Raw genomic sequence first — 115,097 nt, 5'->3', positions numbered from 1 at the left:
TCTTGCGGTTGATCAGCACCGCTGACAATCCGGCGGCATAGACACCCGCACCGGCAACGGCCAGGCCGACGCTCTTGCCGTCGGGTGCGATCACCGTCGACGCTGCCGCGATCGCACCGATGAACGCGACGTTGAACACGGTGTCCTGCAGTGCGAATACCTGACCACGACGGTCGTCGTCGATGTCGATCTGCATGGCCGCGTCGCCGCTGAGTTTCACGGACTGGCCGGCGATGCCGAGCAGGAAAGCGGCGATCAGCAGCGACCCCTGAGTCAGCGTGGTCACGAAGACGAGCTGGACGAGAACCGCGCACACCAGGGCGTAGGTGATCGTCCGTGAGCGACCGATCCGCGGGATGAGGAACGGTGTGATCAATGCCGCGATCAGCATTCCGATTGCCGTGGCGCCGACGGCGACGCCGAATCCGGCCATCCCTCCAGGCAATTGGGAGCCGTTCGAGGTGTCGCGCAGGACCAGCACCATGATGAGGGTGTTGATGCCGAAGCAGATGCGGTGCGCTCCGATTCCGATCATCGCCGTGGTGACGCCGGGCGCCTCCCAGACAGCGGTTGCCCCGGTGCGCAGTCCGGCCGTCACCGAACGGACGGCACTGGCGCGGACCACTTCGTCGGCGACCGGACCAAGTGAGCGGGCCGTGAACCTGGCCGCGGCGAGGGCCGCGATCACCGATCCCAGTGCTGCGATGGCCACGGCGGCGCCTGACGCTCGATCCCCCGCGCCGATCATGCCGATGATCGCCACCGCTGCCGAAGCACCCAAGGCTGCTATCACCGAACCAGCGGTTGTGAGAACGGAATTGGTTGCCACCAGCCACGATTGCCGGACGACCTTCGGCAGGGCTGCGGATACGCCTGCCCCGACGAAGCGACTGACTCCGATTGCAGCAAGCGCACAGGTCAACAACAGAGTGTCACCGCCGCCGGCGACCAGCAGCACCGCAGTGGTCAGGATGAAGAGCCCGCGGAGCACGCTCGCCCACAGGAGCACCAGGCGGCGGTCCCAACGATCCAGCAGAGCGCCGGCAAAGGGGCCGATCACCGAATAAGGAAGGAGCAGTACGGCAAAGCCGGCCGCTATCGCCACCGGATCGGTTTCGCGTTCCGGGTTGAAGAGGATTGCGCCGCCGAGCGCGGCCTGGAACATTCCGTCGCCGAACTGGCTGGAAAAGCGGACGAGCGCCAGCCTTCCGAGGCCGGGTGATTCACGCAGGGTGTGCAGTACGCGCTGCCAGGCCTCGCGGCGGTTCGAGGCTCGGTTCATAAGCGGAAACTGTAGTGGGTGGGTCAGGCGCCGATCTTGACGGTGGCCCGCTCGAGGATCGGCGCGACGTCGACGCCCCTCGGCAGCGTTCCGAAGACACTCCCCCAGCTGTTTCCGAGCCGACTCGCGCAGAACGCGTCGGCCACCGCGGGGTGCCCGTAGCGGAGCAACAGCGAGGCCTGCAGAGCGAGCGCCATGTTGCCGACGATCTTTCGTGCCCGGTATTCGATGTCGTCGAAATCGCCGAATGCCACCTGGAGATCCCGCACGGCCTGATCGAAGTGGCCGTCCACTCCACTGGCTCGTTTCAACTCGTCGAAGAACACCTGCAGTGTTTCGGGTTGCTTGGCCATCGCCCGCAGTGTGTCGAGCGCCGCGACGTTGCCGGAACCCTCCCACACCGAAAGCAGCGGAGCCTCGCGATAGAGGCGCGGCATCCGGGATTCCTCCACGTATCCGTTTCCGCCCAGACACTCGAGTGCCTCGGCAGCGTGGATCGGTCCGCGCTTGCAGACGAAGTACTTACTCACGGCCAACGAAATGCGTCGTAGTGCGCTGGCGTGGGCATCGCCTGCGGTTGCGTGGTCGGTCAGAGCGGCCAGCCACATCGCGACGGTGGTCGACGCTTCCGATTCCACCGCCAGATCTGCCAGAACGTTTCGCATCAAGGGTTGGTCGATCAGGTTGGCGCCGAAAGCACTTCGATGCGTCGCGTGGTGAACTGCCTGCATGGTGCCGACGCGCATGCCGGTGGCCGTGCCGATCGTGCAGTCCAACCGGGTCATGTTGACCATCTCGATGATGGTGCGCACGCCCCGGCCTTCTTCGCCGACCATCCACGCGAGAGCGTCGCGGTACTCGACCTCACTACTCGCGTTGGAATGATTGCCCAACTTGTCCTTCAGACGCTGCAGGTACATGTTGTTGAGCGAGCCGTCCGGCAGGACCCGCGGCAGGAAGAAACACGACAGGCCACCAGGTGCCTGGGCGAGGACGAGGAACACGTCCGACATCGGCGCGGAGGTGAACCACTTGTGGCCCGTCAGCAGGTAGCTGCCGTCGGATTGTGGCACTGCCCTTGTGGTTCCGGCACGAACATCCGAACCGCCCTGCTTTTCCGTCATCGACATACCGGCGATCAATCCGGGTTTGGTGAGGGGAGCTTTCAGCGCCGGCTCGTAGTGCCGCGTGGTCAGGAGGGGTTCGTACTGCGCGGCCAGATCCGCGTTGTGCCGCAGCGCGGGGATCACGGCGTACGTCATGGAGATGGGACAGCCGTGACCGGCGTCGGTTTGACCCCACACGGCCATCTTCGCGGCGCGGACGAGGTGTGCGTGTGGATTCGGGTCAACCCACGGAGCGCCGTGCAGTCCCAATTCCACTGCGGTGCTCATGAGTTGGTGATAGGCGGGGTCGTAGCGGACCTCGTCGATACGGTTGCCGTAGCGGTCGTGGGTTCTCAGGACAGGTGGGTGCTCCTCGGCCAGATCGCCCCACTCCTGGGCCTGCGCGCTTCCGGCGCGGATTCCAACCTGATGAACCCCCTCGAGTGCGTCCGATGCTCCTTCGCGGTGTAGTGCCTCGAGGATCGGCGCGTATTCGGCTGCGTCGTAATCGATCAGGGGCGGAACCTGATTGGTGACTTCATGCGTGGGTGTCATCGAAGCTCCCTAACGATCGAAGGGTGAAGGCGAGAATGGCGTCGATCGCAGCGGGATCGGTGGTGCCTCCGCGCAGTGGAAGGATCAGGGCCTCGCCGATTGCCCCGACGATGCACGCTGCCGTCAGAGTGGCGTCCTGTGGCGGTATCTCACCGGTGTCGACTGCCGAACGAATTGCGGTGGCCAGGCAATCGCGGAACGATTCGCGAAACATGAGACGCTGTTCGTCGACGAGTGGGTCCACCGGTTCCACCAGCAGGGCATAGGCGAGAACCGGTGCGCGCATGGCACGTTCGGCGAAGGTGCGAACCGACGCCGATACCGCGGAGCGGTGATTGCCTTCCAGATGTCGGGCGCTGTCTCCGGCGTCCCGAGCCGCGGATACCTCACGGCTGCAGACTGATTGGAACACTTCGGCGAACAATTCGCCCTTGCCGTCGAAGTGTCGATACAGCGTCCCGGTGCCGACGCCGGCGTTCTTGGCCACCGCGGCGATGGAACATCCCGCATAGCCGTGGGTGGCCACTGCCGTCGTGGCGGCTTCGAGCAGTCGGGCGCGTTGGGCGTCCAGTCTTTCCTGTACTGCCGGAGTGCGGCGATAGGCCATGTGAAGAAGTGAACACCCGTTCCGTTCTTGCGTCAAGAGCCCCCACCTGCAGGTTCAGGCAGCAGCGGCGCGAGCCTGTTCCGCGCGCCACCACGCGACGGTCTCTTCGGCGGCCTGATCGAGCGGCGTCGGCGAGAGTCCGAGCAGCACTTCGCTGGCACTCGAGTCCATGACGAACGGCTTGGTGAACTGGTAGTTCATCTCAGCGAGTTCGCGGCTGTCGGTGTTGATCTTGCCGACGGCGTCGAGCACCCAGGCGGGGAGTACACCCACCTTGGCGGGGGATGCCCCGGCGGCTCGGGCGAAGGCCTCGGCGATCTTGCGCTGAGTGAGCGCGGGGCCGGTGGGTGCGTGGAGGACGGAGTTCCAAAGTTCGGGGTTGTGTGCCGCCGCGATCATCGCTGCTGCGAGATCGGGGATGTAGGTGAAGGAGTGCGGCTGATCTGCGGAACCGATGACACGAATCTTCTTACCTGCCATGACTTTCGGAACCATGCGCTCGCCGGCGTGGGCGGTGCGGACGCGGGGACCGAAGAAGTCCGAGGCCACGACGCTGACGGTGGGTGTTGCAGAGGCCTCGCGAGCACGCAGCAGCGCGGTGCGCACGCCGCGCTTGCCACCGGTGGCGTTGCGTGGATCGGATTCGGTCATCAGGGTGTCGGAGTTGTAGGCGTAGAGGCTTTCGGGGAAGACCACGACGGCACCGATGGATGCGGCCGCGTCGAGCACAACCTCCTCGGCCGCCGGGAGTTCCCGCTCCCAATCGGCTGCGTTGTAAGCAGCGTGGATGCAGTGGTAGATGGCCGTGGCGCCCTCGCTGACCGAGCGAAGGGCCTCGGCATCCGAGACATCGACGCGTCGCCGGTCGATCAGCGGGTGCTCGGGCCCGCTGCCGGACCTGGTCAGGAGCCGGACGTTGATTCCCTGCTCGGCGAGCTGTAGTGCGACGGCGGATCCGACGGGTCCTGCTCCGGTGACGATTTCGAGGTTCGACATGGTGTGCTCCTTCTTGTTTCGAGTGAACTGAGAGCACTGCTCTCGTTTTCAAGAATGCACCTGCACCCGAGCGCTGTCAAGAGCAGTGCTCTCTTTTGTTGATACTGCTCTCGGTCATGGGGCAAGATGGACTCATGGTTGGAACTCCCCGCGAACGGGCGCGCGAACAGACGCTGCAGGACATCACCCGTATCGGACGCGAGCATCTTGCTGCCGTCGGCGCTGCCGCTTTGTCTCTGCGGGCCGTCGCGCGTGACCTGGGAGTCGTGTCCTCAGCGGTATACCGCTATGTCGCCAGTCGGGACGAACTGCTGACCTTGCTGGTGGTCGACGGGTACACGGAACTGGGCGCGGAAGTGGACGCCGCCGTGAATGCCGTTGCAGCAGAGGATTTTCGCGGACAGTTCATTGCTCTCGGGCGCGCCGTTCGGAGCTGGGCGATCCGGGAGCCGGCCCGCTACGGTCTGTTGTTCGGCAGCCCCGTCCCCGGCTACGACGCTCCGGGCGAGCAGACCACCGGCCCCGGCACCCTCGTCGTGACCCGGCTGATCGGGATCATCGACGCCGCCCATCGCGCGGGTTCACTGACGGTGCGAGAGGGTCCGGGCCTGAGTGACACGTTGGCAGCGGACCTCGAGGGAGTGCGGAATGAACTGGGTACCGACCTGCCGCCGGATGCCGCGGTGCGCGCAACTCTCGTCTGGGTATCGCTGTTCGGTTCGGTGAACTTCGAGGTGTTCGGGCAGTACGGAAGCGATACGTTCACCGACGCGAGCGAGATTTTCGAGCGGCATTTGGCACTACTTGCCGATGTGGCGGGTCTGACCTGAACACGCTTGTGTCTCGTTCCTCCGCGCGCAGTTGTCGGTGAGATGATGTCCTTGTGGCGCACGCAGAAGAACCCGAGGATCGAATGGCCTGGATAGAACCGGAGGTTCGTCCGGGCAGTTTGTTGGTGTCGTCGACCGATCTCACGGAACCCGCATTTCGCCGCACCGTCATCTACATGATCGAGCACAACGACGCCGGGAGCCTGGGCGTCGTCGTCAATCGGCCGAGTGAGACGGCCGTGCAGAACGTGTTGCCGCAGTGGTCACCGCTGACCGCGCATCCTTCGGCCCTGTACATCGGTGGACCAGTCAAGCGTGACTCGGCGCTTTGCCTGGGCATCGCTCGCAACGGTGCGCGGATCGACGGCGTCGCCGGTCTGCGGCGGGTGGACGGCAAGGTAGTCATGGTGGATCTGGACTCGGACCCGGAGGTCATTGCTCCTCTGGTCGAAGGGATCCGAATTTTTGCCGGGTACTCGGGTTGGACTCTGGGCCAGCTGGATTCGGAGCTCGAGCGTGAAGACTGGATGGTGATCAGCTCGCTGCCGTCGGATGTGCTGACGCCGCCCCGAGTCGATGTCTGGGCACGGGTGCTACGACGCCAGCCGCTACCCGTGGCGATGCTGGCCAGCCACCCCATCGAGGTGGAACGAAACTGACTTGTCGGAGGTCGATGATATTCCTGTGTCATCGTTTTCGAGAGAGGTGGCAGTAATGCTCGCTGAGCGTCAGATCCAGTGCGCGGATTGTGTTTCGGATGTCGATCACTGCCACGATTCTTTGCTGCGGCATGCCGACGGATCACTCGAATGCACCGGCGCGAACTGCCTCGACTTGGCATCGGTCCGCCATGCGCTGTCCATCGATTGTGCTGAACTGCAGGGCGGTTGCGGCTGCGTCGACGCGACCCGAGGCGAGTTGCTCGCTAGCTGACGCTGACCGGATCCCGATTCGCGAAGCGTTGCGCCATCGCAGCACAGACGATCAGTTGGATCTGATGGAAGATCATCAGCGGCAACACGATCAGGCCGACGGGCTGGCCCGCGAACAGTACAGCCGCCATCGGTAGGCCCGTTGCCAAGGACTTCTTCGACCCGCAGAAGATGATGACGATCTGATCGGGAAGATCGAACCCGAGCTTGCGCCCCGCGAGAGTGGTCACGCCGAGAACCAGCGCGAGAATCAGGCAGCACACGATTGTGAGGATCACGATCTGCCAGATCGTGATGGTGCTCCAGATCCCCTCTTTCATGCTTTCGCTGAAGGCGGCGAAGACAACGAGGAGGATCGATCCGCGATCGACGTACTTGGTGGGTTCGGCGTACTTCTGCAGCCATCCGATCACCAGCGGGCGGATCAGCTGACCGACGATGAACGGGATCAGCAACTGCACGACGATGTCGAGGATCGACGAGAAGTCGACCGTCGCCTGGCCGGTGGTGTTCATCAGCAGAACCACCAGCAGCGGTGTGACGAAGACGCCGATCAGGTTGGAGAACGACGCACTGACGATCGCGCCCGCGACATTCCCCTTGGCGATCGAGGTGAACGCGATCGAAGACTGAACCGTCGACGGAACCAGGCACATGTAGAGGATGCCGGTGTAGAGCTCGTCGCTGATCAGCGTCGGCGACAGGAATCGCAGTGCTAGGCCGATCAGTGGGAACAGCACGAACGTCGCGGCGAGGACGACGGTGTGCAGTCGCCAGTGCTTGACGCCCTTCCAGGCTTCCTGCGGCGAGAGTCGCGCGCCGTAGAGCAGGAACAAGAAGCCGATGGCGATCTTGGTGGCCCAGTTCAGAATGCTCTCCGCGGTACCCGATACCGGGAACACACTTCCGAGCACGCCGGCGATGATGATGCCGAGGATGAACCCGTCGATGTAGAACCTACTGAGAAACTTCACCTGGCTAAGGATAACGGCGAGCTTCAGCGGGCTCTCGAGCCCCACGAAGGTTGAAGCCCATCACCGCCAGGCACAGCAGCGTCCCGATGATCGACAGCTCGATGATGGCCGTCTGCATTCCCTGGAGGGTGATGGCGATACCCGCGATGATCGACGGGATCGCCAGTCCCGCGTAGCTGACGGTGAAGAACGCGGCCAGAACTCCGCCGTGGCTCTCGCGGGCGTGGGTCCGGGCGGCGGCGTTGACGCGCTTCATGCCGCCGGCAAACGCCAGACCGTGCCCGGCGCCGACCACGACGGTGATGACGCCAAGCAGCGCCAGGCTCGGGACGAGGTCGACCACGAGGAGGCCGATCATTCCCAGAGCGAGGATTCCCAGGCCGGCGGTGACGGACGTGCGCGGGTCCATGCGGCTTCCGCCGAGTTGCGCGACCACCGAGCAGATCATCACCAGTGCGGCCGCCCCGCCGCCGAGTAGAAGGTTGTCGATGTTCAGCAGGCTGGTCATCCACGACGGGACCACCGACTGGAAGAGCCCGACCGCGCCCCACGACAGCGCGACGGCGAGCGAGCTGAGCCAGAAAGTCTCGCGAATAGTGGCGGGAACATGTGGCATTTGGAAGAACCGCTTCGGGCGTGTGACGTCCCCGATCCGCGGAAGTAGCAGCAACACGATCAGTGCCGGGATGAACGCGACGAGGAAGATCAGATACGGCAACCGCAGCGGTTGTGGAAGGTACTGGGCGATTGCACCGGACACGAGTGGTCCGAGCGCACCGCCCAACGCGCCCGTCACCGTCGATACGAGCGCTGCTCGTCGGTGATCGAACTTCGGTTCCTGCTCCACCAATGCGGCGCTGCCCGCCGCACTGGCCGCGCCCACCGCGATTCCCTGGGCAATCCGGCCGACGAACAACCACACCGTCGCGTCGGCAAATGCCAGAACGAGCGTGCCGACGACGCTCAGAGCGAGTGCAGTAAGGAGCACGGTGCGTCGGCCGAGGGCGTCGGACAGCGGTCCGAAGAACAGCAATGCCGGAACGAGGCCGGCGACGTAGACGCCGTAGATCAGCGTCTGGATGGTGGGCGTGAATCCGAACTCGGTCCGGTACAGCCCGTAGACGGAGGTGGGCATGTTCGCGCCCAAGAGGATCACGGTGAGGACGTAGCCCACGCCGTAGAAGTGTCGATTGGTGCGGCGTGTGCGTTCTTCGGTGGCGACAGCTGTGGCGGACGTGGGAAGCCCCTCCTGAAGACAAAGTGCGAAAATACATGGGTCGTCCTACGTATCGTAGGTGAGTGGAATGATCGCCGCTAATGCTGTGAGGATGAGCTGATGACCGTTGTTCGCAAAGAGTCCGCGTACGAGCAATCCCTCGACTGGATGCGCACGCAGATCTCCGACGGCGTCTGGACAGTGGGCAATCGTGTTCCGACCGAGCCGGAGCTGATGAGTGTTCTCGGCGTCGGCCGGAACACCGTGCGCGAAGCGATCAAGACATTGACCTCGACGGGAGTTCTCGAGATCCGTCGCGGATCAGGGACCTTCGTGCGCGCTCGGACCGACATCGGCGGACTGCTCGGCAAACACGCGTCCGTCGACGAGATGAAATACGTCTTCGAAGTGCGTCGTGCGCTCGAGATGGAAGCGGTCCGGTTGGCGTGTGAGCGTCGCAGCGACGACGACGTTCGGATACTTCGTGAACTGGCCGCCAAGCGTGATGTCCCAGCGGAGAACTTCGTCGACGTCGATCTCGCGTTTCACATTGCCGTTGTCGATGCCGCCCACAATCCCGTGCTGAAAGATCTGTTTGCCGGAATCCTCGAAACAGTTCGAGCCACCTACGAGGTGACCGAAGGGGTGCATCCGCCGTCGCTGACGTCTTCGCATCATCGGGGAGTTGCCGAAGCCATCGCCGAACGCGATGTCACCAAAGCCAGGGCTGCTGCGTGTGGGTATCTCGAGAAGACTCAGGAAGCGATCGGTTCAGGCTCGGCGGTTAGCGAGTCCGGGCGTCGGCCAATCGATTGAGTGACCCGGCGATGTCTTCGGCTTCGGGTGTCGTGATCGTGAGTCGGTCGCCACAAGCGAACGTGATGACCACCGCTGGTCCGGTGCGGGTGACGACGCCGTAGTTGCGACGACCCTTGGTCTTGAGTCCCCAGCCGCCGAAGTCCGCGAACGGTTTGATCTCCGCGATGTCAGCTCCGACAACTTCGTCGATGTCGTAGGTCATCGCAGCCATCCCCATGTTGATCACCCGGATCTCCCGTTCGTCGACGATCACCCGGAAGCGAACCAAGCTGACGACAAGCAGGCCGAGTGCCCCGAAGATGAACAGCGGCCAGAGTGACCGCGTCGCCAACGCCATGACGACTCCGGGCGACAGAGTGATCGCAGCGAGGATCACCGACCCCTTGGTGCTGAATCCGACGTCGTCGGAGATGGGGAGAGCGCAGCGGCTTCGCGGCAACCCGGCCGAGGGTTCGATCGTGGCAAGAGTGCGGACGCGGTAGTCACGCAGGAACGAGGCGCCGATCCACCCCAACACCCCGCCGATGACAAAGCCGACACCGATAGACCACAGCGGGAGTGACGTCGTAGATGGATCAGTGACATCGAGTTGGGTGTAGAGCAAAGCGAAGTTCACTGTCGTGATGAGCCCGACCACGCTCAGCCCGACAACCAACATGAATCGGCGCATCATCAGCATCGCGGGAGCAAGAGCAGCAATCGCACTCAGGCCGCCACCGAAGAGCAGCGTCAGAAGTGCAATGGTCCAGGCGTTGGCCGACGGGGTGGAGAATCCGTCCGGCGAGGTGGTGGTCCAGTGAGTCGCGATCTGTTCCGGGAGGCGGGGCTCCCAAATTTTTGTCAGGACGAAGCCGAAGACCGCACACAACAGCGGAACGACTAGCCCGAATACGACCCCGGCCGGGTCGACCACGCGATGTTTCACGTGAATCAATGAGCCGGCTGGCAAGCATCCTTGAGCGCGCAGGCACCGCAGGAAGCGGTACCGCAAGCGGCAGCGTTCGCCTTGGCCTCGGGGGTCTCCGCCACCGGCTCGTCTGCGGCAGGCTCGGAGTGTCCGCCGCAGTTGCAGTCGTTACCGCATCCGCTCTGCTGCGGGAGTGCGGCGGCAGCACGGGCACCGATGCCTCCACCGAAACCGGCGGTGAGGACGGCGACGACGACGGCGATGATCGCGACTGCGACGCCGAAGACTCCGCCGATGGTCAGTGCTGCGACTCCGCCGATGACCAACATTCCAGCGGCCGCGAGCATGGTCGGACCGGCCACCTTGTTGGCGAGGGCGAACGACTCCTCGCTCCGCAGGGAATCCTCGGTGCGGACACCGGCCCAGCGGTTGCGCGGGAGTTTGCCGATCAGACCGGCGACAGCAACTCCACCGACGGCGACAGCGAGCACGAATAGCACCACAGCGACAACGATCACCCATACAGGATAGGCGCGAGTGGAGTTGATGGTATGCCCGGGTCGTGCAGGCTCTACCCTGGTTATCGGTATTTCCGTCAGCCAAGTAGATAGCGACCACAGTGACCGAGTCTCCGCAGTCCCCCGATTCACCAGCCGACGCAACTCCGCAGCACCGCTACACCGCGGAGCTCGCCGGCCAGATCGAGCAGCACTGGCAGGACCGCTGGAGTGAGGAAGGCACGTTCAACGCGCCCAATCCGGTCGGTCCGCTCTCCTCGCCCGACGGTGTTCCCGCCGACAAGCTCTTCGTGCAGGACATGTTCCCGTACCCCTCGGGTTCGGGCCTGCATGTCGGTCACCCGCTCGGATACATCGCTACGGACGTCTTCGCGCGCTTCCATCGCATGCAGGGGCGCAATGTCCTGCACACCCTCGGTTACGACGCCTTCGGTCTCCCGGCCGAGCAGTACGCCGTGCAGACGGGTACCCACCCACGGACCACCACCGAGTCCAACATCGCCAACATGAAGCGCCAGCTGCGACGCCTGGGTCTGGGCCACGACGAGCGTCGTAGTCTCGCGACGACGGATGTCGACTTCTACCACTGGACGCAGTGGATCTTCCTGCAGATCCATGGCGCCTGGTACGACAAGGAAGCCGGCAAGGCGCGTCGTATCTCCGAGTTGGAAGCCGAGTTCGATTCCGGTGAGCGCGCTCTGGAAGACGGACGCGAGTGGGCTTCGTTGGACGTGGCCGCGAAGGCCAAGGTTCTGGACTCGTACCGCCTTGTCTACCAGTCGGATTCGATGGTCAACTGGTGCCCCGGTTTGGGTACCGTCCTGGCCAACGAGGAAGTCACCGCCGACGGTCGTAGTGACCGCGGAAACTTCCCAGTCTTCCGTAAGCATCTCCAGCAGTGGATGATGCGCATCACCGCGTACTCCGATCGCCTGGTCGACGACCTCGAGTACTTGGATTGGCCGGACAAGGTCAAGGCCATGCAGCGCAACTGGATCGGACGCTCGTACGGTGCCGAAGTTACCTTTGCTGCAGGCGAGTACGGCGTCGATGTGTTCACTACCCGTCCGGACACGCTGTTCGGCGCCACCTACGTGACGCTGGCTCCTGAGCACGACTTGGTGGACAAGCTCGTCGCGGACGAGTGGCCCGAAGGTGTCGACGCGCGCTGGACTGGCGGTGCCACGACTCCGGCGGAAGCTGTTGCTGCATACCGTAAGTCGATTGCCGCCAAGACCGACCTGGAGCGCCAGGAAAACAAGGAGAAGACGGGCGTCTTCCTCGGTTCCTACGCCGTCAATCCGGTCAACGGACACAAGGTTCCGATCTTCATCGCCGACTACGTTCTGACGGGTTACGGCACCGGTGCGATCATGGCAGTTCCGGGACACGATCACCGTGACTGGGAGTTCGCGAACGCGTTCGGTCTGGATATTCTCGAAGTTATTGCCGGTGGCAATGTTTCGGAGGCTGCGTACTCCGGTGACGGCCCGCTGGTGAACTCCGACTACCTCGACGGGCTGGACGTTGCCGAGGCCAAGGCGACCGTCATCAGTCGCCTCGAGGAGAGCGGCCAGGGCAGGGGCACCATCCAGTACAAGCTGCGCGACTGGCTTTTCGCGCGTCAGCGTTACTGGGGCGAGCCTTTCCCGATCGTCTACGACGCGGACGGCAACGCACACGCTCTGCCGGATTCGGCTCTGCCCGTGGTGCTTCCGGAGGTCGAGGACTACGCACCCGTGTCCTTCGATCCGGACGACGCCAACTCCGAGCCCTCTCCCCCGCTGAACAAGGCGACCGACTGGGTCAACGTCGAGCTCGATCTCGGTGACGGTCTGCAGACCTACCACCGCGACACCAACGTCATGCCGCAGTGGGCAGGTAGCTCGTGGTACCAGCTGCGCTACATCGACCCCACCAACCAGGACGCCTTCTGCGACCCGCAGAACGAGGCGTACTGGACGGGCCCGCGTCCGGAACTGCACGGCCCCAACGATCCCGGTGGAGTCGACCTGTACGTCGGCGGCGTCGAGCACGCAGTGCTGCATCTGCTGTACTCGCGCTTCTGGCACAAGGTTCTGTTCGACCTGGGCTACGTGTCCTCGAGCGAGCCGTACCGCCGCCTGTACAACCAGGGCTACATCCAGGCATTCGCGTACACCGATGCCCGCGGCGTCTACGTGCCGGCGGAAGAGGTCGTCGAGCGTGACGGCAAGTTCTTCTACGAAGGCGCCGAGGTCAACCGCGAGTACGGCAAGATGGGCAAGAGCCTGAAGAATGCCGTTGCGCCGGACGAGATCTGCGCCGAGTTCGGTGCAGACACTCTGCGTGTGTACGAAATGTCGATGGGTCCGCTGGACACCTCGCGTCCGTGGGCTACCAAGGACGTCGTCGGTGCTGCGCGATTCCTGCAGCGAGTGTGGCGCGTCGTCATCGACGAGGAGACCGGCAAGCCCCGTGTCACCGACGAAGCTCCTGGTGAAGAGACTTTGCGTGCGCTCAACAAGGCGATTTCCGGTGTCATCGAGGATTACACGGCGCTGCGCGACAACACGGCCGCCGCGAAGCTGATCGAGTACAACAACCACCTCACCAAGGCGTTCCCGGGCGGTGCGCCGCGTGCTGCTGTCGAGCCGCTGGTGCTGATGCTCGCTCCCCTGGCGCCGCACCTCGCGGAAGAGCTGTGGTCGCGTCTGGGTCACACGGAATCCCTTGCGCACGGACCCTTCCCGGCAGTCGAGGAGAAGTGGCTCGTCGAGGATACCGTCGAGTACCCGATCCAGGTCAACGGCAAGGTTCGTAGCCGCATCAGCGTCCCGGCGGATGCCGATCGCAAGGCTGTCGAAGAGATTGCGCTGGCCGACGAGAAGATCGTCGCTCTGCTCGAGGGCAACGCACCCCGCAAGGTGATCGTTGTGCCGGGCAAGATGGTGAACATAGTTCTGTAGGGCCTTCGGCCCCTGTGCGCCGTTTTGGTAGTTACCGCTACCGAAACGGCGCACAGTCGCATCTGGGTGCGTATCTGGGCGCCACAGATGTGCTGCCAGTCTTCACAGGCGTCGTGGGTGATCGCCCGGATCGAATCTCCGATCCAGTTTCCGATTCAAGCTGCGATCTTCGAACAATCTGAATACTCCACTTGGAGAACGAGTGTCATCGCTTCGCGGCACGCGAACACCACCTCACTTCGATCTGTTCAAGCAGGGGAGCGCCGGGTATTACGGAGTCACTATTGATGAATTATATTGTGACCCTTAGGCGATGCCCTGAGAGAGTGTTTCAATCCCTTAGGTATCGGCCCTTAGGGGCAAGCCCCGAGCGAATCGTGTGAATTTCAACCCCAGGGGACGATGTGGGCGCGGCTCGTTCTGAGGATTGTTGACGCGATGACATCGAACCAGAACATAAGTTGGCAATTCACTAAAGCTGTTCTCCGGAAGCCGTTTACCATGGGCGCGGTCGCGCCGAGTTCTCCCTCCGTCGCAGCGGAACTGGCGGCGGTCGTACCAGCGGTCGGCGCGCCTGTGATCGTCGAGTTGGGTCCGGGGACAGGTTCTGTCTCGGACGCCATCTCCTCACGAATACCGAGGAGCGGCCGTCATATCGCGGTCGAGGTTGATCGTGAACTGGTGAGGCATCTGTGTCGGACGAGGCCAAGCATCGAGGCGATTTGGGGCGACGCCTGTGATCTGATCGCCCTGTTGAAATCCGCTGGAGTAGAACGCGTTGACGCAATCGTCTGTGCGCTCCCGTGGTCGCTCATCGATCTCGGAAAGCAGTGTCTGATTCTGGATCAAATTGCGACCCTGCTCACGGATGGCGGGCAGGCGAGCCTTCTCGCTTACCCCCACGCGCGCTGGCTACCGAGAGCCCAGGGATTCCGAATTGCACTGAACGAAAAGTTCACCGACGTCTCGTGTGGACCGGTTATTTGGCGTAACGCACCGCCGGCGGTTGTGTACCGATGTGGGCAGCCGATGACTCGTGCGAATTTCTGCTGACCTCTTGACCGGGCTGCCCCCGGTTTGGTTGCTCGCGGCGGGTGGGATGCTGATCATGGCGGAAGTGGGCACGTTGGTCGGGATCATTCTTCCTGGTGTGACGGCGGTCCTTGCTTTCGGGTATCTCGGAAGTACGGGTGCCGTTCACCCAGTCGCAGCGTGTCTTGTCGCGATCGCCGGTGAAATTGCCGGAGGGCATATTGCCTACGTGCGAGGCCGACGTGCTCGCCGGTTCAGGAGAGTGAGTCCACTCGCGGGAACGGGAGCCCGTGGGGCCGACCGGTCGCGGGCATGGTCGCGGTTGATGGAACTCTCTCAATCGATGGAGTTACGGGCTCTGAGCCTGGTGGAACGGCATGGCGCTGCAGCGATTGTTCTGTGTCAGTGGATGGCTGGAGTCCGGACCGTAACACCGCGTCTGGTGGGATCCGTCGGGACGAGCTATCGGAGGTTTGCCGTTGCGCAAGTGCCGTCTGCGATGGCCTGGGTGTGCACGTGGATGTCAGTCGGGGCAGTAGCTGGAGCGGCGTACGAGCGCGTAGCTGCAGGAGTGGGGGTAGTCGGACTGCTGGCGCTGGCGTTGACATTTCTGTCTGTGGTGGTGTGGGCAAGCGTGAGTCACTGCTTTTCAGCCCGGGTTAATCGCGCGTCGACTCCGCAGAGTAGTTGCCTTTGCTCACAATCGAACCGCCGCAGTCCTTTTGGTGCACCGTCGCCAATCAGTCGTTGTCCTGATTGTCCCGCTCCGCGGAACATTCTGTAGCGCGCGGTCGACGCGAGGGCTGTGATGCAGGTAACACGTTACCGAGATCGGTAGCTGTCGTTCCATTGCACTTCCCGGCTAGGCCCCCGTCGACGGTATTCGACAGAGGGTCAATCGAATTCGTAGGTGTTCCCGAAAGGATCTTCCAGCCATGGCGTCTCATGTCCACAGCGACGGTTCGTCTCCCAGTTTGCCCGAACCGACATCGATACCGGAGCGGTGGACTCCGCGACTGGTGTTCTCCCTGGCGTCGATTGTTCTACTTCTCGAGATGCTCGCAGTGAGCTACATGATGATCTCCACTGCTCTCCCTGCGATCTCGGTGCACTATCAAACGACGCAGGGAGCTTGGCTGCTCACGTCGTTCTTGCTGCTGGGGGCGGTCGCGTCTCCTCTGCTCGGCAAGCTCGCCGACATGTACGGCAAACGAAAAGTCCTGCTCTTGGCTGTCGCCGGCGCGGCGGTCGGATCCTTCATTTCGGCGATAGCGCCGAGCTACGCGATCCTGATTCTGGGCCGGTCGCTGACGGGTCTGCTGGTTCCCTGCCTGTTCCTGAGTTACTCCCTCATTCGAGATGTTTTTCCGCCGAAAACTGTTGCCTTGGCCGTCAGTATCGCGACTTCCGGTATGGGTTTGATTGCGATCCCGGCGCCGTTCCTCACCGGTTGGTTGATCGACAACCACGGGTTCCGGAGCATCTTCTGGTTCTTTGTCGTCGGGCTGGTTCTCCTCGGCGGCATGATCTTCGCTTCGACGGCGGAATCAACTGTCCGACTTCGCTCTTCGCTGGACCTGATCGGTGCGGTACTGCTCGGGTCGGGCATCGCCGGAATTCTGATCGGCGTCAGCTTCGGACCGACCTGGGGCTGGAAGAACGGTTCGACACTGGCCTACCTGATCGGCGGCGTCGCACTGTTGGTGGCTTGGGTTGCCTCTGCCCGAGCCATCCGCGAGCCCTTGATCGACCTGCGCTACTTCGGCAAGCGTTCGGTGATGCTCACCGCCGTCGGTGCCGGGTTCTGCTACGGCGCGTCGGGAGTCTTCACGATCTTGCTGCCGATGATGGTGATGACCCCAGCAGTTCTCGGCCTGGGATACGGATTCGGCGTGACGGCAGAGGGATTCGCGATCTTCCAGGCGCCCCTTGGCGGCATGGTGGTGGTCGGTGGTTTGATCGTGGGCTTCCTCGTGGGGCGCAACATCCGGCCCCGTCTGCTGATGATCATCGGAATGATACTCATGGCAGTCGGATTCACGTTGACGGCCACCATTCACGACAACAAGCCTCTGCTCATCATCTTTGCCGGAATCTTCGGTGTCGGTATGGGTATGGGCTACGCCTCCATCCCGAACCTGCTCATCGAGGCAGTGCCGCCGCAGTTGCAGGCAACCACGGCGAGCATGGTTGCGGTCTTTCAGAGCATCTTCCCCGCAGTGCTTCCCGTCATCGCCTTCACGGTCTTGAACTCGCACATCGCGATGGCGATGGAGGGCGCTGTGTTCTACACCGACGAGGGCATGCGTATCGCGTTCCTGATCGGTGCTGCTGCAGCAGTTCTCGGCGCGATCGCAGCCGTGTTCCTGCCTCGAAACATCGTCCAGATCGGCGCAGAAGACGGTGTGCAGCAGGAGACGTCCCTCCTCCCTGCTCACTGATCTCACGATGATGTGCGGCTACTGGCCAACGTCCGTAGCCGCACATCGCCGTGGTGGCACTTCGACGTCATGCAAGATGAATCTCCTGCAGCGAGATCTCACCCCGCAGCGGACGCTCTGCGACCTGTGCCAGATCAGATACGAATGTGTCCGCGATCGATCGGGTGGTGGTGAGTTGTACCGACAGAACATTGTTCGCTTGACTGCACACAGTTGCGCCGTGCCGGTACGCCACCAGCGCCACTGGATCGACGCGTTGGAAAGTCGCGGTGACGTGTAGGCCGACCTGTGGTGTCACCGGAACGAACGGGCCGTGGTCCGTCTTGATACGAACTATCCCGATGATCTTGTTGAGACGCTTGATCAACATGGCGTCGGAGATCGTTGCCGGGCAACGGTACGCGATCGACATTCCGGTGACTCCCGGCGATGTCACGGACACCCACGTCGACAGGCTGACAACCTCGACGCCGAGCTTCCACCCCAGCGACGAAATACGTGCGAGAACTGCCGCGGTATCGTGGCATTCGACGACCATGGTGCCCACCCGACTCGTATCGGTGCCCACCCGAGCCGCTTCACCCATTTCCTCGACCTCCTCCGCCTAGAGAGGAAGTCCGGGCGCATCGACCCCGACGATTCTCGATCCCCGGAAGAAGTCGAGAAGCTCGTTGTCGCCGTGTGCGCCGATACCGCTTCCGCCCCAGAAACTCTGGGTCGAGTGGTCGTCGAGGTCCAGGAGGCTGGTGCTGTTGATCTTGTTCTCACCGCAATCGATTCGGGTCGCAAGTTCACGAGCGCCGTCCACGTCGGCGCCGAACACGTATCCGGCCAGGCCGGTATCGAGAGCGTTGGCCTCGAGCAGCGCCTGCTCTTCGGTAGATGCTCGGTGCACGGTCAGGATCGGCCCGAAGGTCTCCGTCTTGGTGTGCTCCGACGAGATTCCGTGCACCACTGTCGGTGGGAAGAACCATCCGGGATCGTCAGGCACGGGGGTGCTCGAGACGGCCGTGCCGCCCACGCCTCGGAGGAACTCGACGGTAGCCCGCATCCGTTGGAGTTGAGGCTCGTTCGCCTGCGGACCCATCGTGGTGTTGTCGTCATCGGTTCGGCCGAGTGCGATTTCGGCCGTGCGGTCGAGTATTGCGTCGACAAGCCGGTCGTGAAGGTGCGGCGGCACGAAGACGCTTCCCGGACTCTCACACCATTGCCCGTTGAGTTTGGTGAACCCGTCGACGAGTGCGGTGGCAGTCAGATTGATGTCGGCGTCGGCGCGGATGATCACGGGGTTGTTGCTGCCGAGCTCGAGTTGAAGAGCCTTGAAATCGGTAGAAGCTGCAGCGGCGATGGAACTACCGGCTGCTCGGCCGCCGGTGAACGCCAGTGCTCGGATTCGTCGATCGGAGGCCAGTAGATGCCCGACGTCCCCGCCTCCGTGAACGAGTTGAAACAGAGCTTTCGGTGCGTCGAGTTCGGCGATGGCACGCGAGATCGCCTCTGCAAGCACATTGGGTCCTGACGGAGCCCAGTTGGAGGGCTTGGCGATGACAGGAGCGCCTGCGGCCAATGCGAATGCGGTCTTTTTGGCGGTGATGAAGCTCGGTGCGTTCCACGGTGCGATCACAGCGGTCGGGCCCCACGCCAGCCGATGTAAATGTGCACCTGACGGCAACTGCTCGAACCCGGAGGAGTTCTTCAGATGCTTTGCAGCACTGCGGAATAGATCAGGAAGCCCGCCGGCGAAAAGTGTGCTGATCGAAAGCGGAAGGCCGTTGTTCTTGGAGTCCTCACGAGCGATCGCCGCAGTCCGTTCTTCGACAAGTTCAGCAGTTCTCTCGAGTAGGCGCACCCGGTCGGCGACCGATCGACGGGTCCAGACACCCGATCGGTGAAGTTCTGTCGCGGCGGTGATCGCCCTCTCCACCTGTTCGGTGGAGGACGAGAGTTGGGCTTGCAGTTTCTCTCCGGTGTCGGGATCGGTGAGAAATTCGCCGAGTTCGATAGCCGGTGTTTCGACGTTTCCGTCGATCGTGTTGTTCTGGGGCACGAGTGAGCATGAAGTGGTCATGACTGTCCTTCGTGGCGAAATCGTTTGTAGGTCAGATGTTGTCGAGGTAGCGTTCGCGTTCCCAGTCGGTGACCGCGGACATGAAGGAATCCCATTCGTCCTTGGCGACCGCCGCATAGTGCGATACGACCTCGGCGCCGAACGCCGCGAGTGCGAACTCACTGGCCTCGAGCGCACGCGCCGCCTCGTCGAGTGTGCCGGGCAGCGGTTGTTGCTTCACCTTCTCGAGTGTGTCTGTGTCGCTGTATCCGTCGCGTCGTACCGGTGCGCCGGGATCGAGCTTTCGTGTCAGACCGTCGTTCATCGACGCCAGAACGGCGGCGAGTGCGAGATACGGATTTGCGTCCGCCCCTGGCAGTCTCATTTCGAGACGGTTGGCGGACGGTGCCCCGGTGATGAGTCGGCAGGTGGTGGTCCTGTTGTCGAAACCCCAGGTCAAGCCGTTCCCCGAGAAATCGTGGCTGGCTCTGGTCCGGCGCATCGAGTTGATGGTCGGCGTGTAGAACAGCATGAGTTCCGGGCAGTGCTCGAGAACTCCGCCGACGGCGTGCAGCAGTTCGGCGCTCGCGGTGTTTTCTGCGCTTTCGTCGTGGAACGGGAAGGTGTCGTCGCTCCGCATGGACGCGTGAATATGACACGACGAGCCCATGCCGTCGGTGCTCGGGCGTGCCATGAAGGTCGCAGTGAGCCCTTCGGCCGCAGCAACGTCGTGGACGACCTGCTTGAATAGCACATGGCGGTCGGCCATCTCGAGGGCGGTTCCGTATTCGAGGTTGATCTCCCACTGGCCCAGGCCGTATTCGACCTGAGAGACCTCCACGGGAATCGCGCTCTCCTCCAACGCGGTTCGTACCTTGCGGAAGAAAGGTTCCATCGCGTTGCCGGCGGTGATGGTGTAATCCGAGGGCACCAGGGTGGTGGGTTCGAGATCCCGATAGCCGCTGCGCCGCAATGAGTCGGGGGTACCTCGGTAGAGGTGGAACTCGAGTTCCGTTGCCGCGTAGACGGTGTGGCCGTCAGCTTCGAGCTTGTCGATCTGTTTGCGCAGGATCGTGCGCGGTGCGATCGGGACCATCTCGCCGGTATGTTCGTCGACCGAGTCAGCGATGACGATGGCAGTGGACTCGAGCCACGACGCGCGTCGCAGTGTTCCCAGGTCAGGTTGCAGGCGGAAGTCATGCCAGCCGGTGTGTCCGCCGGCGTAGTCGACAACGAGTTTGTCCATGCGTTGGCTGGCATCCCAGGCATACACACAGGTGCACACATGCAGACCCTCGTCGATGTTCGCGAGGAAAATTCGCGTCGGGACTCGTTTGCCGATCAACCGTCCGTAGAGGTCGATACCGGCGATGAGGACGGTGTCGATGTCGGACTCGGCGAGCTCGGCCGTGGTGAGCCGGCCTTTCATCGGGCAAGCCATCCGCCGTCGACGGGCAGCTGGACTCCACTGATGTAGGAGGCGTCGTCGGAGAGCAGGAAGGAGACTGCAGCACCCATGTCCTCGGGGCGGCCGACGCGCGGCACCAGGAGCCTGGACTTCATGAAGTCGAGAACTTCGCCGGAGGAGACGTCGATGCCAGGCAGGAAGGCGGTGGGGACCGGCCCGGGGGCGATCGCGTTGACTCGTACGTTGTACCGCGAGAGTTCGACGGCCAGAGCCTTCGTCAGCATCTTCACTCCACCCTTCGACGCGTTGTAGTGGACCTGTGCGAAGCCCTGGGAGGACACGACCACGTCCGCTTCCACCGTCGACAAGTTCACCACAGCGCCGCTGTTGCCGTCGCGGAAGTACGGGGTGGCGATCTGCGTGACGATGAACATGCCCTTGAGATTGACGTCGAGGACGAGGTCCCACTCTTCGTCGGTGAGGTTCTCGAGAGAACTCATCGTGATCAGGCCGGCGTTGTTGACGAGGTAGTCGAAGCGTCCCCATTCGGCGACGGTGGCTTCGAAAGCGGCGCTCACGGCGGCGCGGTCGCGCACATCGGCCTCAAGGGCGAGCGCGGGTGTGCCGTAATGCGATTCGATAAGTGCGACGGTCTCCTTTGCACTTTCGATGTGAAGGTCCACGACCGCGACGCGGGCACCGTCGGAGGCGAGGCGCAGCGCGATGCCGCGGCCGATTCCGGAGCCTGCACCGGTGATCAGGGCAACCTTGTTCTCATGCGTACGTGACATTGTTGTCTTCCATTCTGTGATGATCGATCTGGTGAGAAGAATTGGTCCGACGGGAGGTTGCAGCGTCGACGAGCCACGAGAAGAGCGGGTCGATTTCGACGAAGAATTCGGGGTGCCACTGCACGCCCACCACGGGGCGATCGTCGGCCTGGATGGCTTCGGCGACGCCGTCGAGCGCGCGTCCGACGATCCGGAGTCCGTTCCCCGGGGCATCCACTGCTTGGTGGTGAAGGCTGTTCACGTGAATGCTGTTGCCGTACAGACTGTATGGGATGGAGCCGGATTCAAGGGCGACCTGTTGTGGTCGGTAGGAACGCGGATAGCCGAAGAAGCTGTGCGCCTCACCGGCGTCGGTCGGAAGGTCGGCAATCAGAGTGCCCCCGCGGGCGACGTTGACGACCTGGTGTCCTCGACATACACCCAGGATCGGCAGTCCGATTTCCCAGGCTGCATCGACCAGGGCGAACTCGAATTCGTCCCGAGCGGGGTCGATCATCGAGGAGTTTGGTCCGGGGGTGCGGCCGTATCGCCTGGGGTCCACGTCGGAACCACCGCTGAGGACGAGGGCGTCGAGATGCTCGACGATTCGGCGCGGATCACTGTGGATGCTCAGCAGGATCGGTTGACCACCGGCGGCGCGGATCTTCGACGGAAAATCGGTGAAGAACATTTCCATCAATGCGTCGCCGACGACGTTCGGTAGTGACGGCCCGCCTCGGTCGACGCGGCCGGTGACTCCGATCAGGGGCATGGCGGGGAGTGCCTCCGCCGTCATCGTGAATTGGGTCATAGGGGCGAGCATAGAACCATTGAATGGCTTTTCGCTAGGGTTTGGCTTGTAAAGTTGGGGTAACGGGTTCGAAGTGCCGCGCGCTGCTGTATCTATTCAAGGACAGTTGCGAATGGGAGCGTTCGATTTCGTAGGTCAAGACGAAGCTGAAGAGTCGGTCCAGGCACCGAGTAGGGGGTACGAGACGTGCAGATCGACAAGCTGCCGGCCATCGAATTCATGGTCAGTGCACCGACGTTGGGGGAGGATATCGCTCGACGCTTGCGACTGCTCATTCACAGCGGCGCGCTCAGCCCCGGTGATCGCCTGCCGTCCGAGCGTGAACTGTCTCAGCAACTCGAAGTCGGTCGAGTCAGTGTGCGAGAAGCGGTCCGAATCCTTCAGGCGATGGGATACATCGAGGTGCGGCGAGGAGCCACGGGCGGATCGTTCGTTTCGGAGTTGACCAGGCCTTATGAAGACTGGGTTGGCCAGTTGAAAGCGCGAGAAGCAGACATCGACGAGATCGTCGACCTCCGTATCGGGTTGGAAATGCGCACGGCAAGCCTCGCGGCGGTCCGGCGAACCGATCGTCATCTTCTCGAGTTGCTCGAATCCATTGAGCAATTGGGGGTTTCCGGAAGTCGGGGATCGTTCCGGGCTTGTGACGCCAGGTTCCACGGCGGTATCGCCAGAGCGGCGGGAAACAGCAGGTTGGAGGCCGCTGTGGTCGAGGCTCGCGGCGAAATGTTCGTCCCCGTCGATCATCTCGTGTTCGAAGACCAGGTCGAGGCTTCGAGGGTGGAGCACAAGGAAATCTTCGAGGCGATCAAGCGGGGCGACAGCGCTCGCGCGGCGGAGGCAATGGAACGTCACATTCTGCACGCAAAAGACGAGCTCAAACGCTTGGCGCTGCAGGAAGAAGGCTGACGGGAGCGCGACGAACGGACGGTTCGTCCCGTTTTTCGCAAGTAAAAGTTTTGTGAATTGGGTCCCGAATCGACTTCAATGGTTCTAACATCGCCCGTATGACCCATACTTCCGTCAATGCTTCACGTGATGCATCCGGCGATGACCGAACTCTTCGAGGCTCGCTGGGTACCGGCTCGATAGTCCTCATGGTCGTTGCCGCAGCTGCTCCCCTGACTGTGATCAGTGGTCTTGTGCCGCTGGGTATTTCCGGTGGCAACGGTGCGGGCTTCCCCATGACCTTCGCCGTGACAACCGGTGTACTTCTGCTCTTCGCCGTCGGGTTCACCGCGATGTCGCGTTACATCCCGGGAACCGGAGCGTTCTATCTCTACATCGGACATGGTCTCGGCCGTGGTGCCGGCGTCGGCAGTGCGATGTTGGCCCTCGTCAGTTACAGCACAGTGCAATTGGCCGTATACGGCTACCTCGGCCCGGCAATGAGTTCGTTGATCACCTCCTACGGTGGTCCGGAGGTGCCGTGGTGGATCTTCTCGCTCGCCTCGTTGGCTCTGGTAGCCGTCCTCGGATTTCGTCATATCGAATTGTCGGGCAAGGTGCTCGGCATCCTGTTGATCGCAGAGGTCGGGATCGTAGTCGTACTCGACGCTTTCATCATCGCCGACGGTGGTCCGGAAGGCCCGTCGACAGCAATGTTCTCTCCGTCGGAAATATTCTCCGGATCCCCCGGCGTCGCATTGGTATTCGCGCTTGCCGGTTACATCGGTTTCGAGTCGACGGCGATCTTCCGTGACGAAGCGAAGGATCCCGCGCGGACTATCCCGCGAGCGACATACGCCGCCTTGATCCTCATCGGCGGCTTCTACGCTCTCTCCAGTTGGGCGGTTGTGACAGCCTGGGGCGACAAGGGTGCAGTGGACATTGCGGGTACTGACCCCGACGGCATGCTGATCACCACTGCCACCGACTTTGCCGGAACGGTGACAGCCCACCTGATTCAAATTCTGTTGGTGTCCAGTCTCTTTGCCGCAGTTCTGTCTCTCCACAATGTCTTGGCCAGATACATCTTCGTTCTGTCGAACACCGGCGTTCTGCCGGGCGCAGGTGGGCGGACGCACCGCGTGCATGGTTCGCCGCACATCGCGTCAGTGGTGCAATCCTGCTGTGCTCTGGTACTTCTCGGAGCTTGCATCGTCATCGGTCTGGATCCGGTGACACAGATCTTCGCGTGGTTCGCCGGCGTTGCAACGGTGGGGATCGTGGCTCTCATGTTGCTCACGTGCCTTGCGGTGCTCGTCTTCTTTCATCGTACGAAGGTCGATCAGCGATTCTGGCACACCAAACTTGCCCCGAGCTTGGGCCTTGTCGGGCTGATCGGATTCGCGATCGCCATTGCCGGAAACCTTCCGCTCCTACTGGGCGGCAACATTCTGGCCGTGGTGATGACCGGGGTGCTGGTGCTCGCGTTTGTCGGTGGATTCCTCTATGCGCGACGACGGAAGCAAGTGAGCTTCGAACTTCCGTCGTGAGAGGGCTTTCGGTGAAATGATGGGTGCACCCGCACTCGAGAAAGCAGGACTCCCATGACGTTCGCGGATCTGGACGGTGACGAACTGTGGAGTTACCTGACGGAGCGTTCAGGATTGCCCGGCCCGCGCGCGAACCTTGGGCTCATGCTCGAGTTCGCGCGCGGCGCCGATGACGACGACATCCTGCTGGCGGCGGAGTCCGAGGACGAATACATCCGCTGCTGTGGGATCGTCGGGCTCGGATTCATCCTTGTTCGTTCACGCGACAAGGCTGTTCTGAACAGTCTCACGGAGGCAACCACCAGTGCGTCGTGGCGTGCACGTGAAGCTGCCGCGATGGCCGTTCAGGCGATAGGCGACACGGATCCGCAATTATTGCGGGCGATCATCGAGCAGTGGTCACGCTCCGCCCATCCATTGACGCTGCGCGCAGCGGCTGCGGGGATCTGCGAGCCACGGTTGCTGAAGGACAAGACCAACGCTGCGCTGGCCGTTCAGGTGTGCCGAGACGCTACCGAGTGGATCGTCTCGCAACCGGCTGATTCCCGTCGTGACGCCGACACACGGACTCTCCGGCAGGCGCTTGGATACTGCTGGAGTGTCGCGGTTGCGGCGGATCCGGAGAATGCCCTGCCGGCATTCGTCTCCCTGGGGGCGTCGGACGACACCGATGTCGTCTGGATCGTGCGGGAGAACCGGAAGAAGGCTCGCCTGCGCAAGGTGCTCGAAAGCTGACCCGTGGAACAGAGTCGTAGGTTATCCTCAGAATTAGAACCTGTTCTAACTACGAGGGGTAGACCATGGCACCGTCCGCAGAGGTAATCCGCAAGACCGTCGACGCCTACATCGAGACCGTTGCGACGGGCACTGCTGCCCAGGTTGTGGCCCTGTACGCAGAGGGTGCAACGGTCGAAGACCCGGTTGGTACCGACGTGCGCACCACCCGCGAGTCCATTCTCGAGTTCTACTCCGTGATCGAGAATTTCGACCAGGAAGCTCACCTTCAGACCCTCCGCATCGCCGGAAACGAAGCGGCATTCCACTTCTCGCTGATCACCAAGCTCGGCGAGCAGACTCTGACCATCGCACCCATCGACGTCATGACCTTCGACGACGACGGAAAGATCCTGTCGATGCGTGCATTCTGGAACCAGGAAGACATGATCACCGCCTGACATGACGGTCAAGACGATCGACGTCGACGGATTCTGTTGGCAGATCGACGATTCCGGTTCCGGGACAGCTGTGGTCATGTGCCACGGCTTTCCCGGCCTCGGATACAGCTATCGCCATCAGTCGGCAGCGTTGGCGGAAGCGGGTTTTCGGTCGATTGCACTCGACATGCCCGGTTACGGCGGCACTACCCGCCCCGACGCGATCGAGGACTACACCAACGACGCCGTCGCGAACCGGCTGATCGACCTACTCGACGCTCTCGGAATCGACAAAGCGGTGTTCGTCGGACACGATTTCGGCGCTCCGGCCGCGTGGACGACAGCGCTTCGTCACCCCGATCGCGTTGCGGGACTGGTCTCCTTGGCGGTTCCCTATGCGCCGGACAGATTCCCGGCCAAGCCCTCGGCCATCTACGCCGCTCTGGCGCGCAAGCACTTTCTGCACATTCACTATTTTCAGGAACCGGGTGTCGCGGAGCGCGAACTCGACGCCCGTCCACGTGAATTCCTTCAGCGGCTCTTCCACGCCTTGTCCGGGGCTTACCGGTACCTCGATGTGTGGAAGAACCCCTCCGAAGGAAACGGCTATCTCGACGTACTTCCCGAGGCGCCGGCGTTGCCGTGGTCGTGGCTCACCGAGGATGATTTGGATGTCTATGTAAAGGCCTTTACTGCAACAGGTTTCACCGGTGGCTTGAACTGGTACCGAGCGTATGACGCCAATTGGGAACGCAGCGCGGATCTGGACGGCGCGCACGTCGAGGTCCCGACGCTCTTCGTTGCGGGCGCGGAAGACCCGGTCATCGCGATGAGCGGTCCCAAGGCATTGGACCGAATGAAGGACACCGTCCCCGACCTGCGGGGTGTACATCTCCTCGGCGGTGCGGGGCACTTCGTACAACAAGAACACGCTGCCGAGGTCAATGAACTTTTGATCTCTTTCCTTCGGTCGCTCTAGGCGAAATCGGGCCGAAGGTCTAGCGTTGCGCAGATGCGCACCAGGATCTTCGATCGCGGTATTCGGGTAGGTATCACCGGTGCTCTTGTTGCCGGTTCGCTTCTGGCTCTGGGCGTGTCCGGTGCCGCCGCCGCTCCGCCTTGCCCTGGATCGTCACCCGCCATACTCAGCGCCCAGATTCCGGGTGCGGCGCTCGAGGGTGTCACGGTGGACGGGCAAGGGCGCCTGTATACGACCGACCTGGTGAGTGGGCGGATCTTCCGCGTCGACGGGCCTGGTCAGGCCGCAGTTCCGATCGCGACGGTTCCCGGCGGTGCGGGCGCACTCGCGTGGAGCACGGACGGTTCACTGCTGGTGGGTACCGGAGCAAACGCCGGCGTGCTGATCGGCGATCTGACGCGTGCTGCGTCGGTCGCGCGGGTGGACGTGAACTCGGGCGCCGTGACGCCGATAGCCGGTGGTCTGAGCGCTGCAAACGGCCTTGCCGTCGCGCACGACGGGACAATCTACGCCACCAACGATTTCGGTTCGCTGATCGGAAAGGTCAGCCCGAATGGTTCCGTCGACCCGGCGTGGGCAACCTTCCCGAGTGCAAACGGCGCTGCCCTGAGCGCCGATAATCGCTGGCTCTACGTTTCGCGCACGTTCGCAAACCCGGGTGTCAGCCGCATCTCCGTGGACAATCCGGGATATTCGGAGTCGTTGGTCGATCTCGGTGGTTTCGAAACCTTTTCTGCCCCAGATGGTTTGACCTTGGACTCGCGAGATCGCGCAATTGTTCCCACGGACATCAGTGGTGAGGTGTGGCGGATCGACGGACCCGGCCAGTACTGCTCGCTCACCAGCGGACTGCAAGCGTCGAGTGTGTTGACCTACGGGCGTGGCAATTCCGGTTTCGCGGCCGGGCATCTCTACCGCGCCGGGTTCGACGGAAAGATCTTCGAGATTCCGGCCGGCTTCGACGCGGGCGCCCAGGCCGCAACCCCCTGACGCGACACCCTGACGCGACTTACCCACTACTGATGCCGGGACTGCCGGAATCGTCCATACTGGTCTGCATGGCGGAAACGAGTGAGATCGACGAGGCCGAAGTGGCCCTTCCCGCGATACCGCAGCCGTTGCTGACCCCGCTCACGGAAGCTGCGATCTTCCTGGTTTTCACCATCGACGAGGGTGGTGAGCAGGCAGTTCACGATGTTCTGGCGGATATTTCCGGGCTGCAACGCTCGATCGGATTCCGGGTTCCCGCCGGTGGCTTGGCTGCCGTCGTCGGCATCGGTTCGGATGCGTGGGACCGACTTTTCGACGGTCCACGGCCGGCGGAATTGCATCCGTTCGTCGAGTTGACCGGTGACAAACACCACGCCCCGCGCACGCCGGGCGATCTGTTGTTTCACATCCGGGCCCGTCAGATGGACCTGTGCTTCGAGTTCGCCACGGTCGTGACCAACAGGTTGGCCGGGGCCGCGTCGGTGATCGACGAGGTCCACGGGTTCAAGTATTTCGAGCAACGCGACCTCATGGGTTTTGTCGACGGTACCGAGAACCCGTCCGGGCAGGCCGCTTACGTCGCGGTCACCGTCGGTGACGAGGATCCGGATTTCGCAGGCAGCAGTTACGTCATCGTCCAGAAGTACCTCCACGACATGTCGGAGTGGAACTCCCTGCCCGTCGAGGAGCAGGAGAACGTCATCGGACGCTCCAAGCTCGAAGATCTCGAGATGGACGACGACACCAAGCCGGCCAACTCCCACACCGCACTCACCGTCATCGAGGACGAATCCGGTGAGCAGATCCAGATTCTGCGCGACAACATGCCGTTCGGCCACGTCGGCTCCGCTGAGATGGGTACCTATTTCATCGGTTACTCGGCGTCGCCGACGGTCACCGAGCAGATGCTCACCAACATGTTCATCGGGAATCCCGTCGGCAATTACGACCGCATTCTCGATTTCTCCACCGCCGTCACCGGAATCAATTTCTTCGTTCCGACGGCGGACTTTCTCGACGATCCCCCGGACTTACCGACCAGGCTCGTTCCCGAAGCGACGTTCACAGCGCCCATCTCTGACGGTTCTCTCGGAATCGGCAGCCTCAAAAGGAGTGCCCAGCAATGACAAACCTGCACCGCGACCTAGCACCCATTTCGGCAGCAGCCTGGGCCGAGATCGAAGAAGAGGCGAGCCGTACATTCAAGCGTCACGTCGCCGGTCGTCGTGTCGTGGATGTGGAGGGACCGTCGGGTGACGATCTCGCGGCCATCCCACTCGGGCATCAGGTGCCGATCAATCCCTTGGCCGACGGCGTCATCGCACATGCTCGTCAGTCCCAGCCGATCATCGAACTGCGGGTCCCGTTCACCGTCAGCCGTCAGGCCATCGACGACGTCGAACGCGGCGCCAAGGACTCCGACTGGCAGCCCGTCAAGGACGCGGCCAAGCAGATCGCGTTCGCCGAGGACCGCGCCATCTTCGAGGGATACCCCGCAGCCAGCATCACCGGCGTGCGGGCCAGCGGTTCCAACCCGGAACTGAAGCTACCCATCGACGCCAAGGACTACCCGGAAGCCATCAGCCAGGCGATCACGTCGCTGCGCTTGGCCGGTGTCAACGGACCGTACTCACTGCTCTTGAATGCAGATGCGTTCACCGCGATCAACGAGACCTCCGATCACGGCTACCCCATCCGCGAGCACCTGCGACGCGTCCTCGACGGCGAGATCATCTGGGCCCCGGCCATCGACGGCGCTTTCCTGCTGTCGACGCGTGGCGGTGACTACGAATTGCACCTCGGCCAGGACCTGTCCATCGGCTATCTCTCGCACGATGCGAACTCCGTCGAGCTGTACTTCCAGGAATCGATGACGTTCCTCATGTACACCAGCGAAGCTGTTGTCTCACTTGCGTGAGACCTTTCGAAACCTCTGATACCAGGGTGGGCGAGGCAGTTCGCCGATGTCCTGGAGATGGGCGACAAAGGCCTGGGCATCCGCATGCGAAGACGACTTCGGTCGCCCGTCCGCCCACGCTGTGAACAACTGAAGATAACGATCGCCGAGAGTGTGGCGCACGACCGGAAGGTGGTGCGCCACTTCTCCTGCGCGCTTTCGGAGCAGCGCCGCCGAGACAACGGCGGCTTCGTCTTTGTCGAAGCCTTCGGGCAGTTCGCCACCCGCCACCAGTGCGCGAATCAGCGCCTCTTGACGCTCACCGAGCGTGCTCATGTGCGTGACCAATCGGTGCCCGCGGTGATGCGATCCAGACCAGCTGCGTCGGCGATGGCATCGAGCTCGTCGAGCAATTCCAGTGCCGGCGGATAGTTTCCGTCGCGCTCGAGCATGATGGCAGGATGGTGACCGGCGGCGGTGAACTGCGCAAGGAGTTCCAGCACGGCTTCGGGTACCGGATCGGTGTGCGTGTCGTGGTATCTGCCGTCGCTGATGCTGCCACCGGCGATGTGGCAGTATGCGATTCGCTCGAGTGGTAGCCGGCTCAGCTCGGCCCAGGGATCACGCCCTCGGTTGAGGGCATTGGCATAGACGTTCGCGATGTCGAGAACCAGCAGGGCTCCGGTGCGCTCGACGATCTCCGCGAGAAACTCACCTTCGGTCAACTCGTCGTCCGGCCAGTCGAACAGGGCGGCAACGTTTTCGACGGCGAACGGCACCGGTAGACCGTCCTGAGTCCGGGTGATGTTGCGTACCAGGGCGTCGACGGCTTCGTAGGTGCGCGGAAGTGGGAGCAGGTGGCCGGCCTCGATGCCGCCTGCACGCACGAATGCGATGTGCTCGCTCGCCAAGGGAGCGCCCAGTAGCTGGGATGCACGCGCAAGGTGATCGATCCGTGCCTGATCTACCGCCTCGGCCCCGCCAAGTGAGAGCGAGATTCCGTGCGGGATCACCGGAACTCCGAGCGAGCCGAGGTGCGGCGGTATCTCGTTTCCGACGGATTCGGCAATGACTTCGCAGAATGCCAGGCCGTCGAGTTGCGCGATGATTCCGGAGACCTCGGGGCGCCAACCGATTCCCAGGCCGTGCAGGGTCATTCGAGTCACCTCCCGTGTGCAACTGCTAACGGCGACTATAGACGGATCAGCCGGGCAGCCAGTTGGGTCCCGGACCGTTGCCTTCTTCGAAGATCAGCCACGTTTTGGTCGAGAGAACCCCGTCGAGTCCCTGGAGTTCTTCGAGAACGGTGTGGCGTAGTTCCTGGTTGTCCGGGGCACGGACCAGCACCAGAACGTCGAAGTCGCCGCCGAGGAGGGAGAAGTGCTCGACAAACGGCAGGGCCTTCAAGGACGCCGCCAGACCTCGCCACGAGTGCTGCCGGATCGAGAGTGCCACGTACGCCGAGGAGCCGAGTCCGGCCTTCTCATGGGCGATCCGCGTCGTGAATCCGGTGATGATTCCGGAGTCCTCGAGCCTTTCGATGCGGACGTAGGCGTGAGCGCGGGATATGTGCGCCTTTTCAGCCAGTGCACGCATGGAGATGCGACTGTCTGCGGTCAGTTCGGCGATGATGCGGCGGTCGATCGCATCGAGAGCGTGCGGTTCGGTGGCCATCTGTCCATTCCTGGTTCGGTAGTCGAGTCGGTTGATGGACATATTGCTGCCCGAATCCTCATGATAGGCCGTTTGTCTTGAATCCTCGACGCTTGCTGCCATTACGTCGCCGAAGTGCGAATACTGATGGACACAACGTCTTCTGGAGGTAGAAGTGACACTTGTCGAGCCCTTGGGGGAACTGCGGTATCAGAAGTTCCTGCCGGCCGATTCTGCGGTGCAGTACCTCGACCCTGCCGGAGAACTGACGCGCAGCGAGGCCCGCTACGCAAAACCGAGCGACGATCGCCTGATCGCGATGTATCGAAAGATGTTCCTGGGCAGACGCTTCGACCAGCAGGCTACGGCGCTGACCAAACAGGGGCGCCTGGCCGTGTATCCGTCCTCGCGAGGGCAGGAGGCATGTCAGATCGCGGCAGCGATGAGTCTGGAGCCGAGTGACTGGCTCTTCCCCACCTACCGGGATTCGATGGCGTTGGCCGCCAGGGGTGTCGATCCGGTGCAGATTCTGAGCATGCTCGCCGGCGACTGGCACTGCGGATACGACCCGGTCGCACTGCGCAGTGCGCCGCAGTGCACCCCGCTGGCAACGCAATTGCTGCATGCAGCGGGGGTGGCCTACGGGGAGTCTCGACGGGGCTTGAACACCGTCGCCTTGGCGCTCTGTGGTGACGGCGCCACCAGTGAGGGCGATTTCCACGAGGCGCTGAACTTCGCCGCCGTCTTCAAGGCGCCGGTGATCTTTCTGGTGCAGAACAACGGATTTGCGATCAGCGTGCCACTGTCGCGCCAAAGCGCAGCACCGACGTTGGCGCACAAGGGCGTCGGCTACGGGATCGGCAGCGAGCAGGTAGACGGCAACGATCCCGTCGCGATGATGGCCGTCATGGACGAGGCAGCGCGCTTCGTTCGCAGCGGAAACGGACCGGTGATCGTCGAGGCACACACTTATCGCATCGACGCACATACCAATGCAGACGACGCCACCCGCTACCGCGACAGCGCCGAGGTGGAAGCCTGGCTCGGGCGAGATCCGTTGCCGCGTCTCGAAAAGTATCTGCGCGCACACGATCTGATCGACGACGCGTTCGTGGAATCACTGACCGCAGAGGCAGAAGCAGAGGCCGCCACACTACGCGCCGGCATGAACGTCGACCGCCCGCACGATCCGCTCGATCTGTTCCGGTACGTCTTCGCCGAGCAGACACCGCAATTGCGTGAGCAACAAGCCCAACTCGAAACCGAACTTGCCGCCGAAGCCGCTGACACAGGGGGACACTGACCATGCCCATGCTCACGATGGCTCAGGCCCTCAACACCGCGCTACGCGACTCTCTGGCTGCGGACGACAACGTTGTCGTCTTCGGTGAGGACGTCGGCACCCTGGGCGGCGTTTTCCGCGTCACCGACGGCCTCACCCGCGACTTCGGCGACGACCGATGCTTCGACACTCCCCTCGCCGAGTCCGGCATCATCGGATTCGCAATCGGCATGGCCATGGCCGGTTTTCGTCCGGTCGTGGAAATGCAGTTCGACGCGTTTGCCTATCCGGCGTTCGAGCAGATCGCCTCCCATGTGGCGAAGATCCGCAACCGCACCAAGGGCGCGCTGTCGATTCCGATAGTCATTCGTGTTCCTTTTGCCGGCGGTATCGGCGGGGTGGAGCATCATTGTGATTCCAGTGAGGGCTACTACGCGCACACACCCGGACTGAAGGTTGTGGCGCCGTCCACGGTGGAAGATGCGTACTCGCTGCTACGTTCGGCAATCGAGGACCCCGACCCCGTGATCTTCCTCGAGCCCAAGAAGCTGTACTTCGCGCGAGCAGATGTCGAACTGACCGCACGCGAGCCGATCGGTCGCGCCGGCGTCCGTCGCCCCGGTCGTGACGCGACGCTCATCGCCTACGGTCCGTCCGTGGATGTTGCACTGAGGTCCGCCGAGGCCGCTGCAGCCGAGGGCCGGGACATCGAGGTGATCGACATCCGCTCGATAGTGCCGTTCGACGACGAGACGGTCACCGCATCGGTGCGAAAGACCGGACGCTGCATCGTTATCCAGGAAGCGCAGGGTTTTGCCGGTGTGGGTGCAGAAATTGCTGCCCGCGTGCAGGAACGGTGTTTCCACCATCTCCATGCCCCGGTGCTCCGGGTCAGCGGCTTCGACATCCCCTACCCCGCTCCCAAGCTCGAGCGTCACCACTTGCCCAGCGTCGACCGTGTCCTGGACGCCCTCGACCGTCTGCAGTGGAACGACACTCCCGACACCCGTTGGGCGGTGACGGCATGACCAATCAGGTATTCATGCTCCCCGACCTCGGCGAAGGACTGGCGGAGGCCGACATCGCGGAGTGGCACGTCAAGGTCGGCGACGTGGTCACCATCGATCAGATCGTCGTCGAGGTGGAAACTGCGAAAGCTGCTGTGGATGTGCCCATCCCGTTCGCCGGGACCGTGATCGAACTACACGGCAAAGACGGAGACACCCTGAAGGTGGGCACACCGCTGATCACCGTGAGTGGTGGCGACAGTGTCGACGCGGTCGTTTCGGCCAACCACGAGCGCTACCGCGAAGAGGAACGCGCCGGTTCGGGCAACGTCCTGATCGGCTACGGCACCAGCGAGGATGCACCGAGACGCCGTCGCAGAGCGGCTCCGTCGGTACGCGTGATCTCGCCGATCGTTCGTAAACTGGCCTCTGACAACGATATCGACCTGTCCTTGCTCTCCGGGTCGGGTGCCGGCGGGGTGATCACGCGTGCTGACGTCGAGGCCGGGTCGAACACCGGCCCGGAGACGGAAACGTCGCACGTGAGCGACCAACGCATCCCGATCAAGGGACTACGCAAGGTGGTGGCCGACAAGCTGTCCACCAGCCGCCGCGAGATCCCTGACGCGACAACCTGGGTCGACGTCGACGCCACCGAACTGTTGGCGGCGCGAGCCGAGATCAACAAGTCACTGCCCGATTCCGACAAGATCAGCCTGATGGCGCTCCTGGCTCGGCTGACCATCGCGGCGTTGGCGCAGTACCCCGAACTGAACTCGTCGGTCGACACGGCTCGAGGTGAGATCGTCCGACACGCCCGCACCCACCTGGGGATCGCCGCGCAGACACCGAAAGGATTGATGGTGCCGGTCATTCGTAATACCGATTCACTGAGCACAGTCGAACTCGCACAGGCACTTCGGGTGACCACCGGCCTTGCCCGCGACGGCAAGCTCGAACCCACCCGCCTGACCGGCGGCACGTTCACGCTCAACAACTACGGGGTATTCGGGGTCGACGGATCGACTCCGATCATCAATCACCCCGAGGCGGCAATTCTGGGGATCGGACGCATCATCGACAAGCCGTGGGTCGTGAACGGCGAGTTGACCGTTCGTAAGGTCACTCAGATCTCGTTGAGCTTCGACCACCGCGTCTGTGACGGAGGCGAAGCCGGCGGATTCCTCAGGCTGTTCGGTGACTACATCGAGAACCCGATCCGCGTCCTGGGAAGGCTCTGATGACCAAGGCTCCGATGACAACTGCAGAACCCCACAGCGACGTCGTGATCCTCGGTGGAGGATCGGGCGGCTATGCCTGCGCCATCCGCGCCGCCCAACTCGGATTGTCGGTCACGCTGATCGAAGCGGACAAGGTCGGCGGAACGTGCCTGCACCGCGGATGCATCCCGACCAAGGCACTGCTGCATTCCGCCGAGGTGGCCGATTCGGCACGCACCAGTGAGCAATTCGGTGTCCGGGCATCTTTTGCCGGCATCGACGTCGCGCAGGTGCACGACTACAAGAACGGGACAGTCGAGCGGCTGTACAGCGGTCTGCAAGGCTTGTTGGCGCAACACAAGATCACCATCGTCAACGGATACGGGACGTATGTCGGTGGGCGAAGCATCGACGTCGACGGAACCCGCTACACCGGAACATCACTCGTTCTGGCCACCGGCTCGTATCCGCGGGAACTCCCCGGCATCGAACTCGGCCGACGGATCGTCACCAGCGACCAGGCACTCGAACTCGACCGGGTGCCCACCAGCGCAACGGTACTCGGTGGCGGTGTCATCGGCGTCGAGTTCGCAAGCCTCTGGCGCTCGTTCGGCGCCGAAGTAACGATCGTCGAGGCACTCCCCCGACTGATCGCCGCCGAGGATCCGTGGTCGTCGAAGCAGCTGGAGCGGGCATATCGGAAACGTGGAATCGTCTGTAAGACAGACACAAAGGTCGATTCCGCGAAAGAAGCAGCCGGTTCCGTCCGCATCGAACTAAGCGACGGAACGATACTCGACACCGACCTACTGTTGGTCGCCGTCGGCCGCGGACCCCGCACGGACGGTAGCGGTTTCGAAGAACGCGGAATCAACCTCGACAAGGGATTTGTCGTCACCGACGAACGCCTCCGTACGTCCGTGGACGGTGTGTACGCGGTCGGCGACATCGTGCCCGGTCTTGCGTTGGCGCACCGAGGTTTCCAACAAGGAATCTTTGTGGCTGAACAGATTGCCGGCAAGGATCCGATTCCGGTCGCCGAACACCTGATTCCTCGCGTGACGTACTCACATCCCGAAGTTGCATCGGTCGGGCTCGACGAAGAGGCGGCGCGCACGCAGTACGCCGACGTCTCCACCGTCATCTACGACCTGGCAGGTAACGGCAAGAGTCAGATCCTGCGAACTACCGGCGGAATCAAAGTGATTCGAAGCGGAACGAAAGGCCCTGTTGTCGGAGTTCACCTGGTGGGAGACCGCGTCGGCGAACTGATCGGTGAGGCGCAGTTGGCCGTTGCCTGGGAAGCAGTTCCCGATGAAGTGGGGCGTTTCATCCACGCGCATCCCAGTCAGAACGAGGCGTTGGGCGAGGCCATGCTCGCACTCGCGGGAACACCACTGCACGCCCACAACTGACCCGGAGACAGAAAAGGAGATTCAATGAGTATCGACGACGAACTGCGCTGGGACGGTGAACTGACCGTCACTCGCCATGATCGGGAGACCGACACGACTTTCGTGATTCGAATCGACTCCACCCGTCTGGGACCGGCGTCGGGTGGCACGCGGGCCGCTTACTATCCCTCGATCGGCCACGCTCTGGCGGACGCCGGGAAGCTCGCGGGTGCGATGACTTTGAAGATGGCGGTCTCCGACCTGCCGATGGGTGGCGGGAAGTCGGTAATAGCGCTACCTGCACCGCGCAATCAGATCGACGCCGCAACCTGGACGCGTATCCTCGGCATCCACGCCGAGAACATCGACAAGCTCGAAGGAAACTACTGGACTGGTCCTGACGTCAACACCAACTCTTCCGACATGGATCAGCTCAGCCGCACCACCAAATACGTCTTCGGGCGTTCGGTCGGCAACGGTGGCGCCGGTTCCAGCGCGCACGCCACCGCTCTGGGTGTGTTCGAAGCGATGAAGGCCACGGCGCGTCGCCGAGGACTCGGAACACTCGACGGCCGAACGGTACTGGTACAGGGGCTCGGCGCCGTCGGCGGCGACGTCGTCCGTCTCGCAGCGCAGGCTGGCGCACGTCTGCTGGTTGCCGATACGGACCCGCAGCGCCTCGAGGCGGCTTCTCTCGCGGGGCACACGGTCGTTCCTGCCGGCGAGGTCCTCCGAACACCGTGTGACCTCTTTGCCCCCTGCGCGATGGGAGGCATCATCGATTTCGCTGCGGCTGCGTCGATTCCGACTATGGCCGTGGCGGGCGCAGCAAACAACATCTTGACCGATGCCGCTGCCGGTGAGGTTCTGCGAGACCGCGGGGTTCTCTGTGCCCCTGATTTCGTCGCGAACGCAGGCGGAGCCTTTCACCTCGTGGGGCGAGAAGTCTTGGGGTGGAACGAAGACGACGTCGTCGAACGAACCCGCGGGATCGGTCGAACCTTGGACGAGGTGTACTCGTTGAGCGAGGAACGTGGCATCACTACCGAGGCCGCAGCGCTTATGCTCGCCCGGGCGCGGCTATCCCCCGCATCCACCGCCGCCGCCACATCCGCCACCCCCGCTGCAGCTGCCGCCTCCCCCGTCTGAACCGCCACCGTCCGAACCCCCGCTACTTCCGCTGCCGTCGGCACCGATTCCGGCGGCGGAGGCCAAGGCGGGATTGATCATCAGCATCGCCGAACCGGCGAAGAGAGCAGCGGACATTCCCGCCAAACGCGGTCCGTAGGCGGAGAAGGCAGGCTTGTTGCGCGGGGACAGGTAGGCGTGTGCCGTGGTCAGTTCCGAACGTGCCGCCTTGCCAGAGGTGGTTCGATCGAAGTTGAGCCCGAGCAGCGGGATGCTGAACCCGGTGACGAGTACGGCGAGAATCAGAAACTCGACGGGCTTGTCGTTGTGCAGTCCGAAAGCAATGCGGACGATACCCACGGCCACCAGGATCTTCAGCGGAACTGTGGAGAGAAAGATTGAACGCCTGGTGCTGTCGGAGGTCAGGTATCCCCGGTCCGCCAAAGAGTTTCGTAGGCGAGCTGTTTCCACCGTCATACGCTCGGCGAGTTGGCGCCGACGATGGGGTAGAGCCTGCTGGGCCAGGCGCTGGTACACGGTGAGGGTGTACCAGTCCAGGGTCTCGTCGCCAGGGCCCAACGGGCGCAGGACAGCGCCGTCGGTGGTGATCAGGTCAGCGCTACGCAGGATTGCCAATGATGCTGCGATGGCGCGTGACTCGCCGGTGAGCATTCCGACTTCCGGAGGCGTCAGTTGCTCGGCGGAATACCCGTGCTCGGTTGAGTACCCGTGCCGGCGTGCCCGGATCATCAGACGCCACCCCAGAGTGAGAACCATGAGCGTGGCCGCAACGGCTATGTAGCCGTAGAGGAAATCCTCGCTGGGGATCCCCCACGTGTCGGCTGCATGCGTGCTCATCCCCCACACCCCCCGCCGCCGCAACTGCTCCCACTGCCGCCACCGCCGTCCGAGCCGGATGATCCGGATGAGGAGCCACAACTGTAGTAGCTCGAACTTCCGCCACCCGGGCTGTACGCGGCGCCCGCAGCTACCGCTCCCGCCAGCGCCGGATCGATCAGAACCAGAGCGCCCGCACCGAAGAGCGCCGCCGACAGCCCGGCGAGCGAGGGACCGTAGCTCGTGTACGCGGGCCGCAGTTTCGGTGAGAGGTACGAGTTTTCGTGCTTGAGGCGTCGAAGCTCGCTGTCTCCCAAAGCTGTCCGACGACGCTTGATGCGAAGAAGTGGAATCATCAGAGCGAGAACGATGATGGTGAGGAGCAGGAACCCGACCGGCTTACCGCCGGCGATTCCGGCGACGAGACGGACTGCGCCGAGAGCAATGACCGCCACGATCGGAACGGTCCGAAGGGCAGCGGTCAGACCGTCCTGCTGGCGTTGCAAATATCCCTCGTCGATCAACGTCGTACGTAGTTGTGCGAGTGCGACGTTCAGCCGTCCCATCAGACGCACCTGCCGCAGCGGGACCTTTCCGTTGCCGAGCCGCTTGTGCACCGTACGGGTGAACCAGTCGAGACGATTCTTGTCCTCCGCAGTGAGTGCCAGCTTGGTCTTGCCTTCGGTGCTGATCAGCTCGGCGCTGCGCAGAATAGCCATCGACGCCAGCACCGCTTGGTAGTCACTGGTCAAGGCACCGATCTCGGGAGGAGTGAGCGGCCGACGGACAGCGTCGACGACCACCGGTGACCGGCGCGCAGTCATTCGGCTGTACAGCGAGAGTCCGATCGCGACGGCAGCCGCCACCAGGTACCACTGAAGGAAAGTCTGGCTGGGGATCCCCCATGTATCCGTATGATCATGCATCGCACACCACCTCTCGATGAACTCCTGAGACAAGTCCAGTCTCTTTGTCCGACAACTGATGTCAGTATCGGGCCAGTGCCCGGAAAAGCGATATCCGGATGGCCATCGTCACCATTCCGTTACCGCCGAACTGGGGATTTACCGGCCGGTAGGTCGAAGCACGATCTCCGTGGGGTGTGCGTCGGACGGTGTTTCGACGGCAGTGAGTACGGCACGCGCCACAGTGGAGGCTTTCAGGAAGCGCTCAGGGTCGTACTCGTCGCCCTCACCCGCGACGATGTCGCGCTGCATGTCGGTGTCGATCCGTCCGGGGTGAATGGAGGTGACCCGAAGTGCCGGCTCTTCCAGGCGCAACGCATCTCCGAAAGCGCGCAGGGCGAACTTGCTGGCCGCATACGAGCCCCAACCGGCGTTGGCGCGCAGTCCGGCACCCGAATTGATCAGCACGACGTGACCTCCGGCCGCACGAAGCGCGGGCAGGAGAACCCGCGTGAGTTCGGCGACGGCGATGACGTTTGCCTCTAGGGTGCGTCGCCACTGATCGACCGAGGATTCCTCGATGGTTCCGATGTCGGCCACGCCGGCGTTGTGTACCAGCACGTCGAGCGTCGTGATGGACGAGGCGGCGGCGGCGGCGGCGTCGTAGTCCGTGAGGTCGAGGGGTAGAGGCGTCGATCCGGGCAGTTCGGCGCAGATCGGCTCGAGGGCCTGCGCGGATCGTGCACCGAGCAGCAGGTCGTGTGTCGGCGCCAGTTCGCGTGCGATGGCAGCTCCGAGGCCGCGACTGGAACCGGTGATCAAGGCAGTAGGACGCATGGTGCGAGCCTATCGAGTGAGGATTGTTCGGCTAGACGAACTTGTGTATTTGTTTACCCACATATTAGAGTTCGACCATGACGACACGCGACGCGAAGAACTTCCGCCGCCTGGGAATTGCCGCCCTCGCCGCCCTGCTTCTGTCCAGCTGTTCTGCGGTGAGTTCTGGCTCCGACGACGACCGCCCGGTGGTGCTCACCACGTTCACCGTGCTGTCGGACATCGCCCAGAACGTTGCCGGCGATCATCTTCGCGTCGAGTCGATCACCAAGGCGGGGGCCGAAATTCACGGCTACGAGCCGACGCCCGGAGACATTCGGCGGGCGAGCGAAGCCGATCTGATCCTCGATAACGGCATGAACCTCGAGGCGTGGTTCGCGAAATTCGTCAACGGACTGGACGTGCCACACGTCGTGGTCAGCGACGGCGTCGAAGGCATTCCGATCGCCGGCGACGCGTATGCGGGCAAGCCCAATCCGCATGCATGGATGTCTCCGTTGAATACGCAGATCTACGTCGACAACATGGTGACTGCTTTCAGCGACCTCGACCCGGACAACGCCTCGGCATTTGCGGAGAACGGCGCGAAGTACAAGGCGGAACTGCAAGCAGTTCAGGACGGCCTGGTCAGTGGGCTGGCGGCATTGCCCGCAGGTCAGCGTGCACTCGTCAGTTGCGAGGGTGCGTTCTCCTATCTGGCCAGGGACGCGGGACTCAGCGAGGCGTACATCTGGCCGGTCAATGCCGAGCAGCAGGCGACGCCGCAGCAGATCATCGCCGCGATCGACTTCGTCCGAGCCAATTCCGTTCCCGCCGTCTTCTGCGAGTCGACGGTCTCGGATGCCCCCATGCAGCAGGTTGTCGGGGCGACCGGCGCGAAGTTCGGCGGAACGCTGTACGTCGATTCGCTGTCCGAAGCCGACGGTCCCGTGCCCACCTATCTGGACATGATTCGCCACGACACCGACGTCATCCTCGGCGGTCTGACCGGCGGTAAATCATGAACGAAGCCATTCGCGTCGAAAACGTCAGCGTTCACTACGGCGAGGTCCACGCACTGGACCACGTCGATCTGACGTTGAACTCGGGTAGCGTCTGCGGACTGATCGGCATGAACGGTTCAGGAAAGTCGACTCTGTTCAAAGTGATCATGGGGATGATCAAGCCGGACAACGGTTCTGTCAGAATCGCCGGTCTCGACGCAGCCACAGCGCGCAAGAGCGGCCGCGTCGGATACGTGCCGCAGAGTGAAGACGTCGACTGGACCTTCCCGATCAGCGTCCGTGACGTCGTGATGATGGGCAGGTACGGTCACCTCGGATTCTTGCGACGTCCGCGGCGTGCAGATCGCGAGGCGGTGGCAGAGGCCCTCGAGCGGGTGGAACTCACCGAATTTGCGGATCGTCAGATCGGTCAGCTCTCGGGTGGTCAGAAGAAGCGCGCGTTCGTCGCACGCGGCATCGCGCAGGACGCGTCGATACTGTTGCTGGACGAGCCGTTTGCGGGCGTCGACAAGCGTTCCGAGGCAACGATTTCTACGCTGCTACGAGAGTTGGCTTCCGACGGCCGGTCGATCTTGGTCTCGACCCACGATCTCCACGCTGTGCCGAAACTCTGCGACGAGGCGGTACTGCTCATGCGCAAGGTCCTGGTGCATTCCGACCCGGACACCGTGCTGCAACCGGAAAACCTCGCCCTGGCTTTCGGTCTCGACGTGATGGACAGGACCTGATCGATGAACCTCGTAGAACTCCTACTTGATCCTCTCCAGTACGGATTCATGGTGCGCGCGTTGGCCGTTGCGGTTGTGGCAGCGGTTGTCTGCGCGGTGCTCAGTTGTTGGTTGGTGCTCATCGGGTGGTCGTTGATGGGCGACGCCGTCTCGCACGCCGTGCTGCCGGGTGTTGTCCTCGCTTACGTCGTCGGCGCACCATTTGCTATCGGGGCCTTGATCTTCGGGTTGATCGCCGTAGCGCTGATCGGACTGATCCGTAACACCAGTCGCGTCAAGGAAGACGCCGCGATCGGTATCGTCTTCACGACTCTCTTTGCGTTCGGTTTGGTTCTCATCTCGGTGACCCCCAGCCAGACCGATCTCAACCACATCATTTTCGGCAACCTGCTGGGGGTGAGCTCGTCAGATCTTCTGCAGGTCGCGATACTCGGCGCGTTGGCGTTGAGCATTCTGTTGATCAAGCGTCGTGATCTGACGTTGTTCGCCTTCGACCCGATCCATGCGAACGCGATAGGTCTTTCGCCCAAGCGCCTGGGTGCGCTGCTACTCGGCGTCCTCGCACTCACGTCCGTTGTGGCGTTGCAAGCCGTCGGCGTCGTGCTGGTGGTGGCGATGCTGATCATCCCCGGCGCGACGGCCTACCTCCTCACCGACAAGTTTTCGCGGATGCTGGTGATAGCTCCCGTCGTTTCCGCAGTCTGCGCGATTGCCGGTATCTACGTCAGCTACTACCTCGACACGGCTTCCGGTGGCATGGTCGTCATGACGCAGGGCATCGTGTTCGCTCTGGTGTACCTGTTCAGCCCGTCGCAAGGGGTGATCGCGAAATGGACCTCGCAGCGGCGTAGGACCCGAGCGGAATACAGCGCCGCGGGGCGTACGAGCCTTCCTGATCGTTCGTCCAGTTAACAATCCGCTACCAAATCGGGTAGGTTCGTACGGGCATTCGTCACCACAACATTCCGGCCGCAACGATGCCAGCTGCAAGACGATCGGTGGTGACGCCTTGAACACCGATGGGTTCTTCGATGACGCAGTTCCGAGCGCGACGCACGTGGCTGGTTCTCGGCGTCGTTGTCGCGGTCATCGCTCTCGCCGGATCCGGGCTGCTCAGCCCACGAACTTCGGTTCTGGTGGACGATATCGCCCAGCTCGTCGGCGGAGCCACCGCAACTGCGGTCTGTTGGTGGACATCGCGGCGCTATCACGGCGTCGAGCGTCGTTGGCGAACTCTGATGGCTCTGGGTATGGCCGGCTGGACTCTCGGGATGTTCTTCTGGGCGTTCTACCGCTCGGTTCTCCACGTTCCACTTCCGTCGCCGTCGATCGCGGATATCGGTTTCTTCATGTTCCCGGTGTTCGCCGTGCCGGCGCTTCTGTCGTTGGTGCGTCAGTCGCCCCGGCGTGAGGCGATCGGTCCGATCCATCTCTGGCTCGTGCTGACGCTCGACGGTCTTGTCGTTGTCGGTGGATTGTTCATCCTCACGTGGACAACGGCCCTGGGCGCCGTCGTTCATACCGGTCCGACGGGATCTCTCGGGTTTCTTGTCGCGGTGATGTATCCGATCACCGACTTCGTTCTGATCGCCATGGTCTTGCTGATGGTCATCGGACCGAAGGCCGTAGCAGAGATCCGTGAACCGCTGACGTTCCTCGGGTGCGGGTTGGTGATGCTCTCCCTTTCGGACAGCCTGTACGCGTACTTGGTGGCGATCGGCGCCGAGAGTATGCCGACCATCGCCGATGCCGGGTTCATCGCGGGGCCGCCGTTGATCGCCTTGGCGGCGCTGACGAAGCGAACCGAGCCTCGGAACCGCAACGCGCCGCAGCAGTGGCGAAGCGATCGGACTCAGTTGCTGCTGCCGTATCTGTTGATCGCGGTGATCGCGACGATCGTGACTGTTCAGGCGCTGATCGTCGGCAACCTCGATGCCGTGGTCGTGATACTCGGCGTCGGCGTGTTGGTTCTCGCGCTGGTGCGCCAAATACTCACGCTCCTCGAGAACGACGCGCTCCTTCAACAGATCTCCGCTGCCCAGGACGAGCTGAGGTACCGAGCACATCACGACCCACTCACCGAGCTTGCAAACCGGGCCGCGTTCGACGAACACTTTGCGAGCGCCATCGAAAACTATCGCCAGACGAACTCCGATTGGGTGCTGATGCTTGTCGATCTGGACGACTTCAAACAGATCAACGATCGATACGGGCACCCGGCCGGCGACCGGTTACTGGTTGCTCTCACAGCACGTCTGCGCGAAGCGGTTCCCGAGGGTGCGTTTGTCGCCCGATTCGGTGGCGACGAGTTCACAGTGCTCCTGCAGGGCACGATCGACGACGCCGTCGTCGTGGCTCGCCGGATCGTCGACGCGCTCAGGTCCGATCAGACTGCAGACACATCGGTGTCGGTGGGTGCGAGCGTTGGTGTCGCGCATTTCGAGTCCGCGCAGTTCGAGTTTGGGGACGAACCGCTCAGCGCGCACACTCTTCTTCGCCAGGCCGATGCGGCGATGTACGAGGCGAAGAGAAGTGGGAAGGGCGCGGTCGTTGTCTACGGCGACCGTCGCAAATGGTTATCGCCGTAGTAGTGCGAAAATCGTTGCCGGTGAACCCGATCCGGCCTTGTTGATCGCACCACCGACAAGGATGCTAGCCCCGGTGGTTGGCAGGGCGGCAAGATTGTTCAAGTTCTCCAGGCTGATTCGATGCTTGTCGTACAGGATTGTCGAGACGGGGTAGGTTTCGTCGTTTCCGAGGTCGGGACCGAACGTGTCGGTTCCCAATGCTCCGCGGGTGCCCAAACGGCCGGTGTCTATCAGCCACCGCGCCGCGACCACCGAGAAGCCGGGTTGGTGGGCGACACCCTCGGCATCGGAGTTGGCATATTCTTCGCTACCCCAGCGCGATTCCCATCCGGTCCAGAGAACTACGGCCGCTCCATCGGGGATCTTTCCGTTGCGCGTTTCCCATTCCTGCAGGTCCGCGACCGTGAGCGCATAGTCCGAATCGGCGGCAGCCTTGTCCCGGATGTCGATCTTCACTGCGGGGAGGAAGAGGTCCGCCGGATCGAGTTGGTCGGCTGTGAGGCCGCCTTCCTGGAAGTGTGCGGGTGCGCCCCAATGCGTGCCCGTGTGCTCACCTTCCTTGACGTACTGGAGGTAGTAGCCGTCGTTTGCGATGGTGGCCGCTGTGTCGAGAGTGAACTCGGGGTCGCCTGGAAAAACCGGCGTCGTCGCCGGGTCGTTCACGTGTGAGAGCGAAACAACCGACAACTGTTCGTTCAACGGACTTGTTGCGTCTTGACTGCTTCCGGAACTGCTACCCATGTCGATCACCTGAGGTCCCGCTACCAGCGCCAGACCTGTGGCTGCGCGCTGAAGTAACTGCCGTCGTTTCATCGATCCCCCACCAATTTGTCCGAATTGAGAGTGTTGCAATCACTTTCGCTCCTTGAACACTAGGACAGAACCTTAGGCTGCTGCGGACCACGACGACCACTCCACATCGCGGACAGCTATGACCTGTCCGTGCGGTCGGTGATCTACGTACTGCGGATACTTTGCGGCCAAAGCATCGATCGCGCTCTCGGACTCCTTGGTGCCGGGGTCGAGAACCTCCGCATGTCCGTCGACGCGGACCCACCAGAGCGCGGACCAGTCGTCGTCGTAATGATCGACCAGCAGGCTTGCGCGCCCCGTCTCGGTGATGTTCCGGAGCCTGCGAAGAGCGGTCGTGGTTTTCGGTTTGTGGTCGACACAGGAATAGACGGTGCCGCCGACCAAGACGAATACCAGCGGCACGATGTGCGGAACGCCGGCCGCATCTGCCGTTGCCAGGTGAGCCACCCGCGCGGCTTCAAATCGTGCTCTCGGGTCGTCCATATTCACAGCGTAAGGGGATCAAGGGTTGCCGCGAGCCGCTGCTGACGGAACAGTGGTCTCATGGAACCGGATGAAGCGCTTCGGGAGATCGCCTACTGGCTCGAACGATCACGCGCTGAAACGCACCGCGTCAAGGCCTATCGCCGAGCTGCGGAGGTCTTTTCAGGATTGTCCGACGAGCAGAAGGAGTCTCGCCGGAAAGCCGACAGTTGGAAGGCCCTTACCGGCATCGGGCCGAAGACTGCCACGATTATCGCTCAGTCGTACGACGGCATCCCCGAGTATCTCGAGGAACTGCGGGGGCAGGCTGAGCCCATCGGCGACAGCCCATTGCGACAAGCCCTCCGCGGCGACCTCCACACCCACTCCGACTGGTCCGATGGTGGAAGCCCCATCGAAGAGATGATGCGACGCGCAGCAGCACTCGGCCATGACTACTGCGCCCTCACCGACCATTCGCCTCGCCTCACAGTTGCAAACGGGCTGTCCGCGGAGCGCCTACGGTCTCAACTCGACGTGATAGCCGGGTTGAATGCCGAACTGGCTCCCTTCCGCATTCTCACGGGAATCGAGGTGGACATCCTCGAGGACGGTTCACTCGACCAGGATCCCGATCTGCTCGACGAACTCGACATCGTGGTGGCGAGCGTCCACTCCAAGCTGCGGTCCGAACGCGAGGCGATGACCCGCAGAATGCTTGCTGCAGTGCGAAATCCGCGTGTCGATATTCTCGGGCACTGCACCGGGCGTCTTGTCGAGGGTGCTCGCGGAACCCGGCCCGAGTCGCAGTTCGACGCGGAGAAAGTGTTCGAGGCCTGCCGCGAATCAGGCACAGCCGTTGAGATCAATTCCCGACCGGAGCGTCGTGACCCGCCTTCGCGTTTGATCGAGTTGGCCCGCGATCTCGATTGTCTTTTCTCCATCGACACTGACGCCCATGCCCCCGGTCAGCTGGCTTGGCAGGGCTACGGCTGTGACCGGGCCGAAACGTGCGGTGTCGAAGCCGATCGGGTGATCAATACCTGGACCGCCGACAACCTTCTGGAGTGGGCGGGCAATTGACGGTCTCGGCACGCGCGCTGCTGTCGGTGCCGTTGGTGGCGTCGCTTTGCCTGGTCACCGCTTGTTCGGCTCCGTTCTGGCGAGATTCGGTGTACTTCACACCTCCTGAGGCTCGGGTGTTCGAGACTGCCGACTGTCTCGGAATTGAAGTCGCATGGGGCCTGTTCGGTGTCGATCTGTATTCGCGTCCGAAACACGAAACAGGGTATCTTCCATCTGATTTCGATCCAGTGGCAGTATTTCGTTGCGAAGTCGGCGAAGATGCCTCCGGAGCGCTAACCGTCGACATGGTTCGACTCGAAGGTGACGTAGCCGCCGTCAAGGATGCATATCGTGTCGACTCCAAACGCTTTCCCGACAATGTCGTTGCGAGTTGTGTCACAAGCGAACTGGTTCCCGTCAAACTGTGGATGGCCAACAGCGCCGGACAAGTGATGTTTCCGGCCTGGCCGTCGAGTCCGTGCGGCTTTCAAGTCGGGCCTCTCGATTCGCTTCGATCTCTGCATGAAGTCGAACGTGTCCGAACTTCGTTGAGTCTTTCTCCGACGATGGCGAATTGCGATCGCTCGTCTGCCGTTCAATTCGACCGGACAGATGCCAGAGAAGTTGACAAGGCGCGCGAGCAGTTCGAGAGAGGCGAAGGCTATGACCCGCTAGACAATGAGCTGGCTACGCCTGTCGCTGATGCTGCAGGACTATCCGTGTGCCGGCATGAATCTCAGACAGACGTGGACGTTATTCGCCTGTCCGAAGCGGAGAGTCGAGACGTGGTTGCCGCCATAGCCGATGCTCCTATAGCTCAGCCTTGTGATCAGATCGCGACAGCGACAGCATCATCAACCCTCCTACGGGTTGACGGTTCGGGTGGTACTCCTGTGAGCGTGGAGTTGGATGGATGTCGCCGCGCCGCCCTTTCCGGCTATCGAAGCACGCCGGAATGGGTCACCGAGGCGTTTGCTCGGTGACCTCCGGGTTCAGAGTCGTGTGGTGGAGCGGCGGGGTTTCCGGTCGGGGTCGATGCCCGGTGGTGGGATGAACCAGGGCAGGTGATCGGTGCCCATTCGGATTTCCCATTTGCCGGTGAATCCGGGTTTTCGGTGCATCAGGGTGTGGTGGGTTCGGCAGAGCAGGACCAGGTTGTCCATGACGGTTGGTCCTCCTTTGGCCCAGTGTTTGATGTGGTGGGCGTCGGTCCAGGCGGGGACGCAGTCGCAGCCGGGGAAGGCGCACCCTTTGTCGCGGGCGATCAGGGCGGTGCGTTGTGCTGCGGTGACAAGCCTTTTGAGTGGGGTGACATCGAGTGGGGCACCGTTTCCGTCGAGGAGGACGCTGGACAGCATGCAGTCACAGGCGATCATGCGGGTGCGGCCGACGCTCAGTGGTCCCATCCAGGGCATGTGGCCGACATCGAGATCTTGTTTGTCGAGATCGTGAAAGTCGAGATCGAGCATGCCGGGATCGTCGTCCTCGGACGGGGCAGGTGTTGAGCCATCACTCGTTGTGGCGCATTCACGGTGGTAGGCCAGGTCTTTGGCGTTGATGTGCACGTTCAGGTGTGGGCGTTGGCCGCCGTCGATGCCGGTGGCAGCGTTGTCGAGGTAGCGTCGGATGAGTTCTGCCATGGCGTCTGCGTTGCGTGTGGCGGCGGGTCGTTTGTCGGGTGTGCCGTCTTCGGCGGGGGTGGGCATGGAGAGGTTGGAGAGGGCGGAGAGAAGCATTTCGCCGGTCACTCCGTCGAAATCGCCTCGGACGGCGACTCTTCCGTTGAGGGTGGGGGAGATGCGCAGTTCGTTGCGGTCGGTGTCTTCGCTTGGTGGTGGGTCGTCGGATTCGAACATGTGCTCGAGGACGCTGATGGCGTAGCGCAGTTTGACGGTGGTTGCTTCGGTTCCGGATGCTGCGGCGAGGAGTGTGTCGCGGCAGTACGGTAGTGCGGCGTCGGGCATTGCCTTGGGTGGGGATTCGCAGAACGCCACGATCAGTGCTGCGTGCTCGAAAGTGAGGTCACCGGCATCGAATTGGTCTTCGATCTCGGGAAACGACCGTAGCGCTTTGCCCAGGGCTGCGATTCTTCTGCCGGTGGAGATCTGCAGCATGGTGTGGTTCGCGAGCCATTGTCCGGTGCCGCGGTAGCAGAGTACTTGTTCGTCCGGGTTCAACGTCAGGGTGTCGACAGCGGCCACTCGAATGGCTTCCAGGCGAAGGATTTCCGCTGACGCGGTGATGGCGATCTCGCGGACGTCGCTGGGGTGAAGCCGCCACAATCGTCCGCGCACACCCACGGCGGAGTTGTTGACCACGTCGGTGACGGCATCTTCGGTGATGTTGATCGTCATGAGAACCCCCCGTTCCACCTCCCATCATACTCGAACATACTTTCGAGTCAAGGGCTTTTTCGAGAAGGTGAGGTGGGCCCGGCCGTCGTGATTCTGTTGTTCGAGAGCAGATTCCGTCGCTAGAGCATCAGCGCCGGATCTGTAGTCAGTTCGATGTTCAGCCACGGTTCGTAGGGGAGATCGGCGAGGCTGGTGGCGAACGAGCGTCGTACTGCGTCTTCACCGTCGATGTCCCAGCTGTGTGGCGCGACCATGAACGTCGCTTCGACATACAGCTTGCGACCCACCTTGCTCATGGTGAGAGTCGGTTCGTCCAAACCGAATTCGTCGCGGACGACGGCGATGGCATCGTGCACGCGGGCCTGAACGTTTTCGCCGGGAGCACCTTCGAGGAGTTCGATCAGTGCGGTTCGCAGAAGTGCGTACGGTTGCGGGACCAGCATCGCGCAGCCGAGGAGGACCAAGACGGAGTCGACATATCGGTCGGCGTCGGAGAAATCGGTGCGGCCCAGGATCATTGCGACGACAGCACCGACTGCGACCAGCGCGCTGAAGGCAGCCGACGCTCCCCATTGCCTGGCTTCGGCGACGAGCAGATCAGATGTGCGGTCGACTTGTCCGACGTAGCGCCAGATGATGATCGACACCACTGCGCTGACAGCGCCGTATGCCACCAGAGACCCCGCGGTGACGTCGACTCCGCCCGCGAGGATGACACGAACTGCCTCGACTGCGGCGTAGGCGAGCGTCGCCAGTAGTGCCATGCCCTGGACAGCGATGACGACCGGGATCAATGCCTCCTTTCCGAACGGGAAGCGTGCGGTGGGGCCCGAGTCGGCTATCCGCGAGACCCGCAGTGAGATCGCCGTCAACGCCATTCCGATGAGGGCGTACACACCGTCGAGCAGGATCACCTGGGACTGCGAGATCCAGCCCCAGAATGCGGCGAGCACAGCCAACGCCGTTGCGACCACGAGCGAGTACCGCAGGGCCTTGCGTTCGCGGGTAGCGCTGTCTTCCTTGGTGCCCATGAATTCCAAACCGCCTGTCCGTTTCGATATTCCTTCACGTAGGAATACCAGCAACGACGCGCAGGCACGGGATCAGTGGACCAATTGCGCTGCCAGATCGAGAAAGTCCTCGGCGTTGATGTCGAACTCGTCGGAGAAGGACACATCGGGATTGCCCCTGGCTCCGAATTCGAGTGGTCGAGCTATGAAGGCTGTGCGGAATCCGAGAGCTTTGGCCGCCCGGATGTCATATTTGTGACTGGCAACCATCATGATCTCGGCCGGGTCGTACCCGAGATATCGAGCAGCCAGGTGGTAGATCTTCGGATCTGGTTTGAAGACGCCGGCCATTTCGGCAGTGAAGACGGCATGCCATGGCAGATTTCCGTGCCGGGAGATGCTGACTGCGGCATTCACGTCGGCGTTGGACAAGGCAGCGATTGTGTACTGCTGGCGCAGGGTTGTCAGGCCGGCGACAGTGTCGGGCCACGGGTCCAGGAATTTCCAGGCGGTGGTGAGTTCTTCCTGTTCGGCATCGGAAAGTTCGATGCTCTCGCGGGCCAACAGCTTGCGCAGAGCCTCGCGGTACACCGAATGTACTGTCACCCATTCGCCTGTGGAGTCGTCGGCCTCGGAGGTGTTCGCGAAGTACTCAGCGCGCCAGAGATTGACGAATCTTGGCCAGTCCACGTCGGCGTCGGTGATTCGACGGGCCTCTCGGCACAGTGTGCTGTGAAAATCGGTCGCTGTGCCCTGGACGTCGAACAGCAGTGCTTTGATCTTCTCGCGCACTAGGCCTCCACTCCGAGATCACCTGACGGACTTCCTTCATTATTGCGGCCGCGGCGCCGGATTCGTGCTCGGTGAGCGCAAAGGCTCGACGCGTCGCAAAATAGACATCTATGGCCGACCGCGGATTTACCCCGACTCAGCTCGCCGCCCGAGCTGCCTACTTGCTGCGCGGAAACGACCTGGGCACGATGACCAGCGCTGCCCCGAAGCTGTATCCCCACATGTGGAGCTGGGACGCCGCGTTCGTGGCGGTAGGTCTGGCGCCGCTCAGCGTCGAACGGGCGGTAGTAGAGCTCGATACCTTGCTCTCGGCTCAGTGGAAGAACGGAATGATTCCGCACATCGTGTTCGCGAACGGTGTCGACGGCTACTTCCCCGGCCCGACGCGGTGGGATGTCAATGCGTTGGCAGCGCATGCTCCTTTGGGTACCGCTACATCGGGAATCACCCAACCCCCCGTTCACGCGATCGCGGTGCAGCGGATTCTCGATCATTCGCGTCGGCACGGACGTACGACGCGTGCGGTCGCGGAAGAGTTCCTCGACCGGCGCTGGAGCGATCTGGTTCGGTGGCACCGGTGGTTGGCGGAGGCCCGCGATCTCGACGGCAACGGCCGTATCGCGCTCTATCACGGGTGGGAATCTGGGATGGACAACTCTCCGCGGTGGGATCTGGCGTACGCGAATGTTGTTGCGGGACAAGTTCCTGCGTATCAGCGTGCTGATCTCGCTGTGGTGACGGACCTGTCTCAGCGGCCCACGGATAACGAATACGACCGCTACCTTTGGCTTCTCGAAGAGATGAAGGCCGTGCGGTACGAGGATTCTCAACTCGCCACTGCCATGAGTTTTGCCGTCGAGGACGTGTTTGTCAGTGCGGTTTTCTCGATGGCATGCGACGTCTTGGCAACTATCGGTGAGGAGCATTCGCGGCCGAACTCCGACGTCCGTGATCTGCGCGGTTGGGCAGATCGATTCCGGCAGGGCGTGATTGCCACCACCGATGAACGATCAGGTGCAGCAAAGGATTTCGATCTTCGCACCGGGCGATGGGTTCATACCGAGACCATCGCGATGTTTGCGCCGTTGCTGTGCGGCGGCCTGAGCCGCGATGCCGAGCGCGCTCTGTTGCGCACTTTCGAGGGGCCCAAATTCTGTGGTCACCCGGACATGCGGTTTGCTGTCCCACCGTCGACGTCTCCGGTTTCCGGCGATTTCCGTCCTCGGGAGTATTGGCGTGGCCCGGTGTGGCCGGTGATCACGTGGTTGTTCTCATGGGCGTTCGCGCGTCGGGGGTGGGCCGAGAGATCGCACGTCTTGCGTTCGGAGGGGTTGCGGCAGGCCAGCGATGGCAGTTTTGCCGAATACTACGAGCCTTTCACCGGTGAGCCGCTGGGCAGTATGCAACAGTCGTGGACCGCTGCGGCTGTTCTCGATTGGCTCGGTTGAGTGAACATTCCCTGAATTAGGGGACAAAACGGACTAGTCGACCTTAGTCTCGGGAAATGGTCGAGCGACGGATCGTCAGGACATTGGGCAAGCTCACCCCGATCGCGATGGCAGCTGCCATCGCGATCACGGCACCTGGCCTCGCCGCTGCCGACGCTCCCCGCGGCCCGGACGTCTCTTCGTGGCAGCACGTGGACGGAACCGGAATCGACTGGTTCCAGGTCAAGGCGTCAGGGCACGAGTTCGCGATGGTCAAGGCCACCGAGTCGCTCAACTACGTCAATCCGTACTTCATCCAGGATTGCCTGGTCATGCGTGCTGCCGGCGTCTCGCGCGGGGCCTACCACTACGCAGACGTTCGCCAGTCCCCCGAAGCCCAGGCCGCCTTCTATTCGGCGATCGTCCTGGGTATCAACGGACCTGGTGACCTCCCGCCCGTTCTGGATCTCGAGGACGCGAAGGGACTGCCCGCCGGGCAGGTCATCGACTGGACTCATCGCTACTTGAATACAGTCCAGGCACTTACCGGGCGGCAGCCCATCATTTACACGTATCCCAACTTCTGGCGTACTCAGATGGCCAACACCGCCGAGTTCAACCACTACCCGCTGTGGATCGCCGATTACAACGGGCAGAACGCACCGGGGCCGCTACCCGGCGGTTGGTCCAACTGGACTTTCTGGCAGTACACCAGCACCGGACGCATCCCCGGAATCACCGGAAACACTGATATCAACGTCTACAGCGGAGCCCAGGGCGATTTCGATCGCTACGCCAACAGTGTGGGGTTCGGCAGCAGCTAGTTTGCGGCGGGGCCCTTGGCTCCGTGGTGCCCGGTTCGGGCCCTTTCGCCCTCGATGCATTTGCCTCGAGGCACGCGGAAGGGCCCTTTTTGGCACTCTTGTGACGCTTGGCTGGTTAGTCCGGTTGTTGCTCGTCAGTTACGAGAATTCTGCCGGGCGGTAGCCACGGTCGCTGAACTTTCGACTAGCTGAGCAGGATCAGAAAATAGCTATGGCAGAAAATGAGCAGAACTGCTCTGCCTGAAAAGCTACAAAACGGACTTGAAGTTGGGTTTGAATCGAAGGCGGCCGCCCGGTTTCGGGCGAAGTTGGTGCCTCGCAATCCAATTATCGGAGCCTCGGGATGCTTCGTTACCGGCAGCCGTCGCTGAGTGTGGTCTGGATCAATTCGATCAATTTCGACGTGCTCGCACGGGTGATCGGACTCCATTCGGGACGGGGTTTCCGACCGTCGTTCGAGGGTCTGTGGCGCATCCAACAGGCCTTATCCATATTGGGCATTTGTCCAGATTTCGTATCTTCCTCGAGGTTGGTCGTCACCCGATCTGGTCAGCGGAAAGGGTGAATGTCATCGCGTTCGCCGCGGTGCCGCACTCCGAGGGCTGAATTGTCCGCTCGGACAACACTGCTCCTCGAAGCTTGTCCGATCTACGAACAAAAACGTCGATCGGTCTGCTTTGTCCGACTTTCGATGGGCAAGCTCCCGGTTATCTGTTATCTTGTTCCTGATAACTGGAAGGTTGCTCTCGATTTGCGCGGATTTCGAGGGCCAAGGTCCTGTTCAGGGCGGCTCTTCCAACACACAGGTGTTTCCGAAGAGGAGCTCGAATGACAGGACCGGCAACAGCGTCCGGTGTGAGGTCGATCTGCCGAAAACAGGCGCATCGACCCGAACCAACCGATCAACCGGGAGTTCGCGCCAGCGCTCTCGCATCTCCGTCCATCGAACATCGATCAGGCACATCCTGGGGAGTAAGAAATGCCTAACGACATACCGCCGACAAGGTCGGCCATATTCACCGCAGGGCTCCCGCCCTGGGTGCGAGCGTGGACGGTGGTATGGACCGCCATCGCGATGATTCTCGGTATCTCCGGCGCGACGGCAGTGGTTGCGTCAGCGCAGCCGGCCGCGACGCTCGGCGGCCCCGTTCAGGCTCAGGCGCCGGCTCGCGCCGCTGTTCTTCCGGATGAACAGCCTGCAAAAGGCTGCGCATTCAGCGCCCCCGGCACCGGTCCGTTCTCGCAGAACATCTGCTGGATCGATATGTCGACGCTCGATGCGGCAACGGCTGCTTCTGCGGCAGGGCAGTCGATGGAAATCCAGCTCACCGACGGTTACAAGATCAACTTCAAGGCTTTCCTCACCGACTCGGTAGCGGGAAAGACACACCAGGGGATCGAAACCAGGGAACTTCCCACCCTGCACTACGCAGCTCTTGGCTCGTCTGCGTACACGGGTGTGCCGTCGACGATCAAGCCTGCGATCTATCAGAAGTCCGCTGACAATGGTCAATCCGGCGGAACGGTGTCGCTGAAGAACATCGTGATGACCGGGCCGAACGGCCCGATTTACAACTACGGCCTCGTCGCTGCTGACGCCGAGTCGACTGACGCCAACACGTCGACCGACAAAGAGTTCCTGACCTTCAATTCTGACAAGCCTCTCCGCCAGATCGCACGCACGGTTGGTGCGGATGCGCCCGGCTACCCCGGAATTCGGGCTTGTGACGGTGGGCTGACGGCTATGCCCGCCACCACCGTCCGATGCGATTCGTGGAACCTGGTCAACAACAAGGAGTATTCGCCAGGCACTTTGGTTGTGGCATCGACCGCTCCGACCAACTTCGCGGCGACGTTCGGAAATACTGTTCTGGACACCTCTCGTCAGGGTCTGGCGTTCGGTGTTTTGCTGTCGAAGGTCAAGATCGACAAGGACCTCACGCGCGTCACCCCCGGTGACGATTTCACTATCGGCATGAGCACCGGACACCACGCTGATGCAGGCGCCGCTGCAGCAACCGAGATCAAGAGCACCACGACCGGTGCGACTGATACGACGGCATCGACTGGCTGGCGGACGCTCCTCGCAGATACCACGCCCACCCCTGTCACGTTCTGGGAGAAGCCAACTACCTCGGCGACCAAGACCGCGAACTATGCGACATCGTGGGATTGCCAGGTAAACGGCGTGACCCAGGCCCTCAGGGTCGGTGACGTTGCGCAGGCAGCACTTACACCGGGTGACAACGTGTATTGCAAGGTCAAGAACACCCCGGTTCTCGTGAAGAAGTCGTCGTCACCACCTACCGGTGAGACGGTCAATATCGGCCAATCAATCACCTACACTCTGAATTTCGAGAATCCGGGCACTGCGCCGGCAACGATCGACTACACGGACTACCTCGCCGACGTCATTGATGACGGAACAGTTGCGGTCGGTGCTGCAACCGGCGGACTCACCGCCGCATTGAACGGCGCCGACAAGATCAAGGTCGGCGGCACCTTGCCGGCCGGCGGCAAGGGGACAGTCACATACACCGTCACTGTCAAAGACGGCGGCAACAAAGTTCTGAACAACTATCTGGTTCCGGGGACTACAACTCCCCCCACAACATGTGATCCTGCAACCAATCTCTGCACGACGCATCCCATGCCTGGTTTCACGCTGACCAAGACGGCTGATCCGGTTTCCGGTTCGACGGTTCAGGCCGGCGAGTCGATCAAGTACACCGTCACCGGCACCAACACCGGCAAGACGAAGCTTGATCCGGTACAGATCAATGACGATCTGGGTGCGGTCCTCAATAATGCTGCTGTCGTTCCTGGTTCGCTGAAGGCGACCATTGACGGAGCTTCCGTGGCTGTTCCGACTTTGTCGGGTACGACGCTCTCGTGGACTGGCGTTCTCGAAGCCGGCAAGTCGGTTGTCCTGACCTACGAGGTGAAGGTCAACGACGGTGTCGCTGCGGGTACGGTCTTGAACAACAAGGTCACGGGTACTGCGAAGCCGCCGACCGGTCCGGATATCACTCCGCCGCCGGTTGAGACGAATCACTCGGTTCCCGGTTTCACTGTCGCGAAGACTGCGGATCCTGCGTCGGGTACCGGCGTCAATGCTGGTCAGACGATCACGTATACGGTGACCGGTACGAACACCGGTAAGACGACGCTCAATCCTGTTGTGTTGACTGATGATTTATCGAAGGTTCTCGACAACGCGACGTTGGTGGACGGTTCGCTGAAGGCGACTGTTGACGGTGTCGACGGTGCTGCTCCGACGCTCTCGGGCACCACGCTCACCTGGACCGGTGGATTGGAAGCCGGTAAGTCGGTTGTCCTGACCTACCAGGTGAAGATCAATGCCGGTGTTGCCGGTGGCACGTTGATCAACAACAAGGTCACCGGTACTGCGAAGCCGCCGACGGGTCCGGAGATCACTCCTCCGCCCGTGACGACGGAGCATCCGGTTCTGTCTCCGAAGATTGCTGTGGTGAAGTCTTCTGATCCGGTGTCGGGTTCGAATGTTGTTGCCGGTCAGGACATCAAGTACACGCTTTCGTTCTCGAACACCGGTAACGGTGCGGGTGAGGTGGCGTACTTCGATGATTTGCGTCAGGTTGTGGACAAGGGTGCATTGAGTGGTTTGGCTGCTGATGCTCCGTTGGTTGCGACGATGGTCGGCAGTGATGGTTTCTCGGTGACGGGGACCTTGGCGGCCGGCGAAACGAAGTCGGTGACGTATTCGGTGAAGGTCAATGCCGATGTGGTCGGTGGGGTGTTCGTGAACAACTTCGTTGTTCCGGGGACGACTCCGCCGGTTGATCCTCCGGAGGTGTGTGATCCGGTGACGCAGCTGTGCACGACGCATCCGGTTCTGTCTCCGAAGATTGCTGTGGTGAAGTCTTCTGATCCGGTGTCGGGTTCGAATGTTGTTGCCGGTCAGGACATCAAGTACACGCTTTCGTTCTCGAACACCGGTAACGGTGCGGGTGAGGTGGCGTACTTCGATGATTTGCGTCAGGTTGTGGACAAGGGTGCATTGAGTGGTTTGGCTGCTGATGCTCCGTTGGTTGCGACGATGGTCGGCAGTGATGGTTTCTCGGTGACGGGGACCTTGGCGGCCGGCGAAACGAAGTCGGTGACGTATTCGGTGAAGGTCAATGCCGATGTGGTCGGTGGGGTGTTCGTGAACAACTTCGTTGTTCCGGGGACGACTCCGCCGGTTGATCCTCCGGAGGTGTGTGATCCGGTGACGCAGCTGTGCACGACGCATCCGGTTCTGTCTCCGAAGATTGCTGTGGTGAAGTCTTCTGATCCGGTGTCGGGTTCGAATGTTGTTGCCGGTCAGGACATCAAGTACACGCTTTCGTTCTCGAACACCGGTAACGGTGCGGGTGAGGTGGCGTACTTCGATGATTTGCGTCAGGTTGTGGACAAGGGTGCATTGAGTGGTTTGGCTGCTGATGCTCCGTTGGTTGCGACGATGGTCGGCAGTGATGGTTTCTCGGTGACGGGGACCTTGGCGGCCGGCGAAACGAAGTCGGTGACGTATTCGGTGAAGGTCAATGCCGATGTGGTCGGTGGGGTGTTCGTGAACAACTTCGTTGTTCCGGGGACGACTCCGCCGGTTGATCCTCCGGAGGTGTGTGATCCGGTGACGCAGCTGTGCACGACGCATCCGGTTCTGTCTCCGAAGATTGCTGTGGTGAAGTCTTCTGATCCGGTGTCGGGTTCGAATGTTGTTGCCGGTCAGGACATCAAGTACACGCTTTCGTTCTCGAACACCGGTAACGGTGCGGGTGAGGTGGCGTACTTCGATGATTTGCGTCAGGTTGTGGACAAGGGTGCATTGAGTGGTTTGGCTGCTGATGCTCCGTTGGTTGCGACGATGGTCGGCAGTGATGGTTTCTCGGTGACGGGGACCTTGGCGGCCGGCGAAACGAAGTCGGTGACGTATTCGGTGAAGGTCAATGCCGATGTGGTCGGTGGGGTGTTCGTGAACAACTTCGTTGTTCCGGGGACGACTCCGCCGGTTGATCCTCCGGAGGTGTGTGATCCGGCGACGCAGCTGTGCACGACGCATCCGGTGAAGGTTCCGGGGTTCACGGTCGCGAAGGCTGCCGATCCGGTGTCGGGTACCAATGTTGCTGCTGGTCAGACGATCACGTACACCGTGACCGGTTCCAACACGGGTAACACGACCCTTGATCCGGTGGTGTTGACCGATGATCTGTCGAAGGTTCTCGACAACGCGACGTTGGTGGACGGTTCGCTCAAGGCAACGGTCGACGGTGTCGACGGTGCTGCTCCGACCCTGTCGGGTACGACGCTCTCGTGGACCGGCGTTCTCGAGGCCGGTAAGTCGGTTGTTCTGACCTATCAGGTGAAGATCAACGACGGTGTTGCCGGCGGGGTTCTGATCAACAACAAGGTCACCGGTACTGCGAAGCCGCCGACGGGTCCGGAGATCACTCCTCCGCCGGTGACGACCGAGCATCCGGTGAAGGTTCCGGGGTTCACGGTCGCGAAGGCTGCGGATCCGGTGTCGGGTACCAATGTTGCTGCGGGTCAGACGATCACGTATACGGTGACCGGTTCCAACACGGGTAACACGACTCTTGATCCGGTGGTGTTGACCGATGATCTGTCGAAGGTTCTCGACAACGCGGTGTTGGTGGACGGTTCGCTCAAGGCAACGGTTGACGGTGTCGACGGTGCTGCTCCGACCCTGTCGGGTACGACGCTCTCGTGGACTGGCGTTCTCGAGGCCGGTAAGTCGGTTGTTCTGACCTATCAGGTGAAGATCAATGCCGGTGTTGCCGGCGGGGTTCTGATCAACAACAAGGTCACCGGTACTGCGAAGCCGCCGACGGGTCCGGAGATCACTCCTCCGCCGGTGACGACGGAGCATCCGGTTCTGTCTCCGAAGATTGCTGTGGTGAAGTCTTCTGATCCGGTGTCGGGTTCGAATGTTGTTGCCGGTCAGGACATCAAGTACACGCTTTCGTTCTCGAATACCGGTAACGGTGCGGGTGAGGTCGCGCACTTCGATGATCTGCGTGGTCTGCTCGATGATGCTGATCTGGTTGCGGGCAGCTTGAGTGCTGATGCGCCGTTGACTGCTGCGATGGTCGGCACGGATGGTTTCTCGGTGACGGGATCCCTTGCGGCCGGTGAGAGCAAGACGGTGACGTACACCGTCACGGTCAAGGCTGATGCCGATCGCGTTGCGGCGAATGCCGACAACACGGTGCTCAACTTCGTTGTTCCGGGGACGACTCCGCCGGTTGATCCTCCGGAGGTGTGTGATCCGGCGACGCAGCTGTGCACGACGCATCCGGTGAAGGTTCCGGGGTTCACGGTTGCGAAGGCTGCTGATCCGGTGTCGGGTACCAATGTTGCTGCGGGTCAGACGATCACGTACACGGTGACGGGTGCGAACACGGGTAACACGACTCTTGATCCGGTGGTGTTGACCGATGATCTGTCGAAGGTTCTCGACAACGCGACGTTGGTGGACGGTTCGCTCAAGGCAACTGTCGACGGTGTCGACGGTGCTGCTCCGACCCTGTCGGGTACGACGCTCACCTGGACCGGTGGATTGGAAGCTGGTAAGTCGGTTGTTCTGACCTACCAGGTGAAGATCAATGCCGGTGTTGCCGGCGGGGTTCTGATCAACAACAAGGTCACCGGTACTGCGAAGCCGCCGACGGGTCCGGAGATCACTCCTCCGCCGGTGACGACCGAACACCCGGTGAAGGTTCCGGGGTTCACGGTCGCGAAGGCTGCGGATCCGGTGTCGGGTACCAATGTTGCTGCGGGTCAGACGATCACGTATACGGTGACCGGTTCCAACACGGGTAACACGACTCTTGATCCGGTGGTGTTGACCGATGATCTGTCGAAGGTTCTCGACAACGCGACGTTGGTGGACGGTTCGCTGAAGGCGACTGTTGACGGTGTCGACGGTGCTGCTCCGACCCTGTCGGGCACCACGCTCACCTGGACCGGTGCATTGGAAGCCGGTAAGTCGGTTGTCCTGACCTACCAGGTGAAGATCAACGATGGTGTCGCCGGTGGCACGTTGATCAACAACAAGGTCACCGGTACTGCGAAGCCGCCGACCGGTCCGGAGATCACTCCTCCGCCGGTGACGACCGAGCATCCGGTGGATGGCACACCCGCGATCGAGGTACTGAAGTCCTCTGTTCCGTCCACCACGAACCGTGTGGTTGGCGGCCAGGAGATCACGTACACGCTCACGTTCAAGAATGTGGGCACCGCGGATGGTGAGATCAGTTTCTACGACGATCTGACCGATGTTCTCGACGATGCAGTAATGACGAAGGATCCGGCTACCACTTCCACGCTGGTTGTTTCGGGTGTCGTCGACAACGTCTTCACGGTCACCGGAAAGCTGGCCAAGGGCGAGACCGCGACCGTGACGTACACCGTCAAGGTCAATCCTGAGATCGGAACGTTGTCAGGTCCCGGATTCACTCTGGGTGTCCTGAACAACTACCTGGTGGTTGGTGGCGAGAACCCGCCAGTGGACTGTGTCCCGGGCGACGCTCTCTGCACCGAACACCCGATAGACCCGCCGGAGACCACCACTACGGTGCCGCCGACGACCACCACGACGCCGCCGGTCACGACGGAGCCCTGTGTTCCTCCGACGACGACCACGCGGATGGTTCCGACGACAACGGTTGCGACGACGACGGCTAGCGCGATCACTGCCGGTGACGCTGATGTGACCGGTACGGAGGAATCCACCACCGCGGAGGAGACCACCACAGAGGAGACCACGACAGAAGAAGTTGTCGCGGAAGAGATTGTGGATCCGTGTGGCGTGACGACAACGACGCCGCCGACGACAACGCCGCCGGTCACGACAGTTCCGCCGACCACGACGGTTCCGAACACGACGGTGCCGGTTACACCGACGATCATCATTCCCCCGATCGTCGTTGTGCCTCCGATCGTCGTACCGCCGACGGTTCCGGGTCAGCCGGTTCCGAGCACGGTTCCGGGACAGCCGAAGCCGCCGACAGCAAACCCGGGTCAGCCGGGTCAGCCGAAGCCGTCTGCTCCTCAGGGCGGGACGATCAACTCGGGTGGTGGCGCTGGTGAGAGTGGCGTGAACACCGGGTTGCTCGCAGCAGGTGGATTGGTTCTGCTGCTGGCGCTGGGAACGGGTGTTGTTCTCCTGACGCGTAAGCGTCGCGAGGACGGTGACAACTGATTCTCTTGAGAATCTGAGGTAAACGACGTGGGGCAGATCGCAGAGTATGCGATCTGCCCCACAGTCGTTTTCGTGTGTGTTACGAGCCGAGCCGAGATCCGTCCTTCTTCCAGGCTGCAACTACCGACGGGCGAGGCTGGGAAGAACCACCGCCGGGCCAATGGGATGCGGGGCTTTCGATGCTGGCGTCGTCGGTCTCGCCGGGGTGCTGGACGCAGACGATGACGCGCTTCTCGTCCACGATGGGGCCGCAGGTTTCGGCGCCGACGGGAACGGTGAGGAACTGCTTTGTCTCACCGCGGTTTTCGCCTTCGAGGACAACGCTGAACAGCCCGTCGTTGGACTTGAGTGCGTTGCCGTCGGTGGAGATCCACAGATTGCCGTGCGGGTCGAAGGCAAGGTTGTCCGGGCATGAGATGGGGCTGACCTTGCTCTTGTCGAACCCGCCGAAGTAAGTATCGGCTGTGGCCGGATCTCCGCAGACGAGAAGAAGATTCCAGCCGAAGGTGGTGCCGGCGTGGTCGTCGGTGATTTCGAGGACCTGGCCGTTCTTGTTGTTGTTCCTCGGGTTCGCCTCGTCGGCCGCGGCGCCACCGTCGACTCCGCGCTTGGTGTTGTTGGTCAGTGCGACGTAAACCTTGCCGCTCTTCGGGTTTGCCTCGAAGTCCTCGGGGCGATCCATCTTCGTTGCCCCGACCTTGTCACCGGCCTGGCGGGTGAAGACGGCGACCTCTTCGGCGCTCATACCGTCTACCAGCGATTCGCCCTTGCCGTCTTCGCCGGTGCGCAGGATGGCTACCCACTCGCCGGTTCCGTCGAACTTGCCGTCCGACGGAAGTTTGCCGCTGCCGTCGATCTCGCCGGCGGAGTTTCCGCTGAGCTTTGCGACGTACAGTGTTCCGGCGTCGAGCAGAGTCATGTTGTGGCGCATGGCTGCTTGACTCTTGCCGTCCTGCATCTTTCGGCTGGAGACGAACTTGTACATGTAGTCGAAGCGCTCGTCGTCGCCGCTGTAGGCGACGACGGTGCCGTCCGCCGTGATGTAAATGGTGGCGGCTTCGTGCTTGAAACGTCCGAGCGCTGTGTGCTTGATCGGAGTCGACGACGGATCCCAGGGATCGATCTCGACGACGTATCCGAATCGGTTGACCTCGTTGGGTTCTGCGACCAGATCGAACCGCTTGTCGAATCGTTCCCACTTGCGCTCGGAAGCGGCACCGGCAAGACCGTAGCGCTTCAGTCGCGCTGCGACCGTGGGATCGGTGACACCCTCGGCGTTCGCGAAGTACTGGTTGAAGTTCTCTTCGCCGGAAAGCACTGTGCCCCAAGGTGTGACGCCGCCGGCGCAATTGTTGAGGGTGCCGAGCACTTTGGTTCCCGTGGGATCGGCACTCGTCTTGAGGAAGTCGCTGCCTGCAGCGGGGCCGGTCACGACAAATTCCGTGGTTCCGGTGATGCGGCGGTTGTTCGATCCGATCTCCGGTACGAGCTTGCCGTTGTCGGATTCGCCCTTGACCTGGACGACCGACAGTCCGTGGCTGGCGAGGCCGATCTTGAACTGCTCCTCGGTCGGGTTCTCCGCATCGTAGCCGCGGAACATCGCCGGCTCGGTGGAGTATTCGTGATTGACCACGAGTAGGTAGGTGTTGGGCTGCCCGTCGACCGGGAGCAATCCGGCGAAGTCGTTGTTGAATCCGAACTGCAGTTCCTGCGCTGCCGCAGTCTGCTTGTCGAAGTCGAAAGCCGGGGCGCCGGCGAGAACGGCGTCACCCCAGCGAATCACGACGGCTTGATCGTATCCGTCAGGGACGGTGACCTTGTCTTCCTTGTTGGGCGCGACGGCGCCGAAGTTCGTCCCCGCTGGTGTTGATCCGCTGCTGCTGCCGCTCGTCGATCCGGTTCCCGGTTCGGCACTTGCGGATTCGTCCGAACAGGCAACGAGGGCGCTGCCCGCTCCCACCGCGAGCACTGCCATGCCGCTGCCCCGGAGCAAGCCGCGACGACTCAGCGCTGTGCGTGCGATGTCGCGGAAGTACTCGCCGCCCGAGGTGTTGGGGACCTCGTGAGAGCACGCGTTTCCGCACTTGTACTGGCAGGTGATCGACGCGCGTGCAGACACGCCGTCGTGTTTGACGAACAAGGCCAAAGGCTTGATAGCCACCGTGAACTCCCGAGATTCGATGTACGGACTTCGGGAACCGTAGAAGCTCGAAGCAAGGGTAAAGGAACGTAAAAATGAACGGCAAAACAACGAGGTGACCCTTACCCGCGGTTTACGACGCGTCCCCGCGGGGACGTCGCATGACATTTGTCATCGCTGATCCGTGACGGTGTCACCGCAGGTGATGACGCTGTGCACTGTTTTCGGCTCTGACTTCCCGCGAAGCTTGGATGCATGAGAGAACCACATGAGGGAAGCCTCCTGACGGACCTGATGGACATCGGACCCGCACCCACGATGGGCCGCGAACTTGTAGTGATCGTGGTGAACATCGCGATCGTCGGAGTGGTGTTCGCGATCATCGGCTCCAATCCGGTGTTCTGGATCCTTGTTGCCGCTCTCGCTGTCTATGCGGGTATTCGATTCGCGATCGGACTGCGCGGCTGGAACCGAGCGGAGGCGCAGCGATGAAGGGCGATCCCGTGATCGACGTAGTCGGAATGTCGCGGCGTTACGGCTCCGGTAAGGAGGCGTTCGATGCTGTTCGCAATCTGGATCTGAGTGTTCAGGAAGGCGAGCTGTTCGGCCTCCTCGGAACCAATGGTGCCGGCAAGACATCCACCCTCGAAGTGATTCAGGGTCTTTCACGAGCCAGTGCCGGAACGGTGCGCGTTCTGGGCATGGATCCGGTGCGCAACCGCAAGCAGATTCGCCCGTCGCTTGGCATCATGCTCCAGAAGGGTGGCTTGCCCCAAGACCTGACTGCTCGTGAGAGTTTGGCGATGTGGGCCGGAACCTGCTCGAATCCGCTGCCCGTGGACGAGGTGCTCGAGCGCGTGGACATGCGTGACCGTGGTGATACCCGCGTGAAGTTCCTCTCGGGAGGTGAGGCGCGGCGACTGGATCTGGCGTGCGCGATCATCGGCCGGCCACTCGTCCTGTTTCTCGACGAGCCGACTACTGGTTTGGATCCCGAAAGTCGACGTAACACTTGGCAATTGATCGCTGACTTGAAAGCGTCGGGCGTCACCATCATGTTGACGACGCATTACCTGGACGAAGCCGAGTCCCTGTGCGACCAGTTGGCGATCATGCACCGAGGATCGGTGGTGCGCAGCGGAACCGTGGCGGACGTCGTCGCGGATCATCCTGCCCAGATCAAACTGCACCGTCCCGGTCTTCCGCTCCCGGCCCTGGCCGGCGCCGAGGTACGCGTCGAAAACGATCTGGTGGTGATCACCACTCGCACAGTGCAGGAGACGCTGACGGAACTGCTGCTGTGGGCACAGCACAACAACATCCTGCTGACCGGCCTGGATGCCCGCGCGGCATCCCTGGAGACCGTATTCCTCTCCATTGCAGACCAATTCGATCATCACGCAACTCTCGAAGGAGCGTCGGCATGAACCGCATAGCAACCCTGTCTCGTTCGGAGTTCACGCTCCTGGGACGAAATCGACTGTTGCTCTTCAACGCAATCGTCCTCCCGTTGATCTTTCCCGTGGGGATGCTGTACCTGTCGCGCGATGGCGGGTTGTCCGACAAGTCGGTGTCGGCAGGCCTCGAGGTGTTTGCACTCTTCCTGCTCGTGTTCGTGGTCTTCTACAACCTCCTGTCGGTGTACGCGACGCGTCGTGACGAGTTGGTTCTCAAGCGACTACGGACAGGGGAATGCAGCGACGCCGAGATCCTCGCGGGCCCGGCAGTGCCGTCGTGGGTTCTCACCGGCCTGTTGACGGTGGTGATCGGAATCGCTGTGATGGTTCTGGGCGGTAGTGCTCCGGTCAATCCGGTCCTGGTGCTGGTCGCGGTGATCGGCGGCGCCGCGCTCTTCACGGCGCTGGCGTTGATCACTTCGGCTGTCACGCGAAATGCAGAGGCGGCGCAGATCACCTGCATGCCGATTCTGATTCTGGCGACGGCAGGTATGTCCTCGATCAGGAATGTCGTGCCGGACAACGTTGCTCGCATTCTCGATTTCACTCCGCTGGCCGCAGTAGTGGACCTTCTCAATCTCGGATGGCTGGGGCGGACCACTGGCGAACTGGCTGATCTGGGCGATGCGCCCGGTGCGGCAGCCGGATTTGTCGACACCTTCGGTTCGGCTGCGCAACCGCTGTTGGTCATGCTGGCGTGGATCGTCGGTTCGGTTCTGATCGCGAACGTCCACTTCCGCTGGGAACCGCGTTCGTAGAACTCTGAGAAGGTAGTGGGCATGATCGCGCAGAACTTCGGACGCTGGAATCCGAGACGGACGTGGCGAACCGCGTCGAACGTCGACAAGGTTCGCCTCTACACGCGGCAATCGTTCATCATGGTCGCAGTGGTTTTCGGTGGCTTCGGTGCGGTCACCGAGATAGTTGCGGATCGGTACCTGTCGGGTGTCTTCCTCGGAATCAGTGCCGTTGCGTGCGTCATCGCCGTGTCTCGGATGCCTGATCTGGGCGGAGTCGTGGCCAAGCCCGTCCAGATTCCTCTTGCCGTGATGACGTTGTCGGCGTTCTGCTCGGCGGGAATTGCCTTGGGAAGCAATGGCGAGAACGGCCCGTACTTCTGGCTGGCGGCAATCCTTGTCGTGCCACTTGCGGGGTTGACGTCGTTGCGCTGGCTGATCGTGGGCTCGGTGGCCGCCGGGGTTGTACTGGGACTGCTTGCGGGTCCGGAAAGCGGCGTGTCCGTCGGAATCGTCGCCGCCTTCATGGGGCTGACCGTCTACATGTCGGTGTGGCTGCTGCGGATGGTCACCGAATTGGACGAGGCACGCGGAGCCGCTGCCGCTCTGTCCGTCGCCGAGGAACGGTTGCGATTTTCACGCGACCTCCATGACGTCGTCGGGCGGGCACTGTCTGCAATTGCGGTGAAAAGTGAACTTGCAGCTACTCTTTCACGACGTGGCGACGATCGTGCCGCCGCGCAGATGGACGAAGTACGCGAACTTGCGCAAGATTCACTCGACGAAGCGCGCGAGTTGGTTCGGGGATACCGGTCCATCGCCTTGGCGTCCGAGCTGGCCGGTGCGCAGTCTCTGCTCGAGGCCGCCGGAATCTCCACCGCGATACGTGGATCGGCAGATCAGCTGCCGGTGGAACTGGCCGAAGCTGCCGCCTGGGTCGTCCGCGAAGGAGTGACCAACATTCTCCGGCACTCGAGTGCCGAGAATTGCAGCATCGAGGTGTTCGCGGACGGCGTCGTGATCGCCAACGACGGCGCACGGATCGCAGAGCCGAACAACGGAACCGGCCTGAACGGATTGCGCGAGCGCGTCGGCGCCGTCGGAGGAATTGTCGAAACCGTGCAGGACGAAGATCGCTTCACCCTCACCGCCCACTTTCCGTCCCGAACGAAGGAGTCTCGGTGACCGAGCCGATCAAGGTACTGCTGGCCGACGACGAGAACCTGATCCGCTCGGCTCTGGCCATGATGTTGTCGCTCGAGGACGACATAGTTGTCGTCGCGGAAGCCGAATCCGGCGAGGATGCCGTGGTCGCTGCTGCAAAACATCAACCTGACGTAGCCGTGCTCGACCTTCAAATGGCAGGTATCGACGGCATCGAGACGGCGCAACAGATTGCGCAGACGGTCTCGGGGTGCGTCTCGATCATCGTGACGAGCCACGGGCGTCCCGGGTATCTGAAGAAGGCACTGTCAGCAGGCGTCCGAGGATTTCTGCCGAAGACGACGCCTGCGGCGACGCTCGCCGAGGTGGTCCGCAGCGTCCACGCGGGCGGGAGGTACGTCGACCCGTCGTTGGCTGCCGAGGCGATCGGCGCCGGCGACTCACCGCTTACTCCGCGCGAGGCGGACGTACTCGAATACGCGGCCGACGGGGCATCCATCGAGCAGATCGCTTCCCGGGCACACCTGTCTGCGGGTACCACCCGAAACTATTTGTCGTCAGCTGTCACCAAACTAGGTGCAGCCAATCGGCACGAAGCTGCAGTGATCGCTCGCCGGCAGGGGTGGATTTAGGGCCTCCGGCCCCGTGCGCCTTTCTGGTTGCGGGCACTACCAAAAAGGCGCACAGGGCCGAAGGCCCCGCAATGTCGAGAATCCCCGACTTGCTTCGTCCCTGTAGTGAAGTGCGACCAGAATGGGTGGCACCGACACAGAGGAGATTCACGATGGCCAAGTACTTGCTGCTCAAGCACTACCGCGGCGCTCCGGCTGCAGTCAACGACGTGCCGATGGACCAGTGGACGCCGGACGAGATCACTGCCCACGTGAAGTACATGCAGGACTTCGCGGATCGGCTCGAGAAGGCGGGCGAGTTCGTCGACGGTCAGGCTCTCGCTCCTGAGGGCACTTTTGTCCGGTACGACGGTGAGGGTCGCCCGCCGGTCACCGACGGTCCGTTCGCGGAAACCAAGGACCTCATTGCCGGCTGGATGGTGATCGACGTCGACAACTACGACCGTGCCGTCCAATTGGCCGGCGAGCTTTCGGCCGCGCCCGGCGCAGGCGGGAAGCCGATTCACGAATGGCTCGAACTGCGCCCGTTCCTGACCGAGCCGCCGACCATCACGGACTGAAACCTGTCATGGACGACGCCCTGCTTCGGAGTCTGACTCCGAGCGTGCTCGGCATCCTCGTCCGCCGCGGAGCAGATTTCGCGTCGGCCGAGGACGCCGTGCAGGACGCTCTGCTCGAGGCGGTCAGGGTCTGGCCGGACAACCCGCCGCGGGACCCGAAGGGCTGGCTGGTCACGGTGGCCTGGCGGCGATTCCTCGACGGGATCCGGTCGGATGCGGCTCGCCGTAAGCGGGAGTTTCTGGCTGACGAGCAGCCAGGCGAGCGGCCGGTCAGCGGGTCGGTGCCGGGCGTGGACGACACACTCCAGCTCTACTTTTTGTGCGCGCACCCGTCGTTGACGCCGTCGTCCGCCGTCGCACTCACGCTGCGCGCTGTCGGCGGGCTGACCACCCGCCAGATTGCGCAGGCCTACCTGGTGCCCGAGGCGACTATGGCTCAGCGCATCAGCCGAGCCAAGCGCACGGTCTCCGGCGTCCGGTTCGAGCAACCCGGCGATGTCGCCACCGTCCTGCGTGTCCTCTATCTGGTCTTCAACGAGGGGTACTCCGGCGACGTCGACCTGGCTGCCGAGGCCATCCGGCTCACCCGGCAGTTGGCGGCCGCGATCGATCACCCCGAAGTCGCAGGGTTGCTCGCACTGATGCTGCTCCATCACGCTCGTCGAGCCGCGCGAACTGCCGCGGACGGCAGTCTGGTTCCGCTAGCCGAGCAGGATCGCAGCCGGTGGGACACCGATTCGATTGCCGAAGGAGTCGCAATCCTCCAGTCAGCTCTCGCCCGCGACCGGCTCGGTGAGTTCCAGGCCCAGGCCGCCATTGCCGCACTCCATGCCGACGCTTTCACAGCAGACGAGACCGACTGGGTGCAGATCGTGGAGTGGTACGACGAACTCGCAGCCTTGACCGACAGCCCGATCGTCCGGCTCAACCGAGCGGTGGCCGTCGGCGAGGCAGACGGACCACGCGCCGGATTGGCAGCTCTTGCAGCGCTGGACGATTCACTTCCACGCCATGCCGCAGTCGAGGCCTATCTGCGTGAACGCGACGGAGACCTGGAGTCGGCGGCGAGGTTGTATGCCGATGCAGCGCACAAGGCATCCAACCTCGCCGAACGCGACCATCTGATGCTTCAGGCGTCGAGGATCAACGCCCGTCGATCCCCTGCAAGCGCCCCTGAGTCAGAGAACCTGTGAGAGGAACGCCTGCAGTCGATCTGTTTCGGGATCGTCGAAAAGCTGTTCCGGAGTACCGGTTTCGACAACGGCGCCGCGATCCATGAACAGCACCTTGTCGGAAACGGAACGCGCGAAACCCATTTCGTGCGTCACGACGACCATGGTCATGCCGGACTTCGCGAGATCGGCCATCAATGCCAGAACACCCTTGACCAGTTCGGGGTCGAGAGCTGACGTCGCCTCGTCGAAGAACATGACCTCGGGCTTCATCGCCAGGGCGCGGGCAATGGCGACGCGCTGCTGCTGACCACCCGAAAGGTTGCCGGGCCGCGAGTCGGCCTTCTCCCTGAGCCCCACCAGATCCAGCTGCTCGAGCGCGAGCGCCCGAGCTTGTTCCTTCGACAAACCCTTGAGCTTGTTCGGCCCGAGTGCGATGTTCTCGGCGACGGTCTTGTGTGGGAACAGGTTGAAGTGCTGGAACACCATGCCGATCCGCTGGCGTAGCTCGTCGGGGTTGTCCTTCAGGACGGACTTCCCGTCGAGCAGCACGTCACCCTGCTCGGGCTCGTGCAGACGGTTCAGCACGCGCAGGAGCGTCGACTTGCCCGAACCGGAGGGCCCGATGACGGTGACGGTGTTTCCGGCGTCGACGTGCAGGTTGACGCCGCGAAGCACCTTGTTGGTACCGAAGGACAGATGCAGGTCCTTGCCGGTGAGCGATACGGACTTCAGTTCAGAGCTGGTGGTCATGTCCTCAGCCCCTTTCCACGACGATGGCCTGCTCGAGCGGATCCAACGTGCCTGAAGTGTCGGCGCGTCCGGTCCGGAGTCGGTTGTCGATGTAGTTGACGAGGTGCGTCAGCGGGATGGTCAGAGCAAGGTAGAACAAGCCTGCCGCAACGAGCGGGGACAGGCTGCCGGTCTGGGCGTTGAGATCACGTCCGACGGCAAAGAGTTCCCGCTGGGTGACGAGCAGACCGAGGAAGTAGATCAGCGACGAGTCCTTGATCAGCGAGATGAACTGGTTCATCAACGCCGGCAGAACGCGTCGTACACCCTGCGGGATGACGACCAGCGACATGGACTTTCGGTAGCTGAAACCGAGGGCACGTGAAGCCTCGAGCTGCCCGGACTCGACGCTCTGGATTCCGGATCTGAAGATCTCACCGATGTATGCCGACGCGAGCAGTGACAGTGCCGCGACACCGAGCCAGTACGGATTGCTACCGGTGATTCCCTTGACGATCGGTCCGACGCCGAGCCCGATGATCAAGATGATGACGACTGCGGGCAGGCCACGGAAGATGTCGGTGTAGACGCGGGCCGGCCAGCGCAGCCAACGGGTGCGCGAGATACCGGCGACAGCGAGCAGCATGCCGAGGATCGTGCCGATGATGCCGGACGCGAGCGCAAGGATCAGGGTGTTGGGAAGACCGGTCTTGAGGAGATCGGGGAATGCCTTCTTGTACAGATCCCAGTCGAAGAACGTGTCCTTGAGCTGTTCGAGCGTCGACTTCGGTTGGTACGACGCGGTATCGCCACCGTCGCCGTTTGCTGCGTTTTCCGCGGCAATGGCTGCGAAGTCGGGCAGTTCTGGAGTGGCCGCGGCCTTGGATCCGGGCTTCCAGCCTTCAGGGAGTTGGCGCGGTACCCAGTCGGCGTACAGCTGAGACCAGGTTCCGTCGTCGATGACTGCGTCGAGGCCGGAGTTGAGGGCGTCGATCAGCGGCTGGTTTTCCTTGTTCACCGCCCAACCGACGAAGTTGTTGACCGAGAAGGTGTTCTGGATGATCGAGGTCGGATCACCGGGAGCGATTGCACCTTCGGCCTGCTGAGACGGAGCTACCCAGGCGTCGATCTGTCCGGACTTGAGGTTCGCGTACGCCGTGGCGTAGTCGGGAAACTTCACGGGATCGAGCTTGAGCGTGTTCACGACGTAGTCGTCCTGCACGGTTCCCTGCACGACGCCGATGCGCTTGGAGGCATCCAGGTCTCCGAAGCCGGTGATCGGGCTGCCGTTAGGCACGACGAGGGAGAAGTATCCGAAGTCGTAACCGTTGGTGAAGCCGACGGTGTTGCGACGGTCGTCCGTGGTGGTGATGGACGACGAGCCGACGTCGAAGCGTCGACCGGCAACCTGGGCGAGAAGCCCGGCGAACTCGGTGCCGACGAACTCGACCTTCAGGCCCAGCTTGTCCGCGACGGCCTTCAGCAGCTCGTTGTCGTATCCGGTGTACTGATTCTCGGAGTTGACGCAGATGCTCGGGGGCGCGTCACCGAGCGTGCCGACCGTGATGACCCCGGGTTTGATCAGATTCAGCTTCGAGGTGTCGATCTGATCGACCGGGGTGACGGTGGCCGTGGTGTAGCGGTCTTCGGCGCCCGCACCCGCTGCCGCGTCCAGATTGGTGGGCGCCGCGGTTGCAGCTCCCACTCCTGGAGGTGCACACAGGTCTGTGGGGGCTGCCGACGAATCCGAGCCACTCGAGCACGATGACAGAGTCAGCGCCAGGAGGGCAGTGAGGAGCAGTGCCACCACCAGGCGGATCTTCGCTGCGACGGAAGAAAACATGCGTGCAGCGTAAACCTAAGGGTAGCCATTTCTCCGTGTAGAACTGTTGACAGTTTTCGGACAAGGGGCCGTTGCGCTGCGGGCATGCCTTCAAATCAGCGTGATTTTAAGTATCGCCAGGTCGGGGAATCTCGTGCCGAAGAGATCGGCATCAGCGGACGGGTGCGAGTTCGACGCCCGACGGAGGTACCAGGCGACGCAGCGTTCCGTCGAAGCCGGTGACGTAGAGCGCCCAGCCGTCGCCGTCCTGTCCTATACGCACTGAACTCGGCCCGTTCCACCCACTCGACAGACCCGAAGCGACGACGCAGGAAGTGCCGGTTTCAGGGTGTACGCGATAGATCGAGCCTTCGACGTGAGCAGCGGCGTAGAGCATTCCATCCTGCGACATGGTCAGATCGTCGAGGCCGGGTATCAGGCTCGGGACCGTCGCTACAACTGTCCACGCGTCAGGGGTATCCAAGGGCACTCGAATGATCTGACCGGTGAACAGGTCATCGGTGTACACGGCTCGATGATCCGGACTGAGCGCGAGTCCCTCCGAACGCGGCACTGTCGACCAATTGGGCACGACGGCTCCGGAGTCGTGCAGATAGCGCGAGACGCCCTTTGGCGGACCTCCTTCTGTTCCGACCCACGTGGTCAGCAGATCGCCGTCGGGAAGCCGGAGCAGGCCGTTGCCCGCGAAGTCGACGGGTGCGGACAGCTGATCCGTCGAGGTGTCCAGGTGCCACAGCTTGCCGTCCTGTCTGGTGAGGAAGGACAGCCTCGAACCGTCGAGTTGCAAACCGCCAGGGGCAGCCATGTCGTCGAGGACAGTTCGTACCTGTCCTGCGGCGTCGACGTGATAGATCTTCGACTCGCCGGAGAGGTAGAACCCGCCGTTGTCATCGGGCTCGAGGTTTTCGAGCTGTTCCAACCCTTGCGCTACGGTTTCGACCCGCCACTCGCCGCACATCGGCGCGACTGTCCAGGTGGCCCCCGCCGGCGTAGCTGCGGCCACGGTCCCGGCTGCGATCGCCGCGACGATCAACAACGCCCGAGTTCGGTTGCGTGATACCCCCATTGCGCACAACTTACGGCAAACCGGACCAATATCAAACGGTCTGGTCGGTATAGCCGACGCCCAGGGGGTCGCTCCAGGTGGTCCACACGTCTGGCCCGAGTTCGATCTCGGCTGTGGTGAGTAGACACGCGTCGAGTTCTCGGTGCAGTCGAGACGGGTCGATGGCTTGGCCGATGAAGACGAGTTCTTGTCGGCAGTCTCCGACGGGTTCTTCCCACTTGTCGAGGATTCCGTCACGACGGTAATCGTCGGCCGGCCACTCGTCACGGGGTAGAAACTTCCACCAACGGCCGACGTATCCGTGGCGAATGAGATGACCGGCCTGAGAAATACTCCCGATCTCGGTGAACCGGCCGGCATTCCAGTAGTAGCCCTTGGCCCGAAGTAACTTTCCGTTGGTCCACTCGCTGCTGAGGAAATCATGCAGCCGTTGGGGGTGGAAGGGTGCGCGCTCGCGGTACACCACCGAACCGATTCCGTACTCCTCGGTTTCGGGGATGTGTTCACCTTGGAGTTCTTGTAACCATCCGGGGGCCTGTGCAGCCTTTTCGAGTGAGAACAAACCGGTGTCGAGAATCGTGTCGAGTGGGATGCGACCGAGCGTCATCGGAACTATCGCAGCGGATGCGTTCAAAGAGCGCAGGACTGCGGTCAATTCGACCAGGTGCTGGTGCGAGACGAGATCGGCCTTGCTCACCAGGATGACGTCGGCAAATTCGATCTGATCGACAAGCAGATCCGCGATGTCTCGTTCGTCTTCCGGGGCATCGGCTTCGACGCGGCCCCCAGCCGTGTAGTCGCGCAGAAAACTGTGGCCGTCGACGACGGTGACCATGGTGTCGAGTCGGGCGACGTCGGCGAGGGCGTGGCCGTCGGTATCGATGAATGTGAACGTCTCTGCGACGGGAAGCGGTTCGGAGATGCCCGAAGATTCGATGAGTAGGTAGTCGAATCGGCCATCGGCGGCCAAGGCACTGATCTCGGAGAGAAGATCCTCTCGCAGAGTGCAGCAGATGCAGCCGTTGGTCATCTCGACCAGTTTCTCCTCGGAGCGACTGAGCGAGATCTCACGCTCGACTTCTGCACTGTCGATGTTGATTTCGCTCATGTCGTTGACGATCACCGCAACCCGGCGGCCCTCCCGATTTCGCAGGATCTCGTTGAGTAGTGTCGTCTTCCCGGCGCCCAGGAAACCTGACAGCACCGTGACCGGAAGTCGTGTGTCGACCATGATTTCCAGTGTCCTTCCGAATGAGAGAATTGCTGTGATCAGGCGGCGGTCACGCGAAACGCTGTGATCGCGTGACCGCCGCCCGGAATGTTGGACGATCAGGCCGCAGGCTCGAGGTAACCCTCGAAGAGGTCGACTACGACGCTGCCGCCGTCGGTGTCGCTACCGAACAATTCCTCGGCGGCGAACTTCACGTGGTACGTCGGTTCTTCGCCGGCGTCGTTGCGCCCGTGGCCAATTGCGTCGGGAAACGGCCACTTCTCGCTAGTCCGATGAGAGATGGTTCCCACTCGTCCGCGGCAGTACGCAGGCATTCGAATATGCCCCGGAACGTACTCGTCGCGCACGCGTACTCGCTGACCGATTTCGAAGGTGGTCGTCTCGACGGGTGCCGGACGCCCTTCGGATTCGCTGGGCCGCGACAGTGGGAACGGTCCCCCTGCAAGGCTTTCGAGTTCTTCCTGCGTCAGGATTCCCTTTTCGACCATCAGTGTCGCGACGCCGATGACGTACCTCTCGTAGTACGGGGTCATCATGTAGTGGCGTGGTTCCATCCGCTCGACGACGTATCGAACTTCGTCGACGCTGAATGCCCCGAGTTCGGCGACACCGGCGAACATCAGGCTGTACGGCAGGTGTTCCCACTCGGCGTGGAAGGTGGGGCCGATGTCGGCGTTGACGGTATGCGGGACTTTGCCGAAGCCTTGAACTCCGGCAAGATCGTGTACTCCATCCATGGTGTGCTTCTTTCTTGTCGGGGTGATCAGACGGTGGGGACCTGCGGGACTGCGACGCCGATCAGGCAGTCCTTGGTGACGATCTCTTGAAGCTGTTCCTGGCTCCAGCCTTCGGTGCCTGCGGGACGTTGCGGGAGAACCATGTAGCGAGTTTCGGCGGTGGTGTCGTAGACGCGGATCTCGACGTCCGACGCGATCTCGGTTCCCATCTCGGAGAGAACCTTCCGTGGCTCACGCACCACTCGCGCACGGTATTCGAAACTCTTGTACCAGGTAGGGGGCAGGCCGAGAATGGGCCACGCGGTGCATGAACACAGCGAGCACACGATCACATTCTTGAGGGTCGGGGTGTCTTCGACTGCCACGATGTATTCGCCCTGGGGGCCAAGATATCCGTACTGGGCAACCGCGGCGGTACCGTCGGTGAGAAGCAGTTGCCGGAAATCGGGGTCGGTCCAAGCCCGCGCGACCAATTCCGCTCCGCGCCTTGGACTGAAGTCCTCCTCGAAGGTCTTCTTCCATCCCTCGACGTAACCGTCGGGTACCAATCCCTTACCGTCGAGTGCGCGGAACAGGGCCCACGCGCGATCGGAGACCGGCGCCTGGGCCGGTGCGGCGTTCTCCGTTGTGTGGTCGATCGTTACTGACATCTGGTTCACCTTTTCTATGCGGGCTGATCATGTGTGAATCGGTGGAATTTGTTGTGCAAGTGCGGATACAGAACTAGGTGAGGCTGAGTTGTGGTGCAGAGTCGGAGATGTGGTCGGCAGGCGTCGGAAACGCGCCGCGAAGCTTTTCGAATGCGCGCCCGACCCGGAGGACCGTCGCATCGTCGAAGGTCTTGCCGGTGATCATCATTCCGACCGGAAGCCCGTTCACCAGGCCGGCGGGAACGGACAGGGACGGATGTCCGGTCACGTCGAACGGTGCTGTGTTGGCGATCATCCCGAGAGCCTTCGTGATGAAGGTTGCACGATCCACGTCCTTCGCCGGTAGTTCGGATGCGACGTAGGGCAGTGTGGGCATCACCAGGACGTCGAATTGTCTCAAGGCAGTGTCGTAGGCGGCGCGGGCGAGCGGTACGAGGTTCCGGGCTTTGCCGTAGCTCGCGCCGCCGAGGGTGGTGATGCCGTGGTGGCCGGTCAGAGCCACCAGTTTGACGGTTTCGGACAGAGCGTCGGCGTGCTGAAGGCGTCGAGAAGCAAAGTGTGCCATCAGTTCCGGATCGTACAAACCTTCGGCGTTCATGCCGTATCCGTTGCCGTCCAACATCTGGTAGGCACCACCGTCCGTGGCGATCACGTTCCAGATGTGGAAAGCATGTAGGTGCCACGGGATGTTTACTTCCTCTACCGTGCAACCGATTTCGGACAGACTGTGTGCCGCTGCGCGGACTGCGTCGTCGACCTCGGGCTGTGAGACCGCGTGCCCGAAACCTTCTCGAACGATCCCGATTCGCAGACCATCCACATCGGAGTCGAGGGTGGACAGATAGTCACCTGCTTCGACGCTGTCGGCTTGGCGTGGGTCGTTACCGTCGCGACCGGCGATGACCGAGAGCATCAGTGCGGCATCGTGGACCGTGCGTGTGATCGGGCCGAGATGGTCGATTGTTCGCTCGATGGGAAATGCACCGGTATACGGGACGAGCCCGAACGTCGGCTTGTGTCCGACGACGCCGCAGAATGCCGCCGGGATCCGGATCGATCCACCCTGATCCCCGCCGATGGCAAAATCGACGTCACCGTTTGCGACGAGAGCCGCACTGCCACCGGATGATCCACCTGCTTCACGCTGTGGGTCCCATGGATTGCGGACCGGTCCGCTTGCCGGTGTGAAGCTCGAACCGGAGAAACACAGGTCCTCACACACAGCTTTGCCCGCGACGGTTGCACCGGCCGCCAGTAGTCGAGTGACCACAGTCGCGTCGCGAGACGGAGTGAACCCCTCTACTGTCCGAGACCCGTTCATCATCGGAACTCCGGCCACGGTCACGTTGTCCTTGATCGCCACGCGTCGGCCGGTCAGGACGCCGTCCGACGTCGGCGGGATGCTTGTGGTCACATACCAAGCGCTCAAAGGATTTTCGCTCGATGTTGGCACCGTGTGCTCACGTGACGTGGTCGGCGGGGTTGCCTCGTCGGCGTACAACTGGTCGACGACGTCGTAGGAGCCCAGTGCTCCGTCGATCAGTGCCGGCCACTCGAGCCGGGCTGATTGGTCGAGAGTGATGCCGTAATGCTTTGCGGCGGTGTCTATTGCATTGTCGTCAGGTCGGATTGTCGCCATGAGAAGTGTGCTCCTGATGTGATCGGCTTCACTTGTCTTTCAGACTAGGGCCGGATCCATAATTGCGTCAATAGGTATCGACATATTGACTCGTTAAGTTCGGGTTACGCGCGCTCAGAGAGAACGGGGGTACAGGCGCCCACGGCGTGATTCAGCGAGCAGAATCGGTCGATGCAGTGGAACGCCGTTGTTCGTAGAGCTTTTCGACGTCGTGACAAGCTGCCGAAGTACTGTTTCCGGATCGCCTGCGGACGTTCGTTCGACGGCGCGTGCGTAAGCGACGATCGCTTCGTACGTTGTCTCCGACAGGGAACTGAGCGGAGGCAGGAGTTCGTTCGAGCTCGCGCTGTATCGCTTTTCGAGGTCGTGATCGCCGGCTGCGGATTGAAAGTAGCCGAATGCCGCCCAGACTCCGTCAGCATCGGAATTGCCGATGAGCTGCTGAGTGGCCTCGTCGAGGACCAATGCAAACGTCCGCGTGGTGGCCCGCAGTCCGTGCTGGGCGCATTGTCGTTCGAAGAAGACCTCGTCATGGCCCACCAGGGTGGAAAGAATCAGTTCGGCCCCGGAGTCGGCTATCGACTCGATGATGCGTGAGAAGTCGGTTGTCCCCAACGGTACGTAGACTTCGCCGGCCACCGAACCTGTGGATTCGGCGATCACACGCCGGGCCGCCCAATGCGCTCCGAACGACCACGAATACTGCTGGCCGACCAGGAACCAAGTGCGAGAACCGGTCTCGGACATCATTGCGGGTATGCCCGCTCGCGTCTGGTCGAGTGGTCGCTCACCTAATCGAAGGACTCCCGGACGCGATCGACCTCCCTCGTTGAGAACTGTGTGCACCAACAACACACCGGTGTTCTGCAATGCAGATGCAGCGGCATTGAAGGTCGACGATGTCACGCACGCGAAAACGGCGCGACATCCGCTTTTCACCAATCGCAGTGCGGTCGCCGCTCCGGCCGCCGAGTCGGAAGCGTCATCGCCGATCACCAAGTCGACGAGAACGCCGCCGATGCCGCCGTCGGCATTGATTTCTTCCACGGCCAGGGCTGCGAGTGTTTCAGTCGCCTGGGCGAATACAGCTGCCGGGCCGGATTTGCTGACCAGCAGCCCGATCCGATGTCGGTCGGAACGCGGAGGTTCGGGTGGAGCGAATCCGCGCTTGTTGGCAAGCCAGGAAATGCCGTCCTGATCGAGGCTGGACTCGAGAACGATCCGGGTCCCGGCGCCGTCGGGAAAGAACCGGATCGTCAGGCGGCCGCGCCACGGTTGGTGGTGCACGATCACGACCGATCGGCCCCGCTTCACGCCGGCGACGTATCCCAACAGCGTGATCGGCATTCCGACTGGATCTGCGCGTGCGCCGTCGCCGACGGGAAGGGAGATGGCGGCAGCGGCCCCGACCGTCAGTTGCTCACATTCGAGTTCGAGCAGTTGCCCCGTTTCGAGGCGCTCGAAGGCTGACCCTGGTGGGTCGGTCGTCACGATCTGTGCCGTTACGGAGAGACCTGGCACGTTCTACTTCCTGCCTGAAATAGGTGCTGGGGCTCAACAAGGCCTCACGCTCGGCGACGCACCGATGCGACGTCTGAATCCTCAGTCGCAGTGGCCGGCAACTCGGAGGCGTTCGAACCTGCTTCCAGCGCTCGCCCGAGGACGTCGCGCAGGAACTGGAGTGCATCGTTGGCGGGCCCCGATGGATCTATCGAGAACAGGCGATGACGTCCTTGACGCCGTTCGACGATCACGCCGGACAACCGCAGCGCCTTGAGATGTGTGGATACCGTGGTGCGACCGACCGTCGAAATTTGATCGCTGATGAAGCCCGCGTTGCACTCGCCGTGGGTAGCCAGCGTGTCGAGAATCTGTCGACGCACTTGGTCGGCCAGCACAGCAAACGCCAACTCTTCGTTTCGTTGAGTAGTCACTGTCTGCTGTCCGCGCTTCCTCGATGGTCTCTACTGAGATATGTCGACACCCGTCAACATATCTCGAGTTGCCTCCGAGGGAAAGAATGTGGCCGAAGATTGCCGGCGACTTCGGTCAGTGCTCGGCGGTGATCACCGCGTCGCGCAGCATTCCGGTCCCGGGATGGCAATTGATGTACTCGTAGAGCTGATCGGCGGCATCGAATACCGAGACCTCATGGTAGAGACGCAATTTCGACAGGCCCTCGGCCACCCGGAAGAACGTCGTGAAGATCCGTAGATGGGTCGGGTGGGATTCCGACCACCGTTCGAGTTGGTCGAGGGAGGCCCAGTGGCCGATGTTGTAGCTCAAGTCGAGGAAGTTTCCGTCGATGTCGATATTGCGTACGAATCGGTTGCTGTAGCACCCGACGGCCGGGCCGTTGTCGCGGAGGAAGTCCATGCCCGATTGAAGAGTGGGCAGGATTTCGTCCAGGTAGAGGCTGCGCTCGTCTGCTTCCGCGTCGGCCCAGTCCTGCCCGGACCTGATCAGTGCGATGTTGTCGTGTCCCCGCACTACTACGCGTCCACCTACGGCGGGGTCACCGGCGACGACCCGCAGTTCGCCCGAGGCCTGCATCCAGTCGGTTTGGGAGATCGGAAACCGCTCGCGCATCGAACCCCAGTAGCCGTGCTCGTTGATTTCGCCGCTGACACCGTCCATGACAGCTCCCACCCCGGGGAGGTCGTCTTGGAACGCGTAGAGCGTTTCGAATTGTTCGGCTCTCGGTGCCACGATCTCGCGGAAGAACCCCAATCCGTCCGACAGGCGGTCTTCGGACTCCCACCAGGAGGACACTGGAGGTGATGTGCTCCAACGATGTTGGGAAGAAACATCTTTCCAGTAACCGACCACGATCAGGTTCTCGTAGCCCTGGTTGTCGATGTGATGGGTGAGATCGTGGTGTGCCGGTCCGTCCGGCAAGTCGAAGCCGGCGACGATATCCCGCATCGCCCGCAGTGCTGCCGGGCGCTGATCCTCGCCGCGGAACTGCACGCCGAGATAGCCCATCACGACCTGGTGCAATGTGTCGTCTGCGCGCCCGACCCACATGGGAAACGGTGGCGTATAGGTATCCGGGACCCGCCTGGTCAGAGTGCGCGGGCATTGAAGGTGTTCGCCGATTGCAGATTCCATGAGTGCTCCCTGTGATGTAGGTGGTCGAATCGGGTGCCTGGCACTTGGCAACGCCGTGCCGAAAATCTACGCCCGCTCAGCCGAGCAAACTTGGCCGTCAGCGCCCGATGCTTGGCCTACCGTGCCAAGAATTGTGGATACGCTTCGGCGACAGAAAATTTTGAACACCATGTTCAATGGGTAAGTGTCCGAAGATGTTACAGATCAGCGGGTAGTACTTGTGGGGGCCGCTGCTTGCGACCGGTACCGCCGCGGGCTGATCCCGAATTCCGCCTTGAAGGCTCGACTGAAGGCGGCCAGGTCGGTGAATCCCCAGCGGTGAGAAATCTGGGTCAGCGACCGCTCTACTCCGTGTCGTTGCACGATCTCACGACGGCAACCGTCGAGTCGACGGCTGCGAATCGACCGTGACACCGTCGTGCCGTGTTCGGCGAAGGCTCGGTGCAACTGCCGAATGGAGACTTTGACCGATCCCGCGATGTCCACCGGAGACAGGGCCGGGTCTGCGATGCGGGCGTCTATGACCGACAGGGCGGATTCGTAGAGGCTGGTTCGCCGCGAGGTGATCGGTCGCGCAGTTGTGTGAAGAACGGACTTGACCAGGTTGCCGATCTCGTTGACGACTTCCTCTTCGTCTCCGCTTGCGTCGGACGTCATGCGGACGGAGGCAAGATCGTGAAGAAAGCGACCAAGCAGGCCACTCAGGCCCGCGTGTCCGTCGAAGGCGATGGCGGTCAGGCTCGTGACCTCCGCGTCGCTGAGCGACAGGTACGACCGTGGCCAGGTGAACACCTCGAGTCCCCAGATGCCGTCGTGTGCGTGTCCCTCGATCTGCCAATCGAAGGGGCGCGTGGTGTCGTACAGGACGTAGTCGCCACGTCGCAGGACGCATTCGCGGTCGTCTTGGCGCACTACCGCGCTACCGCGGCGGATCATCCCGATCTGCAGATAGTCCGCGCCGTCGCTTTTGATGAGGCTGTTGCTACGGACTATTCGTTGTTCCATCGATTGAACTGCGGATACCCGAACGTGTGCGAGTTGGGCCGAGTGGACGGCCCCGCTGAATCGATCGCCGTCTCCGATATCGGATACGTCGAGCGCGACAAAATGCTCGCGCAACAAATCTGCCCAGTCGCCCGTGAGAGTCGTGCGTGTGGGCAGGGAGAAGCCGGATCGCGCGAGCATTGCAGGGCGCCTCCTCGCAGAAAAGCCGAAGTTCTCGGGTGCTCGATGTTCAGAGAGTAATCCCGCACATCAGACATGTCGATAGAAGTCGACATGTCATCGCGTCGGGAAGAAATTGTTTGCCATACAAACAACGCCGAGTTATTGTTTGTCGTACAAACAAGTAGGAGTTCGTGATGGCCACCGAGGCAGTTCCCGCAGCGCGCGCGACGCGTGAGTCGGGCAAGCAGACGCGCATGGCGCTGTTCAACGCCGCAACCGAGCTGTTCCTCGAGCACGGCGACAGCGTCTCCATCGCGCAGATCTGCACGGCCGCCGGCGCCCATCCCAACCAGGTGACCTACTACTACGGCTCCAAAGAAAAGCTCTTCGTCGAGGTGGCGTGCGCGGCCGTTCTGCGCGCAGGCAAGCGTGCCGAGGTCGATGCCGCCGACGCCGACACGGTCGGCGATTACACCGAGAAGCTGGTCGGATCCCTCCTGGGCTCGGGCGCTCCCAGCGTCGAACTCTTCGTGGAAGCGATGATGATGACGGGTCGTCGTGGTGAACTCCGCGACCTGATCTCCGAAACGCTTCGCACTCTGCACTCCTCGGGCGAAACCGCCCTCCTCCGTACCTTGATCCGCACCGGCTGGCAGCTGCGCGCGGGCATCGACGTCGAGTCCAAGGCCTTCTGGTCTGCGATCTTCGGCCTCGTCATCCAGAAGACTGCCACCGGCGAGAGCTTCGGCTACTCCCTCGAGGAGGCGGTTGCCGTCATCTTCGCCACCCTCCAGATACCCGACGCCGTACTCAACAGCTCGATGGAATGAACTCTCTTCGAGCGTGATTCTCCGACAAGGACTTCGATGAATATCGTTCGCGTATTCGACAGCAACGTCACCAAGACCCCGGACAAACCCTTCCTGATATTCGACGGTCACGATCACACGTACTCCCAGGTTCAGGACGGAAGTCGACGCGCCGCAGGCTATTTGCAGTCGCTGGGCGTGGAGCCGGGCGACCGCGTCGCGCTGATGTGTTACAACACTCCGGGATTCGTGTACGCGATGCTCGGTGCCTGGCGCTTGGGCGCCGTCGTGGTCCCCATCAACCACAAGATGCAGACTCCGGAAGTTGCCTACGTGCTGGGACACGCGAAGGTGTCGGTGTGCGTCTTCGACGGTGAGTTGGCGCAGGTTGTCGGTCGACTGGAGACAACGGCCAAGCTGATCAGCACGGACTCTGTCGCAGACGGTTTCGACTTCTTCGACGACGCCATCACCCGCCAGGAGGGCGTCGACGGTATCGACATCGACGAGAACGATCCGGCTGAAATCCTCTACACCTCGGGGACTACCGGCTCGCCCAAGGGCTGCGTCCACAGCCACCGCAACGTCGTCGGTGTTGCCGTCACCGCGGCCCTCGCCGTGTCGACGACTCGGGACGAGCGACTGCTCATGGCCGTGCCGATCTGGCATGCTTCCCCGCTCAACAACTGGTTCATGTCCACGCTCTACATGGGCGGAACCGTCGTGCTGCTGCGCGAGTACCATCCCGTCAAATTCCTGGAAACAGTTCAGGAACAACGCATTACCCTCTGCTTCGGCCCGCCGGTCATCTACACCACTGCACTCAACCTCGTGCCGAACTTTGCCGACTACAACCTGGGAAGCGTTCGTGCGTGGTTGTACGGCGGGGGACCGATCGGCGCGGATGTCGCTCGGCGACTGGTGGAGTCGTACGGCACCACCGAATTCCGGCAGGTCTACGGCATGACCGAGACCGGGCCGGTGGGCACCGTGCTGTACCCCGAAGAGCAGTTGAGCAAGGCGGGCTCGATCGGCCGCGTCGCGCTGGCCGGCGTCGACCTGCGCCTGGTTGCCGATGACGGCACCGACGCGGAGCCCGATCAGATCGGTGAGATCTGGCTGCGCGCCGACACCGTCATGCAGGGGTACCTCGACGACCCCGCTGCCACGAAGGCTGCTTTTGCCGACGGCGGTTGGTATCGCACCGGCGATCTGGCGCGCAAGGATGCGGACGGTTACCTCTTCATCGTCGACCGCGCGAAGGACATGATCATCACGGGCGGCGAGAACGTCTACTCCAAGGAGGTCGAGGACGTGATCTCCGGCCACCCGGACGTCGTCGACGTCGCCGTTGTCGGAAAACCCAACGAAGAATGGGGCGAGACCGTCGTCGCGCACGTCGTCTGGCGTGAACCGGATGTCATCAGCGCCGATGACATCAAGGACTACCTCTCGGACAAGTTGGCGCGCTACAAGATTCCGCGTGAAGTGGTGTTCGCGACGATTCTTCCGCGTACACCGACCGGCAAGATCCAGAAGCACCTCATCCGCGCAGCGAGCTGAAAGGCCTGTCATGACTGATATTTCCGAGAAGACCGTCACCCACCCGGCTCCGCATCGCACCCATGCAGTGCTCAACCAGTCGGTACCGCGCACGGACGTCAACGAGTTCCTGCTCGATACGGTCCTGGCCGAAGGCGTCGCGCGTCACGACGCCGATTGGGCCACAAGCGAACTCACCGATATTGGTGAACTGGTTGGCAGTGCTGGATTCCAGCACGACGCCGAGCTGGCCAACACGGTGATCCCCGAATTGAAGACCTTCGATCGCTGGGGAAACCGCATCGACGAGGTCGAATACCATCCGTCGTATCACCGGATCATCTCTGCTGCCGTTGCGCACGGTGCTCACACCTCTGCCTGGGCTGACCCGAAGCCGGGTGCCAACGTGGCTCGGGCCGCGGCATTCATGCTGTTCTCCCAGGTCGAACCGGGCCACGCGTGCCCGATCTCCATGACGCACGCCGTGATCCCCTCGCTCGAGCTGCAACCGGACGTGGCCGCTCTCTGGACGCCGCGAGCCCTTTCTCGGAGTTACACCCCCGAGTTGGATGCTCCCGGAAAGGCATCCGCGATATTCGGAATGTCGATGACGGAAAAGCAGGGCGGCTCCGACGTGCGAGCCAACACGACCATCGCCAAGCCGGCCGGACGTGGCGGTCCGGGTGCGGACTACCTGCTCACCGGACACAAGTGGTTCTGCTCCGCGCCGATGTCCGACGCGTTCCTGGTTCTTGCTCAGGCCGAAGGTGCTGCCGGTGAGGGACTTTCCTGCTTCCTTCTCCCCCGCATCCTGCCCGACGGCACACGCAACGTCTTCCGTATCCAGCGTCTGAAGAACAAGCTGGGCAACAAGTCCAACGCGTCGTCCGAGATCGAACTCGACGGCACCGTCGGCACCATGATCGGCGAACCGGGTCGTGGCGTGCGGACCATCATCGAAATGGTGTCCCAGACGCGACTCGACTGCATCCTCGGCAGCACGGCAGGTATGCGTCAGTCGGTCGCCGAAGCGGTGTGGCATGCACGGCACCGCAGCGCTTTCGGTGCCGTCCTGGCAGATCAGCCGGCGATGACCTCGGTGCTTGCCGATCTGGCTCTCGAATCCGAAGCCGCCACCATCACCGCACTGCGATTGGCTCGCGCGCAGGACGAGGACGCGAACGAGCAGGAAAAGGCGTTCCGCCGACTCGCGACGGCTGTTGCGAAGTACTGGATCTGCAAGCGCGGCCCGCACCACTCCTACGAAGCCCTCGAGTGCCTGGGCGGCAACGGTTACACCGAGGACTTCCCGCTTGCCCGTCGCTACCGTGAGCAGCCCGTCATGGCCGTGTGGGAGGGGTCGGGCAACGTCATCGCGCTCGACGTCCTGCGCGCGATGACCCGTGAACCCGACTCCGTTGCCGCCTTCGACCACGAGATCAACCTCGCCCGCGGCAACAACCCGGTCCTCGATCAGCACCTCGATCGGGTACGACGCCAACTCGGTGAGCTCGCCACGATGGCACCTGCCGACGCTCAACTCCGCGCTCGGACCGTCGTCGAGGCTATGGCGTTGGCACTGCAGGCTTCGCTCATGGTGCGCCACTCCCCGGCCGCCTCGTCCGATGCGTTCATTGCCGCTCGCCTCGGCGCCGACCGTGGTCACGAGTACGGAACTCTGCCTGTGGGAACAGATTTCGCCGGAGTTCTCGCGAGAGCCTAAGGCTGCTCCCTCAGTACCCTGGTGACGGTGTGTACTGCCGGCGTCGGATTGTTGGGTCGCCATGCCATCGCGATTTTCAGCGTGGGCGTGGCCCCGGCGATCGGCAGGTACACGACCCCGTCCATGGACAGATGCGCCGTCGACTCCACGACGACGGCGATCCCGACCCCCGCTCCGACCATGGCCAACAGGCTGTACGGATCGGGGGCTTCGTGTGCGATGGTGGGCGTGAAACCTGCTGTGGCGCAAACGGACAACGTTGCATCGCGCACCACCGAGCCGTGCTCGGCGGGATACATCACGAATCGCTCGGTTGCCAGGTCTTCCGGTGACACCGAGTCATGCGTACCGAGGTGATGCCTGGCCGGAACCGCGACCATCAAGGTTTCCTCCCGCACAGTGTGAGTCTCGAATCCGCGCGGAATGGGCAGGCCGACTATGCCCATGTCCAGTGCTCCGCGTCGGAGAGCGTCGAGCACCTCACCCGAGTACATCTGCGGCCGTAGTTCCAGTTCGATTCCCGGATGGGAGTCGGCCAAGGACCGTGTGAGGGCCGACAGGACGGTGTAGCCGCCTGTTCCGCCGAAACCCACTGTGACACGGCCCGTCTCGCCAGTCGACGCGGCCGATGCGATTTCTCGTACCACGGCGATCTGCGCTTCGATGATCCGTGCGGGCGTGACCAAGGCTTCGCCGGCGGCTGTCAGTTGCACTGATCTGGTGGTCCGGACGAACAGGTCGGTACCCAGTTCACGCTCGAGCCCCCGAATGGTCTGGCTGAGCGGGGACTGCCCGATGTGGAGTCGCTCGGCGGCCCGGCCGAAATGAAGTTCGTCGGCGACTGCGAGAAACGCGCGCAGTTGACGCAGTTCCACGTCGCTCCTCCCGGGTTTCATTATGTGGTTCTCCCACATAAATAAGTCGAACTAAGTCTTGGACTCTACATGGATTTCGGACGATAGTGATTCACGCCTCACATTGCATCCCTTGGTGATGCCCGACGCGAGAATCAGGGAGAACCGTGGATCAACACCCAGGTCAAGACACCAATCCGCCTGAATACAACACCAAACAGGCACGCAAGGCCGGAATCACGGCGTTTGTCGGAACGACCATCGAATGGTTCGACTTCTACATCTACGGAACCGCATCCGCCTTGGTGCTCGGCCCGCTGTTCTTCCCGGATGCGTCGCCGGCGGTGGGGACACTCGCAGCCTTCGCGACTTTTGCCGTGGGATTCGTGGCTCGTCCGGTCGGCGGAGTGGTGTTCGGTCATTTCGGAGACAAGTTCGGTCGCAAGAACGCCGTGATCATCACCCTCGCGCTCATGGGGTTGGGAACCGTCGGTGTCGGCCTCCTCCCTACGTACTCCCAGATCGGGATCTGGGCACCGATACTGCTTGTGGCACTGCGTGTTCTCCAGGGCATTGCCATGGGCGGCGAATGGGGTGGCGCCGTATTGATCGCCACCGAGTTCGCTCCCCCGAAGAAAAAGGTGCTCTACGGTGCGTTTGCGCAGCAGGGTTCACCGGTCGGCAACCTGCTCGCGACGCTGGCCTTCCTCGGCCTGACGTTGATGTCGGATTCCGTGTTCGAGTCGTGGGGTTGGCGTCTGCCGTTCCTCGGATCCGCAGCTTTGGTGATCGTCGCTCTCTACATCCGGTTGCACATCTCCGAGACACCCGAGATGAAGAAGGCTGTTGCGGCACAGGAGCGTACACGGATGCCGCTGGTCGAAGTGTTGCGGTCGCATCCCGTCGAACTTGCTCTCGGCGTCGGCGCTGTGGTTGCCGGTGTTGCCATCACGTACGTCAAGACAACCTTTGCGCTCTCCTGGGCGACAACGGATCTCGGCTTCGAGCGTAGTGACTTCCTCCTCGTGATCACCGTGGCACTGGTAGCCCAGGCGCTCGTACAGCCTTTCGGTGCTGTGCTGGCCACGCGGATCGATCCGTCGAAAGCGGTCCGTTGGATGCTGCTTCCGGAGATCGTGCTCCTACCACTGATGTTCGTGCTGGTTCAGACGGGCTCCGTGCCCTTGGCGATTCTGGGGATGGTCCTCGCGACGGCGCCTCACGCAATGTATTACGCCGCGTTGGCCGGCATTCTGGCACAGGTTTTCCCCACCAATGTTCGGTATACCGGCATCTCTCTGTCGTACCAATTGTCGACCGCCGTATTTGCCGGAACGGCCCCGATGGTCAGCCAGTATCTGCTGACGCGAACCAACTCGATCTGGCCGGTCGTAGCTCTAGGGCTCGTGTATGTCGTTCTCTCCCTTGTCTGTATGACTTCTTTGTTGCGCAGGAGTGCGCTGCACGGGCAAGTGCTGGAGTCGACGAGCTCCTCGAACATGACTGATGCTTCCACCCTGAAAGGCGTTGACCACTGATGAACTTTGCACACACCGACCCCGCTCTGACAGCGGTAGTGGACAGATGGACCGCCGGGGCGGACCGAGAGACGTTGAACGGATTGCTCGACCGACTGGGCCGAGATGCCGCCGGCCGTTTGTCCGAGCTTGCCGACATCGCGGACAAGAACCCGCCGGTGCTGCAGCAATTCGACAAGGCCGGTGACCGCGTCGACCGGATTTCCTATCACCCGGCCTACCTGGAACTGTGCCGGGCGGCGTACAACGAGTACGGCCTGTCCGCCATGTCGCACCGAAAAGGGTTGCACGGATGGGACTCCGTGCATCCGCCACTCGCGAAGTACCTCGCGTCGTACATCTTCGTGCAGGCAGAGTTCGGGCTGGCCTGTCCGGTGTCGATGACAGATGCTGCTGCGCGGACCCTGCGTATGTTCGGTGATCCGGCCGTGTTCGCGCCCTGGATCGACGCGTTGACGTCGACGGACCCCGAGCAGGCGAAGACGGGTGCGATGTTCATGACCGAGATTCAGGCAGGCACCGACATCGCCTGCACCGAAACACGCGCCGAGCGCGACGGTGACGGATGGGTTCTGACGGGCAAGAAGTGGTTCGCCTCCAACCCGGATGCCGATGTGATCATCACCCTCGCGAGATTCCCGGGCGGACAGGATGGTTCGACGCGTGGAGTCGGAATGTTCATGGTGCCCAAGACCTTGGGATCCGGCGAGCGCAACAACCTCACGATCGATCGTCTCAAGGACAAGCTGGGTACGCGTTCCATGCCGAGCGGCGAGGTGACGCTGAACCGCGCGCACGCACTCCAGGTCGGTGAACTCGATCGAGGGTTCCGCCAGATGGCGGAGATGGTCAACACGTCTCGCCTGTCCAATGCGATGCGTTCGAGCGCTCTCATGCGCCGAGCAGTCCGTGAAGCCGTCGAACATTCGAAGAGTCGAGTCGTGTTCGGTAAGAGGCTCTTCGAGCAGCCGCTGATGCGGGCGACACTTCTTCCCCTTGCACTCGATGCCGAGGCTTCGCTGGCCCTGGTCGCGTACAGCGCACAGTGTCTTCAGGCAGCAGACGGCGGCGACGAACAGGCGCGCGCACTGATCAGGGTACTGACACCGATCGCCAAACACTTTGTCTGCAAACGCGCGCGGGTGGTCACCGGCGAGGCCATGGAGGTGCGCGGAGGAAACGGCTACATCGAGGAATGGGCCAACGCGCGACTAGTGCGGGATGCCCATTTGGGCTCGATCTGGGAGGGCTCGAGCAATGTCATTGCGCTGGACGTACTTCGGTGCCTACGCAAGTTCAACTCGCACCGCACGGTCGCGGGAGCTATGACGGACATCTTATCCACCGTCGGACCGGATTGCGAAGCCGGGTCCGGAGTTCTGTTGCGGCGCTGGGAGGAACTGGTCGATGAAGGAGATCGTCTGATCTCCGGATCTGACGATGCCGCGCAGGCTGCGAGTGCAAGGTACTCCGACGAGTTGGCTCGTACCGTCATGGCGACCCTGCTCTTCGACCTTGCGGACCACGGCATCCGACACGGTAATGGGTACCGGTCACTGCTGGTGGCGAATTCCTACCTGGCCGGTCTTGTGGGGAAGGTGCCGTCGGCTGCACTCGGCAATCTCGACGTGATCACCGACGGCGGTGACGTCGAGCTGGATGATGCACGTGACGTCGTAGCCGAGTTCCTCTCCGTAGCAGGGGTTCACCAGTGAATTCTCCAACAGGCCCCACACCCTTGGCTGGTGTCCGCGTGCTCGATCTGTCGAAGATCCTTGCCGGGCCGTACGCAACCATGTCGCTTGCCGATCTCGGAGCCGACGTCACCAAGATCGAACACCCTGAAGGCGGCGACCCCACGCGTTCGTGGGGGCCTCCCTTCGTCGGCGTAGATGCCGCCTACTACCTCGCGATCAACCGCGGCAAGAAGTCGGTCACGATCGACCTCAAGTCCACCGAAGGACAGGAGATCATCCACCGCATGCTCGAAGAGACCGATGTGGTCGTGGAGAACTTCAAGCCGGGCAGCGGATTACAGAAGATCTTCGACTACCAGGCACTGTCCGAGCGATACCCGCATCTGATCACCCTGCACATCTCTGCCTTCGGTGAAGAAGGACCGCTGCGCGACGAACCGGGATACGACATGATCGCGCAGGCCGCGGGTGGGCTCATGTCGCTCACCGGTGAGCCCGGCGGCGCTCCGATGAAATCCGGATTTGCGTTGGGAGACTTGGGCGCAGCACTTTTCGGACTGGTCGGTGTCCTGGCCGCATTGGTCGAGCGAGGCCGGACCGGACGCGGACAGTACGTGACCACGTCGCTGTACGAGTGCCAACTCGCGATGCACGTCAACTGGGCGACCAGTTACTTCGCCACCGGTGAGCGCCCGACTGCGTTGGGCTCCGGTCATCCGAATCTTGCTCCGTATCAAGCATTTCCTGCCAGCGACGGGTACTTCGTCATCGCTGTCGGCAACGACGCGATGTGGGCGTCGCTGGCCGAGGCCATCGGAAGGAGTGAACTGGTCACCGATTCGCGTTTTGCCCACAACCGCGACAGAGTGGAGAACCGCGAGAGTCTGGAACGAGAACTCACCAGCGCCTTCGCATCGGAGACCGTCGAACACTGGTGCGCTCTTCTCGCCCAACGCGCCGTACCGGTCTCACCGATCCGCCATCTCGACGAGATCTACTCCGATCCCCACACTGCCGCGCTCGGCATGGTCGGAACCGTCGACCATCCGACGCTCGGACCGTTGAAGCAAGTGGCCTTCCCGGTCAACTTCTCCGGCCAGAGGCCACGTCTGACGTCGGCGCCGCCCGTTCTCGGCGCCGACAACGACGAAGTCCTTGGTACCGCTCAGGCCAGCCCGCTCAACGCAGGCGGTGTGTTGTCGTCGCGCCAACCGATGGCCTCGGCAAGCGTCGTGAGGTCGTAGTCCGGTCCGCTGACGCCGACGGTGAAGAGCGAGACACCGTCGGCGACCAGGTCGGCTGCATTTTCGAGCCCAGGCCACGGAACCGAGTGCTCTACTTCCAGCGGGTTCCGGCCCACGTCGGCGCAGTGGTCGGAGAGGATGTCTGACTTGCGCAGGTGTGTCTCACGGTCGCCGAAGCTGTGCCAGACGTCGGCGTACTCGGCGACCAGGCGCAGGGTCTTCTTCTCGCCACCACCCCCGATGAGGACCGGGATGTTGCGCGTCGGCGGCGGGTTGCCCTTCGCCAGGCGGCCCGTGATGCGGGGGAGATATTCGCCCAGCAGTTTCAGCCGTGAACCGGGAGTGCCGAAGTCGTATCCGAACTGGTCGTAGTCCTTCTCGAACCAGCCGGCACCGATGCCGAGGATCAGGCGTCCGCCGCTGATGTGGTCGACGGTTCGCGCCATGTCGGCGAGTAGATCCGGATTGCGGTAGCCACCACCGGTGACCAGGGCGCCGATCTCGACGCGTTCGGTCTGCTCGGCCCAGGCGCCGAGCATGGTCCAGCACTCGAAGTGTGCGCCGTCGGGATCGCCGGTCAACGGGTAGAAGTGGTCCCAGTTGAAGACGATGTCCACCCCGGCGTCCTCGGACCGCAAGACGGCGTCGCGTATCAACCCGTAATCGGGTGCGTGCTGGGGTTGGAGTTGAACACCGATGCGTACCGGACGAGTCATGCCACGCTCCTGACGAGAGGAATGGTTGTCTTCTCCCATCATGGCCGGGTGTGCGCGGTACCGCTACCGCCGCCGTCGGTGACGGGTTTGCCCGATCTTGTGCCCACCCCTTTTCGAGCGAACGGTACTTTCGGCGCCTTAGATCGACTGAACGTGCCGTTCGCTCAGAAAGGGGGGGCAGGCAAAAAAGGCGGCAGTCAAACAGGGGGGCGGGTAAAAACAGGGGTGGTCTGCCCACAGCAGACAGGCGGGGCCGCGGCACTGCCGCGCCGGTAGGAATGGATTCATGACTACTGAAGCGCCCACCGATACCGGCTACCGTGACCTGTTGACAGACAGGCTCTTCCGACAGCGAACCATTCTGCTCACCGGCGAGGTCAACGACGCCATGGCCGAACGTGTGTGTTCGGAACTGGTGCTCCTCGCCACCACCGACCCCAAGCGCGACGTCGTGCTTTACATCAATTCACCTGGCGGATCGGTGTTTGCCGGTCTGGCCATCTACGACACCATGAAGCTCATCCCCAATGACGTCGTGACGGTCGCGATGGGCTTCGCGGCCAGCATGGGCCAGGTGCTCCTCTGCTCCGGGACCCACGGCAAGCGAATCAGCCTGGCGCACAGCCGCATCATGATGCACCAACCTTCGGCGGGTATCGGTGGCACTGCGGTGGACATTGCGATCCAGGCCGAGAGCCTCGAGCTGATGAAGCGTCAATCGCAGGAAATCCTCGCCGCCGAAACGGGCCGGACCGTCGAAGAGATCGAGACCGACAGCGATCGGGATCGCTGGTTCACCGCCGAGCAGGCGCGCGAGTACGGAATCGTCGACCGCGTCGTGACGTCCTTCGCCGAGATAGCACCGCAAGCCACCTTCCCCAAGATCGGATTGTGACGTCATGTCCCAGTACACGATTCCCAGTGTCATCGAGCGAACACCAACGGGTGAGCGATCTTTCGACATCTTCAGCAGGCTGCTCAACGAGCGCATCGTCTTTCTCGGCACAGAGATCGACGACGGCGTCGCCAACGTCGTGATGGCTCAGATGCTGCATCTGCAAGCCGACAACCCGGATCGCGAAATCGGTTTGTACATCAACTCTCCCGGCGGTTCCACCACGGCGATGCTCGCGATCTACGACACCATGCAGTTCTTGAAACCGACGATTTCCACGTACTGCATGGGTCAAGCGGCTTCGGCTGCTGCAGTGCTTCTGGCCGCCGGCACTCCAGGCCATCGGCATGTTCTTGCCCATTCGCGGGTGCTGCTGCACCAACCGTCGACGCAAGGTAGCGGCACCATCTCGGACCTCGCGCTTCAAGCAGCCGAGATCCTGAGAATCCGGGAGCAGACCGAGGCGATTCTGAGTAAGCACACCGGTCAGAGCGTCGAGCGGCTCCGTAAGGACACCGATCGCGACAGGATCTTCACCGCCAACGACGCTATCTCCTACGGACTGGCTGACACCCTCATCGAAGGGAACTGACTAGGCCGCCATCAGGACGGGACCCGAGATCGGTGCGGGAGAGTGCCCGAAGGTGAGGGAGTTGAGCGCAACGATCCGGTTGCCCGCTCGGAACAGCAGGTGCTCGAGCGGCATCCCGAGCGCTTCGCAGATTGCGCGCAGAATTTCCGACGACGGTTCCTTCTTGCCCCGTTCGATCTCGGAGAGGTATTGCTTCGACATCCCGACCTTTGCGGCTACATCGTCGAGAGTTCGGTCCTGATCGCGTCGAACCTCCCGCAGCACTCGTCCGTAGGCTTCACGAATCAGTGGGGTTTTGCGCACGGCAACAGTCGGATCGGGGAGTTCCGACTCACCCTTGACCAGGACCAGTCTGCGCGGCGCATCCATAGGCCGAGTATTCCAGCCGACCGGTACGGACACCACCGGGTTCGCCGAGGGCTGACATCTAGTCCGTTCGAACACCACCGGCAAGGAACATCGCTCGAAGAACGAAGGCCGCCTCGGGCCCGATGATCTCGCCGACAAGGCTCGTGTAGCGGTCGACGAACTCGGGCCCGTGGGAAGCCTCGTCGGAGGCGGGGTCGCCGAGGTGGTGCGCAAGTTCGTGCAAGACAACGAATTCGCGTAGCGCCCACCGGCCGTCACGGTCGTCCGGGACGGCGATGACGTCGTTCGAGTAGTGAGCGGCGGCATTGCCGCCGCGGGACCGTACGGACACCGGAATGGTTGCGCGAGTCCAGGTCTCCCGTACCCAATTCAGCCCGAGTAGCTGATCGCAGTACGCCTGGACCGACTCCACGGAACCGAATTTGCGCTCGACCGGCAAGGTGATGGTGGAACCCATGACCTCGACGCTCCGAAGTCCACGCTGGTCGGCGCGATCGAACATGGTGCGCACCAAGGTCTCTGCCTCGTAGACGGCGCTCCGCTGCGTATCCCTCACGAGTCCAGCTGCCCGCGCACCCCGCCGATCTCCGGAAGGTTCCCCAGACGTGCGGAGCGCGCAGCCCGATCACCCGCTCGTCGAGCATGCGAGGAATGCCCGGCGCTTGCGCGGCCGCCGCCCCGCCACGTCCCACGCGCTTTGGAGTTGGACGAGTAGTAGTCCTTCAGCTCGATTTCCTTGTTACGCAGCACGAGTGCGGTTTCGGAAGACGACGTGGCAGATTCTGCGATCGCGGTCTTCTCCGTCTCCTGCTTCGTCTCGGCCAGCCGAGCGCCGATGCGGGACGCGTACGCCATCTGGAAGTTCAGGCGTGCCGTCACTCCGGCCACCGGCTTGCGGACCTGCGTGCTGACGCGTCGTCGTCCACGAGTTTCGACGACGGTCCGCACGGACGTTTCGCCTCGGTACGCCCCGGAACGCACGTACGCGTCGGAGTCGCGCACCATCTGGAAGAGCAGGCTCGAATACAGGGCCTCGCACACGTCGATGTCGCCGGCGAAGCCGTAGGCGTAGATGACGGCCGACGTCTGCGCGATGTCGCATTGCACGTCGTTGGCAGCGGCGATGGCGATGAACAACTGGGCGTACGTTCGCAGTCCGCGCTTGCCCGGTTCGCCGATGGTGATGAGCCGTTGAGTGGGCGTCGCACGCTTTTCCGAAGACGCGGTGTGCGCACGCGCGACCGCCAGGTCGATCGCGGAACTGGTGGCCAACCGCTGAGCGGCAGCCATGAAGGCTTCACCTTCGTGTGGATTGTCGGTGGACTCCGCTTGGCGAAGCAGCGCACCGATGCGGGTCAGCATCTTCTCCGAACTCACCGTGAAAGACTACGCTCGCGCGCCGACACGGACGTTTATGCTGCTAGCGCACACGCTCACCCTCGACTTGGATCGTCCGGCACGTTCCTGCCGGTAGAAGGGATCAACCCCGTCATGGCTTCAGTGACTTTCGAGAGCACCACCTGCCTGTTCCCCGGATCGAACACTCCGGCAGTGGACAAGCTCGACCTCGAGATCGAGGACGGCGAGTTCCTCGTCCTCGTCGGACCCTCCGGCTGCGGAAAGTCGACCACCCTGCGCATGCTCGCCGGGCTCGAAGACGTCCACAGTGGACGCATCCTCATCGGCGACCGCGACGTCACCGGTCAGGAGCCGAAAGAGCGCGACATCGCGATGGTCTTCCAGAACTACGCGCTGTACCCGCACATGTCGGTGGCCGAGAACATGGGTTTTGCGCTCAAGCTCGCCGGAACCAACAAGACGGAGATCCGCGCCCGCGTCGAAGAGGTCGCGAAGATGCTCGATCTCGAGCCGTACCTCGATCGCAAGCCCAAAGCGCTGTCCGGTGGCCAGCGTCAGCGAGTGGCGATGGGCCGCGCCATCGTCCGCCAGCCGCAGGTCTTCCTGATGGACGAGCCGCTCTCGAACCTCGACGCGAAACTCCGTGTGCAGACACGTACGCAGATCGCTCAGCTGCAACGACGCCTCGCGACGACGATGGTTTACGTGACCCACGACCAGGTCGAGGCCATGACGATGGGTGACCGCGTCGCCGTCCTCGAAAAGGGAATCCTGCAGCAGTGCGCCTCGCCGCGCGAGCTGTACAACAAGCCGAAGAACGTTTTCGTCGCCGGCTTCATGGGTTCACCCGCGATGAACCTCTTCACCCTCCCCGTCGTCGACGGCGGCGTCGCATTCGGTGACGGGATCGTTCCGGTTCCGCGCGAGACGATGAACGGCGTCGTCGAAACCGAGGTTGTTCTGGGTATTCGCCCCGAGCACCTCGAGATCGCCGCCGAAGGCCTGCCGATGGAGGTCGACGTCGTCGAGGAACTGGGCTCGGACGCCTACGTCTACGGCCGGACCACGATCGGCGGACGGTTGCAGCAGATCGTCTCGCGTGGTGACTGGCGCAATCCGCCGCAGAAGGGCGAGCGCGTCAACCTGCGCGTCGACCCCGAGAAGGTGCACATTTTTGCCACCACCGACGGGCGTCGCCTGGGTTAGGTGGACCTGTCAAACGACACATGACCGATTCAGGTTCGGCGTAATACCCACAAGTAGGGGTGTCTCGTGCCACAGTAGGGGCCGATGCCGGGAGCCGGCACTCATGGCGCATGCCGTGAGCAGGCTCTCGGTGACCGTCTATTTGTCATACACATACGGGGAGCGAATCCATGGTTCTGAACTCGAAGGCGATGCGCCGCGCTGCAATTGCAGCCACGGCAGCGTCCATGCTGGTACTGGCAGGCTGTTCGTCCGATTCGGACAAGGACAGCGGAACCAGCACCACGGCCGCATCCGGGGGATCGTCCTCGAGCGAAGGCCGCGGACCCATCACGATCGTCGAGGGGCAGGATGCCCTGAACGAGGCGCTCGAAAACATCATCTCCGACTGGAATGCCGAGCATCCGGACGAGAAGGTCACGCTCAAGCCGCTGGCGAAGGAAGCCAACGCGCAGGTCGACGACATCACCCAGCGCATGCAGGCCAAGAGCGACGAGTACGACCTCATCGGCGTCGACGTCGTCAACACCGCCCAGTTCGCCGCAAACGGTTGGCTGCTGCCGCTCGAGGGTGACCTCGCGATCGACGAGTCCGGCCTCCTGCCGTCGACCGTCGCTTCGGGCACCTACAACGGCAAGCTCTACGCAGCGCCGAAGAACACCAACGCAGCGTTCCTGTACTACCGCAAGGACCTCGTCGAGAAGGCCCCCACCACGTGGGCCGAGCTCAAGGAAAACTGCCCGAAGGCTGTCGAAGCCGGCATCTCCTGCTACATCGGTCAGTTCAAGAACTACGAGGGCCTGACGGTCAACACCACCGAGATCACCAACGCCTTCGACGGCCCGTGGGTCGGCCCGGACGGACTCACCCCGGCCATCGACGACAAGACGAAGGCAGGCGTTCAGTCGATCGTCGACAACTTCGCCGACAACACGATCCCGCAGGAAGCGCTGACCTACTCCGAGGGCGAGTCGCAGACCGCGTTCGGCGACGGCAAGGCACTCTTCATGCGCACGTGGTCCGGCTTCTCGGTCGACGGTGAGAAGACCTCGGTTGCCGGCAAGTACGGCTACACCGTTCTTCCGGGTGTCGACGGACCGGGCGCTTCGACCGTCGGCGGCTACAACGTCGGCATCAGCGCGTACTCGGACGCACCCGCCACGGCTCGTGACTTCCTCGAGTTCATGCAGACCAAGAAGTCGCAGACGTACTTCACCGAGGTCGGCGGCGCACCCGTCCTCTCGGCTGTCTACGACGATCCGGCAGTGCTCGCTCAGTTCCCGTACTTCGCGACCCTGAAGGAAGCACTCGCCACCGCTCAGCCGCGCCCCGTCACGCCGTACTACACGCAGGTGTCGAAGTCGATCTCCGACAACACCTACGCTGCTATTCGCGGCGAGAAGACCGTCGAGCAGGCCTTGGCGGACACCAAGGCCGGCATCGAAACCGCCGGTAACTGATCTACCAGGAGCAATAAGCAATGGCAGAACCGCAGGATCCTTCCGCGGCTGTGCCTACCAACCCCACGGTCGGGGCCGGTTCAACCGGTCCCGACCGTTCGGGCGTTGGTGGGAGACACCGTGCACCGGAACCGCTAGAAGAGCCGTCGGCATCCGAGGCAGCAGGGACATCCCTGACCAAGGTTCTGCCTGACCTTGCAGCTACTCCACCCCCGCCGACCTCGCCCCCGCCTGCGTCGGCCGACAAGCCGAAGAAGCGTCGACGAGTTCCGGTGTGGGCGTTCGTCGCACCGTCGCTGATCGTTCTCGCCGTCATCATTCTGTATCCGCTCGGACGAGCGATCTGGATGTCGATGCACAGCGACGGCAAGAAGCTCGATCCCGAGACCGGCATGTTCGTCACCGGTCAGTTCACGTGGTTCGACAACTACAAGAACTGGATCACCCAGTCCTGCAACACCGCCAACGGCTCGATTCCGTGCCCGCCCGGCACACTCGGATCGCAGTTCTGGCAGTCGATCGGAAATACGTTCGGCTTCACCGTCGTCACCGTCCTGCTCGAGACGGTGATCGGTCTGTCGATGGCGTTGATCATGGCCAAGACGTTCCGCGGACGCGGTTTGCTCCGCGCTTCCGTGCTGATTCCCTGGGCCATCCCCACCGCCGTCACCGCGAAGCTCTGGTTCTTCATCTTCGCCAACGACGGCATTGCCAACAAGATCCTCGGCACCAACATCCTGTGGACGGCGGACCCCTGGCCGGCGCGATTCGCGATCGTCGTCGCCGACGTCTGGAAGACCGCGCCGTTCATGGCGTTGCTGATCCTCGCGGGTCTTCAGATGATTCCAGCCGACGTCTACGAGGCCGCCAAGGTCGACGGTGCGACGGCGTGGCAGCGGTTCCGCATGATCACGCTTCCGCTGGTCAAGCCCGCACTCATGGTGGCGGTGCTCTTCCGCACGATGGACGCTCTGCGGATGTACGACCTGCCCGCGATCATGATGGGATCCAACCCGGCCACCTCGACCATCTCGGTTCTGGTGGTCGATCAGATGCGCGTCGGCGCCAATTCGGCGTCGGCACTGTCCACCATCACGTTCCTCATCATCTTCGCTGTGGCCTTCATCCTGGTCCGATTCCTCGGAGCCAATGCGGTCAGCACGCAGGAAAAGCAGCGGAAGGGGGAGCCGGTATGAACAAGGCACTACGCGGCAAGATCGGCACCTACATCGGCGTCGTACTGATCATCGTGTGGGGACTCGCTCCCTGCTACTGGATGATCGTGACGGCGCTGCGCGACCCGGCGGACACGTTCTCGACGTCGCTGTGGCCCACCAATCTCACGCTCTCCAACTTCACCGCGGCGCTCGATCCCGACGCCAAGGTGAACTTCACCCGTGCACTGATGAACAGCCTCATCATCGCTGGCGCGACCACGCTGATCGCCTTGGTCATCGGCGTGTTCACGGCGTACGCGCTCTCGCGTTTCGATTTCCGTGGCAAATACTTCGTCACCGGAATCATCCTCGGCGCGTCCATGTTTCCGGTCGTCGCCCTCGTGACTCCGCTGTTCCAGCTGTTCACCGACATCGGCTGGATCGGCAGCTACAAAGCGTTGATCATCCCGAACATCTCGTTCGTGCTGCCGCTGACGGTCTACACGCTGACGTCGTTCTTCTCCGAACTTCCGTGGGAGCTCGAGGAGGCGGCGCGTATCGACGGCGCAACCCGTGGCCAGGCCTTCCGCCTGATCATGCTGCCGCTCGCCGCGCCGGCGCTGTTCACCACCGCGATTCTGGCCTTCATCGCAACTGTCAACGAGTATCTGCTCTCGCTCCAACTCTCGAGTGACAAGACCGCGCCCGTCACGGTGGCGATGGCCAAGTTCTCCGGAACGGACCCATTCGTCACGCCGTACACCTCGATCATGGCCGGCGGAACCCTCGTGATGGTCCCGCTGGTCATCATGGTTCTCATCTTCCAGCGACGCATCATCGCCGGTCTGACCGCAGGCGGCGTCAAGTCGTGATGCGCGCTTGCGCACGGTTTCGATGAGGCGGGCTTCGCGCGCCCAGCGTATGGAGCTGATTGCCGGCTTCATCTCGGTCTTCGCCCTCATGGCGTTGATCGGCGCTGTGGTCGCGATCGTCAAGGGCGATCCCGGCGTGACGCCGTCTTTGGTGCTGCTCGGTTGCGTCGTCGCTCTCGGGCTGGCGTTCCGCGGATATCGGAACGCGGTCCGAGCAGAACGTCGCGAGTAGCCAGCCCGGTAGGGTGACATTTCGGTATCGCAGTTGCCGGGAGTTATCTGATCGAGATATCACCCTGGTGGAATGGTGCCGGTAAGTCCGGATCCACGACCGGGAGTGTTGAGTGAGTCCATCTAACAGATCGAGTGCGACGGGTGGCGATCAGTCGTCGGCTCGATCGGGCAAGTCGGCTAATTCGCCCCGGTCGAACAAGTCGGCCAAGCCCGCGAAAAAGCAGCGCTCGAAGTGGCGGTACGTCCGGCGGACCATCTACGTGCTCGTGCTCCTGATGGTCATCGTGCCCGCGTCGGTTTTTGCTGTCGCGTACAGCCGGACCGACGTCCCGCGCCCCTCTGACATGCAGACCAATCAGGTGTCCACCATCTACATGGCCGACGGCACGACCGTGCTCGGCAAGGTAGTGCCGGCGGAGGGAAACCGCACCGAGGTCGCGTTGTCGGCCATCCCGATTCACGTCCGCGATTCGGTGCTCTCGGCGGAGGATCGTAACTTCTACACCAACCCCGGATTCTCGATCTCCGGATTTGCTCGCGCTGCCCGCGACAACGTGATGGGCAAGGAAAGCGCCGGCGGTGGCTCGACGATCACTCAGCAATACGTGAAGAACGTCTTGGTCGGTGACAAGCGCAGTATCGACAGGAAGCTGCGTGAGCTCGTCATCTCCGCCAAGATGGCGCGCGAATGGTCCAAGGACGACATTCTTGCCGCGTATCTCAACACCATCTACTTCGGTCGCGGTGCGTACGGCATCGCCGCCGCGTCGAACGCGTACTTCGACAAGCCGGTCAGTGAGCTGAGCGTCGAGGAAGGCGCAGTTCTCGCGTCCGTCATCCAGAGCCCGTCGTTCTTGGACCCCGAGACCAATCTGTCCGCGCTGCAAGCGCGCTGGGACTACGTTCTCAACGGCATGGTGGAACTGGGCAGCCTGACCAAGACGGATCGCGACGCGATGCAGTTCCCGGCCGTCGCCCCCGCCAATCGGCCGACCGATCTGAACCAGGCGCCAGGACCCGAAGGCCACATCAAGACCCAGGTACTCAAGGAACTGGCCGAGGCCGGTATCAGCGATCAGACGCTGAACACCGCTGGTCTGCAGATCACGACGACCATCGACCCGGTTGCGCAGGAAGCTGCGCTGAACGCCGTCAGGCGGAATCTCGAGGGCGAGCCGGAAGACCTGCGGACCGCAGTAGTGTCCATCGACCCCAAGACCGGTGGCGTCGACGCCTATTACGGCGGTGACGACGGAGCAGGCTTCGACTACGCCCAGGCGCCGCTGCAGACCGGTTCCGCGTTCAAGGTCTTCGGTCTGGTCGCAGCATTGATGGAAGACATTCCGCTGTCCGCACGGTTCGACAGTTCACCGCTCACGATCAACGGCGTGACCATCGGAAACGTCGGCGGCGAATCCTGTGGTCGATGCACCATCGCCGAGGCACTCAAGCGTTCGCTGAACACCAGCTTCTACCGGTTGATGCTCTCGATGGAGAACGGTCCCCAGAAGATCGCCGACGCCGCCCACCTGGCCGGCATCCCCGAGCACATTCCCGGACTCGACTACCCGACGCTCACACAGGAGGGTGGTCCGCCGGAGAACGGAATCGTGCTCGGCCAGTATCAGTCTCGCGTTATCGACATGGCGTCCGCTTACGCGACGCTCGCCAATTCCGGTGTGTACCAGCAGCCGCACTTCATCCAGAAGGTCGTGACGGCCGAAGGTGAAGTCCTGCTCGATCGCCCGGTCTCTCCCGGTGAGCGTCGTCTCGATGCTGCCGTTGCGGACAACGTCACGCAGGCAATGCTCCCGATCGCGTCGTACTCGAACGGTCACGCGCTTGCCGGTGGACGCCCGTCTGCAGCCAAGACCGGTACCGCGCAGTTGGGTGACACGGGCCAGAACAAGGATGCGTGGATGGTCGGTTACACGCCGTCGCTGTCCACCGCGGTGTGGATCGGAACTTCCGACGCTCAGGCCATCACCAACTCCTACGGTGGTTTGATCTACGGCTCCGGAGTGCCTGCGGACATCTGGAAGAGCACGATGGACGGCGCGCTGAAGGGATCCGACTGGGAGAGCTTCCCGTGGCCGGACCCCATCGGCGGGCAGGCCGGCGTTCCCGCGAACTCCGGCGTGACCTCGGGGGACGGGACGGGCACGCCCACGACGGGCGCGGTCGCTCCCCCGGCGCCCATCGAGGTGCCCGGCCTACCGCCGATCGAAGTACCGCCGCTCCCCCAGTTGCCGCGTCAGATCGAGATCCTGCCGGGCATCGTCATCCCACTACCGGGCTGACAAGCAGCGCCCGATTTCCGGTTCTCAGGCCTGATCGTCGAAGAGACCGAGTTGGGTGGGCGCTGCATCCTTGGCGGGCAGTACGACGACGCGCAGTCCGCGCCTGAGGTTGCGGATCGCGTGCGTCCACGCGCGCTTCTCGCCCGCACACAGGTCGGTGTCGTCGTCCTTGCGGCGGATGGACTCGGTCAACGCCTCGTGCCAGGCAGTCTCCTGCTCCTGGCTGATCCGCAGGTAGTCGAGAATGGTGTCGCGGTCGTGCTCACAGATCACGGCAACCTCTTCGGCGCTGAGCTCGCCCGTTCCGTCTGCGTCGAGTTCGAGGAGCGCCATGAGAGCCGGAGGAAATTCGTGGCACTCGTGTGACTCGTATTCGGCACCGGGATCTTCGTGCTCGGAGGCCATGCCGTCGTTGAAGGCGGTGTCTCCGGTTGCGCGGATGGGTTGCCCGCCCAGTTCTTCGGCGAGTTCGTCGGATGCTTCGGCCAGTTCGGCGAACGAGCGCAGAGCCCGCAGCAGGTGCTCGGCGACGAAGGGTGCGCCGTCCACGCGGACCACGCCCAGCACACTCTGCTCGACGAGAATGAGCTTGATGGTCGGCCATTGCCGATTGAGCTGAGCAAGAATTACAGCAGCGTTCTCGGGGTTCTCCACCGAATGCACGACCCGCGAGAACACCTCTACGTACTCGTCGTCCTCGAGGACACGAACATAGGTGACCTGCTCACCGCGGACCAGCGGGATGTCGCCGTCGTCGTCACGCTTGGGCGGATGACCGAGAAGGCGCTCGACGGCCCCGTCGACCAGGATCCGCAGCATGTCGCCCGAACCCGAGGGAGCGTGAGACGGCGTCGTGGCGAACGCCGGCGTCGACTCGCGCCCACTGGTGCTGGCACGCAGGAACGACGGGTGCGCAATGCTCCACATTTCACGGAAGACGCGCAACACCTTTGTCACCAGTTCCTCGGGACGAGCGCGGTCGACGTCGATGTAGAAGGACATGGACCCATTGCCCTCGGGTTCGTGCTCGCACAGATCGGGAGCGTTGAACCCCATGTCGAGCAGCGCTGAATGGTCTTCCGGTTCGAGCATCCGCAGTGGATGCAGAAACCTGTTGGAAGGAACTTCACAGCGCACGGAGGTCTGGTTCCATGCGAAGAACTGGATGCACGCGGGCGCGTCGGCCAGTTCGTCCATGCTGTCGTAGTGCGACTCCACCACGAGGGTGTCGTCGTCCTCCATCACGGAGATGTAGCGAGCGAGATGAGTCTCGAAAGTAGTCCAGGCACTCAGGATTTCCAGATCGAAAGTATTGTCCGACATCGTCGCTCCTCTGGTCCGGGGGCGCATGGGGCCCTACCGACGACTCGCCGAAACCCCTGCTTTTCAAACCCCGCCTACGACGTTAGTCGTGGGGTCCGACAGTGACAGTGTTCGTAGGATCCGGGTGACCGTGTTTCAGTCAGGGGATTATCTTCCGAGCCTGCAGATTGGCGAAGATGTCGAGGAACATCGCTTCGGTGTCGACGTGGCGGTGAAATCCGAACCGACGAGCTTTCGATCCGTCAGCGAAAAAGTCGTAGTCCCATCCGAATACGAAGTCACCGAACCCCCAGGACGAGACATCGGAATACGGGGTCCGAGCAAGGTGGTGTTCCTCGACGAGTTCATCCCACACCGACTCCTTGTCCGCCATTGCGACATCGAGGGACATCGGGAGCGGAGGTGCGACGTCCATGTCGAAGAAGGCTGCGATCTTCGGCCACATCTCCTGCCAGCGGAACAGGTCGCCGTTGTTGATGTTGAACGCCTGATTTGCGCACTCGGGGTTGGTCGCGGCCCAGACCGTCGCTTCGGCCAGGAGTCCGGCGTCGGTCATCTCGATCAAGCTGGTGTACGCGCCGGGTTTGCCGGGGAATCGGAGTGGGACACCCAGTTTCTTCGAGATGGTCGCGTAGACGGCGATGACCATCGCGAGGTTCATCGGGTTACCCAGTGCGAATCCGGAGACGACCGAGGGTCTGATCGCCGACCATGTCCACGACTTGCCGAGCTGCCTGCGTTCGAGGAACTGCTGTTGGTCGACGTTGAACTCGGGTGGCATGTGCGGTGGATCGCTCTCGCGGGCCGGAGTTTTGAACGGTCCGAGGTGTGCCCCGTAAACCTTGTAGCCCTGCATCAGGCTGACGTGCTCGAGTCCGCCCGCAACGGGCTCGATGGCGTCGAGAGTGTTGACCAGCATCGCCAAGTTGGGCGGAACCAGCTCGGCCCATGTCGGGCGGTCTTGATAGGCGGCGTAGAAGACGTGAGTGACGTCGCCCAGTCCGCTCAGTGCCGCTGCAGTCCGGTAAGGATCGAGCAGGTCGACTGCGATGTGTTCGACCCGGTCGGTGTCCGTACCGCCTCGCCGCGAGAGTCCGATGATCTTCCATTCTCCGGTCGACTCGAGGTGATCGATCAAGTTCCCACCGATCACGCCTCGGGCTCCGACCACGAGTGCCACTTTGTCGTGCTGCACCATTTCAGCCTTCCATTGGTATATCGCGATGTTGCGATATAGGGAGTGAACCACACATATCGGCATTTCGCGATCTAGCGGTATGCTCACGAACATGGAAGACGCAACAACCGAGTGGGAAACGGCGTTCAAGGCGCTGGCCAACCCGATGCGTGTGCAAATCCTGCAGTGGTTGAAAGACCCCGGGAGCTTTCCCCCTCAACTCGAGCCTGCCGAGGAGGTCGGAGTGTGCCTCAAGCACATTCAAGCGAGGGCGAAGGTGTCGCAATCGACTGCGTCTCAGTACATGGCCGCACTCCAGGCCGCGGATTTGGTGACCACCACACGAATCGGCCAGTGGAGGCACTACAAACGAAACGAGCAACAGATCGAGAAGCTTGCAGCATTCATCAGGCAGGGTTTGTAGGTACCACCACCTGACCGATCCCTCCGGGGCAGCCAACGTTGTGGCAAAACCTCACATCGCCGGAGCCGTCGGTATGTGCATTGTGGTCGTTTCTCGGTTCACTCGCTGTCCTTAGGCTCGGCAGAGGGTACTGGCAAGGAGAGGCGTGCGATGAGTCGTGAGAGCTGGGTGGGCCGTGATGCCCGATCCATCGCCGAGGCCGTGCGGTCGGGTCAGGCGTCGGCGCGGACCGTCGTCGAAGACCACCTCGCACGGGTCGACGAATGCAATGACGAACTCAACGCACTGGTCACCGTGTGCGCCGAGGAGGCTCGCACGGCCGCGGATGCCCTGGACGAGCGACGCCTTCTCGGTGAGACACTCGGCCCCCTTGCCGGGGTTCCGTTCACGGTCAAGGACCTGATCGCCACTGCCGGCGTGCGCACCACTGCCGGTTCTCGCACTCTGGCGGACAACGTCCCGGCCGTCGACGCCCCGGCCGTCGCGGCATTCAAGGCTGCCGGTGCGATTCTGATCGGCAAGACCAACACCCCGGAATTCGGCGCGTGCGGCCTGACTCGAAACGAACTGTTCGGAACCACGGCCAGTCCGGTGCGACCGGACGGCGTCGTCCGGTCCCCCGGCGGGTCGAGTGGCGGCGAGTCCGCGTCGGTTGCTGCCGGGATGAGCGTGCTCGGACTCGGTACGGATTTTGGTGGCTCGGTGCGTTGGCCCGCCCACTGCACCGGCCTCACTTCGGTTCGCCCGACGCTCGGACGTGTCGATCCGGAAGGTCAGTATCCAGGCGTGCTTTCGGATGGACGGGTACTCGCCAACCCTGCGACGATGCACGGCACGATCCAGACCATCGGCCCACTGGCCCGCAACCTCGGTGATGCGGCGCTTGCGTTGCGCGTCCTGTCGAAGCCGCATTTCTCGTGGACCGAGCCTGATTCGGTCGACGTCGACGACCTCGACATCCGCTGGGCCACCCGCGAGGGAACGATTCCCGTCGACGAAGAAATCCGGTCAGCGGTTCGGACGGTGGCGATCAGCCTGGACGCGAGCGAGTACGACGGTCTGGCCCTGTCGCGGGCCAACGCGCTTTTCGGTGCGTTGCGATCGGTCGAGACCCACGCGGACATCTACTCTCTCGCAGCAGGTTCAGCGCACGCTTTCGACGCGGACATCACCGCCATGCTTGCGGCAGGCCGTGATCGCAGTTCCGCCGAGGTGGAAGCGCTGTGGGCGGATCGCGCGGTGTTGATCAGCGAATTCCTCGGCGAGATGGGAGACGCACTGATCCTGCCGGTTGCGTCGGTGCTCGCTCCGCCGCTCGGTGTGGAGAGCTTCGAGGTGGGCGGTCGCAAACTCACGTGGATGGACGCGCTCGCGAGTTGCCGGGCGATCAGTGTGCTCGGCCTTCCGTCGGTCGTGGTTCCGGTAGGACTCTCCCGCAACGGTTTACCGGTCGGAGTGCAAGTGGTGGCCCGGCCGTTCCACGAGCATGTTGCGCTGTCCGTGGCGGCGCGAATCACGTCGAAGGCGCAAGCTCTAGTCTGACTTCCATTTTTCGGTTTCGGCTGCGAAACGTGATGCGTACGAGTCGGCAAGGTCGTGAAGAGTGGTGACGCAATCGCCGTAGTACGTCGGTGCATGCATGGTCGCCAGAATCCGCGGCTCGAGGTCGGCCAGGGCACGGATCGTGGGTTCGAGATCCGGGGTGAGGCAGGTGGCGTGGCCCAAGTCCTCGGCTTCCAAAGCGGGACCGACGATTTCGTGCTCGGTGGTCGCGGGGTGGTGCCCGAACGCGGTGAACAGATCTCCGCAGAACAGCGTCGACGTCGTCTCCTCGAACATCAGGCCCGCGTCCCAACCGTGTGGGACGTGTGGGGTGTCGATGTGCCGGACTCGGCGGCTGCCGGTTTCGAGTACGTCGCCGTCCTGCAAGGGAAGTGGCGCCCGATCGGCCAGATCGTTGACCTGGACGAAGCACCCCATCGCACCGTGTGCAACTTGCGCTTCGGGGGCCGCCGCAAGCCAGGAGTTCATGGACCCGCATTCGTCGGCCTCGACGTGACCGAACGTGATCCATTTCAGACGGTCGATGTCGATCAGCGTGGAGAGTGCGTCGGAAGCCGAGGTGAACAACGCTCGCTGCCCGGTGTGGAAGAGCAAGGGTTCCTCGCCGTCGACGAGAAACTGGTTCATCGTGAGGTTCGCTTCGTCCACGAAGGTCGACAGTCGGTAGATGTCCGGCGCGATTTCGGTGATCGTGGTGGTCATCGCTGTGCTCCGATCAGGGCTGTTGTACATGTCGAGCTGTCTTCTCCAGCCTTCTCGCCGCCCCGCGCCTGCACAAGGTTCTGGACGTGCTTACGGCTCTGCAATAGTGGAGGACGTGTTCGTACTGCTGCTGACAGGCCCGCCGGGCGCGGGGAAGAGTTCCGTGCTGACCGCGCTTCACGATCGACTCGGCGAGGCCGGGGTGAGCAACGCGATGATCGAGGTGGACGAACTCGAGCGGTGCTATCCGCCGCTGGGGGCCGAACGGGCAATCTCACACGTCGGGATGCTGTGTGCGTCGTACCGGGACGCGGGGTACGGACTCCTGTTTCTCACGGCGACCGTCGAAGACGACGACTACGGGCGCGCCCTGCTGGCCGCGACCGGCGCCGAGGGGCACCTGCTGGCGCGCCTCGAGGCCGATCCGGATACGTTGCGTACCAGAATCATCGAACGTGAACCGGCCGGCTGGGCCGGGTTGGACGAGTTGGTGGAGGCGTCACAACTGCTGGCCGGTTCGATGCCGACGCTCAGTGGAGTCGACGTGGTTCTGAGCACCGAAGGCCGCGATCCCGAAAGTGTTGCCGACGATCTGGAAGCGGCTCTGCGAGAACACAGTCCGTCGCTTCTAGCCGTCGGTGTTCAGAGCGGTGACCACTGAAGCGAACATCGTCGACTTGATTGCCCCCAGTGTGCCCGCATTCTTCGGGCCGATCGGTGCAACCATTTCGATGGCCTTGGCGGTCAAAGCGTCGACGGATGCGGTGAAGTCCACCAAACCGGCTGCGAATGCGTCACTTCCGCCGTATCGCCGCCCCGTGGTCATGGCGACGATTGCCGACGCCGGGCTGAGTTTGGCCTGGATGAGAGCTGCCATTCCTTCGGTGAAGGGGATGTTGATGTCCACCTCCGGGAAGCAGTAGTAGCCGCGATCATCGCGCATGACGCGGTAATCGTGCGCGATGCCGAGCATGGCGCCGGCTCCGAAGGCGTGGCCGTTGATCGCCGCGACGGTGGGCATCGGGAACGTCAGCATCCGGGCGAACAGCGACTGCACCTGCTGCACATACCACTTCGCCTTGTCGCCGTTAGCGCCCAGCCAGTCGAGGTCGAGTCCGTTGGAGTAGAACTTGCCCGTCGCCGTGGTGACCAGGGCATGTGCGCTTTCGCTCAAAGCCTGGTCGAGTAGCTTGTCGACGGAATCGAGCCACTCCGGCGAGAATCGATTCTCGTCCTCGCCGAGATCGAGAACGGCGATCTTGTCTTCGAAGCGCAGAGTTGCGGTCATGATTGGCCTTTCCTGTTGCGTGGCTTGGGCAGTGGTGGGTCGAGATGCAGAACCGCTCGAACGGCGGCATCCAACCGCGCGCGTGCTGCGGCGTCGGGGACTCGCCAACCGTCGGCGCGTTTGGCGGGATGGATGAGCAGTCCGGTAGGCAGGCCGACAACACAGGCCTCGATTGCCTCGACGGCTCTGCCGTCCTTGCGGCCCCAGAGCGCGGTCGACAACCGGATGAACAACTCGACCAGAGACCGGTCGAGTTGTGTGAGTTGCTCGGCGATGTCGGCAGGGACGTCGGTGCCGAGCAGTTCGTCGCGCTGGATCGTCAACAGCAGCAACGCGGATTGTGGGTAGTCGAGCGCGAAGACGGCCGGAACTTCGGCGGCTGCGACGACGGCGGAAACCGCCGAAGTCGGCGACGGGTCCGCGAGAGCGTCGTCCACTCTCGATTGTTGAAGCGCGAGAAATCGTCGCGCAGCACGCAGCCACGCGCTACCGACCAGTCCACTGCGAGAGCCGAATGCGTGATAGATCGCCCCGTTGGATACACCGGTGGCGTCGGAGACTGCCCGGACCGTGACAGCGCTCGGTCCGGCAGTGGCGGCAAGTTTTTCGGCAGCGTCGAGCAGGGTGTCGAGGTCGTGGACGCGTGGCCGAGGCATGAACGCACAGTAACAGAGCGTCTGCTCTGTTACTAGTGTGCGGTCAGATCACCGAATTGGCGCGAAGATCCTCGATCTCCTCCGGGCGCAGGCCGAAGTCGGTGAGTACGTCGTCGGCGTCACCGCCGAGAGTCATGGGTGGCGCATTCCTGACGGGAAGAGTCTTGCCGTCCACCCAGAACGGTCCGCGGACAACGGGAATCGACTTTCCGTCGGCGCTCTGGGTCTGCTCGACCATCTGCAATGCCTCGACCTGAGGGTCGGAGAACACCTGATCGATCGAATGGATCGGGCCGCAGGGGATTCCGGCACCGCGGATCTCGGAGATCCATTGCGCCGCGCCCTTCGTGGTCAGTAGGTCCTCGAGTTCTTTGGTCAGTTGGTCTCGGTGCGCCAAACGTTCTTTACCCGTGGCATATTCGGTACGGAAGGCGAGCTCGGGGTCGCCGAGTACCGAGCACAGTGCGATCCAGTGCTTGTCCGAGCCGGTGGCAATGTTGATCGGGAAGTCGGCAGTGTCGAAAGCGCCGTACGGCGTGATCGTCGGGTGCGTATTGCCGTTCGGCGTCGAAACCCGCCCGGTGCTCAGGTAGTCCTGCGCCTGGAAGGTCATGATCGAGATCGCGGATTCCAGCAACGAGGTCTGCACGCGGTGCCCACGACCATCGCGACCGCGAGAGGCAAGCGCCGCCGTGATGCCCAGCGCTGCGTAGATGCCCGAGACCGTGTCGATGATGGGGATACCGACCCGCATCGGGGTCTGTTCCCCGGCACCGGTGACCGACATCAGCCCGGACATACCCTGGGCCACCTGATCGAGTCCGGGCGCGAACTGGTCAGGGCCCACCGGGCCGAAACCACTGATGCTCATCACGACGAGCCCTGGATTCTCCTGCTCGAGCGAGTCGGGATCGAGCCCCATGTCGGCCAGTACTCCCGGACGGAAGTTCTCGACCAGCACATCTGCGTCGAGGGCCAGGCTGCGAAGCAGTTTCCGCCCGCGGTCACTGCGCATGTCGATGGCGATCGACCGTTTGCCGCGGTTCACGGAAGCGAAGTAGAGGCTTCGATCGCCGTCGAACGGCGGCCACTGACGCGAACTGTCGCCGGAGCCACGGGTTTCGACCTTGACCACGTCGGCGCCGAAGTCCGAGAGCAGCGACGTGCACAGAGGCCCCGCGAGAGCACGGGTGAGGTCGAGAACTTTGATACCGCTGAGCAATTGGTCCATGGGAGAAACCTCGGTTCTGTGGTGTGCAACGTCGCCCACTCGATCCGTCGCACCATCTGCGTGAATTGCCGCTGCAGTGATCGTCGGAGAGGGGAAGAATGAAGGTCAGGCCTGCTTTCGGCTGGGCTCGGTGACAACACTGGTCGAGAGCGCAAGGTGATGCGACGGCGACATTGCACAACTGCAGGGCCCGGATTTAGGCGCATTGTGTGACAGGCAGGATTGCGGTGGGCCGATACCGTGAACTCTCTACGGACGGCGATGCAAGCGGGAGGCGAGGCGATGCGCGACATTTCCACTCAGCTGGCGCAGTGGCACGCCCGCGGCGAGGATTTTGCACTGGCGACGGTTGTCCGTACCTGGCGATCCTCACCGCGCATGCCCGGTGCTTCGATGGCCGTCTCACGCTCCGGCGAGGTGGTCGGCAGCGTCTCGGGCGGGTGTATCGAGAGTGCACTGTACGAGATCGCCCAGGACGTTCTCGCCGACGGCACCAGTCGCGTCGAGGTCTTCAGCGTCTCCGACGACGACGCCATCGGAGTAGGGCTGACCTGCGGCGGAACCATCGAAGTGTTCGTCCAGGCCGTCGGAGCCGATTTCGCCGAGTTCGGTCAGGTTTGTGAACGGATCGAGGCCGATACGCCCGTCGTCGTGGTCACCGAAGTGCGTCCGGGAGCACCGGCACGGCACCTCGTCGTCGAGCACGGCCGACGCAGCGGAGATCTGGATGCCACGGAGGACGAGGTGTCCATCCTGCTGCGCACGATGGACACCGGTGAGTCCGTCGCTTTTGTCGCGCCGGCGGGAACTCTCATCGATTCGCAGCACGACCTGCTGGTCGAGATCTTCGCGCCACTACCGCGGATGTACGTGTTCGGGGCCATCGACTTCGCGGCCTCGATGTGTACGTTGGGCGCCTTTGCGGGTTATCGCGTGACCGTCGTGGACGCACGGCCGGTCTTCGCGACACGGGCGCGCTTCCCCGACGCCCACGATCTGGTCGTCATGTGGCCACACAAGTTCCTCGAAACCGCACCGATCGACAACAAAACCGTCCTGGCCGTGCTCACGCACGACGAGAAGTTCGACATCCCCCTGCTCGAGATCGCGCTGCGTTCGCCGGCTGCGTACGTCGGCGCGATGGGAAGTCGTGCGACGCATGAGCGTCGGGTGGCGCTGTTGAAGGAGCGAGGCGTCACCGACGTCGAGTTGGGGCGTCTGCACTCACCGATCGGGTTGGATCTCGGCGCGAGGACACCTGAGGAGACTGCAGTGTCGATCCTCGCCGAGATGACCAAGACCCTGCGCAATGCCTCCGGTTTGGAACTGCGGGATCTGCAGGGGCCGATCCACCCGCCACCTCAGGAGAATCCGACCGCCCTGCATCGAACGGCCTGAGTCGACTGCGCTGAATTCGGACATCTTGTGTTCGGTGGGGATAGGATCGTTTCTTTCGTGAACCATCTTCCGTGATCCGAATGAAATCGAGGTGCCTGCCAAGTGGCAAACCCGGCCGTACCGGCATCCGAGGTGAATGCTGTTCTCTCCGAACTTCTTCGAACCCAGCTCCTTCCTGGTGTTCGAAAGGTCGCCGGCGGCTGCGAAGACCCGACGGTAGCCCGGGTGGGATTCATGGCGGTTCCGGACATCGGACCGTGGCTGCGGCACGGACAGTTGCTGATCACCACGCCGGAAACCCTCGCCAGGGTCACCGAAACCTTCAAGGCATTTGTCGGACGGTTGTCGACGCGAGGTGTTGCGGCACTTGCCGTCCAATTCGGCGCAGACGGGGACACTCTCGCGCCGGAGCTGGTCGACGCGGCCGAAAGCGCCGGCTTCCCGCTCCTGGTTTTTCACGGTGCGTGTGATCACCCTGCGGCGAGAGACCGTGAGCAGACGGAGTCGGCCCAGATCGACGCCATGTTCGGGGCCGAGCGCTTGCGACGGCTGCTGGTCGACGTCGTGATGGGCGGCGGCGGCCTCCCGCAATTGACCGAAGTCATCGCACGGGAGATGAAGGGCGCCGCCCTGATCACCACCTCGGACGGACGCGAGATCTGCCGCGCCGGGGACGCCGCGGAGCGCAAGCATCTGTCTGCCTGTCCCGCCGTCGATTCCACCGGTCGTCTGCGGACCGACACCGTCGAGGGCGGATTGGGTCTGCACGAGTTCGACGGTCAATTCATCGCGGTGTCCGCGATTTCCGCCAATCACATCGACCACGGGCGTCTCGCGTTGTTCACCGGTGAGCGCGTGATGACGAGTTACGACCAGTACCTGGTCGAGCGGGCCGCGTCGGTGTGTGCGTTGGTCATCACTCGCGAACAAGCCGTGGCGTCGGTGGAGGAACGCCATCGCGCCAACTTCGTTCACGACCTGCTCCTCGGTCGGGCCGGGGACCACGATCACGTTGTCTCCCATGCCAAGACATTCGGTTGGGACTTCGACCGCCCGCTGGTGATCGTCTCGATCGAGCCTGACCCGATCGACGAACCGGCCTCTGCGGCGCCCGCTCGGCTGCCTGTTGTCGATCGCCAGGCGATGGCGTTCTCCGGGGCGATCGCCCACCGCGATCCCGGTGCGGCGGTGACCGCGCTGACGGGCGAGACGGTGATCGTCATGGGCGTCGGCACCGACACGATGGCATTGGTGCGGGACCTCGTCACGGTCGTTCGCGGTGAAGGTGGCGGCGGGAGAAGGCCGTTCAGTGTCGGGGTGTCCCGGCCGACAGCGGCGATCGACGCAGTCCCCGCGCTCTACAGTCAGGCGCGCACCGCACTGACCGTCGGGCGACGGATCTCCGGTCCGTGGACGGTGACTCAGTTCGACGATCTCGGTGTGTACAGACTGCTCAGTCTGGTCGAGGACGAAAACGAGCTGGAGACGTTCGCGCGGGAGACACTGCGGGAACTGACGGAGGAAACTGCCGAAGCGCAGGACATGCGCAAGACATTGGAAGTCTTGCTCGCGACCAACATCAACATCGCCGAGACAGCGCGCAAGCTCCACTTCCATTACAACACACTGCGTTACAGGGTCGTTAAGCTGGAGAAAATGCTGGGACCCTTCACGGCGCAACCCGAACTCCGGCTGGATCTGTCTCTAGCACTGAAGATAACCGCGATGCGCGGCATCAATCACTAATATTGCCAATCCGGGTCCGTGGGTTCTGGCAGATTGTCATCACGTCGATACCCCCGCGCTGTAATAGCGTTTCACTCCAGTCACGGTGTTTTGTGAGCTGGAGCACACTCAGCGTTCGGACACCTTCCTCTGCACGAAAGGTCCCATCATGCCGATTTGGACGTTGCACGGAGATGGAAAGAACATCAGACCGGGTGAAGTGGTCGCTCCCGGCGAGCGGCTCAGCTGGGGAAGAACCATCGGGCTGGGCAGCCAGCACGTGGTGTCGATGTTCGGCGCGACGTTCGTCTTCCCGATCATCATGGGGCTCAATCCTCAACTTGCCGTGATGATGTCGGGCTTTTGTACGCTCTTCTTCCTGCTGGTGGTCAAGGGACGCATCCCCAGCTACCTCGGTACGTCGGCGGCCTTTGTCGGTGGTATCGCCGCCATTCGTGCCCAAGGCGGAACATCCGCAGAGGTGACCGGCGCGATCCTGGTGTCCGGACTGGTCCTGGCAGTCATCGGTATCGCGATCCACTTCCTCGGTGGCCGGGTAGTATTCAAGGTTCTTCCCCCGGTGGTGACCGGCGCAGTGGTGATGCTGATCGGATTCAACCTGGCACCCGTCGTCGCGGGGCTGTACTGGCCACAGGACCAGTGGGTGGCTCTGATCGTCATGGTGGCCCTGATCGTCATGAGTATCGCGCTACGCGGCTTCATGGCGCGCATCGCCATCTTCCTGGCGCTGATCTTCGGCTACGTCCTCTCCTGGATCCTCGACCGGGTCTCGGGGACGATCACCTCCTACGACGCAGGCACCGGTCAGATCACCGAGCACTTCCGCGTCAACTGGGATTCGGTGCAGTCGGCGTCGTGGTTCGGGCTTCCTCCGTTCTCGGACGAGGCCAACGGAATCGTCGGCATCCACGCTCCGTCGTTCAGCCTCACGTTCATCATCCTGGTCCTTCCGGGTGTCATCGCGTTGATCGCGGAGAACGCGGGCCACGTCAAGGCCGTGGCCGAGATGACCGGGGACGACCTCGACCCGTACATGGGACGTGCGCTCGCCGGTGACGGTTTCGCCACCGCTATCGCCAGCAGCGTCGGCGGTTCGCCCACCACGACGTACGCCGAGAACATCGGTGTCATGGCAGCGACCCGTGTGTACTCCACCGCCGCCTACGCGGTTGCCGGCATCGTCGCCATGATGCTCGGCTTCTCCCCCAAGTTCGGTGCCGTCATCTCGGCGACGCCCGGCGGTGTTCTCGGCGGAATCACCGTGGTGCTCTACGGCATGATCGGCCTTCTCGGCGCCAAGATCTGGAAGGAGAACGGCGTCGACTTCGGCAATCCGCTCAACCTGATGCCGATCGCGGCCGGTCTGATCATCGGTATCGGCGACACGGCCCTGAAGTTCAGTGACACGTTCTCGCTCAGCGGCATCGCGCTCGGCACCATCGTCGTGATCGGGATGTACCACCTGTGCCAGTTCATCGGTTCGAAGAACCCGGAACTGAATGCGAAGAATCCGGAACCGAACAAGCCGGATTCGAAGACTCCCGGCGGCGATCGGGAGGAACCCGCCAAGCAACTCACGTGACGCTTGGCTGAGTGTGCTCGATCGACGAAGGCCGGACATCCTCCGCGGAGGATATCCGGCCTTTCCGGTGTTCTGGGTACTGATCGATCAGACGGAGGTACTGGCTTCGACCAGGCCGATACGGTCGATGCGTTCGGTGCGGGTGTTGAGCCGTTCAGTCGCATCGGTAG

Annotated in this window: 103 protein-coding genes (2 of these 103 running past the window's edge); 55 read left to right on the top strand and 48 right to left on the bottom strand. The window is 62.5% G+C overall.

Annotated elements, in window-relative coordinates; genetic code table 11:
* The 4 genes in view from BH682_RS29510 to BH682_RS29495 are tightly spaced (at most 54 nt apart) and all read right to left on the bottom strand, a layout consistent with a single transcriptional unit that may run on beyond the window.
* Window positions 1–1,282: the 5' portion of an MFS transporter gene (locus BH682_RS29510; protein ID WP_075835067.1), read on the bottom strand. It extends 26 nt beyond the left edge of the window; the window shows 1,282 of its 1,308 coding nt (coding positions 1–1,282); it begins with the start codon at window positions 1,280–1,282; the stop codon falls past the left edge of the window.
* Between the two features lie 23 nt (window positions 1,283–1,305).
* Complete coding sequence (locus tag BH682_RS29505; protein ID WP_075835065.1) at window positions 1,306–2,943, bottom strand: acyl-CoA dehydrogenase family protein; 1,638 nt, start codon at window positions 2,941–2,943, stop codon at window positions 1,306–1,308.
* Window positions 2,927–3,550, bottom strand: a complete 624-nt coding sequence (locus BH682_RS29500) for a TetR/AcrR family transcriptional regulator (protein WP_007729115.1) — start codon at window positions 3,548–3,550, stop codon at window positions 2,927–2,929. Before BH682_RS29500 ends, BH682_RS29505 begins: the two co-directional genes overlap by 17 nt.
* A gap of 54 nt (window positions 3,551–3,604) precedes the next feature.
* Window positions 3,605–4,546, bottom strand: a complete 942-nt coding sequence (locus tag BH682_RS29495; RefSeq protein ID WP_058037559.1) for an NAD-dependent epimerase/dehydratase family protein — start codon at window positions 4,544–4,546, stop codon at window positions 3,605–3,607.
* Window positions 4,547–4,680: 134 nt separating this feature from the next.
* Here BH682_RS29495 and BH682_RS29490 point away from each other — a divergent pair, with 134 nt between their 5' ends.
* From BH682_RS29490 to BH682_RS29480, 3 genes are read left to right on the top strand one after another with little or no spacing between them, the layout of a single operon-like run.
* The gene (locus tag BH682_RS29490; protein WP_003942494.1) at window positions 4,681–5,376 is read left to right on the top strand and encodes a TetR/AcrR family transcriptional regulator; all 696 of its coding nucleotides are present in this window, start codon (window positions 4,681–4,683) and stop codon (window positions 5,374–5,376) included.
* Between the two features lie 53 nt (window positions 5,377–5,429).
* Window positions 5,430–6,035 (top strand): YqgE/AlgH family protein, encoded by a 606-nt coding sequence (locus BH682_RS29485; RefSeq protein WP_003942572.1) that lies wholly within the window; start codon window positions 5,430–5,432, stop codon window positions 6,033–6,035.
* A 55-nt stretch (window positions 6,036–6,090) separates the two neighbouring features.
* Complete coding sequence (locus BH682_RS29480) at window positions 6,091–6,309, top strand: hypothetical protein (RefSeq protein WP_007729106.1); 219 nt, start codon at window positions 6,091–6,093, stop codon at window positions 6,307–6,309.
* Here the strand turns inward: BH682_RS29480 and BH682_RS29475 are convergent.
* Both BH682_RS29475 and BH682_RS29470 read right to left on the bottom strand, forming a co-directional pair.
* Complete coding sequence (locus tag BH682_RS29475; protein WP_003942582.1) at window positions 6,302–7,282, bottom strand: bile acid:sodium symporter family protein; 981 nt, start codon at window positions 7,280–7,282, stop codon at window positions 6,302–6,304. The two genes, BH682_RS29480 and BH682_RS29475, sit on opposite strands and share 8 nt — an antisense overlap.
* 4 nt (window positions 7,283–7,286) lie before the next feature.
* On the bottom strand, window positions 7,287–8,456 hold the full coding sequence (locus BH682_RS29470; RefSeq protein WP_058037560.1) for an MFS transporter: 1,170 nt from the start codon (window positions 8,454–8,456) through the stop codon (window positions 7,287–7,289).
* A gap of 162 nt (window positions 8,457–8,618) precedes the next feature.
* Here BH682_RS29470 and BH682_RS29465 point away from each other — a divergent pair, with 162 nt between their 5' ends.
* Window positions 8,619–9,314, top strand: coding sequence for a FadR/GntR family transcriptional regulator (locus BH682_RS29465; RefSeq protein WP_058037561.1), 696 nt, complete (start codon window positions 8,619–8,621; stop codon window positions 9,312–9,314).
* Here the strand turns inward: BH682_RS29465 and BH682_RS29460 are convergent.
* Together BH682_RS29460 and BH682_RS29455 are read right to left on the bottom strand one after the other, a co-directional pair.
* Window positions 9,283–10,242: a DUF1648 domain-containing protein gene (locus BH682_RS29460; RefSeq protein ID WP_223304392.1), complete on the bottom strand. Its 960-nt coding sequence runs from the start codon at window positions 10,240–10,242 to the stop codon at window positions 9,283–9,285. The genes BH682_RS29465 and BH682_RS29460 overlap by 32 nt on opposite strands.
* A 5-nt stretch (window positions 10,243–10,247) precedes the next feature.
* Window positions 10,248–10,742 carry an SdpI family protein gene (locus BH682_RS29455; protein WP_030537477.1) on the bottom strand — a complete coding sequence of 165 codons (495 nt, stop codon included), beginning with the start codon at window positions 10,740–10,742 and terminating at the stop codon, window positions 10,248–10,250.
* Window positions 10,743–10,843: 101 nt separating this feature from the next.
* Here BH682_RS29455 and leuS point away from each other — a divergent pair, with 101 nt between their 5' ends.
* The 3 genes from leuS (at window position 10,844) to BH682_RS29435 (ending at window position 17,163) form a co-directional block, all read left to right on the top strand.
* Complete coding sequence (gene leuS / locus BH682_RS29450) at window positions 10,844–13,690, top strand: leucine--tRNA ligase (RefSeq protein WP_075835063.1); 2,847 nt, start codon at window positions 10,844–10,846, stop codon at window positions 13,688–13,690.
* Window positions 13,691–14,789: 1,099 nt separating this feature from the next.
* Window positions 14,790–15,506 carry a DedA family protein gene (locus tag BH682_RS37360; protein ID WP_442971953.1) on the top strand — a complete coding sequence of 239 codons (717 nt, stop codon included), beginning with the start codon at window positions 14,790–14,792 and terminating at the stop codon, window positions 15,504–15,506.
* A 151-nt stretch (window positions 15,507–15,657) separates the two neighbouring features.
* Complete coding sequence (locus BH682_RS29435) at window positions 15,658–17,163, top strand: MFS transporter (protein ID WP_058037563.1); 1,506 nt, start codon at window positions 15,658–15,660, stop codon at window positions 17,161–17,163.
* Between the two features lie 67 nt (window positions 17,164–17,230).
* Here BH682_RS29435 and BH682_RS29430 read toward each other — a convergent pair whose 3' ends face one another.
* The 5 genes from BH682_RS29430 to BH682_RS29410 are packed head-to-tail and all read right to left on the bottom strand — an operon-like array spanning window position 17,231 to window position 22,199.
* Window positions 17,231–17,749 carry a hypothetical protein gene (locus tag BH682_RS29430; protein WP_007729094.1) on the bottom strand — a complete coding sequence of 173 codons (519 nt, stop codon included), beginning with the start codon at window positions 17,747–17,749 and terminating at the stop codon, window positions 17,231–17,233.
* 18 nt (window positions 17,750–17,767) lie between these two features.
* Window positions 17,768–19,231, bottom strand: a complete 1,464-nt coding sequence (locus BH682_RS29425) for an aldehyde dehydrogenase family protein (RefSeq protein WP_075835059.1) — start codon at window positions 19,229–19,231, stop codon at window positions 17,768–17,770.
* Between the two features lie 31 nt (window positions 19,232–19,262).
* On the bottom strand, window positions 19,263–20,639 hold the full coding sequence (locus BH682_RS29420; protein WP_083954742.1) for a glutamine synthetase family protein: 1,377 nt from the start codon (window positions 20,637–20,639) through the stop codon (window positions 19,263–19,265).
* A complete protein-coding gene (locus BH682_RS29415; protein WP_075835055.1) occupies window positions 20,636–21,409 on the bottom strand; it encodes an SDR family NAD(P)-dependent oxidoreductase in 774 nt (257 codons plus the stop codon). The genes BH682_RS29420 and BH682_RS29415 overlap by 4 nt, the downstream gene beginning before the upstream one ends.
* Window positions 21,393–22,199 (bottom strand): gamma-glutamyl-gamma-aminobutyrate hydrolase family protein, encoded by an 807-nt coding sequence (locus BH682_RS29410; RefSeq protein WP_158656627.1) that lies wholly within the window; start codon window positions 22,197–22,199, stop codon window positions 21,393–21,395. The genes BH682_RS29415 and BH682_RS29410 overlap by 17 nt, the downstream gene beginning before the upstream one ends.
* A 186-nt stretch (window positions 22,200–22,385) precedes the next feature.
* On the opposite strand from BH682_RS29410, the gene BH682_RS29405 reads away from it, so the two are divergent.
* From BH682_RS29405 to BH682_RS29370, 8 genes are all read left to right on the top strand, one after another.
* Window positions 22,386–23,108, top strand: a complete 723-nt coding sequence (locus tag BH682_RS29405; protein ID WP_021332595.1) for a FadR/GntR family transcriptional regulator — start codon at window positions 22,386–22,388, stop codon at window positions 23,106–23,108.
* A 98-nt stretch (window positions 23,109–23,206) separates the two neighbouring features.
* The gene (locus tag BH682_RS29400) at window positions 23,207–24,637 is read left to right on the top strand and encodes an APC family permease (protein WP_050655905.1); all 1,431 of its coding nucleotides are present in this window, start codon (window positions 23,207–23,209) and stop codon (window positions 24,635–24,637) included.
* Between the two features lie 54 nt (window positions 24,638–24,691).
* The gene (locus BH682_RS29395) at window positions 24,692–25,372 is read left to right on the top strand and encodes a hypothetical protein (RefSeq protein ID WP_042924305.1); all 681 of its coding nucleotides are present in this window, start codon (window positions 24,692–24,694) and stop codon (window positions 25,370–25,372) included.
* A gap of 65 nt (window positions 25,373–25,437) precedes the next feature.
* A complete protein-coding gene (locus BH682_RS29390; RefSeq protein WP_003942502.1) occupies window positions 25,438–25,812 on the top strand; it encodes a nuclear transport factor 2 family protein in 375 nt (124 codons plus the stop codon).
* Between the two features lies 1 nt (window position 25,813).
* Window positions 25,814–26,770 carry an alpha/beta fold hydrolase gene (locus BH682_RS29385; protein ID WP_075835053.1) on the top strand — a complete coding sequence of 319 codons (957 nt, stop codon included), beginning with the start codon at window positions 25,814–25,816 and terminating at the stop codon, window positions 26,768–26,770.
* Window positions 26,771–26,803: 33 nt separating this feature from the next.
* A complete protein-coding gene (locus BH682_RS29380) occupies window positions 26,804–27,760 on the top strand; it encodes an SMP-30/gluconolactonase/LRE family protein (RefSeq protein WP_064688073.1) in 957 nt (318 codons plus the stop codon).
* Between the two features lie 68 nt (window positions 27,761–27,828).
* Entirely contained in the window at window positions 27,829–28,887 is a 1,059-nt protein-coding gene (locus BH682_RS29375) for a Dyp-type peroxidase (protein WP_042447536.1), read from the top strand.
* Window positions 28,884–29,678: a family 1 encapsulin nanocompartment shell protein gene (locus BH682_RS29370; RefSeq protein ID WP_003942478.1), complete on the top strand. Its 795-nt coding sequence runs from the start codon at window positions 28,884–28,886 to the stop codon at window positions 29,676–29,678. The genes BH682_RS29375 and BH682_RS29370 overlap by 4 nt, the downstream gene beginning before the upstream one ends.
* Here BH682_RS29370 and BH682_RS29365 read toward each other — a convergent pair.
* The 3 genes from BH682_RS29365 to BH682_RS29355 are packed head-to-tail and all read right to left on the bottom strand — an operon-like array spanning window position 29,667 to window position 31,331.
* Window positions 29,667–29,993 carry a hypothetical protein gene (locus BH682_RS29365; RefSeq protein ID WP_007729071.1) on the bottom strand — a complete coding sequence of 109 codons (327 nt, stop codon included), beginning with the start codon at window positions 29,991–29,993 and terminating at the stop codon, window positions 29,667–29,669. The two genes, BH682_RS29370 and BH682_RS29365, sit on opposite strands and share 12 nt — an antisense overlap.
* Window positions 29,990–30,814: a DUF692 domain-containing protein gene (locus BH682_RS29360; protein ID WP_075835051.1), complete on the bottom strand. Its 825-nt coding sequence runs from the start codon at window positions 30,812–30,814 to the stop codon at window positions 29,990–29,992. Before BH682_RS29360 ends, BH682_RS29365 begins: the two co-directional genes overlap by 4 nt.
* 46 nt (window positions 30,815–30,860) lie before the next feature.
* Window positions 30,861–31,331, bottom strand: a complete 471-nt coding sequence (locus BH682_RS29355; protein ID WP_075835558.1) for an Lrp/AsnC family transcriptional regulator — start codon at window positions 31,329–31,331, stop codon at window positions 30,861–30,863.
* 154 nt (window positions 31,332–31,485) lie between these two features.
* On the opposite strand from BH682_RS29355, the gene pdhA reads away from it, so the two are divergent.
* Genes pdhA through BH682_RS29330 form a run of 5 tightly spaced genes read left to right on the top strand, consistent with a single transcriptional unit; the run spans window position 31,486 to window position 37,362 of the window.
* Window positions 31,486–32,613, top strand: a complete 1,128-nt coding sequence (gene pdhA / locus BH682_RS29350) for a pyruvate dehydrogenase (acetyl-transferring) E1 component subunit alpha (RefSeq protein WP_007729066.1) — start codon at window positions 31,486–31,488, stop codon at window positions 32,611–32,613.
* 2 nt (window positions 32,614–32,615) lie between these two features.
* The gene (locus tag BH682_RS29345) at window positions 32,616–33,620 is read left to right on the top strand and encodes an alpha-ketoacid dehydrogenase subunit beta (protein ID WP_075835049.1); all 1,005 of its coding nucleotides are present in this window, start codon (window positions 32,616–32,618) and stop codon (window positions 33,618–33,620) included.
* Window positions 33,617–34,840, top strand: a complete 1,224-nt coding sequence (locus tag BH682_RS29340) for a dihydrolipoamide acetyltransferase family protein (protein WP_075835047.1) — start codon at window positions 33,617–33,619, stop codon at window positions 34,838–34,840. Before BH682_RS29345 ends, BH682_RS29340 begins: the two co-directional genes overlap by 4 nt.
* A complete protein-coding gene (gene lpdA / locus BH682_RS29335; protein WP_223304393.1) occupies window positions 34,840–36,234 on the top strand; it encodes a dihydrolipoyl dehydrogenase in 1,395 nt (464 codons plus the stop codon). Before BH682_RS29340 ends, lpdA begins: the two co-directional genes overlap by 1 nt.
* 24 nt (window positions 36,235–36,258) lie before the next feature.
* Entirely contained in the window at window positions 36,259–37,362 is a 1,104-nt protein-coding gene (locus tag BH682_RS29330) for a Glu/Leu/Phe/Val dehydrogenase family protein (RefSeq protein ID WP_075835045.1), read from the top strand.
* Here BH682_RS29330 and BH682_RS29325 read toward each other — a convergent pair.
* From BH682_RS29325 to BH682_RS29315, 3 genes are all read right to left on the bottom strand, one after another.
* Complete coding sequence (locus BH682_RS29325; RefSeq protein ID WP_075835043.1) at window positions 37,294–38,199, bottom strand: TIGR04222 domain-containing membrane protein; 906 nt, start codon at window positions 38,197–38,199, stop codon at window positions 37,294–37,296. The genes BH682_RS29330 and BH682_RS29325 overlap by 69 nt on opposite strands.
* Window positions 38,196–39,104 (bottom strand): TIGR04222 domain-containing membrane protein, encoded by a 909-nt coding sequence (locus tag BH682_RS29320; protein WP_075835041.1) that lies wholly within the window; start codon window positions 39,102–39,104, stop codon window positions 38,196–38,198. Before BH682_RS29320 ends, BH682_RS29325 begins: the two co-directional genes overlap by 4 nt.
* A 138-nt stretch (window positions 39,105–39,242) precedes the next feature.
* The gene (locus BH682_RS29315) at window positions 39,243–39,920 is read right to left on the bottom strand and encodes an SDR family oxidoreductase (RefSeq protein WP_064442880.1); all 678 of its coding nucleotides are present in this window, start codon (window positions 39,918–39,920) and stop codon (window positions 39,243–39,245) included.
* Window positions 39,921–39,997: 77 nt separating this feature from the next.
* Here BH682_RS29315 and BH682_RS29310 point away from each other — a divergent pair, with 77 nt between their 5' ends.
* The 4 genes from BH682_RS29310 (at window position 39,998) to BH682_RS29295 (ending at window position 44,240) form a co-directional block, all read left to right on the top strand.
* Window positions 39,998–40,924: a metal ABC transporter substrate-binding protein gene (locus BH682_RS29310; RefSeq protein ID WP_047272640.1), complete on the top strand. Its 927-nt coding sequence runs from the start codon at window positions 39,998–40,000 to the stop codon at window positions 40,922–40,924.
* Entirely contained in the window at window positions 40,921–41,652 is a 732-nt protein-coding gene (locus tag BH682_RS29305; protein ID WP_003942501.1) for a metal ABC transporter ATP-binding protein, read from the top strand. Before BH682_RS29310 ends, BH682_RS29305 begins: the two co-directional genes overlap by 4 nt.
* A gap of 3 nt (window positions 41,653–41,655) precedes the next feature.
* Complete coding sequence (locus BH682_RS29300) at window positions 41,656–42,564, top strand: metal ABC transporter permease (protein WP_050655897.1); 909 nt, start codon at window positions 41,656–41,658, stop codon at window positions 42,562–42,564.
* A 119-nt stretch (window positions 42,565–42,683) separates the two neighbouring features.
* The gene (locus tag BH682_RS29295; RefSeq protein WP_007729043.1) at window positions 42,684–44,240 is read left to right on the top strand and encodes a GGDEF domain-containing protein; all 1,557 of its coding nucleotides are present in this window, start codon (window positions 42,684–42,686) and stop codon (window positions 44,238–44,240) included.
* On the opposite strand, the gene BH682_RS29290 is transcribed toward BH682_RS29295, so the two are convergent.
* Entirely contained in the window at window positions 44,229–44,981 is a 753-nt protein-coding gene (locus BH682_RS29290; RefSeq protein WP_190287585.1) for a cyclase family protein, read from the bottom strand. The genes BH682_RS29295 and BH682_RS29290 overlap by 12 nt on opposite strands.
* Before the next feature lie 144 nt (window positions 44,982–45,125).
* The gene (locus tag BH682_RS29285) at window positions 45,126–45,536 is read right to left on the bottom strand and encodes a TIGR03668 family PPOX class F420-dependent oxidoreductase (protein WP_030537452.1); all 411 of its coding nucleotides are present in this window, start codon (window positions 45,534–45,536) and stop codon (window positions 45,126–45,128) included.
* Between the two features lie 60 nt (window positions 45,537–45,596).
* Between BH682_RS29285 and BH682_RS29280 the strand changes: the two genes are divergently transcribed.
* Window positions 45,597–46,598, top strand: coding sequence for a PHP domain-containing protein (locus BH682_RS29280; protein WP_075835037.1), 1,002 nt, complete (start codon window positions 45,597–45,599; stop codon window positions 46,596–46,598).
* Between the two features lie 974 nt (window positions 46,599–47,572).
* On the opposite strand, the gene BH682_RS29270 is transcribed toward BH682_RS29280, so the two are convergent.
* From BH682_RS29270 to BH682_RS29260, 3 genes are all read right to left on the bottom strand, one after another.
* Window positions 47,573–48,934 carry an HNH endonuclease signature motif containing protein gene (locus BH682_RS29270; protein ID WP_075835035.1) on the bottom strand — a complete coding sequence of 454 codons (1,362 nt, stop codon included), beginning with the start codon at window positions 48,932–48,934 and terminating at the stop codon, window positions 47,573–47,575.
* Between the two features lie 119 nt (window positions 48,935–49,053).
* Complete coding sequence (locus tag BH682_RS29265; protein WP_075835033.1) at window positions 49,054–49,965, bottom strand: cation transporter; 912 nt, start codon at window positions 49,963–49,965, stop codon at window positions 49,054–49,056.
* Window positions 49,966–50,037: 72 nt separating this feature from the next.
* Window positions 50,038–50,736 carry a haloacid dehalogenase type II gene (locus tag BH682_RS29260; protein ID WP_007735269.1) on the bottom strand — a complete coding sequence of 233 codons (699 nt, stop codon included), beginning with the start codon at window positions 50,734–50,736 and terminating at the stop codon, window positions 50,038–50,040.
* A 110-nt stretch (window positions 50,737–50,846) separates the two neighbouring features.
* Here BH682_RS29260 and ggh point away from each other — a divergent pair, with 110 nt between their 5' ends.
* The 3 genes from ggh to BH682_RS29240 all read left to right on the top strand — a co-directional run bounded on the left by ggh (window position 50,847) and on the right by BH682_RS29240 (window position 61,232).
* Window positions 50,847–52,184: a glucosylglycerate hydrolase gene (ggh, locus tag BH682_RS29255; protein WP_042449890.1), complete on the top strand. Its 1,338-nt coding sequence runs from the start codon at window positions 50,847–50,849 to the stop codon at window positions 52,182–52,184.
* Between the two features lie 107 nt (window positions 52,185–52,291).
* On the top strand, window positions 52,292–52,987 hold the full coding sequence (locus tag BH682_RS29250) for a glycoside hydrolase family 25 protein (RefSeq protein ID WP_411561098.1): 696 nt from the start codon (window positions 52,292–52,294) through the stop codon (window positions 52,985–52,987).
* A 979-nt stretch (window positions 52,988–53,966) separates the two neighbouring features.
* Window positions 53,967–61,232 carry a DUF7927 domain-containing protein gene (locus BH682_RS29240; RefSeq protein WP_157127660.1) on the top strand — a complete coding sequence of 2,422 codons (7,266 nt, stop codon included), beginning with the start codon at window positions 53,967–53,969 and terminating at the stop codon, window positions 61,230–61,232.
* Window positions 61,233–61,311: 79 nt separating this feature from the next.
* On the opposite strand, the gene BH682_RS29225 is transcribed toward BH682_RS29240, so the two are convergent.
* Window positions 61,312–63,393 carry a PhoX family protein gene (locus BH682_RS29225; RefSeq protein WP_075835029.1) on the bottom strand — a complete coding sequence of 694 codons (2,082 nt, stop codon included), beginning with the start codon at window positions 63,391–63,393 and terminating at the stop codon, window positions 61,312–61,314.
* 234 nt (window positions 63,394–63,627) lie between these two features.
* Here BH682_RS29225 and BH682_RS29220 point away from each other — a divergent pair, with 234 nt between their 5' ends.
* The 7 genes from BH682_RS29220 to BH682_RS29190 all read left to right on the top strand — a co-directional run bounded on the left by BH682_RS29220 (window position 63,628) and on the right by BH682_RS29190 (window position 69,115).
* Window positions 63,628–63,864 (top strand): hypothetical protein, encoded by a 237-nt coding sequence (locus tag BH682_RS29220; RefSeq protein WP_223304396.1) that lies wholly within the window; start codon window positions 63,628–63,630, stop codon window positions 63,862–63,864.
* Complete coding sequence (locus BH682_RS29215) at window positions 63,861–64,799, top strand: ABC transporter ATP-binding protein (RefSeq protein ID WP_003945975.1); 939 nt, start codon at window positions 63,861–63,863, stop codon at window positions 64,797–64,799. The genes BH682_RS29220 and BH682_RS29215 overlap by 4 nt, the downstream gene beginning before the upstream one ends.
* On the top strand, window positions 64,796–65,587 hold the full coding sequence (locus BH682_RS29210) for an ABC transporter permease (protein ID WP_003946064.1): 792 nt from the start codon (window positions 64,796–64,798) through the stop codon (window positions 65,585–65,587). The genes BH682_RS29215 and BH682_RS29210 overlap by 4 nt, the downstream gene beginning before the upstream one ends.
* A gap of 21 nt (window positions 65,588–65,608) precedes the next feature.
* The gene (locus BH682_RS29205; protein WP_007735262.1) at window positions 65,609–66,751 is read left to right on the top strand and encodes a sensor histidine kinase; all 1,143 of its coding nucleotides are present in this window, start codon (window positions 65,609–65,611) and stop codon (window positions 66,749–66,751) included.
* The gene (locus BH682_RS29200) at window positions 66,748–67,362 is read left to right on the top strand and encodes a response regulator transcription factor (protein WP_003946002.1); all 615 of its coding nucleotides are present in this window, start codon (window positions 66,748–66,750) and stop codon (window positions 67,360–67,362) included. The genes BH682_RS29205 and BH682_RS29200 overlap by 4 nt, the downstream gene beginning before the upstream one ends.
* Window positions 67,363–67,514: 152 nt before the next feature.
* A complete protein-coding gene (locus tag BH682_RS29195) occupies window positions 67,515–67,922 on the top strand; it encodes a YciI family protein (protein ID WP_003945999.1) in 408 nt (135 codons plus the stop codon).
* Between the two features lie 8 nt (window positions 67,923–67,930).
* Window positions 67,931–69,115, top strand: a complete 1,185-nt coding sequence (locus BH682_RS29190) for an RNA polymerase sigma factor (protein WP_054187259.1) — start codon at window positions 67,931–67,933, stop codon at window positions 69,113–69,115.
* On the opposite strand, the gene BH682_RS29185 is transcribed toward BH682_RS29190, so the two are convergent.
* The 11 genes from BH682_RS29185 to BH682_RS29135 all read right to left on the bottom strand — a co-directional run bounded on the left by BH682_RS29185 (window position 69,101) and on the right by BH682_RS29135 (window position 81,288).
* On the bottom strand, window positions 69,101–69,847 hold the full coding sequence (locus BH682_RS29185) for an amino acid ABC transporter ATP-binding protein (protein WP_003946070.1): 747 nt from the start codon (window positions 69,845–69,847) through the stop codon (window positions 69,101–69,103). The genes BH682_RS29190 and BH682_RS29185 overlap by 15 nt on opposite strands.
* 4 nt (window positions 69,848–69,851) lie before the next feature.
* Window positions 69,852–71,669, bottom strand: coding sequence for an ABC transporter substrate-binding protein/permease (locus tag BH682_RS29180; protein ID WP_003946057.1), 1,818 nt, complete (start codon window positions 71,667–71,669; stop codon window positions 69,852–69,854).
* A gap of 151 nt (window positions 71,670–71,820) precedes the next feature.
* Window positions 71,821–72,735: an SMP-30/gluconolactonase/LRE family protein gene (locus tag BH682_RS29175; RefSeq protein WP_063315374.1), complete on the bottom strand. Its 915-nt coding sequence runs from the start codon at window positions 72,733–72,735 to the stop codon at window positions 71,821–71,823.
* Between the two features lie 31 nt (window positions 72,736–72,766).
* Window positions 72,767–73,966 carry a zinc metallochaperone GTPase ZigA gene (gene zigA / locus BH682_RS29170; protein WP_075835027.1) on the bottom strand — a complete coding sequence of 400 codons (1,200 nt, stop codon included), beginning with the start codon at window positions 73,964–73,966 and terminating at the stop codon, window positions 72,767–72,769.
* 98 nt (window positions 73,967–74,064) lie between these two features.
* Window positions 74,065–74,703, bottom strand: a complete 639-nt coding sequence (nthB, locus tag BH682_RS29165; RefSeq protein WP_042450645.1) for a nitrile hydratase subunit beta — start codon at window positions 74,701–74,703, stop codon at window positions 74,065–74,067.
* 26 nt (window positions 74,704–74,729) lie between these two features.
* Window positions 74,730–75,353 carry a nitrile hydratase subunit alpha gene (gene nthA, locus BH682_RS29160; RefSeq protein WP_003946052.1) on the bottom strand — a complete coding sequence of 208 codons (624 nt, stop codon included), beginning with the start codon at window positions 75,351–75,353 and terminating at the stop codon, window positions 74,730–74,732.
* Window positions 75,354–75,426: 73 nt separating this feature from the next.
* The gene (locus BH682_RS29155) at window positions 75,427–76,992 is read right to left on the bottom strand and encodes an amidase (protein WP_075835025.1); all 1,566 of its coding nucleotides are present in this window, start codon (window positions 76,990–76,992) and stop codon (window positions 75,427–75,429) included.
* Between the two features lie 114 nt (window positions 76,993–77,106).
* Complete coding sequence (locus BH682_RS29150) at window positions 77,107–78,513, bottom strand: substrate-binding protein (RefSeq protein WP_054187255.1); 1,407 nt, start codon at window positions 78,511–78,513, stop codon at window positions 77,107–77,109.
* Window positions 78,514–78,557: 44 nt separating this feature from the next.
* Window positions 78,558–78,926: an ArsR/SmtB family transcription factor gene (locus BH682_RS29145; RefSeq protein WP_007735244.1), complete on the bottom strand. Its 369-nt coding sequence runs from the start codon at window positions 78,924–78,926 to the stop codon at window positions 78,558–78,560.
* A 115-nt stretch (window positions 78,927–79,041) separates the two neighbouring features.
* The gene (oxdA, locus tag BH682_RS29140) at window positions 79,042–80,103 is read right to left on the bottom strand and encodes an aliphatic aldoxime dehydratase (RefSeq protein WP_007735242.1); all 1,062 of its coding nucleotides are present in this window, start codon (window positions 80,101–80,103) and stop codon (window positions 79,042–79,044) included.
* Between the two features lie 204 nt (window positions 80,104–80,307).
* Window positions 80,308–81,288 carry a helix-turn-helix domain-containing protein gene (locus BH682_RS29135; RefSeq protein WP_047270147.1) on the bottom strand — a complete coding sequence of 327 codons (981 nt, stop codon included), beginning with the start codon at window positions 81,286–81,288 and terminating at the stop codon, window positions 80,308–80,310.
* A 176-nt stretch (window positions 81,289–81,464) separates the two neighbouring features.
* On the opposite strand from BH682_RS29135, the gene BH682_RS29130 reads away from it, so the two are divergent.
* From BH682_RS29130 to BH682_RS29120, 3 genes are read left to right on the top strand one after another with little or no spacing between them, the layout of a single operon-like run.
* A complete protein-coding gene (locus BH682_RS29130) occupies window positions 81,465–82,100 on the top strand; it encodes a TetR/AcrR family transcriptional regulator C-terminal domain-containing protein (RefSeq protein ID WP_030537647.1) in 636 nt (211 codons plus the stop codon).
* 36 nt (window positions 82,101–82,136) lie between these two features.
* Window positions 82,137–83,642: a class I adenylate-forming enzyme family protein gene (locus tag BH682_RS29125; RefSeq protein ID WP_075835023.1), complete on the top strand. Its 1,506-nt coding sequence runs from the start codon at window positions 82,137–82,139 to the stop codon at window positions 83,640–83,642.
* A gap of 10 nt (window positions 83,643–83,652) precedes the next feature.
* Window positions 83,653–85,344, top strand: a complete 1,692-nt coding sequence (locus BH682_RS29120; RefSeq protein WP_075835021.1) for an acyl-CoA dehydrogenase family protein — start codon at window positions 83,653–83,655, stop codon at window positions 85,342–85,344.
* Here the strand turns inward: BH682_RS29120 and BH682_RS29115 are convergent.
* On the bottom strand, window positions 85,341–86,219 hold the full coding sequence (locus BH682_RS29115) for a LysR family transcriptional regulator (protein ID WP_064075487.1): 879 nt from the start codon (window positions 86,217–86,219) through the stop codon (window positions 85,341–85,343). The genes BH682_RS29120 and BH682_RS29115 overlap by 4 nt on opposite strands.
* Window positions 86,220–86,365: 146 nt before the next feature.
* Between BH682_RS29115 and BH682_RS29110 the strand changes: the two genes are divergently transcribed.
* From BH682_RS29110 to BH682_RS29100, 3 genes are read left to right on the top strand one after another with little or no spacing between them, the layout of a single operon-like run.
* Window positions 86,366–87,736, top strand: coding sequence for an MFS transporter (locus BH682_RS29110; protein WP_075835019.1), 1,371 nt, complete (start codon window positions 86,366–86,368; stop codon window positions 87,734–87,736).
* Window positions 87,736–89,451 carry an acyl-CoA dehydrogenase family protein gene (locus BH682_RS29105; RefSeq protein WP_075835017.1) on the top strand — a complete coding sequence of 572 codons (1,716 nt, stop codon included), beginning with the start codon at window positions 87,736–87,738 and terminating at the stop codon, window positions 89,449–89,451. The genes BH682_RS29110 and BH682_RS29105 overlap by 1 nt, the downstream gene beginning before the upstream one ends.
* Window positions 89,448–90,677, top strand: coding sequence for a CaiB/BaiF CoA transferase family protein (locus BH682_RS29100; RefSeq protein WP_075835015.1), 1,230 nt, complete (start codon window positions 89,448–89,450; stop codon window positions 90,675–90,677). Before BH682_RS29105 ends, BH682_RS29100 begins: the two co-directional genes overlap by 4 nt.
* On the opposite strand, the gene BH682_RS29095 is transcribed toward BH682_RS29100, so the two are convergent.
* Entirely contained in the window at window positions 90,599–91,393 is a 795-nt protein-coding gene (locus tag BH682_RS29095; protein WP_030537640.1) for an LLM class F420-dependent oxidoreductase, read from the bottom strand. The genes BH682_RS29100 and BH682_RS29095 overlap by 79 nt on opposite strands.
* Before the next feature lie 286 nt (window positions 91,394–91,679).
* Between BH682_RS29095 and BH682_RS29090 the strand changes: the two genes are divergently transcribed.
* Both BH682_RS29090 and BH682_RS29085 read left to right on the top strand, forming a co-directional pair.
* Window positions 91,680–92,288, top strand: coding sequence for a ClpP family protease (locus BH682_RS29090; RefSeq protein WP_007735229.1), 609 nt, complete (start codon window positions 91,680–91,682; stop codon window positions 92,286–92,288).
* A 4-nt stretch (window positions 92,289–92,292) separates the two neighbouring features.
* Entirely contained in the window at window positions 92,293–92,880 is a 588-nt protein-coding gene (locus BH682_RS29085) for an ATP-dependent Clp protease proteolytic subunit (RefSeq protein ID WP_075835013.1), read from the top strand.
* On the opposite strand, the gene BH682_RS29080 is transcribed toward BH682_RS29085, so the two are convergent.
* The 3 genes from BH682_RS29080 to BH682_RS29070 are packed head-to-tail and all read right to left on the bottom strand — an operon-like array spanning window position 92,881 to window position 94,626.
* A complete protein-coding gene (locus BH682_RS29080) occupies window positions 92,881–93,249 on the bottom strand; it encodes a helix-turn-helix domain-containing protein (protein WP_030537639.1) in 369 nt (122 codons plus the stop codon).
* Window positions 93,250–93,307: 58 nt separating this feature from the next.
* Window positions 93,308–93,805, bottom strand: coding sequence for a TIGR04338 family metallohydrolase (locus tag BH682_RS29075; RefSeq protein ID WP_042450620.1), 498 nt, complete (start codon window positions 93,803–93,805; stop codon window positions 93,308–93,310).
* Complete coding sequence (locus BH682_RS29070) at window positions 93,802–94,626, bottom strand: DUF2786 domain-containing protein (protein ID WP_030537724.1); 825 nt, start codon at window positions 94,624–94,626, stop codon at window positions 93,802–93,804. The genes BH682_RS29075 and BH682_RS29070 overlap by 4 nt, the downstream gene beginning before the upstream one ends.
* Before the next feature lie 114 nt (window positions 94,627–94,740).
* Here BH682_RS29070 and BH682_RS29065 point away from each other — a divergent pair, with 114 nt between their 5' ends.
* From BH682_RS29065 to BH682_RS29040, 6 genes are all read left to right on the top strand, one after another.
* On the top strand, window positions 94,741–95,814 hold the full coding sequence (locus tag BH682_RS29065; RefSeq protein WP_003946073.1) for an ABC transporter ATP-binding protein: 1,074 nt from the start codon (window positions 94,741–94,743) through the stop codon (window positions 95,812–95,814).
* Window positions 95,815–95,984: 170 nt separating this feature from the next.
* Entirely contained in the window at window positions 95,985–97,274 is a 1,290-nt protein-coding gene (locus tag BH682_RS29060) for an ABC transporter substrate-binding protein (protein ID WP_007735225.1), read from the top strand.
* A 20-nt stretch (window positions 97,275–97,294) separates the two neighbouring features.
* The gene (locus BH682_RS29055) at window positions 97,295–98,470 is read left to right on the top strand and encodes a carbohydrate ABC transporter permease (RefSeq protein ID WP_007735224.1); all 1,176 of its coding nucleotides are present in this window, start codon (window positions 97,295–97,297) and stop codon (window positions 98,468–98,470) included.
* On the top strand, window positions 98,467–99,303 hold the full coding sequence (locus BH682_RS29050) for a carbohydrate ABC transporter permease (RefSeq protein WP_003946046.1): 837 nt from the start codon (window positions 98,467–98,469) through the stop codon (window positions 99,301–99,303). The genes BH682_RS29055 and BH682_RS29050 overlap by 4 nt, the downstream gene beginning before the upstream one ends.
* Before the next feature lie 22 nt (window positions 99,304–99,325).
* Window positions 99,326–99,535: a hypothetical protein gene (locus BH682_RS29045; protein WP_075835011.1), complete on the top strand. Its 210-nt coding sequence runs from the start codon at window positions 99,326–99,328 to the stop codon at window positions 99,533–99,535.
* 112 nt (window positions 99,536–99,647) lie between these two features.
* Entirely contained in the window at window positions 99,648–101,837 is a 2,190-nt protein-coding gene (locus BH682_RS29040; protein WP_075835009.1) for a transglycosylase domain-containing protein, read from the top strand.
* 24 nt (window positions 101,838–101,861) lie between these two features.
* Here the strand turns inward: BH682_RS29040 and BH682_RS29035 are convergent, their stop codons facing one another.
* Together BH682_RS29035 and BH682_RS29030 are read right to left on the bottom strand one after the other, a co-directional pair.
* Window positions 101,862–103,160 (bottom strand): T3SS (YopN, CesT) and YbjN peptide-binding chaperone 1, encoded by a 1,299-nt coding sequence (locus tag BH682_RS29035; protein ID WP_075835554.1) that lies wholly within the window; start codon window positions 103,158–103,160, stop codon window positions 101,862–101,864.
* Window positions 103,161–103,299: 139 nt separating this feature from the next.
* Complete coding sequence (locus BH682_RS29030; RefSeq protein WP_007735220.1) at window positions 103,300–104,358, bottom strand: SDR family oxidoreductase; 1,059 nt, start codon at window positions 104,356–104,358, stop codon at window positions 103,300–103,302.
* A gap of 91 nt (window positions 104,359–104,449) precedes the next feature.
* On the opposite strand from BH682_RS29030, the gene BH682_RS29025 reads away from it, so the two are divergent.
* Together BH682_RS29025 and BH682_RS29020 are read left to right on the top strand one after the other, a co-directional pair.
* Entirely contained in the window at window positions 104,450–104,761 is a 312-nt protein-coding gene (locus BH682_RS29025; protein ID WP_007735219.1) for an ArsR/SmtB family transcription factor, read from the top strand.
* A 150-nt stretch (window positions 104,762–104,911) separates the two neighbouring features.
* Window positions 104,912–106,303: an amidase gene (locus BH682_RS29020; protein ID WP_075835007.1), complete on the top strand. Its 1,392-nt coding sequence runs from the start codon at window positions 104,912–104,914 to the stop codon at window positions 106,301–106,303.
* Here the strand turns inward: BH682_RS29020 and BH682_RS29015 are convergent.
* Window positions 106,295–107,026, bottom strand: a complete 732-nt coding sequence (locus BH682_RS29015) for a hypothetical protein (RefSeq protein WP_064689030.1) — start codon at window positions 107,024–107,026, stop codon at window positions 106,295–106,297. The two genes, BH682_RS29020 and BH682_RS29015, sit on opposite strands and share 9 nt — an antisense overlap.
* A 115-nt stretch (window positions 107,027–107,141) precedes the next feature.
* Here BH682_RS29015 and BH682_RS29010 point away from each other — a divergent pair, with 115 nt between their 5' ends.
* Window positions 107,142–107,687, top strand: coding sequence for a hypothetical protein (locus tag BH682_RS29010; RefSeq protein WP_223304397.1), 546 nt, complete (start codon window positions 107,142–107,144; stop codon window positions 107,685–107,687).
* Here BH682_RS29010 and BH682_RS29005 read toward each other — a convergent pair.
* The 3 genes from BH682_RS29005 to BH682_RS28995 are packed head-to-tail and all read right to left on the bottom strand — an operon-like array spanning window position 107,655 to window position 110,201.
* Entirely contained in the window at window positions 107,655–108,314 is a 660-nt protein-coding gene (locus BH682_RS29005) for an enoyl-CoA hydratase-related protein (protein WP_007735215.1), read from the bottom strand. The two genes, BH682_RS29010 and BH682_RS29005, sit on opposite strands and share 33 nt — an antisense overlap.
* Window positions 108,311–108,970, bottom strand: a complete 660-nt coding sequence (locus tag BH682_RS29000) for a TetR/AcrR family transcriptional regulator (RefSeq protein ID WP_003946066.1) — start codon at window positions 108,968–108,970, stop codon at window positions 108,311–108,313. Before BH682_RS29000 ends, BH682_RS29005 begins: the two co-directional genes overlap by 4 nt.
* Before the next feature lie 43 nt (window positions 108,971–109,013).
* Window positions 109,014–110,201, bottom strand: a complete 1,188-nt coding sequence (locus BH682_RS28995) for a CaiB/BaiF CoA transferase family protein (RefSeq protein WP_007735214.1) — start codon at window positions 110,199–110,201, stop codon at window positions 109,014–109,016.
* A gap of 282 nt (window positions 110,202–110,483) precedes the next feature.
* On the opposite strand from BH682_RS28995, the gene BH682_RS28990 reads away from it, so the two are divergent.
* From BH682_RS28990 to BH682_RS28980, 3 genes are all read left to right on the top strand, one after another.
* Window positions 110,484–111,599, top strand: a complete 1,116-nt coding sequence (locus BH682_RS28990; protein WP_075835552.1) for an XdhC family protein — start codon at window positions 110,484–110,486, stop codon at window positions 111,597–111,599.
* Between the two features lie 102 nt (window positions 111,600–111,701).
* Window positions 111,702–113,345 (top strand): PucR family transcriptional regulator, encoded by a 1,644-nt coding sequence (locus BH682_RS28985; protein ID WP_007735212.1) that lies wholly within the window; start codon window positions 111,702–111,704, stop codon window positions 113,343–113,345.
* 148 nt (window positions 113,346–113,493) lie between these two features.
* A complete protein-coding gene (locus BH682_RS28980) occupies window positions 113,494–114,927 on the top strand; it encodes a uracil-xanthine permease family protein (RefSeq protein WP_075835003.1) in 1,434 nt (477 codons plus the stop codon).
* Between the two features lie 87 nt (window positions 114,928–115,014).
* Here BH682_RS28980 and BH682_RS28975 read toward each other — a convergent pair whose 3' ends face one another.
* On the bottom strand, window positions 115,015–115,097 hold the end of the coding sequence (locus BH682_RS28975; RefSeq protein WP_007735211.1) for a carboxyl transferase domain-containing protein. Its footprint extends 1,429 nt past the window's final position; the window shows 83 of its 1,512 coding nt (coding positions 1,430–1,512); its start codon lies off the right edge, out of view; its stop codon occupies window positions 115,015–115,017.

The sequence above is a fragment of the Rhodococcus sp. YL-1 genome (assembly GCF_001942025.1).
Lineage (GTDB): Bacteria > Actinomycetota > Actinomycetes > Mycobacteriales > Mycobacteriaceae > Rhodococcus_F > Rhodococcus_F qingshengii.
Note: the sequence above shows the minus strand (reverse complement) of the source record. Positions and strands in the feature narration are given on the sequence as shown.

Bases quoted from the DNA above. Each gene is read 5' to 3' on its own strand.
- BH682_RS29505 (WP_075835065.1), bottom strand. From the start codon at position 2,943: ATGACACCCACGCATGAAGTCACCAATCAGGTTCCGCCCCTGATCGAT.
- BH682_RS29500 (WP_007729115.1), bottom strand. From the start codon at position 3,550: ATGGCCTATCGCCGCACTCCGGCAGTACAGGAAAGACTGGACGCCCAA.
- BH682_RS29495 (WP_058037559.1), bottom strand. From the start codon at position 4,546: ATGTCGAACCTCGAAATCGTCACCGGAGCAGGACCCGTCGGATCCGCC.
- BH682_RS29490 (WP_003942494.1), top strand. From the start codon at position 4,681: ATGGTTGGAACTCCCCGCGAACGGGCGCGCGAACAGACGCTGCAGGAC.
- BH682_RS29480 (WP_007729106.1), top strand. From the start codon at position 6,091: ATGCTCGCTGAGCGTCAGATCCAGTGCGCGGATTGTGTTTCGGATGTC.
- BH682_RS29465 (WP_058037561.1), top strand. From the start codon at position 8,619: ATGACCGTTGTTCGCAAAGAGTCCGCGTACGAGCAATCCCTCGACTGG.
- BH682_RS37360 (WP_442971953.1), top strand. From the start codon at position 14,790: ATGCTGATCATGGCGGAAGTGGGCACGTTGGTCGGGATCATTCTTCCT.
- BH682_RS29435 (WP_058037563.1), top strand. From the start codon at position 15,658: ATGGCGTCTCATGTCCACAGCGACGGTTCGTCTCCCAGTTTGCCCGAA.
- BH682_RS29430 (WP_007729094.1), bottom strand. From the start codon at position 17,749: ATGGGTGAAGCGGCTCGGGTGGGCACCGATACGAGTCGGGTGGGCACC.
- BH682_RS29425 (WP_075835059.1), bottom strand. From the start codon at position 19,231: ATGACCACTTCATGCTCACTCGTGCCCCAGAACAACACGATCGACGGA.
- BH682_RS29420 (WP_083954742.1), bottom strand. From the start codon at position 20,639: ATGAAAGGCCGGCTCACCACGGCCGAGCTCGCCGAGTCCGACATCGAC.
- BH682_RS29415 (WP_075835055.1), bottom strand. From the start codon at position 21,409: ATGTCACGTACGCATGAGAACAAGGTTGCCCTGATCACCGGTGCAGGC.
- BH682_RS29410 (WP_158656627.1), bottom strand. From the start codon at position 22,199: ATGACCCAATTCACGATGACGGCGGAGGCACTCCCCGCCATGCCCCTG.
- BH682_RS29400 (WP_050655905.1), top strand. From the start codon at position 23,207: ATGACCCATACTTCCGTCAATGCTTCACGTGATGCATCCGGCGATGAC.
- BH682_RS29395 (WP_042924305.1), top strand. From the start codon at position 24,692: ATGACGTTCGCGGATCTGGACGGTGACGAACTGTGGAGTTACCTGACG.
- BH682_RS29390 (WP_003942502.1), top strand. From the start codon at position 25,438: ATGGCACCGTCCGCAGAGGTAATCCGCAAGACCGTCGACGCCTACATC.
- BH682_RS29385 (WP_075835053.1), top strand. From the start codon at position 25,814: ATGACGGTCAAGACGATCGACGTCGACGGATTCTGTTGGCAGATCGAC.
- BH682_RS29380 (WP_064688073.1), top strand. From the start codon at position 26,804: ATGCGCACCAGGATCTTCGATCGCGGTATTCGGGTAGGTATCACCGGT.
- BH682_RS29375 (WP_042447536.1), top strand. From the start codon at position 27,829: ATGGCGGAAACGAGTGAGATCGACGAGGCCGAAGTGGCCCTTCCCGCG.
- BH682_RS29370 (WP_003942478.1), top strand. From the start codon at position 28,884: ATGACAAACCTGCACCGCGACCTAGCACCCATTTCGGCAGCAGCCTGG.
- BH682_RS29365 (WP_007729071.1), bottom strand. From the start codon at position 29,993: ATGAGCACGCTCGGTGAGCGTCAAGAGGCGCTGATTCGCGCACTGGTG.
- BH682_RS29360 (WP_075835051.1), bottom strand. From the start codon at position 30,814: ATGACCCTGCACGGCCTGGGAATCGGTTGGCGCCCCGAGGTCTCCGGA.
- BH682_RS29355 (WP_075835558.1), bottom strand. From the start codon at position 31,331: ATGGCCACCGAACCGCACGCTCTCGATGCGATCGACCGCCGCATCATC.
- BH682_RS29345 (WP_075835049.1), top strand. From the start codon at position 32,616: ATGCCCATGCTCACGATGGCTCAGGCCCTCAACACCGCGCTACGCGAC.
- BH682_RS29340 (WP_075835047.1), top strand. From the start codon at position 33,617: ATGACCAATCAGGTATTCATGCTCCCCGACCTCGGCGAAGGACTGGCG.
- lpdA (WP_223304393.1), top strand. From the start codon at position 34,840: ATGACCAAGGCTCCGATGACAACTGCAGAACCCCACAGCGACGTCGTG.
- BH682_RS29330 (WP_075835045.1), top strand. From the start codon at position 36,259: ATGAGTATCGACGACGAACTGCGCTGGGACGGTGAACTGACCGTCACT.
- BH682_RS29325 (WP_075835043.1), bottom strand. From the start codon at position 38,199: ATGAGCACGCATGCAGCCGACACGTGGGGGATCCCCAGCGAGGATTTC.
- BH682_RS29320 (WP_075835041.1), bottom strand. From the start codon at position 39,104: ATGCATGATCATACGGATACATGGGGGATCCCCAGCCAGACTTTCCTT.
- BH682_RS29315 (WP_064442880.1), bottom strand. From the start codon at position 39,920: ATGCGTCCTACTGCCTTGATCACCGGTTCCAGTCGCGGCCTCGGAGCT.
- BH682_RS29310 (WP_047272640.1), top strand. From the start codon at position 39,998: ATGACGACACGCGACGCGAAGAACTTCCGCCGCCTGGGAATTGCCGCC.
- BH682_RS29305 (WP_003942501.1), top strand. From the start codon at position 40,921: ATGAACGAAGCCATTCGCGTCGAAAACGTCAGCGTTCACTACGGCGAG.
- BH682_RS29300 (WP_050655897.1), top strand. From the start codon at position 41,656: ATGAACCTCGTAGAACTCCTACTTGATCCTCTCCAGTACGGATTCATG.
- BH682_RS29295 (WP_007729043.1), top strand. From the start codon at position 42,684: ATGACGCAGTTCCGAGCGCGACGCACGTGGCTGGTTCTCGGCGTCGTT.
- BH682_RS29290 (WP_190287585.1), bottom strand. From the start codon at position 44,981: ATGGGTAGCAGTTCCGGAAGCAGTCAAGACGCAACAAGTCCGTTGAAC.
- BH682_RS29285 (WP_030537452.1), bottom strand. From the start codon at position 45,536: ATGGACGACCCGAGAGCACGATTTGAAGCCGCGCGGGTGGCTCACCTG.
- BH682_RS29280 (WP_075835037.1), top strand. From the start codon at position 45,597: ATGGAACCGGATGAAGCGCTTCGGGAGATCGCCTACTGGCTCGAACGA.
- BH682_RS29270 (WP_075835035.1), bottom strand. From the start codon at position 48,934: ATGACGATCAACATCACCGAAGATGCCGTCACCGACGTGGTCAACAAC.
- BH682_RS29265 (WP_075835033.1), bottom strand. From the start codon at position 49,965: ATGGGCACCAAGGAAGACAGCGCTACCCGCGAACGCAAGGCCCTGCGG.
- ggh (WP_042449890.1), top strand. From the start codon at position 50,847: ATGGCCGACCGCGGATTTACCCCGACTCAGCTCGCCGCCCGAGCTGCC.
- BH682_RS29250 (WP_411561098.1), top strand. From the start codon at position 52,292: ATGGCAGCTGCCATCGCGATCACGGCACCTGGCCTCGCCGCTGCCGAC.
- BH682_RS29240 (WP_157127660.1), top strand. From the start codon at position 53,967: ATGCCTAACGACATACCGCCGACAAGGTCGGCCATATTCACCGCAGGG.
- BH682_RS29220 (WP_223304396.1), top strand. From the start codon at position 63,628: ATGAGAGAACCACATGAGGGAAGCCTCCTGACGGACCTGATGGACATC.
- BH682_RS29215 (WP_003945975.1), top strand. From the start codon at position 63,861: ATGAAGGGCGATCCCGTGATCGACGTAGTCGGAATGTCGCGGCGTTAC.
- BH682_RS29210 (WP_003946064.1), top strand. From the start codon at position 64,796: ATGAACCGCATAGCAACCCTGTCTCGTTCGGAGTTCACGCTCCTGGGA.
- BH682_RS29205 (WP_007735262.1), top strand. From the start codon at position 65,609: ATGATCGCGCAGAACTTCGGACGCTGGAATCCGAGACGGACGTGGCGA.
- BH682_RS29195 (WP_003945999.1), top strand. From the start codon at position 67,515: ATGGCCAAGTACTTGCTGCTCAAGCACTACCGCGGCGCTCCGGCTGCA.
- BH682_RS29190 (WP_054187259.1), top strand. From the start codon at position 67,931: ATGGACGACGCCCTGCTTCGGAGTCTGACTCCGAGCGTGCTCGGCATC.
- BH682_RS29185 (WP_003946070.1), bottom strand. From the start codon at position 69,847: ATGACCACCAGCTCTGAACTGAAGTCCGTATCGCTCACCGGCAAGGAC.
- BH682_RS29180 (WP_003946057.1), bottom strand. From the start codon at position 71,669: ATGTTTTCTTCCGTCGCAGCGAAGATCCGCCTGGTGGTGGCACTGCTC.
- BH682_RS29175 (WP_063315374.1), bottom strand. From the start codon at position 72,735: ATGGGGGTATCACGCAACCGAACTCGGGCGTTGTTGATCGTCGCGGCG.
- zigA (WP_075835027.1), bottom strand. From the start codon at position 73,966: ATGGTCGACACACGACTTCCGGTCACGGTGCTGTCAGGTTTCCTGGGC.
- nthB (WP_042450645.1), bottom strand. From the start codon at position 74,703: ATGGATGGAGTACACGATCTTGCCGGAGTTCAAGGCTTCGGCAAAGTC.
- nthA (WP_003946052.1), bottom strand. From the start codon at position 75,353: ATGTCAGTAACGATCGACCACACAACGGAGAACGCCGCACCGGCCCAG.
- BH682_RS29155 (WP_075835025.1), bottom strand. From the start codon at position 76,992: ATGGCGACAATCCGACCTGACGACAATGCAATAGACACCGCCGCAAAG.
- oxdA (WP_007735242.1), bottom strand. From the start codon at position 80,103: ATGGAATCTGCAATCGGCGAACACCTTCAATGCCCGCGCACTCTGACC.
- BH682_RS29135 (WP_047270147.1), bottom strand. From the start codon at position 81,288: ATGCTCGCGCGATCCGGCTTCTCCCTGCCCACACGCACGACTCTCACG.
- BH682_RS29130 (WP_030537647.1), top strand. From the start codon at position 81,465: ATGGCCACCGAGGCAGTTCCCGCAGCGCGCGCGACGCGTGAGTCGGGC.
- BH682_RS29125 (WP_075835023.1), top strand. From the start codon at position 82,137: ATGAATATCGTTCGCGTATTCGACAGCAACGTCACCAAGACCCCGGAC.
- BH682_RS29120 (WP_075835021.1), top strand. From the start codon at position 83,653: ATGACTGATATTTCCGAGAAGACCGTCACCCACCCGGCTCCGCATCGC.
- BH682_RS29105 (WP_075835017.1), top strand. From the start codon at position 87,736: ATGAACTTTGCACACACCGACCCCGCTCTGACAGCGGTAGTGGACAGA.
- BH682_RS29095 (WP_030537640.1), bottom strand. From the start codon at position 91,393: ATGACTCGTCCGGTACGCATCGGTGTTCAACTCCAACCCCAGCACGCA.
- BH682_RS29090 (WP_007735229.1), top strand. From the start codon at position 91,680: ATGACTACTGAAGCGCCCACCGATACCGGCTACCGTGACCTGTTGACA.
- BH682_RS29085 (WP_075835013.1), top strand. From the start codon at position 92,293: ATGTCCCAGTACACGATTCCCAGTGTCATCGAGCGAACACCAACGGGT.
- BH682_RS29080 (WP_030537639.1), bottom strand. From the start codon at position 93,249: ATGGATGCGCCGCGCAGACTGGTCCTGGTCAAGGGTGAGTCGGAACTC.
- BH682_RS29065 (WP_003946073.1), top strand. From the start codon at position 94,741: ATGGCTTCAGTGACTTTCGAGAGCACCACCTGCCTGTTCCCCGGATCG.
- BH682_RS29060 (WP_007735225.1), top strand. From the start codon at position 95,985: ATGGTTCTGAACTCGAAGGCGATGCGCCGCGCTGCAATTGCAGCCACG.
- BH682_RS29055 (WP_007735224.1), top strand. From the start codon at position 97,295: ATGGCAGAACCGCAGGATCCTTCCGCGGCTGTGCCTACCAACCCCACG.
- BH682_RS29050 (WP_003946046.1), top strand. From the start codon at position 98,467: ATGAACAAGGCACTACGCGGCAAGATCGGCACCTACATCGGCGTCGTA.
- BH682_RS29045 (WP_075835011.1), top strand. From the start codon at position 99,326: ATGAGGCGGGCTTCGCGCGCCCAGCGTATGGAGCTGATTGCCGGCTTC.
- BH682_RS29035 (WP_075835554.1), bottom strand. From the start codon at position 103,160: ATGTCGGACAATACTTTCGATCTGGAAATCCTGAGTGCCTGGACTACT.
- BH682_RS29030 (WP_007735220.1), bottom strand. From the start codon at position 104,358: ATGGTGCAGCACGACAAAGTGGCACTCGTGGTCGGAGCCCGAGGCGTG.
- BH682_RS29025 (WP_007735219.1), top strand. From the start codon at position 104,450: ATGGAAGACGCAACAACCGAGTGGGAAACGGCGTTCAAGGCGCTGGCC.
- BH682_RS29020 (WP_075835007.1), top strand. From the start codon at position 104,912: ATGAGTCGTGAGAGCTGGGTGGGCCGTGATGCCCGATCCATCGCCGAG.
- BH682_RS29015 (WP_064689030.1), bottom strand. From the start codon at position 107,026: ATGACCACCACGATCACCGAAATCGCGCCGGACATCTACCGACTGTCG.
- BH682_RS29005 (WP_007735215.1), bottom strand. From the start codon at position 108,314: ATGACCGCAACTCTGCGCTTCGAAGACAAGATCGCCGTTCTCGATCTC.
- BH682_RS29000 (WP_003946066.1), bottom strand. From the start codon at position 108,970: ATGCCTCGGCCACGCGTCCACGACCTCGACACCCTGCTCGACGCTGCC.
- BH682_RS28995 (WP_007735214.1), bottom strand. From the start codon at position 110,201: ATGGACCAATTGCTCAGCGGTATCAAAGTTCTCGACCTCACCCGTGCT.
- BH682_RS28990 (WP_075835552.1), top strand. From the start codon at position 110,484: ATGCGCGACATTTCCACTCAGCTGGCGCAGTGGCACGCCCGCGGCGAG.
- BH682_RS28980 (WP_075835003.1), top strand. From the start codon at position 113,494: ATGCCGATTTGGACGTTGCACGGAGATGGAAAGAACATCAGACCGGGT.